This is a genomic window from Brevibacterium permense (assembly GCF_013280495.1).
Classification (GTDB): Bacteria; Actinomycetota; Actinomycetes; order Actinomycetales; family Brevibacteriaceae; genus Brevibacterium; species Brevibacterium permense.
The window spans coordinates 115344-199494 of record NZ_JABSSX010000006.1; the positions used below are offsets into that span (position 1 = coordinate 115344).

82 protein-coding genes and 3 tRNA genes are annotated in these 84151 nt (G+C 65.2%); 64 read left to right on the top strand and 21 right to left on the bottom strand.

Going from position 1 to position 84151, the window contains the following annotated elements; genetic code table 11:
* The first annotated feature begins 12 nt into the window (after positions 1–12).
* The 5 genes from HK353_RS10480 to HK353_RS10500 all read left to right on the top strand — a co-directional run bounded on the left by HK353_RS10480 (position 13) and on the right by HK353_RS10500 (position 4110).
* On the top strand, positions 13–819 hold the full coding sequence (locus HK353_RS10480; protein WP_101544555.1) for a fumarylacetoacetate hydrolase family protein: 807 nt from the start codon (positions 13–15) through the stop codon (positions 817–819).
* A gap of 109 nt (positions 820–928) precedes the next feature.
* Positions 929–2395 carry a glutamate--tRNA ligase gene (gene gltX, locus HK353_RS10485; RefSeq protein WP_173155907.1) on the top strand — a complete coding sequence of 489 codons (1467 nt, stop codon included), beginning with the start codon at positions 929–931 and terminating at the stop codon, positions 2393–2395.
* A gap of 2 nt (positions 2396–2397) precedes the next feature.
* The gene (locus HK353_RS10490) at positions 2398–3726 is read left to right on the top strand and encodes an alpha/beta fold hydrolase (RefSeq protein ID WP_173155909.1); all 1329 of its coding nucleotides are present in this window, start codon (positions 2398–2400) and stop codon (positions 3724–3726) included.
* A 202-nt stretch (positions 3727–3928) separates the two neighbouring features.
* Positions 3929–4000: transfer RNA gene (locus tag HK353_RS10495), tRNA-Gln, on the top strand.
* 37 nt (positions 4001–4037) lie between these two features.
* A tRNA-Glu gene (locus tag HK353_RS10500) sits at positions 4038–4110 on the top strand.
* 251 nt (positions 4111–4361) lie between these two features.
* Here HK353_RS10500 and HK353_RS10505 read toward each other — a convergent pair.
* Both HK353_RS10505 and HK353_RS10510 read right to left on the bottom strand, forming a co-directional pair.
* Positions 4362–5123, bottom strand: coding sequence for a DUF4282 domain-containing protein (locus HK353_RS10505; protein ID WP_173155911.1), 762 nt, complete (start codon positions 5121–5123; stop codon positions 4362–4364).
* A 168-nt stretch (positions 5124–5291) separates the two neighbouring features.
* Positions 5292–6371, bottom strand: coding sequence for an aldose 1-epimerase family protein (locus tag HK353_RS10510; RefSeq protein WP_173155913.1), 1080 nt, complete (start codon positions 6369–6371; stop codon positions 5292–5294).
* Between the two features lie 119 nt (positions 6372–6490).
* On the opposite strand from HK353_RS10510, the gene galT reads away from it, so the two are divergent.
* Together galT and galK are read left to right on the top strand one after the other, a co-directional pair.
* Entirely contained in the window at positions 6491–7711 is a 1221-nt protein-coding gene (gene galT, locus HK353_RS10515; protein WP_173155915.1) for a galactose-1-phosphate uridylyltransferase, read from the top strand.
* The gene (galK, locus tag HK353_RS10520; protein WP_173155917.1) at positions 7708–9015 is read left to right on the top strand and encodes a galactokinase; all 1308 of its coding nucleotides are present in this window, start codon (positions 7708–7710) and stop codon (positions 9013–9015) included. Before galT ends, galK begins: the two co-directional genes overlap by 4 nt.
* Before the next feature lie 109 nt (positions 9016–9124).
* On the opposite strand, the gene HK353_RS10525 is transcribed toward galK, so the two are convergent.
* The 5 genes from HK353_RS10525 to HK353_RS10545 form a co-directional block, all read right to left on the bottom strand.
* Positions 9125–9334 carry a hypothetical protein gene (locus HK353_RS10525; protein WP_173155920.1) on the bottom strand — a complete coding sequence of 70 codons (210 nt, stop codon included), beginning with the start codon at positions 9332–9334 and terminating at the stop codon, positions 9125–9127.
* A 276-nt stretch (positions 9335–9610) separates the two neighbouring features.
* Positions 9611–9889, bottom strand: a complete 279-nt coding sequence (locus HK353_RS10530; RefSeq protein WP_173155922.1) for a hypothetical protein — start codon at positions 9887–9889, stop codon at positions 9611–9613.
* A 17-nt stretch (positions 9890–9906) separates the two neighbouring features.
* Positions 9907–11604, bottom strand: a complete 1698-nt coding sequence (locus HK353_RS10535; protein ID WP_173155924.1) for a sodium:solute symporter family protein — start codon at positions 11602–11604, stop codon at positions 9907–9909.
* Positions 11605–11754: 150 nt separating this feature from the next.
* Positions 11755–12513, bottom strand: coding sequence for a DeoR/GlpR family DNA-binding transcription regulator (locus tag HK353_RS10540; RefSeq protein ID WP_173155926.1), 759 nt, complete (start codon positions 12511–12513; stop codon positions 11755–11757).
* A 135-nt stretch (positions 12514–12648) separates the two neighbouring features.
* Positions 12649–13365, bottom strand: a complete 717-nt coding sequence (locus HK353_RS10545; RefSeq protein ID WP_173155928.1) for an IclR family transcriptional regulator — start codon at positions 13363–13365, stop codon at positions 12649–12651.
* A 175-nt stretch (positions 13366–13540) separates the two neighbouring features.
* On the opposite strand from HK353_RS10545, the gene leuC reads away from it, so the two are divergent.
* The 7 genes from leuC (at position 13541) to HK353_RS10580 (ending at position 20721) form a co-directional block, all read left to right on the top strand.
* Positions 13541–15025: a 3-isopropylmalate dehydratase large subunit gene (gene leuC / locus HK353_RS10550; protein ID WP_173155930.1), complete on the top strand. Its 1485-nt coding sequence runs from the start codon at positions 13541–13543 to the stop codon at positions 15023–15025.
* A 15-nt stretch (positions 15026–15040) separates the two neighbouring features.
* Entirely contained in the window at positions 15041–15640 is a 600-nt protein-coding gene (gene leuD, locus HK353_RS10555) for a 3-isopropylmalate dehydratase small subunit (RefSeq protein ID WP_139908461.1), read from the top strand.
* Between the two features lie 204 nt (positions 15641–15844).
* Positions 15845–17161 (top strand): UDP-N-acetylglucosamine 1-carboxyvinyltransferase, encoded by a 1317-nt coding sequence (gene murA, locus HK353_RS10560; protein WP_173156059.1) that lies wholly within the window; start codon positions 15845–15847, stop codon positions 17159–17161.
* Entirely contained in the window at positions 17158–17925 is a 768-nt protein-coding gene (locus HK353_RS10565; protein WP_173155932.1) for a lysophospholipid acyltransferase family protein, read from the top strand. The genes murA and HK353_RS10565 overlap by 4 nt, the downstream gene beginning before the upstream one ends.
* Positions 17922–18935, top strand: coding sequence for an NAD(P)H-dependent glycerol-3-phosphate dehydrogenase (locus HK353_RS10570; RefSeq protein WP_173155934.1), 1014 nt, complete (start codon positions 17922–17924; stop codon positions 18933–18935). Before HK353_RS10565 ends, HK353_RS10570 begins: the two co-directional genes overlap by 4 nt.
* A gap of 44 nt (positions 18936–18979) precedes the next feature.
* Positions 18980–19513, top strand: a complete 534-nt coding sequence (locus HK353_RS10575; protein WP_101544574.1) for a YbhB/YbcL family Raf kinase inhibitor-like protein — start codon at positions 18980–18982, stop codon at positions 19511–19513.
* 92 nt (positions 19514–19605) lie between these two features.
* Positions 19606–20721: a D-alanine--D-alanine ligase family protein gene (locus HK353_RS10580; RefSeq protein ID WP_173155936.1), complete on the top strand. Its 1116-nt coding sequence runs from the start codon at positions 19606–19608 to the stop codon at positions 20719–20721.
* A 53-nt stretch (positions 20722–20774) separates the two neighbouring features.
* Here HK353_RS10580 and HK353_RS10585 read toward each other — a convergent pair whose 3' ends face one another.
* A complete protein-coding gene (locus HK353_RS10585; RefSeq protein ID WP_173155938.1) occupies positions 20775–21299 on the bottom strand; it encodes a DUF3515 domain-containing protein in 525 nt (174 codons plus the stop codon).
* Between the two features lie 32 nt (positions 21300–21331).
* Here HK353_RS10585 and thiL point away from each other — a divergent pair, with 32 nt between their 5' ends.
* From thiL to rsmD, 4 genes are read left to right on the top strand one after another with little or no spacing between them, the layout of a single operon-like run.
* Positions 21332–22369 (top strand): thiamine-phosphate kinase, encoded by a 1038-nt coding sequence (gene thiL, locus HK353_RS10590; protein ID WP_173155940.1) that lies wholly within the window; start codon positions 21332–21334, stop codon positions 22367–22369.
* A 1-nt stretch (position 22370) separates the two neighbouring features.
* Complete coding sequence (locus HK353_RS10595; RefSeq protein ID WP_173155942.1) at positions 22371–24008, top strand: DAK2 domain-containing protein; 1638 nt, start codon at positions 22371–22373, stop codon at positions 24006–24008.
* On the top strand, positions 24005–26152 hold the full coding sequence (locus tag HK353_RS10600; protein WP_173155944.1) for an ATP-dependent DNA helicase RecG: 2148 nt from the start codon (positions 24005–24007) through the stop codon (positions 26150–26152). Before HK353_RS10595 ends, HK353_RS10600 begins: the two co-directional genes overlap by 4 nt.
* Before the next feature lie 10 nt (positions 26153–26162).
* Positions 26163–26762, top strand: a complete 600-nt coding sequence (rsmD, locus tag HK353_RS10605; protein WP_173155946.1) for a 16S rRNA (guanine(966)-N(2))-methyltransferase RsmD — start codon at positions 26163–26165, stop codon at positions 26760–26762.
* Here the strand turns inward: rsmD and ehuA are convergent.
* From ehuA to HK353_RS10625, 4 genes are read right to left on the bottom strand one after another with little or no spacing between them, the layout of a single operon-like run.
* On the bottom strand, positions 26759–27571 hold the full coding sequence (ehuA, locus tag HK353_RS10610; protein ID WP_217278398.1) for an ectoine/hydroxyectoine ABC transporter ATP-binding protein EhuA: 813 nt from the start codon (positions 27569–27571) through the stop codon (positions 26759–26761). The genes rsmD and ehuA overlap by 4 nt on opposite strands.
* Positions 27558–28214 carry an ectoine/hydroxyectoine ABC transporter permease subunit EhuD gene (gene ehuD, locus HK353_RS10615; protein ID WP_173155948.1) on the bottom strand — a complete coding sequence of 219 codons (657 nt, stop codon included), beginning with the start codon at positions 28212–28214 and terminating at the stop codon, positions 27558–27560. Before ehuD ends, ehuA begins: the two co-directional genes overlap by 14 nt.
* Complete coding sequence (ehuC, locus tag HK353_RS10620) at positions 28214–29026, bottom strand: ectoine/hydroxyectoine ABC transporter permease subunit EhuC (RefSeq protein WP_173155951.1); 813 nt, start codon at positions 29024–29026, stop codon at positions 28214–28216. The genes ehuD and ehuC overlap by 1 nt, the downstream gene beginning before the upstream one ends.
* A gap of 20 nt (positions 29027–29046) precedes the next feature.
* Positions 29047–29925 carry a transporter substrate-binding domain-containing protein gene (locus HK353_RS10625; RefSeq protein WP_173155953.1) on the bottom strand — a complete coding sequence of 293 codons (879 nt, stop codon included), beginning with the start codon at positions 29923–29925 and terminating at the stop codon, positions 29047–29049.
* A gap of 116 nt (positions 29926–30041) precedes the next feature.
* Here HK353_RS10625 and HK353_RS10630 point away from each other — a divergent pair, with 116 nt between their 5' ends.
* The 7 genes from HK353_RS10630 (at position 30042) to mutM (ending at position 35198) form a co-directional block, all read left to right on the top strand.
* Positions 30042–30800 (top strand): FCD domain-containing protein, encoded by a 759-nt coding sequence (locus HK353_RS10630; RefSeq protein ID WP_173155955.1) that lies wholly within the window; start codon positions 30042–30044, stop codon positions 30798–30800.
* Positions 30801–30871: 71 nt separating this feature from the next.
* Complete coding sequence (gene coaD, locus HK353_RS10635) at positions 30872–31384, top strand: pantetheine-phosphate adenylyltransferase (RefSeq protein WP_173155957.1); 513 nt, start codon at positions 30872–30874, stop codon at positions 31382–31384.
* A 3-nt stretch (positions 31385–31387) separates the two neighbouring features.
* Positions 31388–32575 (top strand): MFS transporter, encoded by a 1188-nt coding sequence (locus HK353_RS10640; protein ID WP_173155959.1) that lies wholly within the window; start codon positions 31388–31390, stop codon positions 32573–32575.
* A 165-nt stretch (positions 32576–32740) separates the two neighbouring features.
* Positions 32741–33304, top strand: coding sequence for a YceD family protein (locus tag HK353_RS10645; RefSeq protein ID WP_248278923.1), 564 nt, complete (start codon positions 32741–32743; stop codon positions 33302–33304).
* A 2-nt stretch (positions 33305–33306) separates the two neighbouring features.
* The gene (gene rpmF, locus HK353_RS10650; protein WP_025777330.1) at positions 33307–33510 is read left to right on the top strand and encodes a 50S ribosomal protein L32; all 204 of its coding nucleotides are present in this window, start codon (positions 33307–33309) and stop codon (positions 33508–33510) included.
* Between the two features lie 4 nt (positions 33511–33514).
* Positions 33515–34219 carry a ribonuclease III gene (gene rnc / locus HK353_RS10655; RefSeq protein ID WP_025777329.1) on the top strand — a complete coding sequence of 235 codons (705 nt, stop codon included), beginning with the start codon at positions 33515–33517 and terminating at the stop codon, positions 34217–34219.
* A 61-nt stretch (positions 34220–34280) separates the two neighbouring features.
* Complete coding sequence (gene mutM, locus HK353_RS10660) at positions 34281–35198, top strand: bifunctional DNA-formamidopyrimidine glycosylase/DNA-(apurinic or apyrimidinic site) lyase (RefSeq protein WP_173155961.1); 918 nt, start codon at positions 34281–34283, stop codon at positions 35196–35198.
* Between the two features lie 614 nt (positions 35199–35812).
* On the opposite strand, the gene HK353_RS10665 is transcribed toward mutM, so the two are convergent.
* Positions 35813–36082: a type 2 periplasmic-binding domain-containing protein gene (locus HK353_RS10665; RefSeq protein WP_173155963.1), complete on the bottom strand. Its 270-nt coding sequence runs from the start codon at positions 36080–36082 to the stop codon at positions 35813–35815.
* Between the two features lie 521 nt (positions 36083–36603).
* Here HK353_RS10665 and HK353_RS17485 point away from each other — a divergent pair.
* From HK353_RS17485 to HK353_RS10680, 3 genes are all read left to right on the top strand, one after another.
* Positions 36604–36708 carry a hypothetical protein gene (locus HK353_RS17485; RefSeq protein WP_342589895.1) on the top strand — a complete coding sequence of 35 codons (105 nt, stop codon included), beginning with the start codon at positions 36604–36606 and terminating at the stop codon, positions 36706–36708.
* A 130-nt stretch (positions 36709–36838) separates the two neighbouring features.
* Positions 36839–37252, top strand: a complete 414-nt coding sequence (locus HK353_RS10675) for a GlcG/HbpS family heme-binding protein (RefSeq protein ID WP_173155965.1) — start codon at positions 36839–36841, stop codon at positions 37250–37252.
* A 42-nt stretch (positions 37253–37294) separates the two neighbouring features.
* Complete coding sequence (locus tag HK353_RS10680) at positions 37295–37606, top strand: putative quinol monooxygenase (protein WP_173155967.1); 312 nt, start codon at positions 37295–37297, stop codon at positions 37604–37606.
* An 877-nt stretch (positions 37607–38483) separates the two neighbouring features.
* Here the strand turns inward: HK353_RS10680 and HK353_RS10685 are convergent.
* The 3 genes from HK353_RS10685 to HK353_RS10695 all read right to left on the bottom strand — a co-directional run bounded on the left by HK353_RS10685 (position 38484) and on the right by HK353_RS10695 (position 41189).
* Positions 38484–38957 (bottom strand): hypothetical protein, encoded by a 474-nt coding sequence (locus HK353_RS10685; RefSeq protein WP_173155969.1) that lies wholly within the window; start codon positions 38955–38957, stop codon positions 38484–38486.
* 90 nt (positions 38958–39047) lie between these two features.
* Positions 39048–40832, bottom strand: coding sequence for a BCCT family transporter (locus HK353_RS10690; RefSeq protein WP_173155971.1), 1785 nt, complete (start codon positions 40830–40832; stop codon positions 39048–39050).
* 284 nt (positions 40833–41116) lie between these two features.
* A tRNA-Asn gene (locus HK353_RS10695) sits at positions 41117–41189 on the bottom strand.
* 87 nt (positions 41190–41276) lie between these two features.
* Here HK353_RS10695 and smc point away from each other — a divergent pair.
* The 20 genes from smc (at position 41277) to HK353_RS10795 (ending at position 61541) form a co-directional block, all read left to right on the top strand.
* Positions 41277–44816, top strand: a complete 3540-nt coding sequence (smc, locus tag HK353_RS10700) for a chromosome segregation protein SMC (protein WP_173155973.1) — start codon at positions 41277–41279, stop codon at positions 44814–44816.
* A 238-nt stretch (positions 44817–45054) separates the two neighbouring features.
* Positions 45055–45456 (top strand): hypothetical protein, encoded by a 402-nt coding sequence (locus HK353_RS10705; protein WP_025777325.1) that lies wholly within the window; start codon positions 45055–45057, stop codon positions 45454–45456.
* 160 nt (positions 45457–45616) lie between these two features.
* Positions 45617–46759: a signal recognition particle-docking protein FtsY gene (gene ftsY, locus HK353_RS10710; protein ID WP_101544616.1), complete on the top strand. Its 1143-nt coding sequence runs from the start codon at positions 45617–45619 to the stop codon at positions 46757–46759.
* A 209-nt stretch (positions 46760–46968) separates the two neighbouring features.
* Positions 46969–48189, top strand: a complete 1221-nt coding sequence (locus tag HK353_RS10715) for an ammonium transporter (RefSeq protein WP_025777323.1) — start codon at positions 46969–46971, stop codon at positions 48187–48189.
* A 308-nt stretch (positions 48190–48497) separates the two neighbouring features.
* Positions 48498–50108, top strand: a complete 1611-nt coding sequence (gene ffh / locus HK353_RS10720; protein WP_173155975.1) for a signal recognition particle protein — start codon at positions 48498–48500, stop codon at positions 50106–50108.
* Between the two features lie 157 nt (positions 50109–50265).
* On the top strand, positions 50266–50697 hold the full coding sequence (gene rpsP / locus HK353_RS10725; RefSeq protein ID WP_173155977.1) for a 30S ribosomal protein S16: 432 nt from the start codon (positions 50266–50268) through the stop codon (positions 50695–50697).
* Between the two features lies 1 nt (position 50698).
* On the top strand, positions 50699–50929 hold the full coding sequence (locus HK353_RS10730; protein ID WP_173155979.1) for an RNA-binding protein: 231 nt from the start codon (positions 50699–50701) through the stop codon (positions 50927–50929).
* A gap of 180 nt (positions 50930–51109) precedes the next feature.
* A complete protein-coding gene (gene rimM, locus HK353_RS10735; RefSeq protein ID WP_139468810.1) occupies positions 51110–51610 on the top strand; it encodes a ribosome maturation factor RimM in 501 nt (166 codons plus the stop codon).
* A gap of 101 nt (positions 51611–51711) precedes the next feature.
* Positions 51712–52530, top strand: a complete 819-nt coding sequence (trmD, locus tag HK353_RS10740) for a tRNA (guanosine(37)-N1)-methyltransferase TrmD (RefSeq protein WP_173156063.1) — start codon at positions 51712–51714, stop codon at positions 52528–52530.
* A 173-nt stretch (positions 52531–52703) separates the two neighbouring features.
* Positions 52704–53045, top strand: coding sequence for a 50S ribosomal protein L19 (rplS, locus tag HK353_RS10745; protein WP_025777317.1), 342 nt, complete (start codon positions 52704–52706; stop codon positions 53043–53045).
* Between the two features lie 31 nt (positions 53046–53076).
* The gene (lepB, locus tag HK353_RS10750; protein WP_173155981.1) at positions 53077–53700 is read left to right on the top strand and encodes a signal peptidase I; all 624 of its coding nucleotides are present in this window, start codon (positions 53077–53079) and stop codon (positions 53698–53700) included.
* Positions 53701–53805: 105 nt separating this feature from the next.
* Positions 53806–54513 carry a signal peptidase I gene (lepB, locus tag HK353_RS10755; protein WP_173155983.1) on the top strand — a complete coding sequence of 236 codons (708 nt, stop codon included), beginning with the start codon at positions 53806–53808 and terminating at the stop codon, positions 54511–54513.
* Positions 54513–55325, top strand: coding sequence for a ribonuclease HII (locus HK353_RS10760; RefSeq protein ID WP_173155985.1), 813 nt, complete (start codon positions 54513–54515; stop codon positions 55323–55325). Before lepB (HK353_RS10755) ends, HK353_RS10760 begins: the two co-directional genes overlap by 1 nt.
* A complete protein-coding gene (locus tag HK353_RS10765; RefSeq protein ID WP_025777313.1) occupies positions 55322–55639 on the top strand; it encodes a DUF2469 domain-containing protein in 318 nt (105 codons plus the stop codon). Before HK353_RS10760 ends, HK353_RS10765 begins: the two co-directional genes overlap by 4 nt.
* 169 nt (positions 55640–55808) lie before the next feature.
* Complete coding sequence (locus HK353_RS10770) at positions 55809–56228, top strand: YraN family protein (RefSeq protein ID WP_173155987.1); 420 nt, start codon at positions 55809–55811, stop codon at positions 56226–56228.
* Positions 56225–57877, top strand: a complete 1653-nt coding sequence (locus tag HK353_RS10775) for a YifB family Mg chelatase-like AAA ATPase (RefSeq protein WP_342589891.1) — start codon at positions 56225–56227, stop codon at positions 57875–57877. Before HK353_RS10770 ends, HK353_RS10775 begins: the two co-directional genes overlap by 4 nt.
* Positions 57874–59103 carry a DNA-processing protein DprA gene (gene dprA / locus HK353_RS10780; RefSeq protein WP_173155989.1) on the top strand — a complete coding sequence of 410 codons (1230 nt, stop codon included), beginning with the start codon at positions 57874–57876 and terminating at the stop codon, positions 59101–59103. Before HK353_RS10775 ends, dprA begins: the two co-directional genes overlap by 4 nt.
* Positions 59104–59196: 93 nt before the next feature.
* Positions 59197–60312 carry a tyrosine-type recombinase/integrase gene (locus tag HK353_RS10785; protein WP_173155991.1) on the top strand — a complete coding sequence of 372 codons (1116 nt, stop codon included), beginning with the start codon at positions 59197–59199 and terminating at the stop codon, positions 60310–60312.
* Between the two features lie 112 nt (positions 60313–60424).
* Positions 60425–60727, top strand: a complete 303-nt coding sequence (locus HK353_RS10790; protein WP_173155993.1) for an ABATE domain-containing protein — start codon at positions 60425–60427, stop codon at positions 60725–60727.
* 148 nt (positions 60728–60875) lie between these two features.
* A complete protein-coding gene (locus HK353_RS10795; protein WP_173155995.1) occupies positions 60876–61541 on the top strand; it encodes a LysE family translocator in 666 nt (221 codons plus the stop codon).
* An 11-nt stretch (positions 61542–61552) separates the two neighbouring features.
* Here HK353_RS10795 and HK353_RS10800 read toward each other — a convergent pair whose 3' ends face one another.
* Complete coding sequence (locus tag HK353_RS10800; protein ID WP_342589892.1) at positions 61553–62530, bottom strand: D-alanyl-D-alanine carboxypeptidase family protein; 978 nt, start codon at positions 62528–62530, stop codon at positions 61553–61555.
* A 644-nt stretch (positions 62531–63174) separates the two neighbouring features.
* Here HK353_RS10800 and rpsB point away from each other — a divergent pair.
* The 9 genes from rpsB (at position 63175) to HK353_RS10845 (ending at position 71382) form a co-directional block, all read left to right on the top strand.
* A complete protein-coding gene (gene rpsB, locus HK353_RS10805) occupies positions 63175–64092 on the top strand; it encodes a 30S ribosomal protein S2 (protein WP_101544634.1) in 918 nt (305 codons plus the stop codon).
* Between the two features lie 33 nt (positions 64093–64125).
* On the top strand, positions 64126–64953 hold the full coding sequence (gene tsf / locus HK353_RS10810) for a translation elongation factor Ts (RefSeq protein WP_173155999.1): 828 nt from the start codon (positions 64126–64128) through the stop codon (positions 64951–64953).
* Positions 64954–65137: 184 nt separating this feature from the next.
* Complete coding sequence (gene pyrH, locus HK353_RS10815) at positions 65138–65890, top strand: UMP kinase (protein WP_173156001.1); 753 nt, start codon at positions 65138–65140, stop codon at positions 65888–65890.
* A gap of 192 nt (positions 65891–66082) precedes the next feature.
* Positions 66083–66640 (top strand): ribosome recycling factor, encoded by a 558-nt coding sequence (gene frr, locus HK353_RS10820; RefSeq protein WP_173156003.1) that lies wholly within the window; start codon positions 66083–66085, stop codon positions 66638–66640.
* The gene (locus HK353_RS10825) at positions 66640–67662 is read left to right on the top strand and encodes a phosphatidate cytidylyltransferase (RefSeq protein WP_173156005.1); all 1023 of its coding nucleotides are present in this window, start codon (positions 66640–66642) and stop codon (positions 67660–67662) included. The genes frr and HK353_RS10825 overlap by 1 nt, the downstream gene beginning before the upstream one ends.
* A 186-nt stretch (positions 67663–67848) precedes the next feature.
* Positions 67849–69078: a 23S rRNA (adenine(2503)-C(2))-methyltransferase RlmN gene (gene rlmN, locus HK353_RS10830; protein ID WP_173156067.1), complete on the top strand. Its 1230-nt coding sequence runs from the start codon at positions 67849–67851 to the stop codon at positions 69076–69078.
* A gap of 100 nt (positions 69079–69178) precedes the next feature.
* Positions 69179–69739: a DivIVA domain-containing protein gene (locus tag HK353_RS10835; protein ID WP_025777300.1), complete on the top strand. Its 561-nt coding sequence runs from the start codon at positions 69179–69181 to the stop codon at positions 69737–69739.
* Positions 69732–70406, top strand: a complete 675-nt coding sequence (locus tag HK353_RS10840) for a hypothetical protein (protein ID WP_173156007.1) — start codon at positions 69732–69734, stop codon at positions 70404–70406. Before HK353_RS10835 ends, HK353_RS10840 begins: the two co-directional genes overlap by 8 nt.
* A 94-nt stretch (positions 70407–70500) precedes the next feature.
* A complete protein-coding gene (locus tag HK353_RS10845; protein WP_173156009.1) occupies positions 70501–71382 on the top strand; it encodes a class I SAM-dependent methyltransferase in 882 nt (293 codons plus the stop codon).
* A gap of 129 nt (positions 71383–71511) precedes the next feature.
* Here the strand turns inward: HK353_RS10845 and HK353_RS10850 are convergent, their stop codons facing one another.
* Positions 71512–72711 carry an acyl-CoA dehydrogenase family protein gene (locus HK353_RS10850; protein WP_173156011.1) on the bottom strand — a complete coding sequence of 400 codons (1200 nt, stop codon included), beginning with the start codon at positions 72709–72711 and terminating at the stop codon, positions 71512–71514.
* Between the two features lie 158 nt (positions 72712–72869).
* Here HK353_RS10850 and dxr point away from each other — a divergent pair, with 158 nt between their 5' ends.
* The 3 genes from dxr to HK353_RS10865 all read left to right on the top strand — a co-directional run bounded on the left by dxr (position 72870) and on the right by HK353_RS10865 (position 75992).
* Entirely contained in the window at positions 72870–74090 is a 1221-nt protein-coding gene (gene dxr / locus HK353_RS10855) for a 1-deoxy-D-xylulose-5-phosphate reductoisomerase (RefSeq protein ID WP_173156013.1), read from the top strand.
* Positions 74087–75637: a M50 family metallopeptidase gene (locus tag HK353_RS10860; RefSeq protein ID WP_173156015.1), complete on the top strand. Its 1551-nt coding sequence runs from the start codon at positions 74087–74089 to the stop codon at positions 75635–75637. The genes dxr and HK353_RS10860 overlap by 4 nt, the downstream gene beginning before the upstream one ends.
* 88 nt (positions 75638–75725) lie before the next feature.
* Positions 75726–75992 (top strand): hypothetical protein, encoded by a 267-nt coding sequence (locus tag HK353_RS10865; protein ID WP_173156017.1) that lies wholly within the window; start codon positions 75726–75728, stop codon positions 75990–75992.
* Between the two features lie 54 nt (positions 75993–76046).
* Here HK353_RS10865 and HK353_RS10870 read toward each other — a convergent pair whose 3' ends face one another.
* Positions 76047–77447, bottom strand: coding sequence for a serine hydrolase (locus HK353_RS10870; RefSeq protein WP_173156019.1), 1401 nt, complete (start codon positions 77445–77447; stop codon positions 76047–76049).
* A 280-nt stretch (positions 77448–77727) separates the two neighbouring features.
* Here HK353_RS10870 and ispG point away from each other — a divergent pair, with 280 nt between their 5' ends.
* Complete coding sequence (gene ispG / locus HK353_RS10875) at positions 77728–78891, top strand: flavodoxin-dependent (E)-4-hydroxy-3-methylbut-2-enyl-diphosphate synthase (protein ID WP_173156021.1); 1164 nt, start codon at positions 77728–77730, stop codon at positions 78889–78891.
* A gap of 81 nt (positions 78892–78972) precedes the next feature.
* Complete coding sequence (locus tag HK353_RS10880) at positions 78973–79854, top strand: GNAT family N-acetyltransferase (RefSeq protein ID WP_173156023.1); 882 nt, start codon at positions 78973–78975, stop codon at positions 79852–79854.
* A gap of 12 nt (positions 79855–79866) precedes the next feature.
* Here the strand turns inward: HK353_RS10880 and HK353_RS10885 are convergent, their stop codons facing one another.
* Positions 79867–80283 (bottom strand): RNA-binding S4 domain-containing protein, encoded by a 417-nt coding sequence (locus HK353_RS10885; protein ID WP_139468792.1) that lies wholly within the window; start codon positions 80281–80283, stop codon positions 79867–79869.
* Complete coding sequence (locus HK353_RS10890) at positions 80283–81143, bottom strand: NUDIX hydrolase (RefSeq protein WP_245395942.1); 861 nt, start codon at positions 81141–81143, stop codon at positions 80283–80285. The genes HK353_RS10885 and HK353_RS10890 overlap by 1 nt, the downstream gene beginning before the upstream one ends.
* A 206-nt stretch (positions 81144–81349) precedes the next feature.
* Here HK353_RS10890 and HK353_RS10895 point away from each other — a divergent pair, with 206 nt between their 5' ends.
* Positions 81350–83197, top strand: coding sequence for a proline--tRNA ligase (locus tag HK353_RS10895; protein WP_173156025.1), 1848 nt, complete (start codon positions 81350–81352; stop codon positions 83195–83197).
* Positions 83198–83248: 51 nt separating this feature from the next.
* Positions 83249–84016 (top strand): TSUP family transporter, encoded by a 768-nt coding sequence (locus HK353_RS10900; RefSeq protein ID WP_173156069.1) that lies wholly within the window; start codon positions 83249–83251, stop codon positions 84014–84016.
* Positions 84017–84151 lie beyond the last annotated feature (135 nt).

Below are 84151 nucleotides of genomic sequence, written 5' to 3' on the forward strand. Positions count from 1 at the left end.
AGACTGTGACACATGCGTATCGCCAGATTTGTACATCAGGACGAACCCAAATACGGAGTCGTCGAGGGTGAAGTGCCGCCGATCACCGACGGAAGCTGGGACACGTCGGGACTCGAACTCGCCGTTCTCGACTCGGACCCCTTCTTCTCTCCGGCCCAATCGACAGGCGAGAGGCTGAAGATCGACGACGTGCGTCTGGTCAGCCCCATCCTGCCGCGTTCGAAGGTGATCGGCGTCGGCCGCAACTTCGCCGCACACGCAGCAGAACTCGGCAACGAGGTTCCCGTGACCCCGGTGACCTTCTTCAAGCCGAACACCGCGGTCATCGGCCCCGGCGATCCCATCCGCCTGCCCGCGATCAGCGAATACGTCTCCTATGAGGCCGAACTCGCCGTCGTCATCGGCCGTGTGGCCAAGGGTGTGAAGGCGGAGAACGCCAACGACTGCGTCCTCGGCTACACCGCGAGCAACGACGTCACCCTGCGCGACCTCCAGAAGTCCGACAAGCAGTGGACGCGGGCGAAGGGCTTCGACACCTCGGCCCCGCTGGGCCCCTGGATCGAAACCGAACTCGACGTCGACGACCTCGGCATCCGGTCCTGGGTCGACGGGGATCTCAAGCAGGACGGCACCACCGCCGACTTCATCTTCGATATCCCGACCATCATCGAACACCTGTCGGAGACGATCACCCTGCTGCCCGGCGATGTCATCCTCACCGGAACCCCGGAGGGAGTCGGCCAGATCGTGTCCGGCAACCGCGTCGACATCGCCATCGAAGGACTCGGCGTCCTGTCGAACCCCGTCATGGACGCCTGAACCCACCGCCGCCTCGGCGGGTTTGCGTCCCGGACCTTCCGACCCACACCACCAGCGCCACCGCGCACACCATAGACTCACACCCGAGAAGATCACGCAAAGGACAATCGTGAGCGTCAAAGTTCGTTTCTGCCCATCACCCACCGGCACCCCGCACGTCGGCATGGTCCGCACAGCCCTGTTCAACTGGGCCTACGCCAAGCACACCGGCGGCAAGTTCGTCTTCCGCATCGAAGACACCGACGCGGCACGTGACTCCGAGGAGAGCTTCGGCCAGGTCGTCGAAGCCCTCAAATGGCTGGGCCTGGACTGGGACGAAGGCATCGAGGTCGGCGGCGATAACGGACCCTACCGCCAGTCGCAGCGCGGCGAGATCTACGCCGACGTCATCGAGAAGCTCAAGGCCGGCGGCCACATCTACGAGTCCTACTCGACCAACGAGGAAGTCGAAGCCCGGCACAAGGCCGCGGGCCGTGATCCGAAGCTCGGCTATGACGGGTACGACCGCGACCTCACCGACGAGCAGAAGGCCGCCTTCCGCGCCGAGGGCCGCGAACCGGTGTGGCGCGTGCGCATGCCCGATGAGGACATCACCTTCACCGACCTCGTCCGCGGCGACATCACATTCAAGGCCGGCACCGTGCCCGACTTCGTCGTCGTCCGAGCCAATGGCCAGCCGCTGTACACCCTGGTCAACCCCGTCGACGATGCACTCATGGGCATCACCCATGTGCTCCGCGGCGAGGACATCCTGTCCTCGACCCCGCGTCAGATCGCTCTCTACGAACACCTCAAGGCCATCGGCATCGCCGAGGCGACCCCGGAGTTCGGCCACCTGCCCTACGTCATGGGTGAGGGCAACAAGAAGCTGTCGAAGCGCGACCCCGAATCGAACCTGTTCCTCCACCGCGAGAACGGGTTCATCCCCGAGGGACTCATCAACTACCTCGGACTGCTCGGCTGGTCCATCGGACCCGACCGCGACATCTTCAGCGTCAAGGAATTCACCGAAGCATTCGACATCCACGATGTCCTGCCCAATCCGGCCCGCTTCGACGTGAAGAAGGCCACCGCCATCAACGCCGACCACATCCGCCTCCTCGATCCGGATGACTTCCGTGACCGTCTGGTGCCCTACCTCCAGGCCGCCGAGGTGCTCCCGGCGTCCCCGACGGAGGCACAGCTGGCCATCCTCGACAAGGCGGCTCCGCTCGTGCAGACCCGCATGAAGCTGCTCGGAGAGGCTCCCGACCTGCTCGCGTTCCTTTTCACCTCCGATGACGACCTCGTCATGGCCGAAGACGGACTGAAGACGCTCAAGGACTCCGCCCCCGAGGTGCTCGCCGCCTCCATCGAGGTCCTCGAAGGGCTCGACGACTGGACGACGGCGAAGCTCGAAGAGGTGTTGTCGGCGAAGCTCGTCGACGAGATGGAGATCAAACCGCGCCTGGCATACGGACCCCTGCGTGTGGCCGTGTCCGGCCGCAAGGTCTCACCACCGCTGTTCGAGTCGATGGAGATCCTCGGCAAGGACTCTTCCATGACACGCCTCAAGGCACTCGCGGCGCAGCTGTGACAATGGTCGAACAGAAGGACTGGACCCGTGGGGGACTGCACTTCCGTGACGTGACGGTCACTGTGCCCTTCGACCATTTCGGGCGGGCGGGGGAGGCCGCCTCGGCGGGGGAGCACTCTGCATCAGCCGCCTCGGGGAAGGTGGATCTGCCGGACACGATCGACGTGTTCGCCCGGATCATCGCCACCGCGGCGGACAGTCAGAAGCCCTACCTCGTGTACCTGCAGGGCGGGCCCGGTGTGGAAGCCCCGCGCCCGGGCATCGTCGGCGGTCCCGGCGGCTGGGTGAAGCGTGCCCTCGAGGAATTCCAGGTCGTCATGCTCGACCAGCGTGGCACCGGAAGATCGAATCCGATCGGCTCTGTTGATGGAGCCATCACCGGACTGGAGACGGTAGGGGACGACCCGGCTGCGATCGCCGAGGCGCTGTCCTTCTTCCGTGCCGATTCGATCGTCGAGGACGCGGAGATCCTGCGCCGCCAGCTCGGCGCGGACACCTGGTCCCTGCTGGGGCAGTCCTTCGGCGGCTTCACCACTCTGCGCTACATCTCCGCGCATTCGAATGCCCTTCACGAGGTGTACTTCACCGGCGGTCTGCCGGCGATCGGCCACGACCCGGCGACCGTCTACGGACGCACGTGGGAGGGCATGATCCGCAAGTCCGAGCAGTACTACGCAGCGTTTCCCGGCGACCGTGAGAAGATGCGGCGCCTCGTCGACCTTGCCTCTGTCGGTGACGGTCTCGCCCTGCCCGGGGGAGCGCGGGCGACGCCGGAGCGGATCCGTCTGCTCGGGCACTTCCTCGGCGCCTCGGATGGTCCGGAGAAGCTGCATTATCTGCTCGACCTTGACTTCTCTTCGGGGGCATTCCGGCATGACCTTGCCGCGTCTCTGCCGTTCTCAGGGCGCAATCCGCTCTATGCCGTCGTCCACGAATCCTGCTGGGCCGACGGCACGGTGACGAACTGGGCGGCCAGGCGGGCGATGCCTGATGCTGTCCGCGAAGATCCTACGCTGTTGGCCGGCGAGCATGCCGGGCCGGAGTCGCTGCATGAGGATCCGGAGCTTACGCCCTTCGCCGAGGTGGCCGAGCTCGTCGCCGCACGTCAGTGGCCCGGTCTCTACGATGTCGACGCTCTGCAGGCCGCCTCGGTGCGTGGTGCGGCGGCAGTGTACTTCGAAGACGCCTACGTGCCGGTGGAGTATTCGCTGGCCACGGCCGAGCATCTCTCCGGGGTGCAGCCGTGGGTGACGAACGAGTACGAACACAACGGTCTGCGCGCCGACGGCTACCGGGTGCTCGACCGGCTCATCGGCCTCGCCCGCGGGTGAGACCGGGGCCCGTCGGGGCAGGCAGACCGAGCCTGCGCGCGGGAAATCTGCGTCCGTCGTCAGGTCGGGTGCGATGGGCCTGTTGTGTTAAGAAGGTCACACTGAAAAGGAGCCTCTCGGATTTGTCGGGAGGCGGGGTGCTTGTGTAGAGTTATATCTCGTTGCTCAGGGAAATCTCCTCGGGGATGACCTTGAAAAACATTGGGCTATGGTGTAATTGGCAGCACGAGTGATTCTGGTTCATTTAGTCTAGGTTCAAGTCCTGGTAGCCCAGCGGACACAGTCTGGATCAGTCCAGGAGTGTTGTTCTGGCCCCCGTCGTCTAGTGGCCTAGGACGCCGCCCTCTCAAGGCGGTAACGGCAGTTCGAATCTGCTCGGGGGTACGGTTGAGCCCCGCATCGAATTTCGGTGCGGGGCTCACTCTAATTCACTGGCGTTCTCCCTCGTTCGCCAGTGCGCGGACCCGATCATAGGACCCGAAGGAAGCACGGGTCTGAGGAAGCTGTAGGCGGCGGGACTCACTCGCCCCAAATAGTGGTCACTATCGGATGCTTCCGCCAAAACTCAGGTCGCTATCGGATACTTTCTTGCGCGAAGAGTATCCGATAGCGACCTAATCTTCTGGTGCAGTGAGTCAGCGGCTGATTGAATCGGCGATGCGCTTCGTATGTTCGGCAGTCTTGATGTTGGAGACGATGAGCTCGAGCACGAGACGCACGCCGATGACCCACAGGGCCGGAACGATCCAGCCGAAGATGATGGCGATCAGCAGCGGCCAGATGCTGAAGCTCGGGCCGCCGGTCATATATGCCGAGGCCGAACCTGCGGCGATTCCCGTGGTGATGCCGGCGATGATGGTCCCGAGGTAGGACAGGACCGCGACCACGATCGCGATGATGTAGATGAAGCCTGCCCACTTGACTGCGATGAAGTTGTCGAAGCGGATGTCGAACAGCGACTTGAAGAACCCGGACTGCTGGGGATTCGACTGCGGAGGCTGACCATAAGCAGGCTGACCGTAGGCGGGCTGACTATAAGCCTGCTGCCGGGCTGCATGCTGCGAGTATGCGCCCTGCTGGTAGGGATCCTGCTGATAGGCGCCGGGTTGCGAATATCCGCCCTGCTGGTACTGCTGTCCCTGTGCCTGATAGGCATTGGGATCATAGCTGCCCTGCTGATAGGTGGGCTGATCGGACTGGAACTGCGCATCCTGGCCGGTCTGCGATGCCTGAGCATCCTGGTTGGTCTGGAACTGAGCGTCCTGAGGATTCTGCGCCGACTGGTCCGAGGTGGACTGTGTGCTCTCCGGCTGGTCGCTCGCGCCGGGGTTCTGGCCGTCAAGGTTCTGCTCAGCCGAGCTGCTGTTCGGGTCGTTCGGGTTCTGCGGTGTCGACATGGTGTCCCCTTCGAGAATGGAACGCACCCTGGGCAGGGCACGCTCGCCTGATATCTGCCTGTAGTCGCAACCTATCAGGATGCGTCGACTCGCGGCAGGGCGACTGTCATTTCGGAAGGAAACACGAAGTGTTGACTCAGCCCACAATCCCAGGCTGAGGTGATGGAGTCAGGCGTCGGAGTCAGCGGAAGCGTCGGCGGGGTCAGACGAAGCTTCCTCTGAGTCAGCGGGAGCGTTGTCGGAGACGGACGAAGCCGAATCGGCATTCCCGTCATCGATCGCGGTCAGAGCGATGCTCCACTCGACGACAAGCTCGTCGCCCGGGGCGACGACGTCGAAGTCCTCGCCGGCTTCGCCCGTTGCGAATGCATTCGGGGGACAGGTCATCGGCTCGATCGCAATCGCCCGACGTGCCAGATCCTCATCGAGGGCGTCGCCGGTACACGCCTGCCAGGTGCGGAACCCCGGCCCCATCCCGACGACGACCTCGCGCAGGTCTGCACCCTTCAGCCGTGCCCGCGACCATCCGTCGTCACCGCGGCGAGGTGAGCCGTACGCATCATCGAGGATCGTGCCGCCGATGAGGCGCAGCGCCCGGAAGTCCTTGCACACCATGCATGCGGAATCATCGGAGGCATGATCGGCAGGGACAGCAGTGCCGTCATCGAAGGGGCGAACAGCCGTGGGGATGAGCCGCGCATCGGTCTCGTGCCAGCGCGCGGCGGGAATGACGAGCTGAGCCTCATCGACAAGGGCGCCGTCAACGGGGTCGGTTGTACCCGATGGGGCCGTGCCCGGGGAGAGCCACGGATGAAATCCGAAACCGAACGGTGCGGGAGCCGAACCCGTGTTCAGGGCACGTGCGCGCATGCGCAGCTCCGCCTCGGCGAGTTCGAAATCCACCTGCAGATCGAACGCGAACGGATATCCCTCGGTCGGCTCCAGCGTGTATTCGAGACTGACCGTCGACTCGGTGCGCTCGACCACGGACCACGGCACATCGGCGACGAGGCCATGCAGTGCAGTATCCCGCTCGGGCTCGGTGATCGGCAGCCGGTGGCTGTCCCCGCCGAAGTCGTAACGACCCCCATCGATTCGATTCGGCCAGGGCGCGAGCACGGCTCCGTCGAAGGCGTTCATCGGCACCACGACCGGACGATCGCCGACGCTGAAGCGAACCAGGCTCGCGCCGATGGGGGAGATGACCGCCGCTGACTCGTCACAAGCGAGTTCGATGGTGGCGGTCATGGGTCTCCAGGGTGCTCGAGCGCGGGAAGAACAGTTGCAGATATTCTACTCCGTCCACGCGCATCTTGGCCGCCGGATGTTAGCATTATGATCGAAAATGATAACTTTTGGGAGGTCAGATGCCAGCGTCGCATCGCCGGGCGAACCTATCCGATGGTCGTGAGATCCTGTTCTTCCAGGACCCCGACTCACCTGCACCGACGATCGCCGCCGACCCTCGGCCGCACGATTCGCGACCAGACAGCGGAACCCTGCGCTTCGACGTTCTCACCGGCGAGTGGGTCGCCGTGGCCACTCATCGACAGACCCGCACCCACCTGCCTGCCGCCGCCGAATGTCCGCTGTGCCCGTCGACGCCGGATCGTCCCACAGAGATCCCGGCCGCGGACTTCGACGTCGCCGTCTTCGAGAACCGCTTCCCCTCCCTCGGACCCGGCCTCGGTGATGTTCCGTCCTCTCATAGCGTGGACACCACCTTCGCCGAGGCGGCCGCCGACTCCGCCGAAACCGTGACCTCTGCGCTGTCGGGACCGGGATACGGTCGCTGCGAAGTCGTCGTCTTCTCCTCGGAGCACACGGGCTCCTTTGCATGCCTGGGCACCGCACGCGCCCGCACCGTCATCGACGCATGGGCCGATCGGACCGCCGAACTCTCTGCGCTGCCGGGCATCGAACAGGTCTTCATGTTCGAGAACCGCGGAGAGGAGATCGGGGTGACGATGAATCACCCGCACGGTCAGATCTATGCTTACCCCTATGTCACCCCGCACACCGCGATCACCTCGGCCCGGGCGCATGAACACCTGCGCCGGACCGGTCGGCCGCTGCTCGGCGATGTGCTCGCCTTCGAACGCGAGGCAGGAGAGCGAATGATCCTTGAGACCGATCACTTCTCCGCCTTCGTGCCCTTCGCGGCCCGCTGGCCGATCGAGGTCCACCTCGTTCCGCACCGCCAGGTGGGAAGCGTCGACGAACTCGACGAGTCCGAACGCGACGACCTGGCTCGCGTCTATCCGGAGGTGCTGCGCCGCATCGACGGGCTCTACCCGAGTCCCACACCGTATATCGCGGCCTGGCACCAGGCGCCGGTCAACAGTGCCGACCGCCGTGCCGACTGGCTCCACCTCGAGATCACGAGCCCCCGTCGTGCGGAGAACAAGCTGAAGTTCCTCGCCGGTTCGGAAGCCGCCATGGGCGCCTTCGTCGGCGACGTCTCCGCCGAGGAGACCGCAGCCAGACTGCGTGCCGTGACCCTGGGACCCCTCGCCGAGGCGGCCGTACCCGTGAGCGCGAACGCGAGCACGGCATCGGTGTTCGACCCGGAAGGCGATCGTTCATGACCACAGAGACCCCCGAGGCCGTGTCCACACCGACCCCCGAACACCTCGCCGAGGAGTTCGAATCCCTGTTCGGGTACCGCCCGATCGGTTCCTTCCGTGCTCCAGGCAGGGTGAACTTCATCGGCGAACACACCGACTACAACGCCGGCTTCGTCCTGCCGATCGCCATCGATCGGGCGGTGTACGTCGCCATCGGTCGGCGACCCGACAACGGCGCTGACGGGCCAGCCGGGGACGCCGCAGAGCGGCAGGTCGATGACGCAGGGAACACGGGATCTGTGGAACCGCCTCGGCGGGGGGAGAGCATTCGCATCGTCTCCGACCATCGTGATGACACCGGCCAGAGAATGTCCGGCCAGTTCACGGCCGCGGACCTCGTGCCCGGAACCCTGCCCGGTTGGCTGAGTCATCCTGCGGGAGTCGTCGATGAGATCGCGAAGACCACCGGCACGGTGGTCGGGGGAGTCGACCTCTATATCGAATCCACCGTGCCCGTCGGTGCCGGACTGTCGTCATCTCACGCACTCGAAGTCGCGGTGCTCATCGCCCTTGACGAGGTGTACGACCTCGGCCTCGACGACCGGGAGAAAGTCCTGCTGACACAGCGAGCAGAGAACGACTTCGTCGGTGCGCCGACGGGCATCGTCGACCAGGCCGCGTCGATCATGACCGAGGCCGGGCATGCGCTCTTCCTCGACTGCCGCGACCTCAGCGCTCGCCAGATTCCCTTCGACCTCGACGCCGAGGGGCTCAGACTCCTCGTGATCGACTCGAAGGTCTCTCACTCGCACAGTGAAAGCGGGTACGGCGCCCGGCGGAGGACCTGTGAGGAGTCCGCCGCGATCTTCGGAGTCGACAGTCTGCGGGAACTCGCCGATGACGTCGACCTGAGCGAACTGACCGAGGAGCAGCGAAAGCGGGTGCGCCACGTCATCGCCGAGAACGCTCGGGTCCGCGCCACCGTCGAACTGCTCGGGGACAATGAACGAGCTACCGGCGACGAGCATGGTGCGCGCATCAGTGCCATCGGCGACCTGTTGGTGGCCTCCCACGAATCTCTGCAGCACGACTACGAGGTCTCCTGCGTCGAACTCGACGTGGCGGTGGCCGCCGCGATGGGAGCCGGAGCGCTTGGGGCGCGGATGATCGGCGGCGGCTTCGGCGGTTCCGCGATCGCCCTCATCCACGCACACCAGGTTGTTCAAGTCGGCGACGCCGTCACCGCGGCATTCGCCGAGCACGGCTACGGGGAGCCGGACATCTTCGCCGTCAGCGCGGGTCGGGGCGCTGCCCGATTCGACTGAGCCTGTTTCGGCTGAGCCGCTGATTCGGCCGAGCTGGGCAGGCGAGCCGGGCAGGCGTTGACCTCCCGAACTGTCGCGGTTCATGCTTGAACCTCAGATGAGGATGCACTCAAGCAGGCGGGGGAGCGGAATGGGTATCTGCGACGTCAATGGAGTGAGCCTCGGCGTCGACCAGTTCGGTGAGGCGGATGCGCCGCTGGTTCTCTGCCTCGGCGCCCCGACGATGCTGTCCTGGCCCGATGCTCTGTGCGAGCAGCTGGCAGAACAGGGGCGTCACGTTGTGCGCTGCGACCTCCGCGATGCCGGGGCCTCGAGCCATGGTGATCTCGAATCACCGGACTACACGCTGCGAGACCTCGCTGCTGACCTGCCGGATTATGATGAGGCGACGATGGGTCCGCTCTTCTCCCGTACGCAGCCGGACTGGACGGACGTCGACTCGGTGGCCGACTTTATAGCCGAAGGTGCACAGATCCTCGGCAATCCCCGGCTGCTGACCCTCGAGAACGCCTCGACCGTCGTACCGACCGCCGACATCCCCGAGGTTGCGGCAGCGATGGCAGCGCTCTGGGCGGACCGACGCAGACTGAGGCGATCAGTCGGTGCCAGGCGCGCCCGCCTCATCGTCGGGGGTTTCGACGATGCGGATCGGGCGCAGCTTCGCCCAGATGAGGAAGACGGCTGCGGCGATGATGAGGCCGATTCCGGTCCACAGGTTCGCATCGACCCCGCCGGTGCGCTCTGCTTCGTCAGGGGTGAAGCCGACGATTCCGGCGATCGTGAGGATGACGCCGAAGATCGCCAGCAGCGCACCGATGAAGTTGCGGACGTCGAAGGCGCCTGCGGTCTTGGTCAGTTCGTTGGATTTGCTCATGGGTCTCACTGGCTCCTTCAGCCGAATGTCACGTTGAGGATGATGACGAGCACCAGAGCGACACCCGCGACGGGCACGGGGCGCTTCCAGAACGGCGCCTTCGGTTCGCCGAGGTCCTCGAAATCGGACTTCGGGGTCTCCGAGTAGACGAGTCCGCGCAGCTCCGCGGCGGGCTTCGGCGTGGTGAACAGGGTGACGATCACCGACAGAACGATGTCGACGACGAACGCCGTGCTGGCCGCGAGGAATGCGGCACCCTGACCGGGCAGATCGAGGACTCCGGTCTCGGCGAGGATGAACACGAACACGGCCGAGATCGTGCCGCCGACGAGGCCGACCCAACCGGCGGTCGCCGACATCCGCTTCCAGAACATACCGAGGATGAACGTGGCGAACAGTGGGGCGTTGAAGAAGCCGAACAGCGTCTGCAGGTAGTCCATGAGGTTGGAGAAGTTGCCCGCGATGAGCGCTGTGAAGATCGCGACGACACAGGCACCGATCGTCGCCCACCGGCCGATCTTCAGGTAGTAGTCGTCTTCGCGGTCCTTGACCACGTACTGCTGCCACAGGTCATAGCTGAATACCGTGTTGAACGCGGAGATGTTCGCGGCCATACCGGCCATGAACGCGGCGAGGAGGCCGGCGATCGCCACACCGAGGAGACCGTTGGGCAGGACCTCGCGCATGAGCAGCAGGAGCGCATCGTTGTACGTCACGCCCGTCTGCTCCAGCGCGGTCGCCTCGTCGATGGAGGCCGAGATCTCCTTGAACTGCGTCATCTGCGGTACGAGTACCGCGGCGATCATGCCGGGAACGACGACGATGAAGGGGATGAGCATCTTCGGGAACGCGCCGATGATCGGGGTCAGGCGCGCTGCATTGATCGACTTCGAGGCCATAGCGCGCTGGACCTCGACGAAGTTCGTCGTCCAGTAGCCGAAGGAGAGGACGAAGCCGAGGCCGAAGACGATGCCGACGACCGAGAGCACGGGGTTGGAGAAGCCGGAGAGCTGCTCGCCGGGCCAGCTGCTCAGCTGTTCGGCGCCGAGCATTCCGTCATTGCTCACCCGGTCGACCAGCCCGTCCCAGCCGCCGACGCGGTTGAGGCCGATGAGGGTCAGCGGCAGGAGGGCCGCGACGATGACGAAGAACTGCAGCACCTCGTTGTAGATGGCCGCGCTCAGCCCGCCGAGGGTGATGTAGGACAGGACGATCGCGGCGGCGACGATGAGAGTGATCCACAGCGGCCAGCCGAGCAGGCGATTGACGATCGTGCCGAGCAGGAACAGGTTGACGCCGGCGATGAGCAGCTGTGCGACCGCGAAGGACAGCGCGTTGACGAGGTGAGCGCCCGTACCGAAGCGCTTGCGCATGAACTCCGGAACCGACCGGACCTTTGAACCGTAGTAGAACGGCATCATCACGACGCCGAGGAACAGCATCGCCGGGACCGCGCCGATCCAGAAGTAGTGCATCGTCGGCATGCCGTACTGGGCACCCGTGGCGGACATGCCCATGATCTCCACGGCGCCGAGGTTGGCCGAGACGAACGCGAGAGCCGTGACCCAAGCAGGCAGGCTCCGTCCGGAGAGGAGGAACTCGATGCTCGAGGAGATCCCGCGCTTGGCGAACCACCCGATGCCGAGGACGAAGATGAAGTAGATCGCTATCAGCAGATAGTCGATCCACTGTGCGTCCAAGCGGATTGCTTCCAAGGTTCCTCCAAATGCGTCAGTGCATCGCTTCGTAATGCGTCAGTGCAAGGCAGCGTGTGGTGTAAGACACCCGAGTGGACACTTTAGAGGATTGTGAGCCCGATCGCTAGTGATCGAACCTGAACAGTTTTGATCGTTTGCTGGCGAGGGTCAGACGACCTCGACCTCGACGCCCGCCTCGCGCAGGGCGGTGAGTTCGGATTCCTCGCTCTTCGAGTCGGTGATGAGCTGCTGGATTCGCTCGGTCGGAACGGTGAGCACCGATGAGCGGAGGCCGACCTTCGTATGATCGACGAGCGCGGTCACGCGTCCTGCCCCGGCGGCCATGGCCCGATCCGTATCGGCGACGGGGAACGCCGGTGTCGACAGGCCGAAGTCCGCGGCCAGTCCGTTCCCGGATAGGAAGACTGTGTCGGCGCGCAGGCCGAGCAGCTGAGACACCGTGCCGCCGCCGACGAAGGCCCGGATCGAATGGCGCAGCAGTCCGCCGACGACGATGACCTCGTTGTCGGGGGAGGAGACCATGGCCTCGGCGACGAGCAGCGAGTTCGTCACCACGCGCAGACCCGAGCGCGTCACGAGCTCCTTGGCCAACAGCTCTGTCGTCGTTCCCGGCCCGAGGGCCACGACATCGCCGTTGCGCACCTGCGTCGCCGCAGCGCGGGCGATCGCCGACTTCTCGGCCAGCGCCTGCTCGAGCTTCTCCGCATAGCTCGACTCCCGCGCGCTCGAGGCGAGGACGGCACCGCCGTGGGTGCGGATGAGTCTGCCCTCCTCGGCGAGCTGATCGAGGTCACGGCGAATGGTCACGGCCGAAGTATCGAGCTTCTCCGACAGGGAGGTGATGGAGACGGCGCCGTCTCTCTCGATCGTATCGACGATGATGTTGCGTCTCTGAGCGGCGATCATGGGGCCATAGTACAAGCCCGGTGGCTGGGCCGACTTCAAGGGCGGTGCACGACCGCGCGCCCGGAGTGATGATCCTCCAGGCCCGCGGTCACACCGTTCGCCGCTGGGCGAGGTGCGATGGGAGCAGAGTCGGACTCAGCCGCGCACGAGTGCCTCGGTCAGAGCACGCGCGGCGTCGATGACCGATTTCGCGTGCAGGCGGCCGGGCTGGCGGGTGAGCCGGTCGACCGGTCCGGAGATCGAAACGGCCGCGACCACCCGATTGCTCGGCCCGCGCACGGGAGCCGACACCGAGGCGACGCCCCGTTCGCGTTCGGCGATGGACTGGGCCCAGCCTCGGCGACGGACCCCGGAGAGCATAGTCGCGGAGAACCGGGCACCTCGCAGACCCGTGTGCAGGCGGTCTGGTTCCTCCCAGGCCAGCAGCACCTGAGCTGCAGAGCCGGCGCGCATCGACAGCGTCGCGCCGACCGGCACGGAGTCGCGCAGCCCCACGGGGCGTTCGGCCGCGGCCACGCACAGACGCAGATCGCCCTGACGGCGGAAGAGCTGAGCGGACTCGCCCGTCTGATCGCGCAGCTGACCGAGCACCGGCCCGGCCGCGGCCAACAGGCGGTCCTCGCCGGCGGCCGACGACAGTTCGGCCAGGCGCGGCCCGAGGACGAAACGTCCCTGAAGGTCGCGACCGACGATGCGGTGGAATTCGAGGGCAACAGCCAGGCGGTGCGCGGTGGGGCGTGCCAGTCCGGTCAGCGTCACCAGTTCGGCGAGAGAGGCGGGTCCGGCCTCAAGTGCGGAGAGAACCATTGCGGCCTTGTCGATGACCCCGACGCCGCTACCATTGCTTGTCATAGGCACCATTGTGCGCGTCTCAGTGGGCGAGATGCAAGTTCGCATTGCGATACGGCCGAGTAGATTTCGAATACGCACTCACTCCAGTGCACACATCGCAGTTCATCGACGCGCCGAACCTCGGCCCGTCAGGTCTACATCGGGTGCAGAGATCCCTGCACCGGCGGGAGGAACCATGCCACGCACATTGGCCGAGAAGGTCTGGGCCGATCACGTCGTCTCACTTGGTGCTGACGGTGCGCCGGACCTCATCTACATCGACCTCCACCTCGTCCACGAGGTGACCAGCCCGCAGGCCTTCGACGGACTCCGACTCGCCGGGCGCCCCGTGCGCCGCCCCGACCTCACCATCGCCACCGAGGACCACAACACCCCGACGTGGGACATCGACAAGCCGATCGCCGAACCGACCTCGGCCACGCAGATCAACACCCTGCGCAAGAACGCGCAAGAATTCGGCATCCGCCTGCACAGCCTCGGCGACGCCGACCAGGGCATCGTCCACGTCGTGGGACCGCAGCTGGGCCTGACCCAGCCGGGCACCACCGTCGTCTGCGGCGACTCGCACACCTCCACCCACGGTGCCTTCGGAGCGCTCGCCTTCGGCATCGGCACCTCCGAGGTCGAGCACGTCCTCGCCACGCAGACGCTCAGCCTCAAGCCCTTCAAGACGATGTCGATCACCGTCGACGGCGACCTGCCCGAAGGCTCGAGCGCCAAGGACATCATCCTCGCCATCATCGCGAAGATCGGCACCGGCGGGGGACAGGGCTACGTGCTCGAATACCGCGGCTCGGCCATCCGCCAGCTGTCCATGGAAGCCCGGATGACGATCTGCAACATGTCGATCGAAGCCGGTGCCCGCGCCGGAATGGTCGCCCCCGACGAGACGACCTTCGAGTACGTCAAGGGCCGTCCCCACGCCCCCGAAGGCGAAGACTGGGACGCCGCCGTCGAGTACTGGAAGACCCTCTACACCGACGAAGGCGCGGAATTCGACGCCGAGGTGGTCCTCAAGGCCGAAGACATCGAACCCTTCGTCACCTGGGGAACGAACCCCGGCCAGGGCCTGCCGCTGTCGGCGAGCGTGCCCAGCCCAGACGATTTCACCGACGAGAACGACAAGGCCGCCGCCGCCAATGCGCTGGCCTATATGGGCCTGACCCCGGGCACTCCGCTGCGCGAGATCGAAGTCGACACCGTGTTCCTCGGATCCTGCACGAACTCCCGGATCGAAGATCTCCGGGCCGCCGCCGAGGTGGTCCGCGGACGCAAGAAGGCCGACAACGTGCGCTTCATGGTCGTCCCCGGCTCCGCGAAGGTCCGGCTCCAGGCCGAAGAAGAGGGCCTCGACACCATCTTCAAGGACTTCGGCGGCGAATGGCGCTTCGCCGGCTGCTCGATGTGCTTAGGCATGAACCCGGACCAGCTGGCCGAAGGCGAACGCTGCGCCTCGACCTCGAACCGCAACTTCGAAGGCCGCCAGGGCAAGGGCGGTCGCACCCACCTCGTCTCGCCGCTCGTGGCCGCGGCCACCGCGGTGCGCGGCACGCTGTCGTCACCGGGCGACGTCGCAGACCTGCCGCGGGATGCCGAACCCGTGGAATGGGCCGACAATCGCCTGTCGCTGAACCTGACACCCGTCTCGGCGAACGACTGATAAGGAGGACGAGCCATGGAAGCTTTCACCACCCACACCGGCATCGGCGTTCCTCTGCGCCGATCCAATATCGACACCGACCAGATCATCCCCGCGAAGTTCCTCAAACGGGTCACCCGAACCGGCTTCGAGGACGCCCTGTTCTACCGCTGGCGAACCAACGACGACTTCGTCCTCAACGACCCCGATTTCGCATCCGGCTCCGTCCTCGTCGCCGGCCCCGACTTCGGCACCGGCTCCTCCCGCGAACACGCCGTCTGGGCGCTCAAGGACTACGGCTTCCGGGTCGTCCTGTCCTCCCGCTTCGGCGATATCTTCCGCGGCAACTCCGGCAAGGAGGGCCTGCTGGCCGCCCAGCTCGAACAGGCCGACATCGAACTCATCTGGAAGATCCTCGAGAACCATCCCGGCACCTCGATCACCGTCGACCTGAACGAGAAGACCGTGACGTGCGACACCGTCACCGTGTCCTTCCAGATCGACGACTACACGCGCTGGCGCCTGCTCGAAGGCCACGACGACATCAGCCTCACCCTGGCCAAGGAAGACGAGATCGTCGCCTACGAATCCTCCCGCTTCGCCTTCAAGCCGACGACCCTGCCCGCCAAGGTCTGACCCTCACCTAAGCCGGCCCACCCGCCCCGATCCACCCTCGCCGAGGATGCCCACCGTCACGTCCGGACGTGACCTCGGGGCCGCCTCGGCGAATCGGTGGGATACCGTCGGCTGGGTTAGTCTAGGACGGTGCCCGCAGCAATCGTGGGCACCGTCTCCGGGTGGCATCCCGCCCGGATCCGATCATCGGAATCAGGGAGGAACATGCTCGAAGTACGTGGGGGAAGTCCGCTGGACGGCACCGTCCGAGTCCGCGGCGCCAAGAACCTGGTGCCCAAGGCGATGGTGGCCTCTCTGCTCGGTGAGACCCCGTCCGTGCTGCGCGGCGTGCCCAACATCCGCGATGTCGAGATCGTCACCGGACTCCTCGAACTCCACGGAGTCCGCGTCACCTCCGGTCCCGACGGGGACCAGCCCGACGGCGAACTCCACCTCGATCCGGCCGATGTGGCTCAGGGCTCCATCGTCGACATCGACGCCCACGCCGGATCCTCCCGGATCCCGATCCTCTTCTGCGGACCTCTCCTGCACAGCCTCGGTCAGGCGTTCATCCCCGACCTCGGCGGCTGCCATATCGGCGACCGCCCCATCAACTTCCACCTCGATGTGCTCCGCAAGTTCGGAGCCGAGGTCGACAAGACCCCCGGCGGCATCATGCTCAAGGCGCACAGCCGCCTGCAGGGCACCAAGGTCGAACTGCCCTACCCCTCCGTCGGAGCCACCGAGCAGGTGCTGCTGACCGCGGTCCGCTCCGAAGGTGTGACCGAGCTGCGGGGAGCGGCCATCGAGCCGGAGATCATGGACCTCATCGCGCTGCTGCAGAAGATGGGCGCGATCATCACCGTCGACACCGACCGCGTGGTGCGCATCGAAGGCGTCGACACCCTCCGCGGGTTCATCCACCGCGCCCTGCCCGACCGCAACGAGACCGCATCCTGGGCCTCGGCAGCACTGGCCACCGGCGGAGAGATCTTCGTCGAAGGCGCCAGCCAGCCGGAGCTCATCACGTTCCTCAACGTGTTCCGCAAGATCGGCGGCGAATTCGATGTGCAGGAGAACGGCATCCGCTTCCGCCACCCCGGCGGCAAACTCCGATCCTTCGCTCTCGAGACCGACGTCCACCCTGGCTTCATGACCGACTGGCAGCAGCCGCTGGTCGTCGCGATGACTCAGGCCGAAGGTCTGTCGATCATCCACGAGACCGTGTATGAGAACCGGTTCGGCTTCACCGACGCCCTGCGCGATATGGGTGCGCAGATCCAGCTCTACCGCGAATGCCTCGGCGGCACCCCCTGCCGCTTCGGACGGATGAACTACCAGCATTCGGCGGTCGTGTCGGGACCCACCGACCTCAAAGGCACCCGCATCGACGTGCCTGATCTGCGCGGCGGCTTCAGCCACCTCATCGCCGCACTCGCCGCCCAGGGCACGAGCGAAGTCCACGGCATCGAGCTGATCAACCGCGGATACGAGAACTTCCTCGATAAGCTCATCGGACTCGGTGCCGAGGTCTCCGCATGAGCGCCGACATCGAACCGGACGCGAACGACCACGATCTCGTCTCCTTCGACCCCGCCTCGGTGCGTTCCCAGAACCGGGCCGGCACCGTCGCCGCCACAGCGGCCTTCGGGCTCATGCGCACGGCTACGAAGATGAGCGTGCGGGGAGTCGAGCACCTGCCGCCGGCCGGCACCGGCATCATCGTCGCCGCCTACCATGCCAACCATCTCGACCCGATCCTCGTGGGGCTGGCGCTGAAGCGCAACGGTCGGATGCCGCACTTCCTCGCGAAGTCGACGCTGTTCACCGGCGTGCTCGGCAAGATCCTCAAGACCATCGGGCAGATCCCGGTGCTGCGCGCCTCGGCCTCGGCCGGCGACTCCCTCGAATACGCGAAGGACGCCCTGGCCCATGGCCAGACCGTCGTCATCTACCCCGAGGGCACGCTGACGAAGGACCCCGAGCTGTGGCCCCAGCACTTCAAGACCGGCACCGCTCGACTGGCATTGGAGACCGGAGCCCCGATCATCCCCGTCGCCCACTGGGGACTGGACACGGTCTACCCACGTGGGCAGAAGAAGGTCCGCTTCCGCCCCTTCAGCCATGACACTGTCGTGGCGTTCGGCCCCGCCATCGACTATACGGACCTGTGGGAGCACCGGGATGAGAAGAAGACGATGGGAGTCCTCTCCCAGCGCGTGAAGAACACCGTGGCGGCGATGGTGGCCGAACTGTCCGAACGCGAACTGCCGCAGCGTTTCTCAGCTAAGGAGACAGGTGAATGAGCGTCGACAAGATCACCGTCCTCGGAGCCGGTTCGTGGGGAACCACCTACGCCGCGGTCATCGCCGACGCCGGATACCCCGTCACCCTGTGGGCCCGCCGTCCCGAGGTCGCCGAAGAGATCAACTCCACGCACACCAACGAGCGCTACCTGGGCGAGCGAGTCCTGCCCGAAGGTCTGAGCGCGACCGCTGACGATATCGCCGCGGTCACCGACGCCGAGGTCATCGTCCTCGCCGTCCCCGCCCAGACCCTGCGGGAGAACCTCACCCGGTGGAAGCCGCATCTGCGTGAGGGCGTGAAGCTCGTGAGCCTGATGAAGGGCATCGAAGTCGACACCGGCAAACGCATGTCCGAGGTCATCGCCGAGGTCGCCGAGGTCGACGAATCCCAGATCGCCGTCGTCTCCGGACCCAATCTGGCGCGTGAGATCGCCGACCGGCAGCCCACCGCCACCGTCGTCGCGTCCTCCGACATCACCACCGCCGAGGTGGTCGCGGAGATCAGCGCGAACGCGTACTTCCGCCCGTATACGAACACCGACGTCGTCGGCGTCGAGATCGGCGGAGCGATCAAGAACATCATCGCCCTGTCCGTGGGCATCGCCGACGGACAGAAGCTCGGCGACAATTCCAAGGCGTCGATCATCACCCGCGGGCTCGCCGAAACCTCTCGCCTGGCCGCGGCCATGGGCGCCGGGGCGCACACCCTGTCCGGACTCGCCGGGCTCGGCGACCTCGTGGCCACCTGCGCCTCGCCCTTGTCGCGCAATCGCACCTTCGGGCGCCACCTCGGTGAGGGGATGAGCCTCGAGGACGTCATCGCCCACACCTCACAGACGGCCGAAGGCGTGAAATCCGCTCCTGCCGTCCTCGCCCTGGGTCGACGCAACGGCGTCGACCTCCCCATCACCGAGGCGGTCTGTGCGGTTCTCAGCGGAAAGCTGCAGGTTGACGAACTCGCCGGATTGCTGTTGTCTCGGAAGCGTAAGCACGAAGGACCACCTGCTTGAGCCACATCGAATCTCAGGCACCCGCTGGAAAACTAGGAGCACTCATGAGCGCCAACTCACCGTTCTTCAACCTTCCCGAACTTCCCACCTTCACGCTGACGAGCACCGACATCGAAGACGGTGGGGTGCTCACCGGCCCCCAGCTCTCCGGCGCCATGGGCGTGCCCGGCGGTGAGGACGTCTCTCCGCAGCTGTCCTGGTCCGGGTTCCCCGAAGAGACCAAGGCCTTCGCCGTGACCTGCTACGACCCCGACGCTCCCACCGGTTCGGGCTTCTGGCACTGGGTCGTCACGGACCTCGACGCCTCGGTGACGAGCCTCGAGACCAACGCCGGCGACCCGGCCGCCGACCTCCTGCCCAGCGGAGCCGTGACCCTGCGCAACGACGCCGGCGAACCCCGCTTCGTCGGTGCCGCCCCACCGGAGGGCCATGGACCGCACCGCTACTTCTTCATCGTCACCGCCCTGGCCGAACCGCTGGGCATCGACGAATCCGCAACACCTGCCTTCGCCGGCTTCAACATGTTCTTCAAGGGCATCGGCCGGGCGTGGCTGGAATGCACGTACGAGGCCAAGTGAGCTAAAGTCTTTCAGTCCGCGCACACCTGACCCGCTGTGCGCACCCGTGTCCGGTCCGAGGGCACGGGAGTACCACTTCAGCAAGGAAACTCATGGCAGACAACGATCACCGGCCCCTTGTCGCAGTCCTCTTCGGAGGCCGTTCGAGCGAGCACTCCGTCAGCTGCGTCACCGCGGCCGGTGTGATCGGTGCCATCGACGCCGATGCCTTCGACGTACTGCCGATCGGCATCACGAAGACCGGTGTGTGGCGGGTCGTCGACGACTGGGCGAGCATGCGCTTCGACCCGGACAACATGCCTGAGGTCACGGACAACGGCACCGAGGTGATCCCTCCGGTCTCCGCCGACGGGTCACCGCTGCTGCACCGTGATGCCGAGGGCAATTACACCGAACTGGGTGCGGTCGACGTATTCTTCCCACTCCTGCACGGACGCTTCGGTGAGGACGGAACCCTGCAGGGACTGTTCGAACTCAGCGATACCGCATTCGTCGGTTCCGGAGTGTTCTCCTCCGCCGCGAGCATGGACAAGCACTACACGAAGTCACTCATGGCCCACGCCGGAATCCCCACCTGCCCGTGGGAGCTCGTGACCGAGACGATGTGGGCCGCAGACCGCGCGGAGGCGGAGAAGCGAGTGGCCGCGCTCGGCCTGCCCGTGTTCGTCAAACCCGCCCGGGCCGGATCGTCCATGGGAGTCAGCCGGGTCGCCGAGGTTGCCGACCTCGAAGCCGCCCTGCTCGGCGCCTTCGAGCACGACTCCAAGGTCATCGTCGAACCCGAGGTCAGTGGTCGTGAGGTCGAATGCGCCGTGCTCGGTTCCGTCTATGACACGGAGCTGCGAGTGTCCTCTCCCGGAGAGATCCGGGTCAGCGGCGACCACTCCTTCTACGATTTCGACGCCAAGTACCTCGACCTTGCCGCCGCGGAGGTCACCTGTCCGGCCGATCTCGACGAGACGGTGACCGCCCGGGTTCAGGAGCTGGCCGCCTCGGTGTTCCGTCTCTTCGACTGCACCGGTCTGGCCCGCGTCGACACCTTCGTCACGGACACCGGCGAGGTCGTCATCAACGAACTCAACACCCTGCCCGGGTTCACCCCAACCTCGGCGTACCCGTTCATGTGGGCGCAGTCGGGACTCGAGTATTCCGAACTCATCGGCGAACTCATCTCGATCGCCCTGATCGACCACGCCCGCGCGAAGTAGGCACACGGGCCCCGGAGCTATCGCGTCCGCGGAGCAGCCGCGTCTTCGGCGCTCTAGCCGGCGATGTCCTCGGCGCCGACGCACTCGTTCTCCGGAGGGAACTTCGACAGGGTCGGTGAGATCGCGGCGAGCACGTCATTGCCTGACTCGGCCTTGCGGTTGACGAGCACCTCGACGGCGGGGGTTCGCCCGTAGCTGGTGAACCTCCACGTCGAATCATCATCCTCGACCGGCTTCGAGATCCAATCGACCCCGGACACGCTCACGCATTGATCCGTCGTCGGGCCGGGAGGAGTGACTCCGCAGCGCAGCACCGCGACGTTGGGATCTCCCCAGGCCTTCGTGCCCTGCGAGGAAGTCGTGCGTGCCTTCTCACCCGAGATCTCATCGGGCAGGGTGAGCAGGATGTCGGCACACTTCGGATTCGCTGCGTCCTTGGCCGGTTCGACGATGACGGTGCGCGAACACCCGGTCACTGCCAGACCGGTGAGCACCGTGGCCAGAGCGATGAAGGTGAGAGAACGACGACGGTGCGCGGGCCGAGCGCTGCGGCGCGTCGAAGCAGGGCGAGATCTCATAGGACTACCGTATCGCCCGATAACCTGGAGCCATGACCCGACTGTCCGAACTTGGCGAATCACACATCATCTCCCGCGTGCTGGGCCGCAATCCCAGCAGCGCACACGTGATCGTCGGACCCGGAGACGATGCGGCAGTGACCGCACCGGAAGGTCGACTCGTCTCGACCGCGGACATGCTCGTGGAGAACGAGGACTTCACTCGCGAGTGGTTGGACTGGACGAAGCTCGGAGTCAAGGCAGCGGCCCAGAACCTCGCCGACGTCTGCGCCATGGGGGCGACCCCGCACGGACTGCTCGTCTCCGTCGCCGTCCCCGATGACACAGACATCGCAGACCTCGAGGCCCTGTACACCGGACTCTTCGACGAAGCAGAACGAGCAGGGGCGGCTTTGGACTGCACAGTGCCGATCATCGGCGGGGACCTGTCGTCCTCGGGCCTCATCGTCATCGCCATCACCGCACTCGGAACCGTGGGGGAGGAGCTCGCGATTCTGCGCTCCGGCGCCCGGCCTGGGGACGGGCTCTTCTTAGCCGGGTCCGTCGGTCGGGCGGCCGCCGGACTCGACCTGCTCTTCGCCGGAGCGCGACCTGACACCGCCGGACCGCAACTCCGCTCGCTCATCGACACCCAGCTGGCGCCACAGCCTGACTACGGTGCGCTGCGCACGGTCGGGCCTGCCTCGGCGATGATCGACGTCTCCGACGGGCTCAGCCTCGACCTCGCCCGGGTGGCGACCGCCTCGGGGGTGGGAATCGAGCTTGACCGTTCCCTTTTGCGCGACCTCATCGACCCGCTGCTGCCCGCAGCCGAATTCGTCCTCGAAACACGGGCGACGGGCGGTGCGCCGGACGCGGACGGTGGGGCCGATTACGCCACGGCCTCCGAGGATCTGGCGCTGTCCTGGGTGCTCGACGGGGGTGAGGACCACGGCTTCGCCGCGTCTGCGCCGCCTGCCGCCGTGCCTGGAGTAGGCTGGCGGAGAATCGGTGAGATCCGCACCGGACACGATGTCAGCCTCGACGGCACGCCCGTGCCGGCGAGCGGTTTCAGCCATTTCGGGAAGTGACATGAGCAACGCCATCAGCCTCAACGGTCGTTTGGCCGCCCGCTGGGCCCGCCGTGCGGTCGACCGGCTGCGCAAGGAACGCACCGAGATCGACGAGCTCAACGTCTTCCCAGTCCCCGACGGCGACACCGGCACGAACATGTACCACACCCTGCGCGCCGCCTATCTCGCCGTCGAAGAACTCACCGGCCCCGTCACCCTCCCACAGGTCGTCGCGGCACTGGCCGCCGGAGCCGGACGCGGTGCGCGCGGCAACTCCGGACTCATCCTCGCCGTCGCTCTGCAGGGAGTCGCCGATGCCCTGGCCGGAGTCACCGTGGCCACCGCCGACGCCATGGCCACCGCCCTGGAGACCGCGTCCGACCGGGCGCGGGCCGCCGTCGCCCGACCCGTCGACGGCACCATGCTCACTGTGCTCGACGCCATGGCCACCGAGGCCCGTGAGCAATCCGACGACGGAGCCTCCCTGATCGACGTCATCGCGGCCGTGCGGGAACGCTCCCGGTCGGCGCTGCGCGAAACCACCGGACAGCTCACCGTGCTGCGCGAAGCCGAGGTCGTCGACGCCGGATCGACGGGCATCGTCGAACTCTTCGACCTCCTCTACGCCACCGTCACCGGCCGCACTCCCCAGGATTCGATGCTCGCCGAGGTGGCCCGCGCCCCGAAGATCATCCACGAAGCCACCGCCGACGAACTCGAGATCGTGGCCATCCTCGCCGACACCCCCGCGGACGCGCTCGCCGAGGATCTCGACCGCCTCGGCGGGACCTCCATCGTCATCAACGCGGCCAAGGTCCACGTCCACGTCGCCGACGAAACGACCGCCGCGACCGTCATCGACCGCCTCGGCGAATATGGGATCGCCCGGCTCGATATGGAAGACCTGCGGATGCACGAGGAGGAGGGCGAGACGAAGCTCATCGCCCTGGTCAAGGGCACGGGACTGCTCATGCACACCGCGCTCAACGGGGCCACGGCGCTGACCCCGGAGGTGGGAGACCTGTTCGAGACGATGTCCGAACTCATCGCCGCCGAGGACCGGGAGGTCATCGTAATCCCCAGCTCCACCTCGGCGCTGAAGTCTCTGAGCGGCCTGGGGGCGCACGTCGTGCGCTCCCGCAACGTCGGCACCCTGCTCTCGGCGCTGGCCGTCTACGATCCCTTCGCTCCGGCGGGGGAGATCTTCGCGGATATGACCGAAGCGGCCGCGGGCACGAGGGTGGGCACGATCTACTCGGCCGATCAGCTCGCCACCGACCCTCCGACGGGGATGCTGCCGGTGATCCGCGAGGACGAAGGATCGACGGCGAGCGCGGGAGCCTCTTCGGGGGCATTGGATCGTTCCGGTCCGAGCGGGGGCACGGCAGTGGCGGCTCATCCGGCGCAGTTCTACCGGGTCTTCATCGAAGGCCGCGCGAAGACCCAGAGCACGGAGCTGCGGACCCTGGTCGAGAAGCTCGCCGATCGACTGCTCGGGGCCGGAGGAGAGCTGCTCACCGTCGTCCACGGACCCGACTGCGCTCCGGAGGTGCTCGACCACCTGCGGGACTGGATCCAGAAATCGCATGAGACCGTCCACTTCCAGGACATCGATGCCAGAGATTCCGGGGTCCTCGTGATCATGGGGGTCGAATGACGACTCGGCTCGAAGACAACTTCCGGCCGGCCGATCGGAAGAACCTCGCCAAGCGCGGGGTGCATTCGGTCACCGACCTGCTCCGATTCTTCCCGCGGCGCTACCTCGTGCCCGGGGAGCGCACGGAACTCGGCGGCCTGCCGCTGGGGGAGACCGCGATCATCCAGGCCGAAGTCATCAAGGTGGAGACGCGGCGGATGAAGCAGCGGAAAGGCACGATCACCGAGGTCATCGTCCATGACGGGAAGCAGTCGATGAAGATCGCGTTCTTCAACCAGCACTGGTTGGAGAAGGCGCTGAAGCCGGGACTGACCGTCGTCTTCGGCGGCAAGGTGGAATCGTTCCGCGGGCAGCTGACCCTGGCGTCTCCGGTATGGCTCAACCGCACCGAGGATGACCACGAGTGGACACCCGAGGACCTCAACTCGCCGTTCCCCATCTACCCGGCTGTTAAGAAGATCGCGCAGTCCCGGCTGTGGAGTTCGATCAAGACCCTGCTCACCGTCGCTGGGCCCGAGGAGTTCGAGGACCCGCTGCCGAAGGGACTGCGGGAGGCACATGAACTTCCGGATCTGCGCACAGCGCTGGAGGACATGCACCGGCCGCGGAAGATCGAGGACGTCGAACTGGCCCGGCTGCGGTGGAAATGGGAAGAGGCGCTCGCCCTGCAGACCGAATTCGCCGCCCGCAAAGCGACTCTGGCCGCGGAGAAGGCGACGCCGCTGCTCACGCAGGGGACGAAGAGCCGCCGCTTCGACGAAAACCTGCCCTTCACCCTCACCGCATCCCAGGTCAGGGTCGGTGAGGAGATCGCCGAGGACATGGCCGCAGACCGGCCGATGCACCGGCTCCTGCACGGTGACGTCGGTTCGGGTAAGACCCTTGTGGCACTGCGAGCCATGCTCACCGCGGTCGACTCCGGTGCCCAGGCCGCCATGCTCGCCCCCACCGAGGTGCTCGCCACTCAGCATTTCCATTCGATCCAGACATTCCTCGATGAGCAGATGGCGCTGTCGCCGCTGCTGTCCGACGACGACCAGGTGACGGTGGCGCTGATGACCGGGTCGATGCCGGCGAAGGACCGTCGCGAACTCGCGCTCGACCTCGTCGCCGGCAACATCGACATCGTCGTCGGCACGCATGCACTGCTGTCGGAGTCGACGATGTTCTCAGATCTCGGTCTCATCGTCGTCGACGAACAGCACCGCTTCGGTGTCGAACAGCGGGAAGCGCTGCGCGCGAAGGGCGGGGACACGACGCCGCACACTCTCGTGATGTCGGCGACGCCGATCCCGCGCACCGTGGCGATGACGGTCTTCGCCGACCTCGATATCTCGACCTTGAAGGAGATGCCGGCCGGGCCGAAGGACATCGCCACCCATGTGGTGCCGATCGTCGACCAGCCTAAGTGGTACGTCCGGGTGCGGGAGCGCATGCGGCAGACCGTCGAGGCTGGGAAGGGAGTCTTCGTCGTCTTCCCACGGATCGAACCGACGGACATCGAAGATCCGGAGTCCGGGGACGTCGTCGGACAGAAGCAGGGCATCGAGGACATCACGCGGAAGCTGTCTGAGACCCCGGAACTGGCTGGTCTGAAGTTCGGTCTGCTGCATGGGCGGATGTCGACGGCGGAGAAGGATCGGGTGCTCGCGGACTTCGTCAAAGGCGACATCGAGATCCTCGTCTCGACGACGGTCATCGAGGTCGGCGTCGACGTGGCGAGGGCGACGATGATGGTCATCATCGAAGCCGAGAACTTCGGTGTCGCACAGCTGCACCAGCTGCGCGGACGCGTCGGACGTGACGGCAGCTCGGCCCTGTGCTTCCTGCTCACAGAGATGAGTGCTGAGGATGAGAGCTATGGACGGCTGCAGGCGGTGGCCGAGACGCTCGACGGTTTCACTTTGGCCGAATACGATCTAGACGCCCGAGGCGAAGGCGATGTGCTCAGCGGCTCGCAGTGGGGCGGATCGTCGCTGCGGCATCTGTCGATCCTCCGCGACTCCGAGATGGTCGCCGAAGCGAAGACGATCGCTGAGCAGATCGTCGCCATCGACCCCACACTTGAGGCGGTGCCCGCGCTCAAGGCCTTCATCAGGCGCGTCCTGCCCGAGGACGACGCCCACTTCATCGAGGCAGGCTGAGGGAGCAGATATGAGAATCATCGCCGGCGCACACAAAGGCGCCAAACTGACCTCACCGTCGGGGGCGAACACCCGGCCGACGTCCGACCGCGTCAAGGAGTCACTGTTCTCCATGCTCGACGGCTACGGGGTGCTGCATGCAGCGAACGTCCTCGACCTCTTCGCCGGTTCCGGTGGGCTCGGCTTCGAGGCGATGTCTCGGGGGGCAGCACAGGTCGACTTCGTCGATTCATCCCTGGCGGCGACCCGTGCTCTGGAATCCAATGCGGACAAGCTCGGTCTCGACCATTCGGCCGAGGTCCACACTGGGGACGTGCTCCACTTCCTCGCCGGGCTGCCCGGACCGGAGAATCCGGAGTCACGTGTCTTCGACCTCGTGTTCATGGACCCGCCGTACCCGTTGGGGGAGGACGCTGTCACGCAGATCCTCAGGCGTCTGCGAACGCACCTGGACATGGAGTCCATCGTCGTGGTCGAACGTGCCGCGCGTTCGCCGGAGCCGACGATGCCCGACGGGCTCGAAGTGTTTCGGGCGAAGACCTTCGGCGAGACCGCGATCCACTTCGTCCAGCTCGCAGGCGAGGACGAAGCGAGTGCCGCAGAGGACTAGAGCACGCTGGAGAGGAACTTGCGCGTGCGTTCGTGCTGCGGATTGTTGAAGATCTGATCCGGCGGACCCTCTTCGAGCACCTGACCGCCGTCGAACATCATCACGCGGTGAGAGACGTCGCGGGCGAACTGCATTTCGTGGGTGACCAGCAGCATCGTGATGTCCGTGGTCTCGGCGATATCACGCAGCACCCCGAGCACGTCACCGACGAGTTCGGGGTCAAGAGCGGAGGTGACCTCGTCGAGGAGGAGGATCTCCGGGTTCATCGCCAGCGCCCGCGCGATCGCCACACGCTGCTGCTGACCGCCGGAGAGACGAGTCGGGTGAGCGTCGGCCTTGTCGGCCAGTCCCACCCGTTCGAGCAGCTCCTTGGCTTCCTTGGTCGCTTCTGCCTTGGACTTGCCGAGCACATGGACAGGAGCTTCGATGATGTTCTCGAGCACGGTCATGTTCGGGAACAGGTTGAATTGCTGGAAGACCATCCCGATGCGCGTGGTCATCTCACGCGTGCGCTTCTTCGGCAGTTCCACGCGTTTGCCGCCGCGGTCCTCGTGCGTCAGCGGCTGACCGTCGACGAAGATATATCCGCCGGTGAGCTCCTCGAGCGTCATCACCAGGCGCAGGATCGTCGTCTTGCCCGAACCGCTGGGCCCGATCAGGGTGACGCGTTCGCCGGGAGCCACCGTGAAGTTGAGGTCCTTGAGCACGGTGGTCGGCCCGAAGCTCTTCTCAACGTCCTTGAACTCGATCGCCGGGGTGCCCGCGCCGGGAGTGGAGGAATTGGCTGGGGTGTGGTCAGTAGGTGGCAAGGCGTCGATCCAATCTCTGAATGAGCAGTGAGGTCGGGTAGCTGGCGGCGAGGAAGATGATTCCGGCCAGGGTGAAGGCTTCCGTGTAGGCGAAGGTCGAACCGCCGAATTCCTTCGCAGCAGTGACGAGCTCGACGACGGAGATCGCGAACAGGAACGGAGTGTCCTTGAACATCGCGACCGCGTAGTTGCCCAGCGACGGAATGGTCGCCCGCAGCGCTTGCGGCAGCACGATCGCGGTGAAGGTGCGGACCGGCGGCAGCGAGAGGGCAGTCGCGGCCTCGAACTGGCCCGGCGGGACGGCATCGATGCCTGCACGGTAGCTTTCGGACATATACGTCGAATAGTGGATGCCGATGACGATGAAACCGATGACCAGAGCGGGCACATCGACGAGTCCTGGAATATCGGAGAACGCATAGTAGACGAACAGCAGCTGGACGACCAGAGGGGTGTTGCGGATGAACGCGACGATGAGTCGGACCAGCCAGTTGATCCAGCGCGGCAGACCGCGGATGGCCACGGCAAGGATGAGCCCGAGGACGACGGCGATGGCGGTGCCGACGACGGTGGCGATCAAGGTGTTGACGAAACCGCGGAGCAGAATCGGCAGGGCCTCGGCGGCGAATTCCCAGTTCCACATCAGAGGCCACCTCCCTGTCCTGGGAACGGACCTTTGGAGCGGTCAGCACCTTCACCAGCGGCAACGTGTGACTTGAGACGGTCTTGGCGCGCGGCATCGGCACGGGCTGCACGCTTGGCCTCACGACGATCGGTGCGAGAGTTCGGGCGACGACGTCCGAGGGCCTTCGTCGCTCTGCGTTCGAGGAAGTTCATGAATTCCTGGACCAGCCATGCCAGTGCGAAGTAGATGAGGAGGCTGATCGAGTAGGCGAACATCGTGTCGCCGGTCGACTGGCGCAGCTGTTCGGTCTTGTCGGTGAGGTCGGAGAGCGTGATGAAGGAGACGACCGCCGTGCCCTTGAGCAGCTGGATGAGCAGGGTCGCCAGCGATGGGATCATGAGCGCCCAGGCCTGAGGGAAGATCACGCGGATCATCCGGCGGGTGGGGGAGAGGCTCAGCGCGATTGCTGCTTCCCACTGACCGGGGGCCACGGTCTTGATCGAGGACCGGACCACCTCGGCGGAATAGGCTCCGTAGTTGAGTGCCAGAGCGGCGACTCCGCAGGCCATAGGGTCGAAATCGACGCCGAGGAGCGGGAGCACGTAGAACAGCCAGAACAGCTGCACGAGCAGAGAAGTGCCGCGAAAGAACTCGACGACGATGCGGGCCGGGATGCGCAGCCAGGCGCTCGGCGAGGTCATCGTCAGACCGAGGACGAGTGCGATGAGGACGGCGCCGATGCTGCCGGCCACCGTGAGGATGATGGTTGTCTGAACTCCCTCCCACAGCTGTGGGAGGAAGTTCAGCAACGTGGAGACATTGTCATTCATGGTGCGTGAGAGGAACCGACTCAGGAGTCAGCGGTGGGAAGTTCGCCCTTGCACAGCTGATCGGTCGTGATCGAACCGTCGGGGCGCTCTTCGGCCGTGAAGCCGTAGTCGCCGACGGCGTCGAGGTAGGACTTCTCATCGGAGACGATCTTCTCCAGGCCCTTGTTCCATTCGTCGCGCAGTTCCTTGTCATCGCTGCGGAAGACCGTGGCACCGGCACCGACCTGTGGGACGCCGTCGATCTCCTGGACGAAGGAATCGCTGACTTCGACACCGGAATCTTCGGTGTTCTTCTCCATCCAGTTGAGCGAGATGGCGGTGAGCGCGAAGACGTCGGCGCGACCGGTGGTCACGGCGTCCATGCCGTCCTGCGGGGTGCCGACCTGCTGGGTCTTGATGCCGAGGTCCTTGGCGTAGTCGGACTCGATGGCGCCGGTCATGGTGGCGAGCTTGACGCCCTTCTCCTTGACGTCGTCGAGGTTCTTCATCCCGTCGAGCTTGCCCTCCTTGGTCATCAGGGCAGTGGTGTACATGAACTCGGGATCACCGAAGGACGCCTGTTCGCAGCGGTCGGGCAGGATCGACATGCCGGCCGAGATAGCATCGAAGCGGTCGGCGTTGAGGCCGGGGATGAGCGAACCGAACTCGGTGTTGACGCCCTCGACGTCGTCGACGCCGAGCTCCTTGAACACCGCCTTGGCCAGTGCCACCGACGCTCCCTGGAGTTCGCCGCCCTCTTCGAAGCTGTATGGTGCCTCACCAGCGAAGCCGACAGTGATCTTTCCTTCGTCGACGGCCTTCTGCAGTGCGGACTCGTCGGAGTCGCTTCCGCCGCAGGCACCGAGGCTGAGCGTCAGCGCGAGGATCGATGTCGCGGCGGCCAGTCCTTTGAGTTTCATGTGCTGTTCCTTCCTTGAATGTCGACACAGCGTAGTGACGTGCGTCTCATGGACAGTATTCAATACTCATGTTGTCCGAATGTCACACTGTCTGACAACGTTATATGATCGTGACCGTGACGAATCCTCCGACTTCCGAGCTGCCGGTGCTGCGCAAAGTGGTCCGCTCTTCGACGATCGACCTCATCGTCGACCAGATCCGCAACGCCATCTATTCCGGCTCGCTCGAGCCCGGTCAGTCGATCAACGAAGTGCGCACGGCCGAGCTGCTGGAAGTCTCACGGCCGTCTCTGCGGGAGGCTCTGCAGCGCCTCATCAGCGAAGGTGTGATGACGCATGCTCCAGGACGAGGTGTGCATGTGAGACGGATGCGCACGGCCGATATCGACGACGTCTATGCCGTGCGGGAGGCGATCGAATCGCAGGCGGTCAAGCTCGTTGTCCGGGGCGGAAATTCGACGGCGCGGATCAGCCGCGCGCTGAGGGAGCTCGAGCGTGCGATCGAGGAGAATGTCGCGCGTACGATCGGCGACGCCGACCTCAACTTCCATCACTCGATCGTCGCGTGCTCCGGATCAGCGCGGCTGACCGACCTCATGAAGGTCTCGATGGTTCACACCCGCCTGCTGTCGCTGTCGGACAAGCGCGGATATGAGGTCCGGTGCGATGTCCTGGACAGTCACAGGAATCTCGCCGAGGCGGTCGCCGCCGGTGACGAACCCCGTTCCCTTGCCATCGTCGCCCGGGTCATGGCCGAGGCGGCCTCCCGCCTGCACGGAACGGTTGATGATTTCGACGGTCAAGTGGTCAAAGGCACCGACGCTGAGACACCCGCCGACGATCAGTGGCTGCGGCTGCGGGAACAGGCACACTGACGGTTGCGACCTCACGTGTCCGTGACACGGATCTGCCCGCCTCTGATCGGGGCAGACGATACGATGAGGGCATGAAGGTCGTCTGTCCCGGTTCCTATGACCCGATCACCGTGGGTCATCTCGATATCATCGCCCGCAGCTCTCGGATGTTCGAAGAGGTCGTCGTGGCAGTGGTCCACAATCCTTCGAAGTCCGGTCGCTTCGACCCGGAGATCCGTGTCGACCTCATCCGCCAGTCCCTGGCCGAGGATCAACGCACTCAGAATGCGCAGAACATCACGATCGACCTCGTCTCCGGGGGCCTCCTCGTCGACTACTGCACGAGAATCGGCGCTCCCGCCGTCGTCAAGGGCCTGCGGTCGGGCACCGACTTCGCCTACGAACTGCCGATGGCGCTGATGAACAAACACCTGTCCGAGCTCGAGACGATCTTCGTCCCCGGTGATCCGAAGTTCGAACACGTCTCCTCCTCACTCATCAAGGAAGTCCACGCGAATGGCGGGGACATCGAGGGGCTCGTCCCCGCCTCGGTGCTCGAGGCGCTGCGCAGCAGCGGCCCCGGTGCCGGCGACGTCGCGCGCTGAGGGATGAGCGCCGGAACTCCAGCCAACAAGGCCTGGTTCACGGGTCTCGTCGTCCACACGGTCATCGCCCACGCCACCTACAACGGGGTGCGGGTCCTCATCTCCTACCGCACGCTCGAACTCGGCGGGTCCGGAGTCGTCCTCGGTCTCATGACCGCCGTCTACTCCCTCGTTCCTCTGCTGACAGCGCTGCTCATCGGCCGCCTCGTCGACCGCGGGTACGCGACGGCGGTGCTGTGGGTCGGAACCGTTCTGTCGATCCTGCCCGTCGCGCTAGCAGCCATCGCCCCCAACCTCGGCGTGCTCCTCCTTGCCACGATGAGCCTGGGCTTCGGCCAGCTGCTCACCACCGTCGCCTCCCAGGCCCTCATCCCGCAGAGCTTCCCGGCCTCGCGGCTGACCGCGAAGTTCGGCCACCTCACCCTCGGGGTCTCGATCGGACAGACCATCGGCCTACCCCTGGCCGGCATGGTCGCCGACGCCACGGCCGGGGACGCCCACATCACGAACGCGCTGTGGTTCATGACCGGGCTGTCGGCTCTCACGCTCATCGCCGCCGTCATCGTCATGCTCCGCGGGCGCACCCCGCACGTCTCCCGCGCCGAGGCGGCCGAAGGCGCCATCGCCCCGTTGGCGCTGCTGTCGGTGCGGGGGATGAAGCCCGCGATCTTCGCCTCCATGGCCACGCTCGCCGCCGTCGACCTCATGACGGCGTACCTGCCGCTCATCGGTGAGCAGAACGGCCTGTCCATCACCGTCGTGACCTGGCTGCTCGCGCTGCGGACGCTCGCCTCGGTGATCTCACGGCTCTTCATCGGCTACCTCACGCGGAAGTGGAAGAACCTCTCGCTCCTGTGGATCGCCTCGGCGGTGGCAGGGCTGTGCGTCGTCCTCATTCCTGTGCTCAGCCAACCGTGGACGCTCGGCCTCCTGCTCACCATCGCGGGCTTCTGCTTCGGTCTGACTCAGCCGCTGACGATGACCTGGGTGTCGACGCTCTCGGATCCGGCGAACCGCGCTGCGGTGCTGTCGATCCGCCTGGCGGGCAACCGTCTCAGCCAGGTCGCGATTCCCTCGGCTGCCTCGGCGCTCACCGCCCTTGCCGGCTCCGGAATCGTCTTCACGATCTCCGGTGCACTGCTCGTGCTCGCCGGAGGAGTGACCTGGCGCAACCAGCACGAGAAGTGGTGAAGGGCGGGGTACGGTCGCGGTGCGCGTCGGTGACGCCGTCGTCTGGGGCGGCGGGGATCGGGGAAACGGGCGGCCGCCTCGGCGAGAGTGAGCAGGAACACCCGACGAGTATCATCGGCCCGATTGGTAATGACCGACCAAGATGATTAGAATGGTGAGTCGCGTGTGAACGCAGGAGCGACATCCTCAAACGCACCAGGAGGACAGGGCATGAAGGACAGATCTGAATTCGTCTATGATCTCAGATCCATGGGATTGCTCGGTCATCCGGGTGAGTGGGAACGGGTGAACACCACCTTGTCGGCTCCAGCGGATCTCAAGATCGAAGTGATCGGGGTTGCGGAAGGTTCACCACTGACGCTCGAGCTGATGTTCGAGAGTGTGTCGGAGGGGATCTACGTGTCGGGCACAGTCTCGGCGACGGCCCGCGGCGAAGACGCGAGGACGCTCGAACCCATCGAGCTGCCTATAGATGTGGACATCCAGGAGATGTACGTCTATGAGCAGGCCGAAGGGGACGAGGACTCCTACGTCATCGACCGGGATCAGCTCGACCTCGAGCCCGCGATCAGAGACGCCGTCGTGATGGCTCTGCCGTTCAATCCCTCGCGGGATGAGAGCGAGGAGTTCAGCTACACCTTGGGGGAGGACCTCGAGGTGGACGAGGACGAATCCGAATCGCCGTTCGCATCATTGAAGAATCTGTTGGAAGAGAAGAAAGAGAGCTAGACGTGGCTGTTCCGAAGCGTAAATTGTCGCGCAGCAACACCCGCCACCGTCGTTCGCAGTGGAAGGCCAAGGCTCCGAACCTGGTCAAGACTGTGGAGAACGGTCGCGTTGTGTACTCGCGCCCCCACCAGGCCAAGGTCGTCGAAGACGCAGCCGGCACCCCGCTGTACCTCGAGTACAAGGGCCGCAAGGTCGCTGACGTCTGAGACTGTGGACACTGACACCACAGCAGCACTGAAGAAGAGTCTCGGGATCGATATTGATCCCGAGACTTTTCGTCTCGCGCTCACGCACCGCTCTTTCGCCTTCGAGGCCGGTGGCATCCCCACCAACGAGCGCCTCGAGTTCCTCGGCGACTCCGTTCTGGGCCTCGTCGCCACCGAGTCGCTGTTCTACGACAACCCGGACCTGCCCGAAGGCCAGCTGGCCAAGATGCGTTCGGCCGTCGTCAACACGCGCGCCCTGGCATCGATCGCCCGCCGCCACGGCATCGGCGAGCACATTCTGCTGGGCAAGGGTGAGGAGCTGACCGGAGGGCGGAACAAGGACTCGATCCTCGCCGACACGGTCGAGGCCCTCATCGGCGCGACCTTCGTCTCCCGCGGACGCGAAGAGGCCTTCGCCTTCGTCCACCGCCTCATCGACGGAATGCTCGACGACGCGGTCAACCTCGGTGCCGGGATGGACTTCAAGACCACCCTGCAGGAGGCCGCTGCCGATCTCGACCTCGGGGCCGTCAGCTACGAGATCACCTCGGCGGGTCCCGACCACGCGATGGTCTTCACCGCCACCGCGATGCTCGGCGCGAACAACTGGGGTGCCGGCGACGGATCCTCGAAGAAGGCCGCCGAAGCCGCGGCCGCCGAGGTGGCCGTCAAAGCCATCCGCACCATCTACCCGGACTACCGGCGCTGAGTTTCCCCGTGGTCTCCTTGTGCGCTCACGGGCACATGCCTGATCGAATCGAGGGTCACTGATGCCTGAGCTTCCCGAGGTCGAAAGCGTTCGTCGCGGCGTCGACGAATGGACGGCCGGGACCACGATCACCGGCGCCGAGGTGCTCGACCCGCGAATTCTGGGCACGACGTCCCAGCGGCGCATCGATGCATCCGCGGTCTCCGGGTTCGTTTCCGCCGTCACCGGGGCGCACATCCTGAAGGCCGAACGGCGCGGGAAGTTCATGTGGCTGAGCCTGGTGGAGGGGGCTGATCTCTCCACTGCGGACCCGGTCACTTCACCTGTGTCGAGACCCGAGCTCGGCATCCTCGTGCATCTGGGCATGAGCGGACAGCTGCGCATCCACTCGCCCGGCGAGGATATCCACCGTCATACTCGTGCGGTTCTGCACCTCGACAGCGACCGCGAACTGCGGTTTGTCGACCAACGGATCTTCGGCCATATCGGCGTCCAACCTCTCGTCCACGGGTACGGTCGGCTCGTCCCCGCCTCGGCGGTGCACATCGCGGCCGATCCGCTCGAGCCCGCGTTCGATCCGGAGGCCGTTGTCGGTGAACTGGCGAAGAAGCGCACCGCGATCAAGGCCGCGCTGCTCGACCAAACGCTGGTCAGCGGAATCGGAAACATCTATGCCGACGAGGCACTGTTCCGGGCGGGAGTCCACCCCTTGGCGGTGCCGGCCCGGACGCGGAAGAGCCGCCTCGTCGCGGTGCTCGAATCCGCGACGAAGGTGATGAGCGATGCCCTGGCCGTGGGCGGGACGAGCTTCGATGCGCTCTACGTCAACGTCAACGGCGAATCCGGTTACTTCGAGCGTTCTCTGACGGTTTACAAAAAACACGGGACCCCATGTAAGCGCTGCGGCACCACCATCGCACGTGAAAAGATCGGCGGTCGCTCGAGTCATTTTTGCCCGCGCTGCCAGCGAAGGCGCTAGTTTGAGCGGTTGTGTCCGGCGCGACGATGAGCGGCCGCGCGGGTTTCGAGAGCGCAGTGCCCCCCGCTTCTGCGTCGTGCTGTCGTTGCTTCGGCGGCTTGACGAGCTGCGGCCGAACGAAGTCTTCTCGGACTTCAACGGTTCCGGGCGATTCCACCCGTTTTGGGCCGACGGCAATCCCGCCCTGGACGTCGACCAGGGCCTCTGACCCGTGGACGATCTGACGCCCGGGATCCGAAGGATGATGGGCGGTGACGATCGGGTCGCCGCGTGAGCCGCGCGGCAGCGGGCAACGGCGCTCCACGTCGGCACGCATGAGGCCGCGGTCGACGACGTCCTTCGACGAATGCGTGACGAGGCTGACCGGCGCACCGAGGCGTACCTCTACCGAGTGCACCTGAAGCCGTCTAATTCGCCTCCTGGATGGGGATCGGTTGCCATACGCGCCAGGGCCGGCCGTCGAGTGTGCTCACCGATCTGCATCTCAGTTTCGGCGAGCAGGCTGACGGCGTGTTGGAGTTCGGGGTGGACGGGCTCGTGCCAGACCAGCTCGACAGGGGCCAGCAGGGGTGGGGCGAGGGGACGGACTGCGATTCCGGAGACCGAGACGTGCTCTAGCATCGCCGGAGCGACCGGTGCCACCCCGTCACCTGCAGCGACCGAGCGGAGTACGGCTTCGGGGAGTTGATGAGGTCTGGTTGGGTGAGCACCTGGTCCGGATAGGGTGCGACGGCGGGGAGCAGGTGGCCGATGATGTGGTCCCAGATGCCAAGGAAGAGTTGGCGGGGGAACATCACAATCGTCTCGGCGACGAGGTCGGCGATCCAGACTTCTCCGTCGTCGGCGAGCCGGTGCCCGGCCGGCAGGGCGAGGTGTATCGGCACCTGGCGCAGGCATGGCGCCGAGGATCAGGTGTTGACCCTGAACCGTCTGATGCAGTCGGTGCAGTTCACCGGCGGCATCGGTGTGGTCGGCGTCTTTCCGCCCCAGGCCCCCGATGCCCACCAGAACTTCGACGAGCACAACGACGGCTGGACCAAGGTGTGCCGCACCCAGACCACGTTGACTGGTAAGGGCAGCGTACGACGTGCCCGCCGCGGGCAGGTCAATACCTCTCACAGAATGGACCGGATCATGGCAGGCGAATTGATTCGGGAGCGGATCGCGATCCTGGCCGCGGACGGCGTGGAGCGCGTGGAACTGGAACAGCCGCGACAGGCTCTACACGATGCTGGGGCCACGACGGAGTTGCTGTCACTGCACGAGGGCGAGACTCAGGCCCGCAACAACGACTTGGCTCCGGCCGGAACGTTTCCGGTCGAGGCTCTGGTGAAGTCAGCCTCGGTCGACGACTACGACGCCCTGTTGCTTGCGCAAACCCGGCGCGAACGTCGTGGACGAAGCGGTGGCACGCGGCGGGAATCTGATCACCAGCCGTTCACCCGACGTTCTCCCAGCCTTCTGCTCCGCGATCGTGGAACTGTTCAGCCAGGCGGGTGAGGTACCATGATCGAGGCGGCTATGTCGGCAATCGTGCGGGCCAAGCCCGCCACGGACAATGACGTCGAACTGAAGAGAGACAGTACCAGCCAATCGGTCGACGCAGTTGGATTCACCAGGCACACGACAAGGAGGTACTCATGACCATCAAGTTCGAATCCGTATCGCTCGAGGACGCTCAGCGCGTGATCGCCGCCGGTCAAAGTGAGGCGAGCAAGATCGGGTCGCCGAGCAACGTCGCGGTGGTTGACGCGGGTGGCAATCTGGTCGCCCACATCCGCATGGACAACGCGTGGGTGGGCAGCGTCGACATCTCGATCAATAAGGCCTTCACGGCACGCGCCTTCGACACCGCCACCAATGATTTGGCCGAACAAGCTCAGCCCGGCGAGCAGTTCTACGGCATCCAGGGGTCGAACCATGGTAGGGTCATGGTCTTCGCCGGTGGAATCCCGCTACGCCGCGACGGACTGGTCGTCGGGGCGGTAGGAGTCAGCGGGGGCAGCGGCGAGCAGGATCAAACGGTCGCCGAGGCAGCCGCAGCGGCGTTCTGATCATCCCGGAAAACGCGAAACCGAGCAGAGGAGAGATCGAAAATGGCAACAACACAGGTCAGCAAAGCACTTCTGGTACGCCTCGAAGCACTGCCCGGCAAAGAGGACGACGTCCGCGACTTCTTGAACCAGGGGCTGTCGATCGTCGACGGGGAACCCAAAACCGTCCGGTGGTTCGCAATCCAGTTCGGACCCGCGTCGTTCGGGATCTTCGATGCCTTTCCCGACGACGACGGTCGCCAGGCGCACCTTTCGGGCGAAGTCGCGAAAGCGCTCGGTGAGAAAACGGGTGAGCTCTTCGAGGAGCCCGTGATCGAGCAACTCGATGTCGTCGCGGAGAAGCAGCCCGCATAGAGCACGCCGCCGCGTCGCTGTGGTAGGACTATGACGCTGAGTTCCCGGGTTCGACTACGGGGCTGCAACTTGTAATCCTCTTGACCCGGGTCTTCCTCGTCCGCCCCGTTTTCCAGTCGTCGGAGGTCCGCTGCTGGGCAGTCGCTCGGGCGGTGGCTCGCGGTTGCGATCAAACGTCCACAGGAGGAGGTCGGGCCACGGATTCGGTGGCCCGACCCGGCCGCGCGGTTGCTCTACTCCAAGGCCTCCTGACTGGCCGACACCCCCGCTAGGGCGAGACTCCGCCCTGTTGTGGGGTGTCGGCCGGTCACTCGCCCCGCAGGCTGAAGAGCTGTTCGGCGCAGACCCGAGACTTCAATCCCCTGGATCAGAGTGCTGGTCGACAGCTAACCGATTGCCAAGATCATTTACGTCGTGTCTCCTTTGTCGGCGGATCCTTGTCAGGATCTCGCTGATCACGATGGCCGGTCGATAGATGACTGCGAGCTTGTCATACCTCGTCTCCGGCCCTCGCCATTGCCTGACTTAGGCAAACCAACGCTCGACGACATTGCGGTTGCGATAAGCTCCGGAATCGAACGCCGGCGGCCGTCCACTTTTGCCGACGCGTTTCGTACCAGTTGCGTTCTGGTCTTTCCTCTCCGGGATCTCCGCCCGAATTCCACGTGAACGCAGGTATTCGAGTGGCTTCTTGATCCATAAGCACGATCGTCCAAGACCACAGCTGGAGGTCTGCGAGGATGACCGGCACCGCCGAAGATCGACTCTTACCGTCACGGCACGGTGGATCTTCACCGTCAGCCCACCACGCGAGCGACAGATGCTGTGGTCGGCCGGTCGCGGTGCCGCATGCGAACACAGTATCAAGACGTCAGTGTCAGAATCTCCTCGCAAGATACACTTTGTGGCCGTCGATGAGCGCGCGTTGCGCCTCGGTGTGGTCAGGCGGGGAGAGAATGTTCGCCGGGTTCGTCGGAGATAACCACAGTGAGTCGATTTCGACGATCCGACCGTCTCGCAGGCGCGCTGCCCCAGCCAGCCGATAGCGTGAACCGGGAGCCGGTAGGAGAATGCGGTCGAGATCCCGCCAGGCGATCCGATGAGGTCTGCCGGTGAAGCCGCACCAGATGAACTCCTCTGGAGTGATCTCCAACCGGGCGCGTGAACCCATGTGGAAATTCACCCACGCGCCGATGAGCGCGATGACCGGTGTGAAGAGGAAGATGAGAAAGAATGGTTCGGCGAAGATCGCCAGGAGGATCACCGTGATGGACGCGAGAATCGCCATGACGACGAGCATCCAGCCGACGAATGTCGAGATGTTCCCCTCGCGTCTGATGACGTTGTTCATCTATCGACGTCCTTTCCCTCAGAACTACCTGACGGCGGCCCAGCAACCTCGCGCGAGGTAGCTGGGCCGCCGTCAGGTAGCAATTGGGGGTTAGTTCTTCGCTGAGGTGTCCTTGTCGTCGGCAGGGTCGTCCTCGATGTGGAGTTCCGAGGTTTCGAGGCCGAAGATCTCGCCGTCGTACTCGTCGACCGCGGTGGCCACCGAGGTCTCGAGCACGTGTGCGGCCAGCTGTTCCTGGATGATGAGAGGATCCTTCGACAGGTCCTTCCAGACAGCCACGCACAGCAGCAGCATGACGATGACGAACGGCAGGGCGGAGACGATCGTGATGTTCTTCAGTCCGTCGAGCGCCTCGGCGGGGTCAGTTCCGCCCGCCAACAGCATGACCGCAGCCACGGCACCGGTCGCGGTGCCCCAGAAGATGACGAGGCCCTTGCCCGGCTCCTGCATGCCATTGGCCGACAGCGTGCCCATAACGATCGACGCGGAATCCGCACCGGTGACGAAGAAGATCGCGATGAGGACGACCGTGACGATCATGAGGATGATCGCAATGAGGTTCGGCAGCGGCAGAGCGCCGAGGAGGTCGAACAGGATCGTGTCCATGTTGATGTCCGGTTCGCCGTCGACGACCTTCGCCAGCGTCTTGACCGTGCCCTCGCCGCGTTCGGCGCGTTCCTGGATGCCGATGGCGCCGCCGCCGAAGATCGCGAACCAGATGGTCGAGACGACGGAGGGGACGATGAGGACGCCGGTGACGAACTGACGGACGGTGCGACCTCGCGAGATGCGCGCGATGAACAGGCCGACGAAGGGCGACCATGACACCCACCATGCCCAGTAGAAGACCGTCCACGACGACAGCCACTCATTGACACCCTGACCGTGGGCAGCCGTGCGCGAAGCCAGCTGCGGCAGGTCCTGGATGAACGCACCCACCGAGGAGGGGATGACGTTGAGGATGAACAGCGTCGGTCCGCCGATGAAGACGATGAGGGCGACGATGACAGCGAGCACCATGTTGATGTTCGACAGCCACTGGATGCCCTTCTCCACGCCCGACACCGCCGAGGCGACGAATGCGGCCGTGAGGATCGCGATGATGGTGACGAGCACCGGTGAGGAGACATCGGACATGATGCCTGCGGACTCGATGCCGCCGCCGATCTGGATGGCACCCAAGCCCAGCGAGCAGGCCGAACCGAACAGAGTCGCGAGGATCGCGAGGATGTTGATGACCTTGCCGCCGATTCCGTTGACGGCGCGTTCGCCGAACAGCGGGGTGAACATCGACGAGAACAGCTGCGAGCGTCCCAGACGGAACGAGCCGTAGGCCACGCCGAGACCGACGATGGCGTACATCGCCCACGGGTAGAGCGTCCAGTGGAACAGAGTGGTTCCCATGGACGTGCCCATCGCCTCGGCGGTCGAGCCGTCGACGGTGTTCGGTGGAGGCGACATGTAGAAGAAGAGAGGCTCGCCGACCGCGGAGAACACGAGTCCGATGCCCATGCCCGTGGCGAACATCATCGCGATCCACGAGGAGGTTTTGAACTCCGGCTTCTCATCGTCCTTGCCCAGAGGGATCCGACCGAACTTGCTGACGGCGACGACGATGACGAAGATCGTGAAGATCGTGGCGGCGATGACGAAGAGCCACCCGAAGTTGTCCATCACTCCGGTCAGCAGCGTTCCCGCCACCGAACCGAGGGTCTCGGGGGACACGAAGCCCCAGACGACGAAAGCGACGGCGAGGATGCCGGCCGCGAAGAAGACCACTTTGTCCAGACCCTCACGTTTGAAAGGCCGGAGCGCGGTCGTCGGATGCTTCAGGTGCTCGATGAGCTCCTGAGTCTTTGTATGTTCACTGCTCATAGTGATCGGGCCGATCGGGGCGGGTCCTCGGTGACACGAATGAGAACGGGCTGCCGGCTCGGCGTTCCTTCCTTGAATGGACTGCATCGGACAGGTGGCCGAAGGGATCCGAGCCGAGTGTGCACCCGAACGCCTCTCGCACATGATCATGACAGCCCATGGGCGATGATGGTCGGAGTCCCCTCATCTCGGACCACCATCGGTCGCCTTTCGCTGTGCTTCACCGTCACACAGATGCGGCGAATAGTGAGGGGCCCTGCCGCGCACGACAGGGCCCCTTCCAGCTCCCCCGGCTGGGCTCGAACCAGCGACCCTTCGATTAACAGTCGAATGCTCTGCCAACTGAGCTACGGAGGAAAACGGCGCAGTCGCCTACGCACGAGGAGAAACTCTACCAAAAGATTCGGGATCTCGCCGCCGCCTGCGGATATGCTGGTGCCCAATATGCATCTCAAAAGCCTGACACTGCGGGGGTTCAAGTCCTTCGCCTCGGCGACGACCCTTCGATTCGAGCCGGGAATCACCTGCGTCGTCGGACCGAACGGCTCGGGCAAGTCCAATGTCGTCGACGCCCTGTCCTGGGTGATGGGCGAACAGGGTGCGAAGAATCTGCGCGGCGGAAAGATGGACGACGTCATCTTCGCCGGAACCTCGAAACGTCAGGCCCTGGGACGCGCCGAGGTGACTCTGACCATCGACAACACCGACGGAGCCATCCCCGTCGACTACACCGAGGTGACCATCTCGCGGACCCTGTTCCGCACCGGCGGATCCGAGTACGCCGTCAACGGGGCACCGGCGAGGCTGCTCGACATCCAAGAGCTGCTCAACGACTCCGGCCTGGGCAAGGAGATGCACGTCATCGTCGGTCAGGGCCGCCTCGACGCGATCCTCCATGCCGACCCGCTGGAGAGGCGCAGCTTCATCGAAGAGGCCGCCGGGGTGCTCAAGCACCGACGCCGCAAGGACAAAGCGGTCCGCAAACTCACCGGACTGCAGACGAACCTCGACCGGCTGACGGATCTGCGCACCGAACTCAACCGGCAGCTGGGGCCCTTGGGGCGGCAGGCCGAAGCCGCCGCGAAGGCAGCGACCGTGCAGGCGACGCTGCGTGACGCCACCGCCAGACTGCTCGCCGACGATGCCGTGCGGATGCAGTCCTCCTTGGCCTCGACGAGCGAGGGCGAAGATCACAGCGACCGCATCGCCGAACTCGACCACCGCCGCACCCGCGCCGAGGCGCGCCTGTCGGAGATCGAAGCTCGGCTGTCCGAACTCGACAGCGAACTCGACGTCCAACGCACCGCCGAATCGCGGACACAGACGCAGGTCGTTCGTGCTCAGGGCTTAAGCCAACGTGCCGCGGACAAGCGCTCCCACCTGCTCTCGGAGGTCACGAGCCTGGGGCAGAGGGAAGCGAAGTCACCCGAAGAGCTGCGCGCCCAGGCCGAACGCAACCGCTCCGAACTCACCGACGCCGAGGCGGCCGTGACCGAGAAGACGAACGCACTCGAGGCCAGCCAGCAGCGGAAGGAAGAGCTCACCCGAGCCTTGCGCACCGCCGAAGACGAGGTCAAGGCCGCACAGATCGCCATCACCGAAGCAGTGAAGAACCGCTCGGCGCTGCAGTCCAGGCAGACGCAGGCGGCCGAGCGGATCACCGACCTCAAGACCCGGATCGAAGCCAACCGTGCGGAGATCGACACCGTCACCGCCCGCATCGCCGAGCGTGAGAGCGAACTCGAATCGGCCGAGACCGGTGTCGAGGACGTCGAAGCCGGTGAGACCGAACTCGACTCCGCCTACGAGGCGGCGCAGGAGAGCCTCGAGAAGCTGGAAACCGAACGCACTCAGCTGCAGGAGCAGCGGGCGCAGGTCGTCTCCGAACTGTCATCGGCGAAAGCCCGCGCGGAAGCTCTGGCGTTGGGCACGGCTCTGGAAGCCGATCTCGAAGACATCGTCAATGCGGACCTGCCGGGAGTGCGCACGGCCGTAACGGAACGCCTGAGCGTCGACCACGGGTTCGAAATGGCTGCGGCCGCGGCCCTGTCGACGACGGTCTCCGGCGTCATCGTCGACGACAGCGCAGCGGCGCTGGCAGTGCTCGACCACCTCGGCGAGGACACGAATGTGTCGCTGACGATCCCCGCCGGGGTCGAACCAGCAGCCGGGAAAGGCGGTGGGAGTGCCCTTGACTCTCTGCCGGAACTGCCGGGGCTGGGGGACCTGCGATGGCTCTCCGACGTCGTCGACAGCGACGTCCCCGAACTGCGCGCTCTGCTGGCCCGGGCCCTGCACGGTGTCGTCTGCGTCCCCGATGCGCGCACCGGAATCGAACTCACCGCGGCCCGGCCCGAACTCACCGCCGTCACCGTCCACGGTGAGGTGCTCACCGCGACCCGCATCAGCCGGGCCCGCACCGCCTCGGGCACACGGCTGGCCTCACAGACCGCGCTCGAGGACACCCATTCCCTCATCGCCGATCTCGACGGCCGGGCGGAAAAGCTCGACGCCTCCTTGAGGGAACTCGAACCGCGCCTGACCGCGGCACGTGAGGAATCAGCCGCAGCCCTCGACGCTCTCCACTCCTCGGATGCGAAGATCATGGCCGCGGCCGAAGAGGTCTCGCGCATCACCGGCGAGATCGGTGTGGCTCGCACTCGCCTGCAGCGCGCGCAGGAGAACGCGACCGAACTCGAATCCCGCCTCGCCGCCGCCGAACGTGACTCTCAGTCGGCCGCGGCAGCACTGGCCGGAGCCGCCGAGGTCAACGAAGTCGTCGATACCGCCGCTCGGGACGAACTCAGCACACAGGTCGCCCAATCCTCGGAAGACCTCGTCGAAGCCCGCATCAGCCACCGGTCGGCTGCCGACCGGGCGCGGTTCTTAGGCGACCGGGTCGACTCCCTCCTGCGGGCGGCGAAGGCCGAAGAAGCGGCGCGGGAGCAGACACAGCGCACGATCGCGAAGAAGAAGCGCGCGGCCGCCTCGGTGCAGCTCATCGCCGAAACCGCAGCCGAAGCCGCGGAGCTGGCCACCTCCACGGTGGCCGAGCTCGGTGAGGCGATCCAGGTCCTCGTCGACGAACGCGGCGGTCTGCGCGAAGAGAAAGGCCGCCTCGGCGAGGAATTGGGATCGACGCGAACCCAGCTGCAGAAGCTCAAGGACGCCGCCGCCGAAGCCGAACTCGCGAAAGAGCGTTTCCGGCTGAGGCTCGAGGAGATCGCGCATCGATCGGAGGAGGAGACGGGGCTGGGAATCGACCGTCTCATCGACGAATTCGGCCCGCACCTGCCCGTTCCGTCGTTCGAGGAGGACGCCCAGGACCGCGCGTATGTGCGCGCCGAAGTGGAGAAGCGGCAGAAGCAGGCGGCGTCCCAGCTCAAGCGCATCGGCACGGTCAATCCGCTCGCGCTCGAGGAGTATGAGGCGCTGAAGGAACGGCATCAGTTCCTCGAGAAGCAGATCGCGGACATCGAATCCTCCCGCAAGGACCTCATGCAGCTCGTCGAGGAGGTCGACCGACACGTCGAACGCGTCTTCGCCGAAGCCTATGCGGATACGGCGCGGGAGTTCGAAGACATCTTCGCCCGCCTCTTCCCCGGCGGTGAGGGCGCACTGAGCCTGACCGATCCGAACGATATGCTCACCACCGGCGTTGACGTTCACGCCCGCCCGGCCGGAAAGAAGGTCAAACGTCTGTCTCTGCTCTCCGGAGGGGAGCGGTCGCTGGTGGCCGTAGCTATGCTCGTCGCGATCTTCAAGGCCCGGCCGAGCCCGTTCTACGTCATGGACGAGGTCGAAGCGGCCCTCGACGATCTCAACCTCTCGCGGCTGCTCACAGTGTTCAAGGAGCTGCAGGATTCCTCGCAGCTCATCGTCATCACCCACCAGAAGCGGACGATGGAGATCGCCGACGCCCTCTACGGAGTGACGATGCACGGCGACGGGGTGTCGAAAGTCATATCGCAGCGGATTCCGTGATCGGCAGTCCGCTCTTCGGCCGGCGCGCCCGAGGTGGCAGGCCCGCCGCTGGGGCACAAGGCCGTTTGACGGTGATGCCCAGGACAGTCCCAGGGAATTTTGCAACCGCCGCACGGCGGGCGAGCACAATAGTCGTGGCCGGGGACTATAGACTTGGGCCGAGACACAGGAATTCGAAGAACGTGAGGAGCGCGACGTCCATGGCCGAGGCTGCTGTACTGCGAGGTGGCTCGAGGGCATGAATTCGGTACTTGTCGTCATCGTCGGACTCGCGATCTCCTTCGCCCTGGCACTCGTCGTCGTCCTTCTCGTGGCTCTGCCCGGCCTGCGCGCCGAAGGACGCCTGCGATACTCCTCCGACGTGCAGCGATTCCGTCTGCCGCCCGAGTGGACCGGCTACGACGACGAAGTCCACGAATTCTTCGGCCATGATGACGGCACCTCCCACTTAGCGACCAGGGAACAGGCGGCGGTGACCGCGATCCGCGATCACTCCTATGTGCTCCGGCCGCAGCCCCGACGCCATGCCGCGCCCTCGCTCATCACGGTCCGCCCGCGCACCCGCCACTGGAAGATCCCCGAGTCCGGAACAGGGTGGAAGACCACCGCCGGGCTGCTCTTCGGCAGCCGCGGATCCTGACCTGAGACCCATGCGGCCTTGAGCGGTCGAGGCCCGCGACAATGGAGACCGCGCCGACTGATTCCGGCGCGCTCACCGACACACTGACACCACCGGAAGAGTCCGGGAACTCGAGTGCCGGCGGCCCGAACGGCGGCACTCAAAGGAGGACGGAAGAACCATGGATCAGCCGATCATCTTGCTCATCGTCGCGGCGATCGTGTTCGCTCTCGTCGTCGGCGTGGGCATCTCGCTGCGCGTCAATGCGCGCAAGAAGGGCCTCGATGACAGGCGCGGCATCGATGCGGAGGTCACCGGTGAGCTGAGCATCGATGACGTCGCCGAGGCGGTCGAGAAGGACAAGGCCGAAGCGCGCGGTTCCGAGGTTCCCACCGAACCGGCCAGCCGCCTCGTCCGCCTGCGTGAGCGCCTGGCGAAGTCGAACAGCGGGCTCGGGCGCGGATTGCTCAACCTCCTCTCCCGTGACAATCTCGACGAGTCCGCCTGGGAGGAGATCGAGGATACGCTCATCCTCGCCGACGTCGGCGTCGAACCGACGACCGAGCTCGTCGACCGCCTGCGCGAACGCGTCAAGGTGCTCGGCACCCGGGATCCCGAAGAGGTCCGCGGGCTGCTGCGCGAAGAGCTCATCAAACTCGTCGATCCGACGATGGACCGCTCGCTCGCCGATACCGGCAAGGACGGTGACCCCTCCGTCATCCTCGTCGTCGGGGTCAACGGTGCCGGGAAGACGACGACGGTGGGCAAGATCGCCCGTGTGCTCGTCGCCGAGGACAAGTCAGTTCTGCTCGGCGCCGCGGACACCTTCCGCGCCGCCGCGGCCGAACAGCTGTCCACATGGGGTGAACGCGTCGGCGTCGAAACCGTGCGCAAGGAAGAAGGCGCCGATCCCGCCTCGGTGGCCTACTCGGCCGTCGAGAAGGGACAGGCCGACGGTTCCGACGTCGTCCTCATCGACACCGCCGGACGTCTGCAGAACAAACGCGGACTCATGGACGAACTCGGCAAGGTCAAACGAGTGGCCACCCGACCGCTGGGGGAGGGCCACGAGATCGACGAGGTGCTCCTCGTCCTCGACGCGACCACCGGTCAGAACGGCATGCAGCAGGCGAAGGTCTTCGCCGAGGCGGTCGACATCACCGGAATCGTGCTCACCAAGCTCGACGGCACCGCGAAGGGCGGAATCGTCGTCGCCGTCCAGCGTGAACTCGGGGTGCCGGTCAAACTCATCGGCCTCGGCGAAGGCGCGGACGACCTGGCCCCATTCACCGCCGAAGGGTTCGTCGACGCCCTGCTCGACTGAGGGCTGATTGAACGCTCAGCAGTCCCGACGGCAGTGTCGCGCAACTGACCCCGCGCATTCTTCGAGCCTGGTCTCACCCGCATATTCGCAGGGTGAGACCAGGCTCGTCACATTCCGGAAACATTGACGACTCACCACTGTGACATGCGTCATGCAGACTATGTCTGCCCGGTTCGATTCGGAACCGGCCGAGACACGAAAGAGACGACATGGAACTCGATGCAGTGAATGTATGGATGATGGTCGCCGCGGGGTTGGTGCTGCTCATGACCCCCGGGGTGGCGTTCTTCTACGGAGGAATGACGCGGATCACCTCGGCGATCAATATGATGATGATGGTCTTCTCCGCGATGGCCGTCGGTGGACTCGTCTGGGTCCTCTTCGGCTACGGACTGAGCTCCGGTGACTCGATCGCCGGAATCGTCGGCAACCCGCTGTCCGAACTCGGACTCACCGGCTCGGTCGCGAACGACCCGGCCTCGCTGATCTCCATCGGCTACGGTTCGACGTTCGCGATGATCGCGATCGCCCTCATCGCCGGCGCGGTCGCCGACCGGGCGAAGTTCTCCACCTGGCTGGTCTTCTCCGCCGCGTGGGTGACCCTCGTCTACTGCCCCCTGGCGTTCATGGTCTGGGGAGACGGACTGCTCAGCGAATCCGGTGCGATCGGCAGTCTGTTCGGGCCGGCCATCGACTTCGCCGGAGGCACGGTCGTCCACATCAATGCCGGCATCTCCGCCCTCGTGCTCGTCGTCGTCATGGGGCGTCGCGCCCGCTTCTCGACCCCGCACAAGCCGCACAACATCCCGATCACCGTGCTTGGTGCGGCCCTGCTGTGGTTCGGCTGGTTCGGCTTCAACGGCGGTGCCGCCACCACCATCGAACAGGGCGGACTCATCTGGATCAACACGCTGGCAGCACCTGCCGCCGGCATGATCACCTGGATCATGATCGAACGCCTGCGGGCCTCGCGACCGAGCAGCATCGGCAGCGTCTCGGGAGCGATCGCCGGCCTCGTCGCGATCACCCCGGCGTGTGCGAACGTCGATCCCTATGCGGCCATCCTCATCGGAATCGCGGCAGGCGCCGGTGCGATCTTCGCCGTCGAAGCGAAGAACCGTCTGCGCTATGACGATGCGCTCGATGTCGTGGCCGTCCACCTCGTCGCCGGAATCATCGGCACCGTGATGATCGGGTTCTTCGCCTTCCCGAACGAAGACGGACCGGCCGGCCTCTTCTACGGAGGCGGACTCGAACTCCTCGTTGCACAGGTGCTCGCCTGTCTCGTGGCCATCGTCTTCGCCGGTCTCGTCACGCTCGCGATCTCCCTGGTCCTGCGCTCGACGATGGGGCTGCGGATCGACCCGCGGGAGGAACTCGAGGGAATCGACACCTTCGAACACGCCGAGCAGGCCTACTCGTTCCGGTGACCCCAACAGACGCCCGTTCACGCGGCCGGTGGGTCTCGCCGGCCGCGTGAACGGGGGAGAGTGCGACGTCGTGCTCATTGATCGCCTCGGCAGGGTGGAAGCAGACCACCCCGCCGAGGCGATCGGCCGTTCCGAGTGCAGGTGAAGCATTTGTGCCGCCTCGTCGTTCGGCAATTGACGAATACGGGAAGGCCAGCGCCACCTCGGTGAGGGTTCACGGGGCATTAACAGCACTCTTGGTTTCAGCCCGGCACGGATGAGTTGCTAGTCTAGAGAGTCGACCAAACCATCGTGAAGAAGGCTTGTACGTGTTTAACTCTCTGTCCGACAGGCTCACCGCGACTTTCAAGAATCTGCGCGGGAAGGGCCGGCTGTCCGAAGCCGACGTCGATGCCACCATTCGTGAGATCAGACGTGCCCTGCTCGACGCCGACGTCGCCCTGCCTGTCGTGCGTGCCTTCACCGGCCGGATCCGCGAGCGGGCGCTGTCCGAGGAGGTCTCGGGCGCACTCAACCCCGGCCAGCAGGTCGTCAAGATCGTCAACGACGAACTCGTCGGCATCCTCGGCGGCCAGACCCGTCGCCTCAACTTCGCCAAGCGTCCGCCGACGGTCATCATGCTCGCCGGCCTCCAGGGTGCAGGTAAGACCACCCTGGCCGGAAAGCTCGCCCACTGGCTGAAGTCCGAGGGCCATCGGCCGATGCTCGTCGCGGCCGACCTGCAGCGTCCCAACGCCGTCAACCAGCTCCAGATCGTCGGCGAGCGTGCCGGTGCCGTGGTCTACGCCCCGGAACCGGGCAATGGCGTCGGTGATCCGATCCAGGTCGCCACCGACTCGATCGAGGTCGCGAAGTCCAAACTCCACGACGTCGTCATCGTCGATACGGCCGGCCGCCTCGGCATCGACGAGGAGCTTATGCAGCAGGCCGCGGACATCCGCAGCGCGGTCAACCCCGACGAAGTCCTCTTCGTCATCGACGCGATGATCGGTCAGGACGCGGTGAAGACCGCCGAGGCGTTCCTCGACGGCGTCGACTTCACCGGCGTCGTGCTCTCGAAGCTCGACGGCGACTCCCGCGGTGGTGCCGCGCTGTCCGTCGCAGAGGTGACCGGAAAGCCGATCATGTTCGCCTCCACGGGCGAATCGATGAAGGACTTCGAGCAGTTCCATCCGGACCGGATGGCCGATCGGATCCTCGATATGGGCGACATCATGACGCTCATCGAGCAGGCCGAGAAGAACTTCGACGAAAAAGAGACCGAGAAGCTCAAGAAGAAGGTCGAATCTGGTGAGGACTTCGACCTCAACGACTTCCTCACGCAGATGGCGGGCCTGAAGAAGATGGGCTCGATGAAGAAGATGCTGGGCATGATGCCCGGCATGAGCCAGTACAAGGAGCAGCTGGCGAACTTCGACGAGCGTGAGGTCGACCGGGTCGAAGCGATTGTGAGATCGATGACACCGCAGGAACGTTCCGACCCGAAGATCCTCAACGGCTCCCGTCGCGCTCGCATCGCCAAGGGCGCCGGCACCACGGTCACCGCGGTCAACCAGCTCATGGAGCGCTTCACCCAAGCGCAGAAGATGATGCGGTCGATGACCCGCGGCGGCGGAATGCCCGGAATGCCCGGTGGCGGAGGTATGCCGCAGATGCCCGGAATGGGCGGAATGCCTGGTGCCGCAGGTGGTAAGAAGAAGAAACCCGCAGGGAAGAAGAAGGGCCGCAAGGGCGGTCAGTCGGGCAACCCGGCCAAGCGTGCGCAGGAGGCGCAGGCGCTGGCGGACAAGAAGGCGGGCAAGACCCAGGACCCGGTCGGCTCGGCCTTCGGCGGAGTCGATCTGGGCAAGGACGAGGACTTCGATCCGGCGAATCTGCCCAAGGGCTTCGGCGGAATCTTCCCAGGTGGCAAGAAGTAGAGCCTTCTGGCACAATTGACTCTTGTACTTTTGCTCTCGGTCCGGGCCCTCTCATCCGCGCCGAAGTGATAGTCCGAGCCGCGGCTTCCAGCAGATCAACCCCACGATTCTTCTGGTACAGCTGTGCACACAGAACACAAAAGGAGACACCACTAAAGTGGCAGTCAAAATTCGTCTGACCCGCATGGGCAAGATCCGTGCACCCTTCTACCGCGTCGTCGTCGCTGACTCGAAGACTCGTCGTGACGGTAAGGCCATCGAACAGATCGGCATCTACCACCCGACCCGTGAGCCTTCGGTCATCGAGATCGATTCCGAGCGCGCGCAGTACTGGCTCGGCGTCGGCGCACAGCCGAGCGACCAGGTCAAGGCTCTGCTCAAGCTCACCGGCGACTGGCAGAAGTTCAAGGGCGAAGGTGAAGCGGTCAACACCGTGAAGCCGCAGCCTGAGAAGGAATCCTACGTGGCCCCGAACGCCGAATCGGTGATCAAGGAAGCCATCACGCAGAAGGGCGGCAAGTCCGCTGAAGCTGCCGAGGAAGCAGCCGAAGCCGCACCTGAGGCCGCTGAAGAAAGCGCTGAAGCCTGAGATGTTGCCTGATTCGCTCGAACATCTGGTCCGCGGAATCGTCGATCATCCCGACGACGTCTTCGTTCGTTCGCGTTCTTCGCAGCGCGGCACGACCCTCGAGGTCCGGGTTCACCCCGAGGACCTCGGCCGGGTCATCGGCCGTGCAGGCAGGACCGCCAAGGCCCTGCGCACCGTGATGAACTCGCTGGCCGGCCGTGAGTCGGTGCGAGTGGACCTCATCGAGGCGTAATTCCAACATCTGAGAGGGGATGCAGCGCACATGCGCTGCGTCCCCTCTCGTGCATTCACTTAACCGTCGCCGACTACACTGGTGGCTGAGCACGGCGGCCCGCCGTACGACCGCAGAAGCGCAGTCACCTCAGTGCAGGGCCGGCCGAACAGACAGCGACAGCAGACTTCGAGGAGCAGTATGGACACGGTGATCGCCCGGCTGGGCAAGCCGCACGGAATCAAGGGCGAGTTCACCGTCGAGGTGCGCACCGACCGACCCGAGGACCGGCTCAATCCAGGGGCGACCTTCGCCACGGATCCCGATATCGGAGAGCTGACGCTGAAGTCGGCGAGGTGGCACCGCGATCGCCTGCTCCTGGCATTCGACGAGGTCCCCGACCGCAACCGCGCCGAGGAGATCCGCAACACCCTCATCCTCGCCGAGGCGGATGAGGACGAAGACGAAACCGACGCCTGGTACCTCGACGACCTCATCGGCCTCAAGGTCTATGAGAATGACGCCCTCGTAGGCGAGATCGTCGACGTCACGAACGGGACCGCCCAGGATCTGCTCCACATGAAGCACACCGCCGGTCACGTTGTGCTCATCCCCTTCGTCACCGAGATCGTGCCCGATGTCGACATCGACTCAGGACGCGTCACCGTCACCCCGCCCGCCGGCCTCTTCGACGCCGAGTGAGCGGACCGTTCCCGATGAATGGCAGCGACACTCCCACCGAGGCTATCGCAACGGACCCGGTGACCCAGGGTGCGACCCCCGCCGCGGCGGGCGGACCGCAGATGTCGATCGATATCGTGTCGATCTTCCCCGAATATCTCGCCGGACTGCAGCTCTCGCTCATCGGCAAGGCCGTCGATCGTGGTCAGCTGAGCCTCGGCGTCCACGACCTGCGGGACTTCACCTTCGACCGGCACAACACCGTCGATGACTCGCCCTATGGCGGGGGAGCGGGAATGGTCATGAAGGCCGAACCCTGGGCGCTGGCTCTCGAGCACATCCTCGCGGAACGCGGCAGCGCTGCGGTGGGTGAAGGTGCGGACGGTGCTCGGACCGCCGGTCCGGCAGCCGGAGGCAAGCCGACGCTCATCGTGCCCAGCCCCGCCGGGCAGGTGTTCGACCAGCGCATCGCCGAGGATCTCGCCGCCCGCGACCACCTCGTCTTCGCCTGCGGACGCTACGAAGGAATCGACCAGCGAGTCATCGATTGGGCCGGGGAGCACTTCGACCTGCTGCCCATGAGCATCGGCGACTATGTCCTCAACGGCGGTGAAGTCGCCTCGATGGTGATGATCGAAGCGGTCAGCCGCCTCATCCCCGGCGTCATCGGAAACCCCGAGTCGCTGACCGAGGAGAGCCACGAAGACGGACTGCTCGAATACCCGATCTATACGAAGCCGGCGTCCTGGCGCGGACGCAAAGTGCCCGAGATCCTGCTCAGCGGCAACCACGCCGCGATCGCCAGGTGGCGACGTGACCGACGTCTCGAACGCACCGCGGATGTCAGACCGGATCTGCTTGAGAAGCTCGATGACCTGAGCAAAGACGACCTGGCGGCGCTCGAGCGGTTTGAGTCTGAGCGCTCAACCGTGACAGAATAGAGCGTCGCGTTTGTTGGCACTCACCTGCTTCAGGGGGATGAGTGCCCACGGTGGCCCGTCGCATCGAATCGGCGGGTCGACGGGGAGAGATCCCGACAGACGATCCAGTTACCGGTTCACCGGTCCGATATGCGTGTCCTCGACCTGAAGCAGAGGCCACAGGAGATACCACAATGCAGAAGCTCGATGTTGTAGATGCAGCCTCGCTGAAGTCTGACGTTCCCGAATTCCGTCCGGGCGACACCCTCAACGTTCACGTCAAGGTGATCGAAGGTTCGCGCTCGCGTATCCAGGTCTTCAAGGGAATCGTCATCCGTCGCCAGGGCGACGGCGTTCGCGAGACCTTCACCGTCCGTAAGATCAGCTTCGGCGTCGGTGTGGAGCGTACCTTCCCGGTGCACTCGCCCAACGTCGACAAGATCGAGGTCCTCACCCGCGGCGCCGTGCGTCGTGCGAAGCTGTACTACCTGCGCGAACTGCGCGGCAAGGCTGCTCGCATCCGCGAAAAGGCCTGATTTGCCCGGCACTGTGGGAGATGATCACACGGTGCCGAACAGACATGAAGACGCGACCTTCGGGTCGCGTCTTCTGTCTTCGGCACGGTTCTGGAAGGCGATCGCGGCGATCGTCGTCGTCATCATCGTGCTCGGCGGATCGATCCGCGGATTCGTCATTCAGCGCTTCACCATTCCGAGTGCCTCGATGGAGCCGACGCTCAAGGTCGATGACTCGATCACGGTGTGGCGCCCGGACGCCCTGCGCGGAGACCTCCAACGTGGAGACATCGTCGTCTTCGACGGCCGCGGATCGTTCGTCGACGATGCGCTGCCCACTCCTCTGCAGAAGATCGGTTCCTGGGTCGGACTCGGCCCTCGGGACGTCTACTACGTCAAACGCGTCATCGCCGTCGGCGGTGACAGCCTCGAATGCTGCGACGCGAAGGGTCGGCTGCTGCTCAACGGCAAGCCGCTGAGCGAAGACTATGCGCCGACCCCCGCCTCGTCGGTGGAATTCTCCATCGAAGTCCCCGAAGGCACCATGTGGGTGATGGGCGACAACCGCAACGACTCCGCCGACTCCAGGTCGCTGCTGGGACGGCCCGGTGGGGGATTTATCCCCACCGACCGGATCGTCGGCCCCGTGATCGGGCACGGATCCTCGATCGACTGAGCGCACACACGGAACTGCGCTGAGGCTGAGTGTGCGGCGAGAGTCGTGCTGATACGCTCGGTTCAGTCCACAGCCGCAGTCCTGGTCCGATGTGAAAGCGAACGAATGATAAGCGAATCCGAAGCTTCCCCGCCGCCCGCCTCGAAACGGTTCGCGCGCGGTCTGCTGGAGACCCTGGCGATCATCGTCGTCGCCCTGCTCATCTCGACGGCCCTGAAGACGTGGGTCGTCCGTTCTTTCTACATCCCGTCCGAATCCATGATGACCACTCTCCAGGTCGATGACCGAGTGCTCGTCAACCAGCTGGCTCACCGCTTCGGACCCGCCGACCGCGGCGACATCATCGTCTTCGACGACCCGGACCATTGGCTCTCGGCCGCCGAGACCGCCGAATACACGCCCAACCCGGTCCTCGAATTCATCGGCTTGGCCCCGGCGGACTCGGGCAATCAGCTGATCAAACGGGTCATCGGCGTCGGTGGCGACACGATCAGATGCTGTGACGCCGAAGGGCGCCTGCTGGTCAACGGCGAACCGATCGACGAAACCTACCTCGATGAGGGCACCGCGCCCTCGGAGGTCGAGTTCGAAGTCACCGTGCCCGAAGGCCATTACTGGGTGATGGGTGACAACCGCAGCAACTCCGCTGACTCCCGGTACCACACAGACACCGACCCGTTCGTGTCCGAGGACGACGTTGTCGGCACCGTGTTCCTCATCAACTGGCCGTTCAAGCACTTCAGCTGGGTCTCCACACCCGACAAGGTCTTCGCAGACGTGCCGGACACCGCCGAGGGACTCAGCGGGAACTGATGGCCGCACGTGGACTGACCGACCTCAGCGTCGAACGGGAACTGCTGAGCGAGGGATTCGGCTACGTCATCGGCGTCGACGAGGTGGGCCGTGGTGCCCTGGCCGGGCCCGTCAGCGTCGGTGTGGCCCTGTTCGATCTGCGCACTCTCACCGCCGCCGAGGTGCCCGCCGGCATCCATGATTCGAAGCAGCTGAGTGCGCAGTCGAGGCAGGAGGCCACCGACCGCGTACGGTCGTGGGCCACCGCCGCGGCGGTGGGATCGACGACGCCGGCCGAACTCGACGAGGTGGGGATGACGATGGCGCTCAACCTGGCCGGACGTCGAGCCATGATCTCGATGCTGCGCGAATGGGCGGGCGCTCGTTCCGACGGACATGGTTCCGGACTTTCCGAGGGGAACAGTTCGGGCAGTGTCGACGTCAACGGCACGGCCGCCTCGGTGAGGGATTTCCCGGACCGGACGATGGTGCTCCTCGACGGCCGACACGATTGGCTTTCGGCCCCACTCACCCTCGATTGCCTGGGGATATTCGGTGACTGCGGCGACCTCGAACTGCCGCCTGTGCGCACCGTGATCAAGGGGGACGGCTCCGTTCCGGCGATCGCGGCGGCGAGCATCGTGGCGAAAGTGGCGCGCGACGAGACGATGATCGCACTCGCGGAGGCCCATCCGCACTATGGTTGGGAATCGAACGTGGGATACGGGACGGTGAAGCACCGACAGGGCATCACCGAACTCGGACCTTGCATCCACCACCGGAGAAGCTTCCGCCTGACCGCGGACTCAGGAGCGAAGGAGGGTCTGTCATGAGCGCCGATGATCTTGACGACTACGAAGCACAACTCGAGCTTGCGCTGTACAAGGAATACCGGGACGTCGTGGGTCTCTTCGCCTATGTCGTCGAGACCGAGCGCCGGTTCTACCTCGCCAACCACGTCGACCTCAAGGCTCACAACGATGCCGGCGACGTGTACTTCGAACTCACCCTGCGCGATGCCTGGGTGTGGGACAGCTACCGGTCGGCACGGTTCATCAAGACAGTGCACGTGCTGACGTTCAAGGACGTCAACATCGAGGAGATCGCGAAGTCCGATCTCGAACCGCCGACGGCGATCCGCGGCTGAGACGGGGCGCGGGGGCCACCGGCGAGCCCTGGGCCCACTCACCCTTGCACCGATCGCTGTGGACGAGGCACTGACTCGACCGTCCTCGGCCTGTGGATGAGTCGGCCTCGTCCACAGGCCCTATTTCTGCTCTTTCCTGAAGTATTGCCGGCATGGTCATCTGACCGGTATGGGACGGATACGAACACCAGGTCGGACACGAACGTCGAAGAGCACACGGACCGTAAAGGGCCTGCGCAAGCAGGCGCTCGGCAGCAGGGGAGAAGACCTTGCCGCTGCGTTTCTCGAAGACGCTGGACTCGTCGTTCTCGAACGCAACTTCCGGTGCCCTCGCGGTGAGCTTGACATCATCGCCCGGGACGGTGACACCGCGGTCTTCGTCGAGGTCAAGACGCGCCGCACGGCCATGCTCGGCTCACCGCTGGAGGCCGTGACCCGAACCAAACTCGCCCGCATCCGCACACTGGCAGGGGTCTGGCTGAGCGGGCAGGACGAATATTTTCCCTCAACGCGCATCGACGCGCTCGGGATCATCATGGAACCACGCGTCCAGTACCTCCACTGCCCGAACATCCAGGTCGACTCGTGAGCGGGGAGACCCTGGGACGGAAGGAACCGCCGGGCGATTCGCTCGATCCGCCGGAGTCGGTTGATCCGCCGGAGCTGGTCGAGCCGGCCGAGGCTGAAGTCGAACCGACATCGTCGGCGCACATCATCGGGCGGGCCTCCGCCGTGGCCCTGTGGGGACTGACCGGGAAGATCGTGTCGATCGAAGCCAGCGTCAGCGCGGGCCTGCCGGGAATCGACATCGTCGGACTGCCGGATGCCTCGGTGAGCGAATCACGCAAGCGCCTTCGCGCGGCCCTGTCCTACCTCGGCAAACCAGTCGCCACAGAACACCTGACGATCAACCTCACCCCGGGAACGGTGCCGAAGATCGGCACCGGATTCGACCTCGGCATCGCTGTCGCCGTGCTCAGAGCACTCTCGTTGATCTCCAACGACGACACCGGCAGCGTCATCCACTGCGGTGAGATCGGGCTCGACGGCAGAATCCGTCCCGTCACCGGGGTGCTCCCGTCCCTGCACACAGCGCTGCAAGCTGGGCTCGACCGCTTCGTCGTCCCCATCGGCAATGCCGATGAGGCGGGACTCATCGGACGGGCACGAATCCTCCCGGTCGCCTCGCTGGCCGAGGTGGTCAATGCCTACGGAGGATCGATGGCCGTACCCGCACTGCCTGCCGTCCTCGAAATGGATCGGCCCGTCCCCGTGAACCCGGAACTCCACGACCTCAGCGAAGTCCAAGGACAGGCCGAAGGACGTTTCGGCCTCGAAGTCGCCGCGGCAGGTGGCCACAACCTGCTCATGCGCGGAACACCCGGAGCGGGCAAGACATTGCTGGCCCAATGCCTGCCCGGAATCCTGCCGCCGCTGAACGACGACGAAGCTGTCGAAGTCGCCACCGTCCGATCTCTGCGCGGAGAACTCGACGGCAGCGACGGACTCGATCACCGCCCGCCGTTCGAGGCACCCCATCACCGCAGCACCGCCTCGGCGCTCATCGGCGGACGCCGCCCCGGAACGGTCGGAGTCCTCAGCCGAGCCCACCGCGGGGTTCTGTTCATGGATGAGGCACCCGAATTCTCACGCGATGTGCTCGAAGCCCTGCGACAGCCGATGGAATCCCGTCGCGTCCACATCCACCGCGCCTGGGGATCGATGGTGCTTCCGGCATCCTTCCAGCTCATCATGGCCGCAAACCCCTGCCCCTGCGGAGTCGGGATGGCCGGCGCCGGCGGGGACTGCCGGTGCACCCCTCTGGACAAACGCCGCTATCGCAATCGGCTCTCCGGACCGCTGCTCGACCGCGTCGACCTGCAGCTTGAGCTCTTCCCCGTCTCTCCCGCCGACATCCGGCTCGGCGGAGACCAGGAGACCAGCACCACGGTGGCCGCCCGCGTACTCGACGCACGGAAGCGACAGGCAGAACGCTTCGCCGGCTGCGACTGGAGGCTCAACGCCGAAGCGCCCGGAACCTGGCTGCGCGAACACTTCGCACTCACACCGAAAGACCTGACGGACCTGGACCGGGCACTCGACACCGGCCGGATCACCATGCGCGGCTATGACAGGGTGCTGCGCGTGGCAACAACTCTGGCCGACCTGGCGGGAAAGCAGGGTCCCGACCCCGACACGATGAGAACGGCGCTCGCCTTGCGGACACAGGAGTCATGACCGTGAACACACATGAGGACGTACGCATGGCCATCGCCTCACTGCTGCGCATCGGTGAGCCAGGCGACGGACTGCTCAAAAGACTCGTCGACGGAATCGGCCCGGTCGCCGCTCTGACGATCATCACGGCCGTCGGTCGCGGTGAGACCACCGCACACGATGCCGTCCAAGGCCTGGCCGACACCGGTACCGAAGCGGCCGAACACAGTCAGCTGCCAGCAGCCATCGACCGGTGGGCTGTGCGAGCCTGCGAAGCCGACGCGGTCGGGAGCGACCTGGACAAGATCGCGAGAATCGGCGGCCGACTGATCATTCCCGATGACGATGAGTGGCCCCGAATGCTCGACGACCTCGGCCCTGCAGCACCGCTGGGCCTATGGGTGAGAGGAGCAGCCTCCCTCAGCGCCGCACTGACTCGTTCCGTAGCCGTGGTCGGGGCCAGAGCAGCCAGCAACTACGGAACCAAATGCGCCTCTGACCTTGCGTGGGATCTTGCCGCTCGCGGAATCACCGTCGTATCCGGCGGTGCGTTCGGCATCGATGCGGCCGCCCACCGTGCCGCCATCGCCCGGGAATCGCCGACGGTGGCGTTCATGGCCGGGGGAGTCGACCGCTTCTACCCGGCGGCGAACGCCGAACTGTTCGAACAGATCCTCGCCACCGGTGCCATCGTGTCTGAGACTGCACCCGGAATGACGCCGATGCGCCACCGGTTCCTGCTGCGCAACCGACTCATCGCCGCCTCGTCGCAGGTGAGCGTCATCGTCGAAGCCGGCTGGCGCAGCGGGGCACTCAACACCGCCCGGCATGCCCTCGAACTCTCCCGCCAGGTCGCGGCCTTCCCCGGGCCCGTGTACTCGGCGTCCTCGACCGGAGCACACAAGCTCCTGCGCGAACACGAAGCGGAACTCGTCACCTGCAGCGACGATGTCATCGCGCTCATGGACGATGGCACCCCGGCACTCTTCGACACGGCCGTGCTCAGTGCTGCTGCTGGGAGTGGAGAACGCCCGCCGTCTCTCGATCCCCGCGAAGGGCTCGACGAGCGGGAGAAGATCTGTCTGAATGCGCTGACCGTGTCGAAGCCGCTCGACGTCGGCACCATCGCCTCCCGGGCAGGGCTGACGATCGCGGATGCGCTCAACTCTCTCACTGCGCTCGACCTGGCCGGATTGGCCGCACGCCGCGACACCGGATGGGTGAAGCTGCGGAAACCGGGTGGCTGAACACTGCGCCAACCGATCGGCCTGTCCGGCGATGTACGCGCGGCTGCACTCCGGCTCCATGATTGTGCACATCCACCCGCGTATCCTGGGGACGTGAGCACATCATCGACCGTCGCCGAGGTGGTGTCCGGCTATGCCGACCACCTGCGGTCTCGTGACGTCTCCGAACACACTGCTCGTGCCTATGTCGCTGACGTCTCCGACTTCCTCGATCACGCCGTGCACTCGACGAAGCTCCGACAGGGGAGCGGAGACGGACAGTCCGCGAAGTCATCCGGCGCACGGATCGACATCGCTGCTGTCGAACTCGATGATCTGCGGTCCTGGCTCATCGCCCTCGACGATGCCGGTGCCGCGAAATCGACGGTGGCTCGCAAGATCGCTGCCGTGCGCTCCTTCTTCGCCTACGGTGTGAGCAATCTGGGACTGCCGAACAACCCGGCCGCCCGTCTGCGGACTCCGAAGAAGGACTCCCGGCTGCCCACGGTGCTCAAACCTCAGCAGGCCGCCGACCTCATCTCCGCCGCCGAGAACCACCGAACCGGAGTCACCGGCGTGGGGCGGAGACGGAAAGGGGGAGTCGCCGACAACGGCATGGATACGAGTGGCTTGATGGCAGACGACTCCTCGACGAGCGACCCGGCGGCAGCTGACGCCACGACGGGTGATTCCGCACGGCACGGCAAGAACGATCCGCTCGATGCTGCCAAACGCATCCGCGATGCCGCAATCCTGGAAATGCTCTACGCTACCGCTGTGCGCGTCTCGGAACTGACCGGACTCGACCGCAGCGACATCGATCACCGCGCATCGATGATCACCGTGCTCGGCAAGGGCAACAAAGAACGTCGCGTCCCGTTCGGGACCTCGGCACGCAGAGCCCTCGACGACTGGCTCGCCGCCCGCGAACTGTTGACCGGTCCTCACAGCGGCGACGCACTGTTCCTCGGCGTCCGCGGGGGACGCATCGGCGCCAGGCAGGTGCGCGAACTCGTTCACCGCTACGGATCCGACGACCCCAGCGCCCCGGACATCGGACCACACGGACTGCGACATTCTGCGGCCACACACATGCTCGACCGCGGTGCCGACCTGCGTCAGATCCAAGAGCTGCTCGGCCACTCCACGATGAGCAGCACCCAGATCTACACTCAGGTATCCATGCAGCGTCTGCAGGACACCTACCGGCGAGCACACCCGCGAGCCTGAGCGATTGACGGAGCGGTCCCTCGCCTCACGGATCAGCCCCTGCCCGCCCTGCCAAAAGCTTTCTCACGGTTTATTTGTTGAAAACCGGCAGAATGCCCGTAGCATTGGTCACATGGCAGAGACACTATGGGATTGGCTCGGGGAACACCTGGCGGTCGACGTGCTCAACACCGTGCAGCGTCGAGGCGATGTGACTCATGAACTTCTCAACGAGCCGCAAGATCTTTCTTCGTGGTTGGGACATCAGGCCCATCGAGCGCCGGTGCCCGAGCCGGTTGACGTCGAGCTTCTGGAAGAGTTCGTGGCGGTTCGGGATGCGGCGCTGAATCTGGCGAGAGCGAGCGTGAAAGGCCGACTGCTGCCGGGCGCTGATGTCGAGACGATCAATGTCATCGCTCGGCGATCGATCTCCTGAGCGATCCGAATCTGCGTGATCTGAGCTTCTGTGACGCACCGAGCTGTGGCCAGTACTTCCACCGGTCTCGACCCAACCAACGGTGGTGCTGCGCTCGCTGCGGCGATCGCGCCCGATCGGCCCGGTCCTACCGGGGATCACGGCGATGATGCCTGATCTTGTGGGATTCCTCGTCGTCGTCATGATTGCCTACGTCATCCCCGGCCCGGACTTCTTTATCATTCTTCAGTCCTCAGCTTCCGGCCGACGGGCTGGACTCAGCGCGGCGATCGGTGCCCAGACGGGCCTGGCGGTGCATATGCTGTTGGCGGTCTTCGGCCTCTCGGCTCTGTTGGCGAAGTCGGCTATGGCGTTCTCGATAGTCAAGGCTGCCGGTGCCGTTTACCTAATCTGGCTCGGCATCCGCATCATCTGGTCCAGCCGAAAAGGCAGAGCGCAGTCTGACGGTGACGACCAGTCGAGAAAGAGCGGAAACGATCGACCTGACGAGACGGCAACCGGACTCCGGGACGGTTTTCTCCGGGGGCTGCTTACCAACCTCCTCAACCCGAAGGCTGTGGTTTTCTTCGTCAGCGTCATCCCTCAGTTCGTCGACCCCTCGGGGTCCGCTGTCGATCAGATTCTGCTGCTCGGCACGGTCGATATCGTCATCGGTGTGCTCTGGTGGTGTGCCCTGGTCCTGCTGCTGCAGAAGTTCGCGAGTCTCCTGAAGCGAACGACCGTGCGCAGATGGTGGGACCGGGCTACAGGCTCGCTCCTCGCTACTGCCGGCGCAGTCTTGGGGTACACCGTGGCAACGTCAAAGGCGATCTGATCGGTCCTGACCTACTTCCGGAACTCCCAGTGCCAGGGTTCGGGCAGGGATCCCGTCTGCCGTGCCCAACCTGGATGGATCCACCCGAACTTCGGCGCATTCGCCCGCATCCACTGGTGCTGCGCGGTGCCGAAGGAATTGATCCCGCTGCCGAGGTCGACTGCCAGCGCCCACCCGTGATTCGACGTTCCCGGTGTCGCCGCCATCCGCCCCTTTCGCCGTTTGAGGATCACCTGCGTGGCGTAGTCCCGGTAAGCATCGGTGACCGAGATCGGGGCGCCGAACCGAGCCTCGAACGCCGTCGAGAGTTGATCGAAAGCCGCTTGAGCATCGCAGCGCAGCATCTGCCCGGGGGCCGACTCCAACTGACACATCGCCGAGGCGGGAATCCGCCCATTGCTGTGACCGCCCCACGCTCCGGCGCCGGAGGTGGCCGAATCTCCGCCGCCTTTCGGCTCCTTCGCAGGCTTCCGTGACAGAGGCAGAAGTGCCGACTGCTCCTGGCCGAAGAACTTGCCCGGATCGACGTACCTCTTATCGCTCGCGGCCGGCCATGCTCCGATATGCAGACACGAACGCTGACAGTGGCCACCGCTTCCCACCGTGCCGATCTTCTCGCCGTCGGCAAATCCCTCATCCTTCTTTAACGACGTCGCGGCCGGCTGGAACGTGAGCACATGATCGGACTCGGTGAGGATGCTGACGGTCGCAGTCCCCGCCACCGTGCCGGCAAAGCGGATCGTCCCTTCCGTCGGTGCCCGCAGCGGCTCGCCCTCGACTGCGAGCACGTCGATCCCGCGATGCCCCTTGAGCCACGGCTTGTCCGGAGGATCGAAGGCTTCGATGATCTCCATCGCCGGCACCGGTGTGACCCAATTCGTCGGAGCACTCCTCTGCAGGCTGCTCTGTGTCCGAGCCGATGCAGCCCCGGAGGCTGCGCTCGCCGCCGGGGGAGTGCCCGTGAGCACAAGTGCCGCTGCGATGATCACGGCAAGGAGCAGTTCCTGCGATGAGACTAGTCTTAAGCGTCTCGTTCGTTGATGGAACAGCAGGCGGAGACGATCGAACGCGAAATGAGTCATGGGAGCATGCAAACCCCTAGTACACGGTCGTGTCACCCGTGAGAATCACTGCTGTGGACGGGCCACCTCCATCCACAAGTCAACGACGTTCGAGTGCGGCGACCGTCCACAGGAAGCGATGGCCGAGTGCACCGAATCGATGGCGATCCGGCTCCCCACGGCAGACGGGACCCTGCGCTCCGGAGCTCGCCCACACCCATCGATCCCCACCCGTCGACGTACGAGTCGGTACGACGATACGGCCCGGTGGGCTGCCTCGGCGGAGGATCGATCTCGATTGGAAATGACTTGCCCAGCCGGGATAGACTTAAGCTCAGCAGAAGCGTGTCTTCTGACTACGCGTATCCGAATTCTTCTCCTTCCCATGGTGCAGGCAGCCGTCAGGTGTGCCTGTGGGGCGGACGAACCGGGTACCAGGAATCAACCGAAAATGTCATCGACGCATCCCGTCGATCGAATCGATGCGGACCTTTAAGGGTCCGCCTTGAGAACGATCGACGCGCGCGTGACGTAAAAGCACCCTGAGGGTGCACAGAAAGGAGGGCGTCGGCATGGCCGTCGTCACCATCCGCCAGCTGCTCGACAGCGGCGTTCACTTTGGACACCAGACCCGTCGTTGGAACCCGAAGATGAAGCGCTTCATCTTCACCGAGCGCAACGGCATCTACATCATCGACCTGCAGAAGTCGTTGGGCTACATCGACAACGCCTTCGAATTCGTCAAGGAGACCGTGGCCCACGGCGGCTCGATCCTCTTCGTCGGCACCAAGAAGCAAGCCCAGGAATCCATCGCTGAGCAGGCTCAGCGCGTGGGCCAGCCCTACGTCAACCAGCGTTGGCTCGGCGGTATGCTCACGAACTTCCAGACCATCTCGATGCGTCTGCGCCGCCTCAAGGAACTCGAAGAGATCGACTTCGACGACGTTGCAGGTTCCTCGCACACCAAGAAGGAACTGCTCATCCTGCGTCGCGAGAAGGACAAGCTCGAGAAGACCCTCGGCGGCATCCGCGACATGCAGCGCACCCCGTCGGCCGTCTGGATCGTCGACACCAAGAAGGAACACCTCGCGGTCGACGAAGCCAAGAAGCTGGGCATCCCGGTCATCGGCATCCTCGACACCAACTGCGACCCGGACGACGTCAACTACCCGATCCCGGGCAACGACGACGCCATCCGCTCCGTCTCGCTGCTGACCCGCGTGGTCGCCGACGCCGTTGCCGAGGGCCTCATCGCCCGCCACTCCTCGGACGACGCGAGCGGTGAGAAGAACGTCTCCGCCGTCGAGCCCATGCCCGAGTGGGAGCGCGAGCTCCTCGAAGGCAAGACCGAAGAGAACGGCACCGAGGCTGCTGCCCCGGCCGAAGAAGCCGCTCCTGCTGCTGAGGCTGCACCTGCGGCCGACGCCGAGAACGCTGAAGCTGCTCCGGCCGCTGAAGCCGCCGACTCCACCGAGTCGACCGAGTCCTGATTTCGTTTAACTCCACCATCCTGAGGAGAAAGAATGGCAAACTACACTGCCGCTGATATCAAGGCACTGCGCGAGAAGACCGGCGCCGGAATGATGGACGTCAAGAAGGCTCTCGACGAGTCCGACGGCGACCAGACGAAGGCCATGGAGGCCCTGCGCATCAAGGGCCTCAAGGGCGCCACCAAGCGCGAGGGCCGCTCGACCTCCGACGGTCTGGTCGCGACCTCCGTCGAAGGCGGAGTCGGCACCATGATCGAGCTCAACTCGGAAACCGACTTCGTTGCGAAGTCCGAACCGTTCGTCAAGCTCTCCGAAGAGGTCCTCGAGCTGGCCGTGGCCAACAAGGCCGATTCGGCCGAGGCACTCCTCGCCGCTGAGACCGACGGCAAGCCCGTCTCCCAGTTCATCACCGAATCCGGTGCCTCGCTGGGCGAGAAGGTCGAACTGCGTCGCGTGGGCCGTCTCGAAGGCTCCAAGATCGCCTCCTACCTGCACCGCACCAACAAGGACCTGCCCCCGCAGGTCGGCGTGCTGCTGGCATTCGAAGGTGACGACGAGACCGTGGCACACGATGTCGCCGTGCACATCGCCGCTATGGCCCCGAAGTACTTCTCCCGCGAAGACGTTCCCGCCGACCTCGTCGAGAATGAGCGTCGCATCGCCGAAGACACCGCGAAGAACGAAGGCAAGCCCGAACAGGCTCTGCCGAAGATCATCGAAGGTCGCGTCAACGGCTTCTTCAAGGAGAACTGCCTGCTCGACCAGGGATTCGCCAAGGATCCCAAGCAGTCCGTGGCCAAGGTCCTCGAGGCCGCTGGCGTCAAGGCAACCGGCTTCCTGCGCTACCGCGTCGGAGCCTGATACACCACTGACCGCGAAGCAGACAGATCTCTGCTTCCCAGGTTCACCGAGTGAGTGAGAACTCACCCGAGGAGCGGGGTCGGACCAATCGGTCCGGCCCCGTTTTTCGCTAAACTGACCCAGACGCCCGATCACAGTGACGATCCCACCGGGTACAGACCTGCCCGCACGGAAGAAGGACTCCATGACAAGCACCCCTGTTCACGAATCCAGCTACGCCAGCCGCGCGGTGCGCACTCATCGCCGCCGCGTTCTGCTCAAGCTCTCCGGCGAGGTCTTCGGCGGCGGCAAGATCGGCGTCGATCCCGACGTCGTGGCCGCAGTCGCCCGCGAGGTGGCTCCCACCACCGAGGATGTCGAGGTCAGCATCGTCGTCGGCGGCGGCAACTTCTTCCGCGGAGCCGAGCTCTCCCAGCGTGGCATGGACCGCACCCGTGCCGACTACATGGGCATGCTCGGTACCGTGATGAACTGCCTGGCACTGCAGGACTTCCTAGAACAGACGGGTGTCGACACCCGCGTGCAGACCGCGATCCCCATGTCGCAGGTCGCCGAATCGTATATTCCCCGTCGCGCTATGCGGCACATGGAGAAGAACCGCGTCGTCATCTTCGGCGCCGGCGCCGGACTCCCGTACTTCTCCACCGACACCGTGGCCGCCCAGCGCGCACTTGAAGTGCATGCCGATGAGGTCCTCATCGCCAAGAACGGTGTCGACGGCGTCTACACCGCCGACCCCAAAGTCGACCCGAAGGCCGAGAAGATCTCCGAGATCAGCTACCAAGACGCCCTGCAGCGAGGCCTCAAGGTCGTCGACGCGACCGCCTTCAGCCTGTGCATGGACAACAAGCTGCCGATGCACGTCTTCGGTATGGAAGGCGAGGGCAACCTGCGCAAGGCCATCATCGGTGAGAAGATCGGCACGGTCGTCCGCTGAGACCCACCCCACCGAGGCGGTCCGACGCTGAATGCAGGCGGGTTCTCACGGCGGGGGACCGCCTTCGCCGAGACGGTCGGCCGTCTGGTATCCACGCAGGTGAGAACACCCCTGCGCTGCTTCGGTGCGGCATTTTTCAGTGATGACCCATAGAATGAACCCAAAGCTTTAAGAAGAGGGAAAGAGGCAACCGTGATTGAAGAGACACTGGCCGAAGCCAGAGAGAAGATGGACAAGGCCGTCGAATTCACGCAGGAGGACTTCGCGTCGATCCGCACCGGCCGTGCCAACCCCGCACTGTTCGCCGATATCGAGATCGACTACTACGGGGCTCCGACACCGCTGCAGCAGCTCGCCTCGTTCCAGACGCCCGAGGCACGCACGATTCTCGTGACCCCCTACGACAAGGGCACGCTGACCGATATCGAGAACGCTCTGCGCAACTCCGACATCGGCGCGAACCCCGCCAACGACGGCAACGTCATCCGCGTCGTCCTCCCGGACCTCACCGAGGAACGCCGCAAGGAATACGTCAAGATCGTCAAGGGCAAGGCCGAAGACGGCAAGGTCTCCATCCGCAACATCCGTCGTCAAGCCAAAGAGACGCTCGAACGCATCAAGAAGGACGGCGAAGCCGGCGAGGACGAGGTCAATCGCAGCATCTCCGAGCTCGACGATCTGACGAAGAGCAAGGTGGAAAACGTCGACAAGCTGCTTGCGCAGAAGGAAGCTGAGCTGCTCGAGGTCTGATGATCGCCGTGACAGGGTCCGACAGCCCCGCAACGGATCCGGCTCCCCTCGGGGAGCCGGATCCGTCAGGCGAGGCCGCGCGGGTTGAGACCCCTTTCCCGAAACGTCGAGACCTGCGCAACTCGGACAAGCCGTATTCGCCTGACGACCGGGAATCGAATCCGACCGCCGAGGCGGCTGCGACCGATTCCGAACCTGAACCGAAGGATTACGGTCGAGCCGGACGCAACCTGCCGGCCGCGATCGGCATGGGACTGCTCATCGGCGGCGTGGTGCTCGCGTCTCTGATCTTCCTGCCGATCTCGTTCCTCTTCATCGTCCTCGTCGGCATCGTCGCCGCAATGTGGGAGCTGGCCAACGCTCTGTCACGTTCCGGCTCCCTCGTCTCCCGCGTGCCCACCATGGTGTCGGCGGCCTGTATGGTCGTGGCCACGTTCATCGGGGGCCGCGAAGCGCTCTGGGTGACCTTCGCCGCCAGCGCCGGAGCAGTCATGCTCTTCACGATGGTCGAGCGCCGGAAGAACGCAGTCAAAGACGTCTCGCTCTCCCTCTTCGCTCTCACCTATGTCGGCCTCATGGCCTGCTTCATCGTCTACATCCTCACCCAGCCGGACGGCAACTTCTACGTCATCATCTTCCTCGCCGCGGTCGTCGCCTCCGACACCGGCGGCTACGTCTTCGGCGTGCTGTGGGGCAAGCATCCCATCGCCGCGCGGATCTCGCCGAAGAAGTCCTGGGAAGGCTACCTCGGCTCGACCGTCTTCGCCGCGGTGGTCGCAACGGTCCTCGCCGTCACCGTCGTCGATGCTCCGTTCTGGACCGGTCTGGTCATCGGTGCCGTCATCCCCGCTTTCGCCACTCTGGGCGACTTCAGCGAATCGATGATCAAACGCGACCTCGAACTCAAGGACATGGGCACCCTGTTGCCCGGCCACGGCGGCGTAATGGATCGACTCGACTCGATTCTGCCGACCGCTCCCGTCGCGCTCGTTCTCTTCTCGGTCCTGCCCGGCTACCTCTGACCGGCCCGCCGACTCGGTTACCCGGCTGCTTCTGACCCTGTCCGGTTCGCACCTGCCCGACGTGGCGGCTCACACACGACAGCCGTGCAACGAACATGAGACAATGGCCGTGTGAGTTCTCAACCAGGCAGAAGGCAGACCAGGCCCGTCGTCGAACATGCCGACGGCACGACATCGAAGACCCCGATGCGCGATGGCCGTCCCCTTCTCAATTTCAAGTCCGCACGGGTCAAGCAGCCTCCTCAGCATCTGGCTGATATGACGATGGACGAACGCATCGACGCGGTCACGGAGATGGGACTGCCCGCTTTCCGGGCCAAGCAGATCTCCACCCACTACTTCAGCCACTATGTCACCGACACCGAGGCGATGACGGACCTGCCCAAGGACAAGCGGGCAGAGATTCAGGAACGGTTCTTCCCGCATCTGCTCACCGAAGTGCGCCGCCTGCGCACAGAGAACGGCGACACCATCAAGTTCCTGTGGCGCCTCTTCGACGGGGCACTCGTCGAATCCGTGCTCATGCGCTACCGCAACCGGGTCACCCTGTGCGTGTCCAGCCAGTGCGGCTGCGGAATGAACTGCCCGTTCTGCGCCACCGGCCAGCAGGGGCTGACCAGGAACATGTCCACGGCCGAGATCGTCGAACAGGTCGTCCGCGCCAACCAGGTCATCGCCGCCGGCGAACTCGCCGAAGCCCCGAAGTCGGATATGCCCGGTGCCGGAGAGACCGCGCTCGGCGCGGAGGCCGATGATGACGAAGCGGCGGGAGAAGCCGGATTCGACGGGGAGGTCACGGCCGCCTCGGCGAGAGGCCCCGAACGGGTCTCGAACATCGTCTTCATGGGCATGGGCGAACCCCTGGCCAACTACAAGCGAGTGATGAACGCGGTGCGCCGGTTCGTCGGACCGAGCCCCGAAGGACTGGGCATGTCGGCCAGGCGGATCACGATCTCCACAGTCGGACTCGTGCCCGGCATCAACAAACTCGCCGCCGAGGACATCCCCGTCACCTTCGCCCTCAGCCTCCACGCACCCGATGACGAACTGCGCGATGAGATGATCCCGGTCAACACGCGCTGGAAGGCCGACGAGGCCATCGACGCGGCTTACAACTACTACCAGGTGACCGGTCGGCGGGTGAGCATCGAATACGCGCTCATCAAGGACATGAACGACCACGCCTGGCGTGCGGAACTGCTGGCGAAGAAGCTCAACGCCCGCGGACGCGGCTGGGTCCACGTCAACCCGATCCCGCTCAACCCGACCCCGGGGTCGGTGTGGACGGCCTCCGAACCGGAGGTCGCCGACGAATTCGTCCGCCGCCTCATCGATCAGGGCATTCCGACGACGATCCGCGACACCCGCGGCTCCGACATCGATGGCGCCTGCGGACAGCTCGCCGCAGCCGACTGATCGACGCCCGTTTCGGCAACTGCCGACCGCGGCAACGCAAATTCTGCGGCTTCCATCTATCATGGTGGAAACACCACAGCCACTCGCTTCTGGAGGAGACATGGCGGACACGACTTTCCCTCGAATGTCCGGTTGGAAGAACGGATACGACCCCAAGCAGGTCGACAGCTTCTTCAAGCGTGCACGTGAGTCCTTCGAACGGCCGACGCCGCAGCCCGGCGACCTCGATTCCCGCGCGGTGCGCACGGTCGGATTCGACCTTGTCCGCAAGGGCTACCACGTCGCCGTCGTCGACGCCGCACTCGATCGCCTCGAAGACGCATTCGCCAAGCAGGCCCGAGACCGCCTCATCGCGCAGTCCGGTCAGGACGCCTGGGTCTCCGAACTCACCCGTGTGGCCGCGTCCCTGCGGGGACGCCTGGTCCGTGAGCCCGGTGAACGCTTCGACAACCCGCCTCCCGGAGTCATCGGCTACGACATCACTCAGGTCGACGACATGTGCGACAAGGTCAACTCGTACTTCACGCAGGGTGTGGCGATGAGCGTCGACCAGGTCCGCCGCGTGCTGTTCAAGACCGCAAAGGGCAAGAAGGCATACAACGAGGACCAGGTCGATGCGTTCATCGACCGCGTCGTCGAAGTGATGGCCTCCGTTGACTGATTTCCACTACTTCGCGGTCCCGACCGCGACCGACCCCGGCACGCTCAACCCGGTGTACGAACTCCTTGACTTCCCGATCGCGATGGGCAATGCCGAAGACATCGTGCTCACCGGACCGGCCCCGGAGAAACCGCTCGTCGACGGTCGCGAGGTCACCGATCCCCGCCTGATCAAGGCGCTGTCCGTTCCCGTCGAGCTCGACCGCGCCGAGGTGCTCGACCGCAGTTCGAAACTCGCCGGAGTGCTCCGTGCCATGGGTGTGGTTCCCGAATCCGGTGCCCGGCTCACCTTCGCCGAGGATGTCCCTCCGTTGGCGCGGGCGCTCGGTGCGTTGGCCGCCGCCCGGATCGGGCTCGTCGTGGATCTGCGGACAGGGGCTTCCTCTGACTCTGTCTCAGACTTAGTGGTTCTCCACGCCATCGAAGACGCACCGATCGAGCCGGGGCGTGCCTCTGTGCGAGTCACCCGGTCGCGTTTCGAAGGCATCGGAGTGACGATCGGTTCCGAGACCGCGAACCTCGACCAGGCGATGCGTGACTCCCGCGTCGAATTCGCCGCAGTAGTGCCGCTCGACCCGCAGCGCACACTGGTGCTCACCGACGACGGTGATCTTGAGGCGGGTACGAGCCTCGACTGGTACCGCACCGAGGTACTTTCTGCCTCCTGAGCCCCGGACTCCTGGGGGCTTTGACGCCGACGATGGTGTCGACGTTCCGGCTTCCGCGGACCCGCGGTCTGCTGATCCTCGTTCGGCTGAGACGGTGGCTGCTCTGCGCGCGGCCGGCTGCGTCTTCGCCGAGGACGAGGCGGCGATCCTCATCGAGGCGGCGGCCGGATGTGATGACGACTCCGCGTCAACACTCGAGGAGCTGGTGGCTCGCCGCGTCACCGGCGAACCCCTCGAACAGATCGTCGGTTGGGTCGATGTTGCGGGTCTGCGACTGAGCGTGCGTCCCGGAGTGTTTGTGCCGCGGCAGCGAACGGCTCTGCTCGCCGCGCATGCGGTGTCCGCGACCCGGCGGATGACGGACTCGCGAGGGAACGGAAGAGGGACAGACGCTGGCGTCGCTGCTGTGCGACCTGTTGTGCTCGAAGCGTTCTGTGGCGTCGGACCGGTCGCCTCGGTGGTGGCCGGCAAGGTGCCGGGGGTGGAGATCCACGTCGGTGATGCGCAGGCGGAGGCCGTGCGGTGTGCAGTGGAGAATGTCGAACACTGCATCCAGGCGGGGGAGTCTGCGCAGGCAGGCGGGTCCGAACAAGCAGATGAGTCCGGCACTACCGTGGCGGGACATGTCCTCGACTGTCTCCTCGGACTGCCCGGCACACTGCGGCAGTCGATCTCCGTCATCGCGGCCGTGCCGCCCTACGTACCTGAAACGGCAGCCGACTTTCTGCCGCATGAGGCCCTCGACTTCGAACCGAGCAGCGCGCTCTTCGGCGGCTCCGACGGCCTCGACCTTATCCGTCGACTCATCACGGAGTCGTTGGACTGGCTGGCCCCGGATGGTTTGCTGCTCATCGAGCTTTGGCGAGGTCAGGCTGCAGAGGCCACCGGGATCGCAGCCGAGCAGGGGCTGGAAGCCAGGAGCCACCTCGGCGAGGATGAACAGACCGTGGTCCTCGAACTGCGTCGTCGAAACTGACAACGGCCGGCCGAAATCGAGTGATTTCACCCGGCTGGTGTCTGCGAATACAGCACGCCCGCCGAACCTCAGCAGGATCGGCGGGCGTTGACTGTGTTCAGAGGAGGGCGGGTGCCCTGCTCACTGGTTTCAGTTCGCGAAGGCGTTGATTCCGGTCATCGTGCGGCCCAGAGTCAGCTGATGCACCTCGTGCGTGCCTTCGTAGGTGAGCACTGTCTCGAGGTTGACCGCGTGACGCAGCGGCGGGTATTCGCTCGTGATGCCCGACCCGCCGAACAGGGCGCGCAGGTCACGGCAGACATTCATCGCGGTGTCGACGTTGACCATCTTGCCCAGGCTGATCTGCTCGGGACGCACACCCTTCTCGGAGTCCTTGAGCTTGCCCAGGTGAGCGGCGAGCAGAGTGATCTGCGAGTACTGGCCGAAGGCCTTCGCCAGCTTCTGCTGAGTGATCTGGAACGACGCCAGCGGGCGGTCGAACTGCACACGGGTGCCGGTGTACTCCAGAGCGGAGAGCAGGGCGTCGCGGGCGGCACCGGTGACGCCGAAGACGATGCCGTAGCGGGCCTCGGACAGGCAGGACAGGGGCCCCTTGAGTCCCTTGGCCTTCGGCAGCATCGCATCCTCGGGCAGACGGACGTTGTCGAGGACGATCTCACCGGTGATCGAGGCGCGCAACGAGATCTTGCGGTGGATCTCCGGGGTCTGCACACCCTCGGTGTTCGAGGGGACGACGAAGCCGCGGACGACGTTATTGCCCTTGTCGTCGACCTCTTCGGTCTTGGCCCACACGACCATGACATCGGAGACCGGGGAGTTCGTGATCCACATCTTCGCGCCGTTGAGGATCCAGTCGGATCCGTCCTTCTTCGCGGTCGTCTTCATCCCCGACGGGTCGGAGCCGACATCGGGTTCGGTCAGACCGAAGCAGCCGATGGCCTTGCCGGCGGCCATCTTCGGCAGCCATTCTTCCTTCTGTGCTTCCGATCCCCAGTGGTGGATGGCGAACATCGCCAGCGAACCCTGCACGGAGACGAGGGAGCGCAGACCGGAGTCGACGGCTTCGAGTTCACGGCAGGCCAGTCCGTACTGAGTCGCCGTCGACCCGCCGCAGCCGTAGCCGTCGAGGTGCATGCCCAGCAGACCGAGCTCGCCGAGTCCCTCGGCCAGTTCCCGAGCGGGGATGGTGGCGTCGAGGAAGTAGTCGCCGATCTTCTCCCGGACGTTCTCGTCCAGCCATTTCTTCACGATCGATGCGAATTCGAGGTCATCGGATTCGAAGACCGAATCCAGTCCAAGAATGTCGTCGGGGCTCAGCGTCTTGCTCATATCCATCTCTTTCGCCATTGATTGTCTTCGCTCACAGTTTTACCGGAACCCGGTGGAAGATCGGTGTCCCGAAGCACTACAGATGACCAGGTCCCGCTGGGCGACACACGAGTCCGTGTCGAGTCATTTCCCAGAGAACTTTGGCATCATCGGTTGGCGTGAGTAAACGTGGTTTCATTGTAGTCGGCTCAACCGGTTCGGTCGGCACCCAGGCCCTTGATGTCCTCGCCGAACACCGGGACGAGCACGCGATCATCGGCTTGGCCGCCGGGTCCCAGGTCGATCTTCTGCTCGAGCAGGCCCTCGATTTCCACGTTCCCGTCATCGGGCTCACGACCCCACCCGCCGGGGGCGAGGCCGAGGTGCGTGCGCGACTGACCGAGCTGGCTGTCCAGCGGGGAGTTGCCGATCCCGTCGAAGCCATCCACTTAGGTGTTGACGCCGCCGAGGCGGTCGCCGGCTTGGCCGCCGATATGGTCCTCAACGCGATCACCGGTGCCGCCGGTCTCGGCGCGACCCTGGCCTCCCTTGAACGCGGGACGGATGTGGCCCTGGCGAATAAGGAATCACTCATCATCGGCGGGTCCATCGTCCTCGATGCCGCTCGTGCCTCTGGGGCCCGCCTGGTGCCGGTCGACAGTGAGCACTCCGCCATCGCCCAGGCGCTGCGCGCCGGCACACACGGTGAAGTCAGCAAGCTCATCATCACCGCATCGGGCGGTCCCTTCCGCGGAATGACCCGTGATGCCCTGCGCCGAGTCACCCCTGCCCAGGCGCTCAACCATCCCACCTGGTCGATGGGGTCGATGATCACCATCAACTCGGCGACTTTGGTCAACAAAGGCCTCGAGGTCATCGAAGCCCACCTGCTCTTCGACATTGACTTCGACCACATCGAAGTCGTCGTCCATCCGCAGTCGCAGATCCATTCGATGGTCGAATTCACCGATGCCTCGACGATCGCGCAGATCTCCCCACCGGATATGCGCCTGCCGATCTCCTATGCGCTGGGCACGCAGGACGACGGAACGACGAAGCGACTGACCTCGGGTGCCGTTCCGCACAATTGGGGACAGCCCATGCACTGGTCGTTCGAACCGGTCAACCATCTCGCCTTTCCCGCTCTCGGTCTGGCCATCGACGCCGGCAGGAAGGGCCGCAGCTACCCGGCCGTGCTCAACGCTGCCAATGAGGAACTCGTCGCTGCATTCATCGCCGGAGACATCGCCTTCACCGGAATCGACAAAGGCCTCGCCCGAGCTCTGGCCGCCCACGAGCCTGCGGCCGAACACACAGTGGAGACCGTGCTGGCCGCCGACGCCTGGGCCAGGGACTTCGCTCGCGCCGACGTCGCCGAGCATAAAGGAGGCCGCCGATGACAGTTGTGCTCTACATCGTCGGGATCATCCTGTTCCTCATCGGCATCTCGATCTCGATTGCGCTGCACGAACTCGGCCACCTCACCCCGGCGAAGAAGTTCGGGGTGAAAGTCACGCACTATATGGTCGGCTTCGGACCGACCCTGTTCTCCTTCCGCCGCGGTGAGACCGAATACGGCATCAAAGCGTTCCCCCTCGGTGGGTTCATCGCGATGCCGGGAATGTATCCGCCCGAGGAGGCGACGAAGGCCCGCCATGAGACCGCCGCGGCTGCGCAGAAAGGCGGCACGTCAGCCGGCGCCGACGGCGGGGTCGACGGCACGTCGGACCGCCTCGGTGGACCTAACGCTGCACTCGACTCGACCGACAGCGAAACCTCGGGCCGCCTCGGCGAGGGGATGGATGACGGTGATGCCGCTCCGCTGCGCCGGGACCGGAAGAAGCGGAAGGGGCGGCTGTTCGAAGACACGATGGCCGATGCCCGCGAGTTCTCGAACCAGGAGATCGAGCCGGGGGAGGAGCACCGGACGTTCTATGCACTCAGCGTGCCCAAACGCCTCGTCGTCATGTTCTCCGGTCCCTTCGTCAACCTCATCCTGGGCATCCTCATCATGGGGATCTCGCTGCTGGGCATCGGTGTGGTCACTCCGACGACGACCGTCCAGACCGTCGTCGAATGTGCGGTGCCCGCGTCCGAAGCGCAGCAGCGTCCCGCCTCGGAGCAGAACACCTGCCGTTCCGACGATCAGCTCACCCCCGCGTGGGAGGCTGGGATCAAACCGGGTGACGAGATCACCTCGATAGCCGGCGTTGAGACGAAGGACTGGGACCAGCTGTCCTCGGTCATCAAGGAACATGCAGGCGAACGCGTCGATGTCGACTTCATCCGAGATGGTCAGGCCCAAACGGTGACCGTGCCGATCATCGCCAGCGAAAGGCCGAAGGTCGACGACACCGGCAAGGCCGTGCTCAACCCGGACGGAACTCCGCAGACCGAGACCCAAGGATTCTTCGGCGTCGGACCCGTCCAGGAACGTCAGTCCCTGCCGCTCGCTGAGTTCCCCGGCGCGGTGTGGGACCAGGTCTCCGGAGTCTTCCACGCGATCATCACCCTGCCGGTCAAACTCGTCGATATCGGCGAGGTGGCCGTCGGGACGAAGGACCGGGATGCCGAAGGACTCGTCGGCATGGTCGGCGTCGGCCGCATCGCCGGCGAGATCGTGTCCACCGATCAGATCGACGTCGTCGACAAGGCGCAGATGGGGCTGGGCATGCTCGGCTCGCTCAACATCTTCCTCTTCGCGTTCAACATGATCCCGCTGCTGCCCCTCGACGGCGGTCACATCGCCGTGGGTCTCTACGAAGGTGCGCGCCGCCGCATCAACCGGTGGCGCGGACGCGGACTGGTCGGACCCTTCGACACCGCGAAGCTGCTGCCGCTGACGTACGTGTGCATCGGGCTGATGCTGTGCATGACGGCGCTGCTCGTCTACGTCGACCTCGTCAAACCCATCACCCTCGACGCGATCTTCAACTCCGGCGGGTAGGTCGGGCCGTTCCGGTGGATGGGCCGGGCCGGGCTCTGGCAGGTAGACCGAGCATGCAGTTTGGGCGATCTCGGCTAGGGTGGTGCGAGTGGAGAATACTGAGACCAAGCCACGTGAGCCTTTCTTCTCGCGAACGGAATGGACGTTCATCGGATTCCTTGCGCTCGCCTTCGCGCTGACTCCGCTCTTCTACGGGCTGCCGCTGCTCAGCCCACTGTTCGCAATGGGGACGAGAGTCCGCGGACACAGGGCGAAGATGACCTGGCTGTGGACGGTCGCCTCACTGCTCGTCCTGATGTCGATCGCACCGTTCGTTCTCAAGCTCGCAGGGCTGAGTAACTTCGTCGTGGAATGAAGGCGTGAGCCATCTGCGGTTGAGTGTGACCAGTCCGTTCAGTGGCGGACCCGTTCAGGCACTGAGGGTGATCGCCTGCACCTCGCCGAGGTGATTGAGGCCGACCGTGATCGTGGCGTTCTCATCTGCCGTGCCCGGCACTGTGACCACTCCGCGCAGCGGGGAGACCATCTCGAGGTCCGCCTCGGGGAGAGGACGGTCGATCTGCTTCTCCGCCCGCCACCGAACGAAGCGCTCCCGCCTCTCGTCGCGGGGTTCGTCGAGATCCATGTTCATGGAGAAGATCTCCTCGGCGACGGTGTCGTCGAAGTCGTTGACGAGGTTCGCCGCGGCGATCACGGCATCGATCTGGGGTTGGGCGGCGGGATAACGGGGCACTGGCGCCGAGGTGGCACTCCGTTCCAGCCGGGTGTCCTGTCGTCCCGTGGCCGTCGCCCATCCGAGGTCGAGCGCGTCCTGGACGACGCGCTGCGCCGGGTAATAGGTCGTATTGCCGAGTACGACGAGGCTGAGCCCCAGATCGGGGAACCAACGCATATGTGAGCCGTATCCTGGGTAGCCGCCGGAATGGCAGACGATGCGGCCGAAACGTGTGTCCAGACGAGTCTCGAGACCGTATCCGTAGCTGAGCGTCTCCGCGTGGTGGTCGCTCTTCTGGATCTCCATGGTCCGTCGTGGCTGCTGGTTGTCGGTCAGTATCCGCGACCAGGATCCGGGAGCATAGGAGTCCATGCGTTCGAGGGCATCGAGATGCGCATCCATCCATGTGCCGATGTCGTTCACCGTGGAGATGACCCCGCCGATGGGGGAGAAGACTCCTGGGCCGGTGAGTTCGGCCGGGTGGAGGCCGCCGTCCAGGTCGACGCGGAACCCGGTCGCCAGGTCCGGGAAGTCCGTGTGGTCGAAACCGGTGCGCGTGAGCTTCAGGGGATCGAAGATCTCAGTGGACACGAGATCGGTGAAAGCCCTGCCTGTGACCGCCTCGGCGACCATGCCGAGAAGCGCATAGCCGAGGTTCGAATACTCATAGCCGGTGTCGGCAGGCGCGCAGGCGATGGCGCCGCGGTGCAGCCAGGCGGTGAGCTCGGCCGGAGTCATCGCCTCCATCCGGTCCGCCCACGGGTCGTCCTTCGTGAAACCGGTGCTCATCGTCAATGCCTGGCGGCAGGTGCGGTCGGCGATGGCCGTATCGGCCAGTTCCGGGAGCAGAGCGCCGAAGGGAGCGTCGAGATCGAGTCCGTCGGCGGCGAGGAGCCCGATGGCTGCGGCGGTGAAGGACTTCGTCATCGAAGCGATCCGGTACGGAACCTCGCCGTTCACGGTTCGGGCGGGGCCGCCTCGGCGAAAGATTCCCCATGCCAGAGATCCACCCTGGTCGTCGAGTTTCTGTGCTTCGGCTTCGAGAGCCGCGGCCATCGCCTCGACATCGGGTTCGACGAATCCGGGTGTGCTCACAGGGCTGCTCCTTCGCGCAGAATTCAGTTCACCTTCACACTACCGTCAGCCGGTGACACTGGATCGGGACCAGTGGGCCATGGCGTGGTACGGGTGGAGTCGAGGTCGCGCGGAGGCCGCCCGGGGTGCGCCGGTTGACTGTCCGGGGTACGCCCTGCGGACGGACAGTCGTGTGTCAGTGGGAGGTCCTACAATGGTGATGGTTCGCACAATCCGGGCCCCGCATCGGCGCCGGCTCGGACATTGTGGCTGGTCACCAGCCTGACTGAAGGGATCCTTCGTGACATCGGTCAATCTCGGAATGCCCGCACCGCCGCCTCCCGTGCTCGCTCCGCGAAGGAAGACGAGGCAGATCAATGTCGGAAAGGTGGGGGTTGGATCCGATTCCCCGGTGAGCGTGCAGTCGATGACGACGACGCAGACGACGGACATCAACGGGACCCTGCAGCAGATCGCCGAACTCACCGCCGCCGGCTGCGATATCGTGCGCGTGGCCTGTCCCACCGCCGATGATGCCGCGGCTCTGCCGATCATCGCCGGAAAATCCCAGATCCCTGTCATCGCCGATATCCACTTCCAACCCAAGTACGTCTTCGCCGCCATCGACGCCGGCTGCGCGGGAGTGCGCGTCAACCCCGGCAACATCCGCAAGTTCGACGACCAGGTCAAGGAGATCTCGCAGGCCGCCGCCGAGGCGGGCGTGTCCATCCGAATCGGCGTCAACGCGGGGTCTCTGGACAGACGGCTGATGGAGAAATACGGCAAGGCCACGCCCGAGGCGCTCGTCGAATCCGCGCTGTGGGAGGCCTCCCTGTTCGAAGAACACGGATTCTATGACTTCAAGATCTCCGTCAAACACCATGACCCGGTGATCATGGTCCGCGCGTACGAGCTGCTCGCCGAACGCGGCGATTGGCCGCTCCATCTCGGCGTCACCGAGGCGGGGCCCGCCTTCCAGGGCACGATCAAGTCCGCCACCGCCTTCGGTCACCTGCTGGCCGAGGGCATCGGAGACACCATCCGAGTCTCGCTGTCCGCGCCTCCCGCCGAGGAGGTCAAGGTCGGCAGCCAGATCCTCGAATCCCTCAACCTGCGGCCCCGAAAGCTCGAAATCGTCTCCTGCCCGTCTTGTGGGCGCGCGCAGGTCGACGTGTACACGCTGGCCGAACGTGTCACCGCCGGACTCGAAGGCATGGAGGTGCCGCTGCGGGTGGCTGTCATGGGGTGCGTCGTCAACGGCCCCGGTGAGGCCCGCGACGCCGACCTCGGCGTGGCCAGCGGCAACGGCAAGGGCCAGATCTTCGTCAAGGGCGAGGTCATCCGAACCGTGCCCGAATCCCAGATCGTCGAGACCCTCATCCACGAGGCCAACCGCATCGCCGAGGAGGCAGCGGGGCAGCCATCGGGCGCTGCATCGGGGCCGCCTGAAGTGACCGTCGGCTAGGTGCGATACCTTGTCAGGACGAAGAGTTTCATGGTCCAGTCATCGGCCCATGCTGACGGCTGAGAAAGAGTTCAGGGGCACATGGCGCTGAGGATCGCACGACTGGAACATCAGCACACCCGGTGGCTGACGGACCTGCTTGCGCGCAACCCCTGCGAGAACGTCTACCTCATCGCCCTGCTCGAAGTCACGGGCACCGCCCGTCTGAGCTCCCCGGCAGGCACGCTGTACGGAATCTTCGATGGTGACCGGCCCGTCGCCGCCTACTGGGTGGGCGGCAACATCATCCCGGTCGCGGCGACCCCGGCGACGAATGAGATGCTTGCCCGGAAACTCAATGCCGACGGTCGCGTGTCCTGCTCACTCATCGGCAGCCGGTCCGTCATCCTCGACCTGCAGCAGCGGCTCAATTGGGGCCGACCGCGTGGAGTGCGCGAACGGCAGCCGCTGCTGGCCATCAGCTCGGATCCGCTGGTCACCCCCGATGAGCATGTGCACCGGGTGACCCTCGATGACCTCGGTGCGGTGTTTCCCGCCAGTGTGGACATGTTCACCAAAGAGGTCGGATTCTCACCGATCGAGGACGGCACGGCCGGGTACCTGGCGCGGGTGCGCGGGATCATCCGCGGCAAGAACTGCTACGCCCGGATCTCCTCCAGCCTGCCCCAAGGCGGTGCGGTGCCGCGGTGGCCGGCCCAAGAGCAGGACGAACAGGTGCTGTTCAAGGCCGATATCGGCATCCGTGCCCGCCGCATCGTCCAGGTTCAAGGAGTATGGGTCCATCCCGCAGTGCGCAATCAGGGTCTGGGGGCAGCGGGCATGGCCGCGGTCGTCCAGCGCACCCGTGACAAAGGCCATTCCACGGTGAGCCTGTATGCCAATGACTACAACGAGACGGCGCTGCGCATGTATGCCCGCGTCGGCTTCGAACAGGTCGGCACCTTCGCCACCGTCATGTACTGAGCGCTCGGCTTATCAGTCGCGACGGTTGCGCGACTGAGGTTTGGCCATATCGCCGAGGAACTTCTCCATCTCCCGGCGGTCCTTCTTCGTCGGACGCCCCAGCCCTTTGTCTCGCCTGGGCACGAATCCGCGCAGCGCCGGATCGGGCGGGGGAGTGAGGTCCTCATAGCACTGGACGGCGATAGAGGCCTGCATCCTCGTGGGGATGAAACCGGTGATCTTCCAGATGAATTCGGACCCGGCCTTGCGCACACGCACCTCCTGGCCGATGCTCACCTTCTGCGCGGCCTTGACGCGCTGACCGTCGACCTGCACATGCCCGCCGCGGCAGGCTTGAGTGGCGAGGTTGCGGGTCTTGAACATCCGCGTCGTCCACAGCCACACGTCGACGCGCATGTGCTTTCCGGCATCGCGGTTGATCTCGGTCATCAGCGATGACCGTCCGAGAAATTCGAGCCGGACGAGGGCATCCCTGCATCGGCATCATCGGGGTCCTGCATTCGGGAGTCGGCGCGCAGCGCCAGAGCCGAGCGTCGGGTGAAAGTCTGCGCGGGACGACCTCGCCCCTGGCTGACGGCCTCCCCGGTGGGATCGAGCAGCGGCAGCATGGTTCGGCGGAACGTATCGGCCTGCAGGCTCTCCCCGGCGACGATCTCGTGGAGCTCGCGCAGCTGCCGCAGCGAGAACTCCTTCTCCAGGAGCCCGAAGGGATCCGGGGTGCGTTCGTGGAACGCCCGCAGTCGGTGCACGGCCACGCGCACGATCTCCTGATGCTCGGCGCTGAGCTCGCCGACATCGTGGACGGGCACGAGCTTCCGCCGGTGGACGGGGCAGTCCGGGTGATCGGAATCCGATTCGGCAGGATCAGGGTCGGCCGCCTCGGGGAGGACCGTCTCGACGGGGGACGATTCCGCACCTTGTGCCGGAACATCCGCCACGGCCGCCTCGGTGGGATCGCCCTCCTCGGCGAGTCCGACATCGGAGGCGGAGAGAACATCGAGGTGGGCCACGGAGATCACCCAGCCGCGATCATCGCGGTCGGGTTGGTCGAACACGTGCAGCTGGACGGGGGCGCGGTCGACCAACCGCGCCTTTTCGCGCAGACAGCGGGCGACCGCCTCGGCGAGGCGTTCCTGCGGGCGCAGGATCGACCCGGGCAGCTGCCACACTCCGTCCCCGGGATGGGTCATGAGAACATGCAGGCCACGGCCGGGCACGGGGCAGAGGACCGCGGTGTCGACCGCGACCGAGGGCCGCGGGAACTGCGTGAGTTGGCTGGGATCAGGCATGCTCTTCGTATCGTTCGGACTCGTCATTTCAACGGGGACCGGGCGGGGGACAGGATGGCCCCGACCGATGCCGGGCTTCGGTGCTGCAGCCACCAGTCTAATTCTCTTCCCGCAGGTGACGAATCCGCGCCCGCTCGGATTCCCTCCGGCTCGCCCGCGTGCGATAGTGTTCGATCTGAGTCTTGACAAGTTGAGGAGATTTACCCATGGCCCTGCGCATGTCGTCCCTGTTCGTGCGAACCCAGAAGGAAGACCCGGTCGGCGCCGAGGTGGCCAGCCACAAACTGCTCCACCGCGCCGGATACATCCGCAGGTCAGCGCCGGGAATCTACACGTGGCTGCCGCTGGGACTGGCCGTGCTCGGCAAGATCGAAGCCATCGTGCGCGAAGAGATGGCGCTCGCCGGCTCCCAGGAGGTCCACTTCCCGGGTCTGCTGCCCGCCGATCCGTACAAGAAGTCCGGCCGTTGGGAGGCCTTCGGGCCTGACCTCTTCCACCTCAAGGACCGCCGCGAGAACGACTACATCCTCGCCCCCACCCATGAGGAGGTCTTCACCCTCCTGGTCAAGGATCTGTACTCCTCTTACAAAGACCTGCCGCTGTCGATCTACCAGATCCAGACCAAATACCGCGACGAGGCTCGCCCTAGGGCCGGACTGCTGCGCGGGCGCGAGTTCATCATGAAGGACGCCTACTCCTTCGACATCGACGACGCCGGACTCGACGCCTCCTACGAGGCCATGCGCGTAGCCTATCTGCGCGCCTTCGCCCGCCTCGGCCTGCCGTGCCTGCCGGTCAAGGCGACCCCGGGTGCCATGGGCGGCTCCGGGACAGAGGAGTTCATCTACCCTTCCGAGGTCGGGGAGGACACGTTCGTGAAGTCGCCCGGCGGATATGCCGCGAACGTCGAGGCCGTGACCTCGATCGTCCCCGAGGCGATTCCCTACTCGCAGTCGCCCGCAGCCCATGTCGAGGACACCCCCGACACCCCGACGATCGAGACCCTCGTGACCGCGGCGAACGCCTCGCACCCGCGCTCCGATCGTGAGTGGACGGCCGCGGACACGCTGAAGAACGTCGTCTGCGCCGTCACCCACCCCGATGGCACCCGCGAGATCATCGTCATCGGCCTGCCCGGCGACCGGGAAGTCGACCTCGACCGGGCCGCCGGCACCGGCATGCTCGGCGACGGTGAGGTCGACCTCGAAGCCGCGACGGCTGAGGATCTCGCCGCCCATCCGGAGCTCGTCAAGGGCTACATCGGACCCGGCAACTCCCTCGACGCACCGGTTCTCGGCCTCGAATCGCCCTCGAAGATCCGCTACCTCCTCGACCCCCGCGTCGTCGACGGCACCCGTTGGATCACCGGAGCCAACGAGCCCGGACGCCACGTCTTCGACCTCGTCGCCGGACGGGACTTCACTGCCGACGGCACCATCGAAGCCGCCCAGGTCGTCCTCGGCGATCCGGCACCGGACGGCTCCGGTCCGCTGGAGCTGGCCCGCGGTGTCGAGATCGGTCAGATCTTCAAGCTCGGCCGCAAGTACGCCGAGTCCCTCGACTTCAAGGTCCTCGACCAGAACGGCAAGGCGACGACCGTGACCATGGGCTCCTACGGCCTCGGCGTCACCCGCGTCATGGCCTGCATCGCCGAGGAATACCATTCCGAGGACGGGCTCCTCTGGCCCCAGCACCTGGCCCCGGCCGATGTGCACATCATCGTCGCGGGCAAGGGTGAGGAGATTGCTCAAGCTGCCGAGAAGATGACGACCGAACTCGAGGCCGAAGGCATCAGCGTCCTGCTTGATGATCGCAACAAGGTCTCGCCCGGATTCAAGTTCGCCGATGCCGAGCTCATCGGCATTCCCACCGTCATCGTCGCCGGCCGCGGTCTGGCCGACGGCGTCGTCGAGGTCCGCGACCGTCTGGCTGGGGAGAAGTCCGACCAGCCCGTCGCCGAGGTAGTCCCTGCCACCGTGGCACGGGTGCGTGAGGCGTACGCGAAGGCTGCAGCCGCCGCCGACGCGGCGATCGCCGCCGACCAGAACGCCTGAGCCTCCTCGGTGTTCGAAGCCCTCGCCGGAGGCATCGATGTCACCTGGACGATGGTCCTGTGGCTGCTCGCCGCGGGAATCCTGGCCGGGTGGATCGATGCCGTCGTCGGCGGGGGCGGACTGATCCAGCTGCCCGCGCTGCTGCTCGTGCCGGGGATGAGCCCCGTCCAAGCGGTCGCGACGAACAAGGTCGGGTCGATCGCGGGCACGACCGCCTCGGCGGTCACCTACCTGCGCAAGATCACCCCAGACCGGTCTGCGACGATCCCGGCCGCGGCCTCGGCGTTCTTGGGTGCCGTGCTCGGGGCGAAGCTCGCGACCTTGGTGCCCAGCGACGCGTTCACCCCGATCATTCTGCTCGCGCTCATCGGGGTGGGGATCTTCACGGTGCTCAACCCGAGCCTAGGCGCCGATGCCACGCTGCGGTTCGGGGAAACCTCGAAACGTCACCACGCGCTGTCGTGGCTGATCGGGCTCGTCATCGGCATCTATGACGGAGTGCTCGGGCCGGGGACGGGATCGTTCCTCGTCATCGCCTTCGTCTCGATCATCGGATTCTCATTCCTGCAGGCCTCGGCCACGGCGAAGGTGATCAACTGGGCGACGAACTTCGGAGCGCTCGTCTACTTCATCCCCGACGGTCAGGTCGTCTGGCTGCTGGGTGTGATCATGGCCGTCGGCAATGTCACCGGCGGGATCTTCGGTGCCCGCACCGCGCTGGCGAAGGGCTCAGGATTCGTCCGCGTCGTCTTCGTCATTGTCGTCTCCGCGCTGATCCTCAAACTCGGCTTCGACTTCATCTCGACCCTCATCCACTAATTGCTACCTGACGGCGGCCCAGCAACCTCGCGCGAGGTTGCGGGGCCGCCGTCAGGTAGCGGTGAGGTTCGGATCAGATCGTCGAGATGATTCCTCGTTCCGTCAGACGAGAGGCCAGACCAGCACCGTCAGGAG

Excerpts from the sequence above, each read along its gene's own strand:
- leuC (WP_173155930.1), top strand. The coding sequence starts at position 13,541 with ATGCCACGCACATTGGCCGAGAAGGTCTGGGCCGATCACGTCGTCTCA.
- HK353_RS10640 (WP_173155959.1), top strand. The coding sequence starts at position 31,388 with ATGAGCGCCGGAACTCCAGCCAACAAGGCCTGGTTCACGGGTCTCGTC.
- galT (WP_173155915.1), top strand. The coding sequence starts at position 6,491 with ATGCCAGCGTCGCATCGCCGGGCGAACCTATCCGATGGTCGTGAGATC.
- thiL (WP_173155940.1), top strand. The coding sequence starts at position 21,332 with ATGACCCGACTGTCCGAACTTGGCGAATCACACATCATCTCCCGCGTG.
- HK353_RS10675 (WP_173155965.1), top strand. The coding sequence starts at position 36,839 with ATGACCATCAAGTTCGAATCCGTATCGCTCGAGGACGCTCAGCGCGTG.
- rimM (WP_139468810.1), top strand. The coding sequence starts at position 51,110 with ATGGACACGGTGATCGCCCGGCTGGGCAAGCCGCACGGAATCAAGGGC.
- rplS (WP_025777317.1), top strand. The coding sequence starts at position 52,704 with ATGCAGAAGCTCGATGTTGTAGATGCAGCCTCGCTGAAGTCTGACGTT.
- HK353_RS10765 (WP_025777313.1), top strand. The coding sequence starts at position 55,322 with ATGAGCGCCGATGATCTTGACGACTACGAAGCACAACTCGAGCTTGCG.
- lepB (WP_173155983.1), top strand. The coding sequence starts at position 53,806 with ATGATAAGCGAATCCGAAGCTTCCCCGCCGCCCGCCTCGAAACGGTTC.
- rlmN (WP_173156067.1), top strand. The coding sequence starts at position 67,849 with ATGCGCGATGGCCGTCCCCTTCTCAATTTCAAGTCCGCACGGGTCAAG.
- HK353_RS10770 (WP_173155987.1), top strand. The coding sequence starts at position 55,809 with ATGGGACGGATACGAACACCAGGTCGGACACGAACGTCGAAGAGCACA.
- leuD (WP_139908461.1), top strand. The coding sequence starts at position 15,041 with ATGGAAGCTTTCACCACCCACACCGGCATCGGCGTTCCTCTGCGCCGA.
- HK353_RS10510 (WP_173155913.1), bottom strand. The coding sequence starts at position 6,371 with ATGACCGCCACCATCGAACTCGCTTGTGACGAGTCAGCGGCGGTCATC.
- HK353_RS10835 (WP_025777300.1), top strand. The coding sequence starts at position 69,179 with ATGGCGGACACGACTTTCCCTCGAATGTCCGGTTGGAAGAACGGATAC.
- ftsY (WP_101544616.1), top strand. The coding sequence starts at position 45,617 with ATGGATCAGCCGATCATCTTGCTCATCGTCGCGGCGATCGTGTTCGCT.
- HK353_RS10570 (WP_173155934.1), top strand. The coding sequence starts at position 17,922 with ATGAGCGTCGACAAGATCACCGTCCTCGGAGCCGGTTCGTGGGGAACC.
- trmD (WP_173156063.1), top strand. The coding sequence starts at position 51,712 with ATGTCGATCGATATCGTGTCGATCTTCCCCGAATATCTCGCCGGACTG.
- HK353_RS10790 (WP_173155993.1), top strand. The coding sequence starts at position 60,425 with ATGGCAGAGACACTATGGGATTGGCTCGGGGAACACCTGGCGGTCGAC.
- mutM (WP_173155961.1), top strand. The coding sequence starts at position 34,281 with ATGCCTGAGCTTCCCGAGGTCGAAAGCGTTCGTCGCGGCGTCGACGAA.
- HK353_RS10890 (WP_245395942.1), bottom strand. The coding sequence starts at position 81,143 with ATGCCTGATCCCAGCCAACTCACGCAGTTCCCGCGGCCCTCGGTCGCG.
- HK353_RS10685 (WP_173155969.1), bottom strand. The coding sequence starts at position 38,957 with ATGAACAACGTCATCAGACGCGAGGGGAACATCTCGACATTCGTCGGC.
- HK353_RS10585 (WP_173155938.1), bottom strand. The coding sequence starts at position 21,299 with ATGAGATCTCGCCCTGCTTCGACGCGCCGCAGCGCTCGGCCCGCGCAC.
- HK353_RS10730 (WP_173155979.1), top strand. The coding sequence starts at position 50,699 with ATGTTGCCTGATTCGCTCGAACATCTGGTCCGCGGAATCGTCGATCAT.
- HK353_RS10530 (WP_173155922.1), bottom strand. The coding sequence starts at position 9,889 with ATGAGCAAATCCAACGAACTGACCAAGACCGCAGGCGCCTTCGACGTC.
- rpsB (WP_101544634.1), top strand. The coding sequence starts at position 63,175 with ATGGCCGTCGTCACCATCCGCCAGCTGCTCGACAGCGGCGTTCACTTT.
- HK353_RS10545 (WP_173155928.1), bottom strand. The coding sequence starts at position 13,365 with ATGACAAGCAATGGTAGCGGCGTCGGGGTCATCGACAAGGCCGCAATG.
- HK353_RS10715 (WP_025777323.1), top strand. The coding sequence starts at position 46,969 with ATGGAACTCGATGCAGTGAATGTATGGATGATGGTCGCCGCGGGGTTG.
- coaD (WP_173155957.1), top strand. The coding sequence starts at position 30,872 with ATGAAGGTCGTCTGTCCCGGTTCCTATGACCCGATCACCGTGGGTCAT.
- HK353_RS10480 (WP_101544555.1), top strand. The coding sequence starts at position 13 with ATGCGTATCGCCAGATTTGTACATCAGGACGAACCCAAATACGGAGTC.
- HK353_RS10825 (WP_173156005.1), top strand. The coding sequence starts at position 66,640 with ATGATCGCCGTGACAGGGTCCGACAGCCCCGCAACGGATCCGGCTCCC.
- HK353_RS10795 (WP_173155995.1), top strand. The coding sequence starts at position 60,876 with ATGCCTGATCTTGTGGGATTCCTCGTCGTCGTCATGATTGCCTACGTC.
- HK353_RS10540 (WP_173155926.1), bottom strand. The coding sequence starts at position 12,513 with ATGATCGCCGCTCAGAGACGCAACATCATCGTCGATACGATCGAGAGA.
- HK353_RS10505 (WP_173155911.1), bottom strand. The coding sequence starts at position 5,123 with ATGTCGACACCGCAGAACCCGAACGACCCGAACAGCAGCTCGGCTGAG.
- ehuD (WP_173155948.1), bottom strand. The coding sequence starts at position 28,214 with ATGTGGAACTGGGAATTCGCCGCCGAGGCCCTGCCGATTCTGCTCCGC.
- HK353_RS10600 (WP_173155944.1), top strand. The coding sequence starts at position 24,005 with ATGACGACTCGGCTCGAAGACAACTTCCGGCCGGCCGATCGGAAGAAC.
- HK353_RS10895 (WP_173156025.1), top strand. The coding sequence starts at position 81,350 with ATGGCCCTGCGCATGTCGTCCCTGTTCGTGCGAACCCAGAAGGAAGAC.
- HK353_RS10705 (WP_025777325.1), top strand. The coding sequence starts at position 45,055 with ATGAATTCGGTACTTGTCGTCATCGTCGGACTCGCGATCTCCTTCGCC.
- HK353_RS10580 (WP_173155936.1), top strand. The coding sequence starts at position 19,606 with ATGGCAGACAACGATCACCGGCCCCTTGTCGCAGTCCTCTTCGGAGGC.
- pyrH (WP_173156001.1), top strand. The coding sequence starts at position 65,138 with ATGACAAGCACCCCTGTTCACGAATCCAGCTACGCCAGCCGCGCGGTG.
- dprA (WP_173155989.1), top strand. The coding sequence starts at position 57,874 with ATGACCGTGAACACACATGAGGACGTACGCATGGCCATCGCCTCACTG.
- tsf (WP_173155999.1), top strand. The coding sequence starts at position 64,126 with ATGGCAAACTACACTGCCGCTGATATCAAGGCACTGCGCGAGAAGACC.
- ehuC (WP_173155951.1), bottom strand. The coding sequence starts at position 29,026 with ATGAATGACAATGTCTCCACGTTGCTGAACTTCCTCCCACAGCTGTGG.
- HK353_RS10880 (WP_173156023.1), top strand. The coding sequence starts at position 78,973 with ATGGCGCTGAGGATCGCACGACTGGAACATCAGCACACCCGGTGGCTG.
- HK353_RS10760 (WP_173155985.1), top strand. The coding sequence starts at position 54,513 with ATGGCCGCACGTGGACTGACCGACCTCAGCGTCGAACGGGAACTGCTG.
- smc (WP_173155973.1), top strand. The coding sequence starts at position 41,277 with ATGCATCTCAAAAGCCTGACACTGCGGGGGTTCAAGTCCTTCGCCTCG.
- HK353_RS10900 (WP_173156069.1), top strand. The coding sequence starts at position 83,249 with ATGGTCCTGTGGCTGCTCGCCGCGGGAATCCTGGCCGGGTGGATCGAT.
- HK353_RS10885 (WP_139468792.1), bottom strand. The coding sequence starts at position 80,283 with ATGACCGAGATCAACCGCGATGCCGGAAAGCACATGCGCGTCGACGTG.
- HK353_RS10850 (WP_173156011.1), bottom strand. The coding sequence starts at position 72,711 with ATGAGCAAGACGCTGAGCCCCGACGACATTCTTGGACTGGATTCGGTC.
- HK353_RS10860 (WP_173156015.1), top strand. The coding sequence starts at position 74,087 with ATGACAGTTGTGCTCTACATCGTCGGGATCATCCTGTTCCTCATCGGC.
- HK353_RS10690 (WP_173155971.1), bottom strand. The coding sequence starts at position 40,832 with ATGAGCAGTGAACATACAAAGACTCAGGAGCTCATCGAGCACCTGAAG.
- HK353_RS10680 (WP_173155967.1), top strand. The coding sequence starts at position 37,295 with ATGGCAACAACACAGGTCAGCAAAGCACTTCTGGTACGCCTCGAAGCA.
- HK353_RS10565 (WP_173155932.1), top strand. The coding sequence starts at position 17,158 with ATGAGCGCCGACATCGAACCGGACGCGAACGACCACGATCTCGTCTCC.
- HK353_RS10575 (WP_101544574.1), top strand. The coding sequence starts at position 18,980 with ATGAGCGCCAACTCACCGTTCTTCAACCTTCCCGAACTTCCCACCTTC.
- rsmD (WP_173155946.1), top strand. The coding sequence starts at position 26,163 with ATGAGAATCATCGCCGGCGCACACAAAGGCGCCAAACTGACCTCACCG.
- galK (WP_173155917.1), top strand. The coding sequence starts at position 7,708 with ATGACCACAGAGACCCCCGAGGCCGTGTCCACACCGACCCCCGAACAC.
- murA (WP_173156059.1), top strand. The coding sequence starts at position 15,845 with ATGCTCGAAGTACGTGGGGGAAGTCCGCTGGACGGCACCGTCCGAGTC.
- HK353_RS10490 (WP_173155909.1), top strand. The coding sequence starts at position 2,398 with ATGGTCGAACAGAAGGACTGGACCCGTGGGGGACTGCACTTCCGTGAC.
- HK353_RS10595 (WP_173155942.1), top strand. The coding sequence starts at position 22,371 with ATGAGCAACGCCATCAGCCTCAACGGTCGTTTGGCCGCCCGCTGGGCC.
- HK353_RS10525 (WP_173155920.1), bottom strand. The coding sequence starts at position 9,334 with ATGGCTCGAGGCCCCGGCATCGCGGAGGTCGCAGCGCACAACGTGACG.
- HK353_RS10625 (WP_173155953.1), bottom strand. The coding sequence starts at position 29,925 with ATGAAACTCAAAGGACTGGCCGCCGCGACATCGATCCTCGCGCTGACG.